Origin of the sequence: Rhizobium sp. RCC_161_2 (assembly GCF_041355235.1) — a bacterium.
Lineage (GTDB): Bacteria > Pseudomonadota > Alphaproteobacteria > Rhizobiales > Rhizobiaceae > Rhizobium.
Window position 1 is genome coordinate 230,686 of the sequence record NZ_JBFUPL010000007.1, and the last position, 115,343, is coordinate 346,028.

The following is a 115,343-nucleotide window of genomic DNA, read 5'->3' on the forward strand; positions in this document are numbered from 1 at the left end:
GGTTAACGGAGCAGCGCGTTGCGCGCCGGAATATGCCCTTCGACGACCTCTTCTTATGGTTAAAAATTTATTTAAATACAATATGTTGCGATGAACAAAACGGGAAAATGGGCCTGTCCGTGATTCGTCAGCGATTCGTTCTGCATTTGGGCTTTAGTTAACGCCGGTGGGCGATAGTGCCTCGAAGCGATGATTGCCTTCCGATATGCGGGCATCGGCCCGATCGCCGTAAGGTAGTGCTCCATCGATTGAAATCGTTAAAATCGCGCGCTTTCGGGCTAGTCCACTCCGTTAGCCCATTCTCCATCTGGATCGGCTTCCTCGTCCGCTCGCTACATGTAGCCGTGAACAAATAGAATACAGAGCGGAATCAGCGATTCGTCGCCGATTCGTTCCGGCTTTGGTCGAGGTGTTAACGGATGCAACCCCTAAGAGAATTTATTGATTTATTTTATTCGACTTCGCTTAAAGGTTAATTGCAATCCTCGATTCGGGCTGATTCTGCGCTTCAACCATGCGGAGTCCAGTGTGCTTTCTCCGCAAATGCGCTAGATATTGTGGAGAACAAAGAGAGAATCCGAGGAAGTCGGTGATTCGTCGCCGATTCGTTCCGGCTTTGACCCGAATCTTAACGGAGCGCTTCCCTGAGCCGGATTCGCAAAGGAAATCGCCATATTTATATATGGTTAACCATGTTTCGCACGGTGATCCCGATTCCTGCCGAGCAGTTGCTCGACTCCCATATCATGGGAAAAGCAAGGGAAAAGAGGATTCAGCATGTGGTGGGACTTTATGAATCAAATCCATATATTGTAGTGAACAAAATGGGAACTCTTCAGAGTCAGCGATTCGTCGCCGATTCGTTCTCAAGCTGTTCCGGACTCGTCGGGACTCGCCTGGGATGTAGCGATAATGTAGCTTTTGGTTGAGCTTGTTATTTATGAAATCGAGTGTTGCGGCGGTTGTTTTTTGATTCAGGTCTTGCCTTTGTCACATATGGTCGTCATCTCTTCTTCTCTTCCCTGGGGAGCTTGCTGATCGCAAGACAGTGGTTTCTCGCCCATGCATGGACCTATGACTCAGACCTCGCAGCCAATGATCCTGAGCGGACGCGGAGTAACCGCAGTGCTCGGACCGACCAATACCGGCAAAACCCATTACGCTATCGAGCGCATGGTGGCGCATGGCAACGGCGTGATCGGCCTGCCGCTGCGGCTGCTGGCGCGCGAGGTCTACACGCGTGTCGTCGAGAAGGTCGGAGCGCAGAATGTTGCGCTGGTCACCGGTGAAGAGAAGATTTCGCCGCCCAATGCGCGTTATTCGGTCTGTACCGTCGAGGCCATGCCGCGCGAGACGCGCGCTTCATTCGTCGCCATCGACGAGGTGCAGCTCGCCGGCGATCTCGAGCGCGGCCATATCTTCACCGACCGTATTCTGCATCTGCGCGGCCGTGACGAGACGCTGCTGCTCGGCGCCGGCACGATGCGGCCGATCCTTGAGCAATTGTTGCCGGGGATCACCGTCGTCGAGCGGCCGCGCCTGTCGCATCTCTTTTATGCCGGCCAGAAAAAGATCACCCGCCTGCCGCAACGCACCGCGATCGTCGCCTTTTCCGCCGACGAGGTCTATGCCATTGCCGAGCTCATCCGCCGCCAGCGCGGCGGGGCGGCCGTCGTGCTCGGTGCGCTCAGTCCGCGCACCCGCAACGCGCAGGTGGCGCTATATCAGGCTGGCGACGTCGAATATCTGGTGGCGACCGATGCGATCGGCATGGGCCTCAATCTCGATGTCGATCACGTTGCCTTTGCCCAGGACCGCAAGTTCGACGGCTATCAGTTCCGCAATCTCAATCCGGGCGAGCTCGGCCAGATCGCCGGCCGCGCCGGGCGCCATCTGAAAGACGGCACTTTTGGCGTCACGGGGCAGGTCGATCCCTTCGACGACGAACTGGTGCGCCGCATCGAGGGTCACGAGTTCGATAATGTTAAGGTGCTGCAGTGGCGCACCAAGCAGTTCGATTTTTCGTCGATCGCTTCGCTCCGTGCGAGCCTAGAGGAGGCGCCACGCGTACCGGGCCTGACGCGAGCACTGCCGGCGGTCGATCAGCAAGCGCTGGAAGCGCTGTCGCGCGATCTGGAGATTGCCGATCTTGCCAGCGGCCCGGCGCGGGTCGAAAAATTATGGGAAGCCTGTGCACTTCCCGACTATCGGCGTATTACGCCCGCTCAGCATGCCGATCTTATTGCTACCCTCTTTTCCGACCTCGTGCGCTATGGCACGGTAAAAGAGGACTTCCTTGCCGAACAGGTGCACCGCGCCGATCGGACGGATGGCGAGATCGACACGCTTTCGGCGCGAATCGCGCAGATAAGGACTTGGACCTATGTGTCGAACCGGCCCGGTTGGCTTGCCGATCCGACACACTGGCAAGAAAAGACGCGGGAAATCGAAGATCGATTGTCCGACGCGTTACATGAGAGGTTGACGAACCGCTTTGTTGATCGCAGGACATCTGTGCTCATGAAGCGCCTGAGAGAGAATGCGATGCTGGAAGCTGAAATCAGTGTGAATGGGGATGTCTTCGTTGAGGGGCATCATGTGGGACAGTTGACCGGATTCCGGTTCACGCCGGTCTCGGGAACCGAGGGGCCGGACGCCAAGGCAGTCCAGACCGCCTCGCTAAAGGCGCTCGCGCTGGAATTCGAGGCGCGTGCCGCCCGGATGCATGCGGCCGGCAACAGCGATCTGGCGATCAGCGCGGATGGTCTCGTCCGTTGGCTTGGCGATCCCGTGGCGCGCCTGTCGGGCAGCGATCACATCATGCGGCCGCGTGTCATCCTGCTCGCCGACGAGCAGTTGACGGGCAATGCGCGCGACCATGTCGCCGCCCGTATCGAGCGCTTCGTGAACCATCATATCAGCACGGTGCTGAAGCCGCTCGACGACCTGTCGCGCGCCGAGGACCTGCAGGGGCTCGCCAAGGGGCTGGCCTTTCAGCTCGTTGAAAACCTCGGCGTGCTCTTCCGCCGCGACGTCACTGAAGAGGTGAAGTCGCTGGATCAGGACGGACGCGCCTCGATGCGCCGCTATGGCGTTCGCTTCGGCGCCTACCATATTTTCGTGCCAGCCCTGCTGAAGCCGGCGCCGGCCGAACTCATCACTTTGCTCTGGGCGCTGAAGAATGATGGCCTCGACAAGCCGGGCTATGGCGACCTGATCCCGGTGCTCGCCGCCGGCCGGACCTCGGTCGTCACCGATCCGACCTATGAGCGCACCTTCTACAAGCTTGCCGGCTTCCGTTTCCTCGGCAAGCGCGCGGTTCGCATCGACATCCTCGAGCGCCTGGCGGATATCATCCGTCCGCTGCTGCAGTGGAAGCCGGGTCAGGCATCGCGTCCGGAAGGAGCCTATGACGGGCGCCGCTTTACGACGACGACGGCGATGCTTTCGATCCTCGGTGCAACGCTGGAAGACATGGAAGAGATCCTCAAGGGTCTCGGTTATCGCGCCGATGCCGTGAAGGCGGAAGATGCGACGGCCTACCTCGCACAGCAGGATGCCTCTTCGGCTCCGGCTCCGGCGTCGCAGGCCGCGGAAGTTGCTGCCGATCATGACGATGCCGATGGTGCCAGCGATGAGCCGGCCACGGAAGGCGAAACCGTTGCCGAGGTCGCAGCTCCCGCCACGGAAGCGCCTGCCGCTGAAGCTCCGGCGGAACCGGCTGTTGCCGCTGCGGAGACCGTGGAAGCCTCCGCCACTGATGTTGCCGACGCAGCCGCTGCCGAGCCGGTCGAACCGAAGCCGGTTCTGCTCTGGCGTCTTGGCGGGCGCAACGACAACCAGCAGCGCCAGGGCGGACGCGGCCAAGGCGACCGCCGCGGCCAGCAGGGCCAGGGCGAGGCACGCGGTTATCAGGGCAATCGCCGCAACAATAGCGGTGGTGAGCAGCAGCCGAACACTGAAGGCAATCGCGAAGGGCGCGAAGCTCGTGGCGACAATCGTGGCCCGCGTGGCAACAACCGCGATGGCGGCCGTCCTCAGAATCAGGGCAATCGCACTGAACGCGGCGACCGTCAGGATCGCGGCGAGCGGAAAGAGCGCAACGATCGCAATGACCGGAACGATCGCAACAATCGCGGCGCGCCGCAGCCGTTGCGTTTCGAGGCCAAGCCGCCGCGCAAGGAAAAGCCGATCGATCCGGATTCTCCCTTCGCCAAGCTCGCGGTGCTCAAGGAGCAAATGAAGAAGTAGGCCATGACGGACGAAAAGCAGCCATCTTCCGGTTCGCGTCAGCGCATCGACAAGTGGCTGTTCTTTGCCCGTATGCTGAAATCCCGCTCGCTGGCACAGGTCTATGTCCAGAAGGGCAATGTGCGGGTGAACGGCGAGCGGATCACGCAGCCGAGCCACGGCATCAAGGTGGGTGACCGCATCGAGCTGTCGTTGGAGCGGCGCGATGTCATTCTCATCGTCCGGCTGCCGGGCGATCGCCGGGGGCCTTTCGAGCAGGCGAAGCTGCTTTACGAGGATTTGACCCCGCCACCCGACCAGACGAAACGTTTCACGCCGTTCGAGCAAGCGCTGCGTTCGCCGGGCAGTGGACGGCCGACGAAACGCGAACGGCGCGCCATCGACCGGCTCACCTCCGGCGATGAATAGAAAACTCTGTTGCCCTCTGGGATTTTTCAGGATTGTTTGTCCTTGAAATTGGCTGTCAAAGTCGATACCTGACGGTCAACCCGCTGGTAATCCGCCGGGCGGCATGCTTATGCTCAGCGCATCCGCTTGTCCGCTCCGGCTTCCGAGGGAAAGGCGCGACGTTCCAGGTTGCTCGCCCACGGAAAACAAGAGTCATTCCTGGAGTGCTTCATGACATATGTCGTGACCGATAATTGCGTTCGCTGCAAATACACCGACTGCGTGGAAGTCTGCCCTGTCGACTGCTTCTACGAAGGTGAGAATTTCCTTGTCATCCATCCGGACGAGTGCATCGACTGCGGCGTGTGCGAGCCGGAATGTCCCGCCGAGGCCATCAAGCCCGATACGGAGCCGGGTCTCGACAAGTGGCTGAAGATCAATGCGGACTACGCAGCGATCTGGCCGAACATCACGGTGAAGCGTGACGCGCTGCCCGATGCCAAGGAACTGGACGGCGAAGAAGGCAAGTTCGAGAAGTATTTCTCGGCCAATCCTGGTTCCGGCGACTGATCGAAGGCCGTGACAGGCCGTCGATTAACGTGTAGTCGATAGGGCACCGAGACGAATCATAGCCGTTGGCTTGCTAAGCGGTCAACGTGGCCGTTTTGCCGCGTATAAAGCAAATTATTGATTTCCTCAGATTTTTGTGATAGCTTCCTCACACTGATCCACTGCGGCATTTCGCGTGCCCCAAACCATCACGAAAGCAAATAACCAATCCGTACGCGGTTTCCTTGACATATCAACGATTTGAGTTGTCGGGTCTGGGATCGCGATGAACGGATTTCTTTTTGTATGCGTCTGGCAGGACCAGCAAGAAGTCACCCCGACGGTGCTTCCGTCTCATCCGGGCCTGACTGACCCGGCCCCGGCCCTCACCGGGTGCGTAACAGGGAGTTTTTGAAAAGAATGACGACCCAGCAGAAAAAACCTTCAGCAGCACGCCATGGCTTCAAGAATGGTGAATCGATCGTATATCCCGCCCACGGCGTCGGTATGATCACCGCGATTGAAGAGCAAGAAGTCGCAGGCATGAAGCTTGAGCTTTTTGTAATCGACTTCGAAAAAGACAAAATGCGTCTGAAGGTGCCGGTGGCCAAGGCCATGAGCATTGGCATGCGTAAGCTTTCCGAGACGGATTTCGTCGAACGGGCGCTGAAGGTCGTTCAGGGCAAGGCTCGCGTCAAGCGTACCATGTGGTCGCGCCGCGCCCAGGAATATGATGCCAAGATCAATTCCGGCGATCTGATTTCCATTGCCGAGGTGGTTCGCGATCTCTATCGCGCCGAGAACCAGCCGGAGCAGTCCTATTCCGAACGCCAGCTCTATGAAGCTGCGCTCGATCGCATGGCGCGCGAAATTGCCGCCGTCAACAAGATGTCCGAAACCGAGGCAGTCCGCCTGGTCGAGACCAATCTGAACAAGGGCCCGAAGCGCGGCAAGGTCGTCGAAGAAGACGATTCCCAGGACGAAGCCGCATAAGGCCAAGAGTGAAAATACCACATCCAAAAAACCCGGCCATCGTGCCGGGTTTTTTCTTTGGAACCTTTTGCCACTTGGTGCGTTTAGGCCTGGTGTTTGCGGCCGGCATGGGTTTTCTCGTGACTATGAGTTTTCTCGGACCAGCCGTTTTCCTGACGTTCACGAGGACCGGCTGATGCATTTTGATAGGAAATTTCCCGGCGATCTAAAATTATTTCATTCGCCAGGTCATTTTGCGAAGTTGAATTAGACCGGTAGCCGAGCGTCCGGTCATCCGGGCATCGGTCTCCAATTGCATTCCATTCATAGCTTTTCATCCGCGCAGCGATGTTCGGAAACGATGTTTGCTGCCCTTTCCGTCGACCCGCGGCACAGAGATGATTTTGAGGCCGAATTTAGGGAGATGCACATGATGCATATGAAGAATATGTCTGCAGATCGGCGCATGATAAAAATCGCAATGGCCGCTCCCTATCTCGGCCGCGACGAAGAGCACGATCTCGCCATCCGCTGGAAGGACCATGAGGATCGCGGTGCCCGCAACAAGATCGCCACCGCCCATATGCGCCTGGTGATCTCGATGGCCGGGAAATTCCGCAATTTCGGCCTGCCGATGAGCGACTTGGTACAAGAAGGCTATGTAGGGCTCCTGGAAGCGGCGGCAAGGTTTGAGCCGGAACGCGAGGTACGATTTTCAACCTATGCAAGCTGGTGGATCCGCGCATCGATCCAGGATTATATCCTGCGCAACTGGTCGATCGTGCGCGGTGGCACGAGTTCGGCGCAGAAGGCGCTGTTCTTCAATCTCCGCCGCCTGCGCGCCAAGCTTGCCAGGGGAAACGCCGGTGTCACCGTCCAGTCCATTCATGAGGAAATCGCCGTCGCCCTCGGGGTTAGCCTTGCCGACGTGCAGACCATGGATGCGCGCCTTTCCGGCAATGATGCCTCCCTGCAGGCACCGTCTATATCCGGCGATGCCGAAAGTGCTGAACGGATGGATTTCCTGATCAGCGACGAGCCTTTGCCGGACGAACAGGTCTCCAACATGATCGATGGCGAACGCCGCCGTAACTGGCTGGCTTGCGCACTGACGCATCTGAACGAACGCGAAATGAAAATCATCCACGCGCGCCGCCTGGTCGAAGATGGTGCGACGCTGGAGGAGCTGGGCGCCGATCTCGGCATTTCCAAGGAACGCGTGCGTCAGATCGAGAGCCGCGCCATGGAGAAGCTCCGTAGCGCCCTGGTCGATGCCGATCCACGCATGGCGAGCTATGCGTGACATCCTTCTCCCCTCGGGGAGAAGGTGCCGGGGGCAATAACGGGACGGGGAGCGTTCGTTCCCAATGCCTTTGATGCGGGTTAAGGCAGTTTAGCCGTAACCCGCGCATACCGTGCGCCTTCTCCCCGTAGGGGCGAAGCCGAGGTTTCTCTTGAGCGCTTCAACGCTTCATGGAAGCGCAGAAACGCTCCATCTCTTTGTTTTGACGCAATTCCGGACGGAAAGCCGCAGCACGGTTTTCCTGGAATTGCGCTATTCCGAGATAATCTTGACCTTGTCGCCGGGCGCAATCGAGGCGCCGGTCGGCAGCGCATTGATCAGCTTGAAAAGATCGAGCTTGCGATCGGTGCCCATCATCCGGGCGGCGAGCGTGGTGATGGTGTCTCCCGCCTTGACGGTGACGACGCGCACGCGCAGCGGCTTCAGCGACGAGGCCTCTTCCGGTGTCATATGCCGGAAGCTTGAGCGCAGCACATCGGCGGTCTGCTCGAGCTGGGTGATGTTGCCCTTCGGCACTGCCGTCAGGAAGCGGAAGATCTGCGCACGATCGCGCACGACGGTGACGTCGAAATCCCAGCGGTCGGCCGAGGCGCGGGCAGTTGTCGCTTCCATGCCGTTGACCGTGATCGGCTTGATCGATGTCGGGTCGAGGCCGGTGACCCAGCCGCTGGAAATATAATTCGTCAGGTTCTGGTTCTGGCTGTCGGCAACACCATCGAAGCGGATGGCGATATCGCCCGGGCCTGTCGCCATGACTGCCTCGACCTTATTGTCGATGCGGAAGTCGGGCGGCACGTCGAAGCGGATGCCGAGCCCGCCATGCAGGAAGGTCTGGCCGCGCACATAACCTTCCTCCGGGCTGTCGCCATAGAGCAGGCCATCAATGCCGTTGAGATAGTAATCGCGTCCGGTGTCGCCGACCTTGCCTTCCTCGCCGAATTCGCGGGCATGCGCCTTGGCGAGATCGATGCGCTGCGGCGTGCTCGGATGGCTCGACAGGAAGTCCAGGCTCTGGTCGGCGTCGGAATTCGCCGTCATGAAGCGGCTGTAGTCTTCCATCGCATTGAGGAAGCGCGCTGCTGCGTAAGGGTCGTAGCCGGCCTGGCCAAGCGTGCGGATGCCGATCTCGTCGGCCTGCAGCTCCTGCTGGCGCGAGAAGGCGGCGAGCCGCAGCTTGCCGCGAGCGAGTGCCTGCTTGCCGGCGAGATCGCTCGACAGGACCTCGGCGACGACGCGGCTGGCGATGACCTCGGCCTCTTCGCGCTTCTGGCGCTCGATACCATGATTGGCGGTGACGTGCGCCATCTCGTGCGACAGCACGGCGGCGACTTCCGAGGCGTCGTTGGCAAGCGCCAGCAGGCCGCGCGTGACATAGAGATAGCCGCCGGGCAGCGCGAAAGCGTTGATCGAGGGCGAATTCAGGATGGTGATGCGGTAGGACTGCTGCGGATTTTCCGAGACGCTGGTGAGCGCGCCGGCGATGCGGGCAACGAGGCGCTCGGTCTTGGCGTCCTTATATTCGCCGCCGTAACTTGCCAGAATACGGGGATGCTCGCGGGCGCCCATCTGCGCGCGCGGATCGTTCTTCTGCACTTCGGAGACGATCTGCGGATTGGCCGAAGGCGACACGTTCGGCTGATAGGACTGGTCCATCACCGACTGGCAGCTATTGAGCACCGTCGCGGCGAGAAAGACGAGAGCGAAGCGGCGCGCATGGGCCGCGGTAGTCGCACTGATCCTTCGTCCCGCGTGCTTACTCTGCTTCAGTGCCTGTATCCCACTCATCTCGCTGCCATACCGGCTGGGCGCCAACTTTGTTTGATCATGCCAGACTTGCTTACTCATGATCGGGCCGATCATAGCCGCGTGTCGTTTAAGATTGCATCCATCGCGATCAGACCTGAGTCCAACCGGATGATCCAAGCTTTTGCTGTAGCCGATTTCGGCAGCCATTGCATAGCGAGACTCCGCTTAATTGTGACTGCGTTGTATTTTGGCAAGCATTTACCAGGACTTTCAACCGGATGCCGCGACGAAATTAAGGCAAAATCGCCGCTGAAATGCTGCATTGCGCCTAATGTTGTAAAAATGTGGTCAGCGCCGGGATGCCGTCCTGGGTCAGGAAGCGGTCGATGGGGGCCGAAAGCCGGATCGCGCCGCCGTCAATGAAGACGGCGTGATCGGCAAGACGCCGGACTTCCGAGGGATCATGCGAGACAATCAGCACCGTATTGCCGGTTTCGCAGTGGAGCGTGGCCAGAAGCTCGGCCATGCCGGAGCGCAGGCCGGGATCAAGCGCGGCAAAGGGTTCGTCGAGCAGCAGGATCGGCTTGTCGCGCACCAGTGCCCGGGCAAAGGCGGCGCGTTGCCGTTCGCCACCGGACAGCGAGCCCGGCTTGCGCCGCTCGAAACCGGCAAGGCCGACACGCGCCAAAGCTTCCGATATCCGTTTCCGATCCTCCGTCGAAAGCTTCAGTGACGGGTTGATGCCGAGGCCGACATTGGTGAAGAGATCGAGATGGGCGAAGAGGTTGTTGTCCTGGAAGACCAGCGACACCGGCCGTTCGGAGGGGGGCAGGCCTGTCGCGTCCTGCCCGGCGAGCAGAATGCGGCCACGGTCCGGCGTCTCGAAGCCGGCGAGCAGATTGAGGAAGGTCGACTTGCCCGATCCGGATGGGCCGGTGATGGCGATGATCTTGCCTTGCGGCAGATCGCAGTCGAAGCGGAAATCATGCGTACCGAGCCGCAGCTCGACGCCGGTCATCGCAATGCTCCGTTCCGCCATGTCTTGCCCGTCAGTCATTCCGTCTGCCTTCGTCCTCATGCCTGCCCTGTCCGGCTGTGCCGGCGATGGTCAGCAGAAGACATACCAGCCCCAGGATGAAAGCAAGCCCGTCGGCATCGTTGGTGCGATAGCTGCCGAGCTTGCTGTAGACCAGCCAGGGCAGCGTCATCAGGCTGTCGGAGCCGAAAAGAGCGACGGCGCCGAGATCGCCGAGCGACAGCGCCATGGCGAAGGAGAGGGCCGTGAAGAAGGGTTTGCGCAGGCCGGGCCAGTCGACGAGGCGCAGCCGCGCCGCGCCTTGAAGCCCGAGACTGGCGGCCAGGCGTTCGGTGCGGCGGCGATGAATGACATAGGCCGGCTCGATGACGCGGATGACGAAAGGCAGCGCCATCAGGGCGTTGATGACGATAATCAGCAGGGCGGCGAAGCGGGCGGGATCTCCAAGTGGCCGCAGCGCCAGAAACCATCCGGTCGCCAGCACGATCGGCGGCACCAGAAGAACCAGCGAGGAGGTGCCGCTCAGGACCATCGCCAACCCGCGCAGGCCGGGTGTTTTTCGGCGTTCGGCCGATATGGTCGCGCGGGCGCGGACAATGGCGAAGGCGGTCAGAACTGCCAGGAGGCCGGCGGCAAGGGCGATGGCAAGGCTCGTTGCAGTCGCCTGCAGGAAGATCGTCTGGCTGACGAGCTTGATAAGATCGGCCTTAACGCCAGTGACGACGACCGAGGCGAGCGGCAGGCCGATGAACAAAGTGGCAAGCAGCAGCAAAGCGCCGTCGATCCATCTCGCGGCAGGCAATGTCCCATCGATCCGCCGTGTCGCGCGGCCGCTCGTCAGCCCGTGATCGTCCGGTGCCGGCATCAGCGCCATCGCGCCGAGAATGGCGGCGGTGACGGCGATTTGCAGCAGTGACAGCGTGACGGCCCGGCCGGGATCGAAATCGAAGCGCAGCGCCTGGTAGATCGCCACCTCGATCGTGGTTGCCGCCGGGCCACCGCCGAGCGTCAGTACCAGCGTGAAGCTGGTGGCGCAGAGCATGAAGATCAGGCCGGCGATACCAGGAATGAGGCCGCGCAGCACCGGCCATTCGATGAAACGGAAGACGGAAGCGGGGCGCATGCCGAGCCCACCGGCCATCAGCCAATATTCCGCCGGCACGCGCTCCAACCCAGCCAGCATCAGGCGGGCGGCCAGCGGCAAATTGAAGAAGACATGCGCGAGCAGGATGCCCGTCAGCCCGTAAATGCTGACCGGCTGCGACAGACCGAAGCCCGTCAGCGCCTGATTGAGAATGCCCTGACGTCCCCAAATGCCGAGCAAGCCGAGCGCACCGATCAGCACCGGCAGGCCCATGGGGACGGCCATCAGCCGGATCAGCCAGAGCCGGCCGGGAAAACGCGGCTGTCGGGCTAAAGCGCGGGCGACCGGGATCGCAAGGAGGATGGAGAGCAGGGTGGAAAGCGTCGCCTGCAGCAAGGTGAAGCGCAGGACGCGGAGAAGATAGGGATCGGCAAGCGGATTGCCGCTGCCGGATCCGATGCCGGCGGCAAGCAGGGTGACGATGGCGACACCGACAAAGACAGCGATGCCGGCGAGGCTGAATGCCCCGCCGGCAATGGCATGTCGTCTCTCGGGTGCCGTCAGGATCATGTCGACGTCAGTTGGTGCTGGTGGCAGCCAGCCATTCGTCGATCCAGGCCTTGCGGTTCTTCTCGACTTCGTCCGGGCTCATCAGAAAGGTCTTGGCGGGAACGACCAGCTTGCCGAAAGCATCCGGCAGCGGCTCGGAGGTTGCCGAGACCGGCATCATCCAGTTGTTGGTCGGGATCGTGTCCTGGAAGCCCGGCGAGACCATGAACTTCAGGAAATCGCGGGCGAGATCCTTGTTCGGCGACGACTTGATCAGGCCGGCCACTTCGATCTGGATGTAATGACCTTCGGAGAAGGAGGCTGCCTGATAGCGATCGGTCTTTTCTTCGATAACGTGATAGGCCGGCGACGTCGTATAGGAGAGCACCATCGGCGCTTCGCCCTTGGTGAAGAGGCCATAGGCCTCCGACCAGCCAGGCGTCACCGTCAGGATGCGGCCCTTGAGCTTCGTCCAGGCGTCTGCCGCCTTGTCGCCATAGACCGACTTGACCCAGAGCAGCAGGCCGAGGCCCGGCGTCGAGGTGCGCGGGTCTTCGATGACGATCTTCTGCGACGGATCGCCCTCGACCAGTTCCTTCAGGCTTTTCGGCGGGTTCTTGATGGTCTGAGTGTCGTAGATCACGGCGAAATGGCCGTAGTCATAGGGCACGAAAACGTCATCCTTGAAATCGCCGGGAACCTTGAGGGCCGATGTGTCGACGCCGCTCGTGTCGAACAGGCCGGTGTCCTTGGCCTCACTGACGAGGTTGGTGTCGAGGCCGAGAACGACGTCGGCCTTGGTGCCGACACCTTCCAGCTTCAGCCGGGAGAGCAGCGCCACGCCGTCGGTGACGCTGACGTAGTTGACCGTGCAGCCGCAGGTCTTCTCGAAGGCGGCCTTGACCTTGGCGCCCGGACCCCACTCGGCGGTGAAGCTTTCATAGGTGTAGATGGTGAGCGTCTTGTCGGCGGCCTCTGCGGCCTGCGCGGCAAGAAGCGTGGTGCCGGCGGCAAAGGCCAGGCCGGCAAAGAATGTCATCAGCGATCGGTTGGGCATGGCAGCGCCTCCTCTTGGTTTCGTCTTGAACGGGAAAAGGGCGCTATGATTTCGTCACGCGTCTAATCCCTCCGCCGGTGTTAGCCGGATCAGGTTCCGCGGGTTGGCTGGTGAAAGCCTCTCAGCCAGATATCCGATTGGATACAAGGCACCCCGTTAGAGCGTTGGCAGATTTAGCCCCGTGACGAAGGGATGACAAGGGGGATGATTCCCTTGTCGATTGCGAGGATGCGCGACTTACTCGGCGGCGTGGGCAACGGCCTGGCTGTCGATCTTCTTGGTGGCGCTCGGAAGCTGGACGTTCTTCAGCGTGAGCGCTGTCAGCAGACCGGCGAAGCAGATGGCGGCGGCGGTCATAAACAGCGGGCTGAAGGCGCTGGCGTAGGCGCTGGCGACCGCTTCGCGCGTGGCGTCCGGCAGGGCGGCCATCATCTTCGGCGTCAGCTCCTTGATGTTGGGAACACCGGGGATCGAGACGCCGACATTGCCGAGCTTGGCGGCGATGATGGCGCCGTAGATGGAGATGGCGATCGAGGCGCCACCCATGCGCGACAGCGTTACGGCGCCTGTGGCCGCTCCGACGTCGCGGCTGGCGGCGGTGTTCTGGATGCCGATGACCGGCACCTGCTGGGCAAGGCCGATGCCAATGCCATGCAGCAGCATCAAGGCGCCGATAAAGGCGATCGGCGTGCCGGCATGGACCTGTGCCAGTGTGGCGAAGGCGACGGTGCTGCAGGCGGCACTGGCAATGGCAAAGGGCTTGTAGCGACCCCTCGCCGAAATCAGCCGTCCGGCCGAGAGCGAGCCGCAGACGATGCCGCCGGTCAAGAGGATGAAGAGCAGGCCGGCGACCGATGGCGACAGGCCGGTCGTCGTCTGCAAAAAGAGCGCGAAATAATTGACCATGCCGATCGCGACCGCGCCGCTGGTGATCGAGATGATCAGAAGCAGGCCGAAGGTCGGGTTGTGGAACAGCGTCAGCGGCACGATCGGCTCCGGAGCGCGGCGTTCGACGAAGACCCATGCGAGTGCTGAGAGCGCGCCGAAGGCGATAATGCCGAGGCATTGCGGCGACAGCAGCGAACCGAAGAGCTCGGTGCCGTCTGCGGCAAGCACGATGCTGGTGGTGGTGAGCGCAAGCAGGATCGCGCCGGCATAGTCGATCTTCGGCTTACGGGCCGGCTTGCGGTAGGGCAGCATGAAGGCGAGGCCGGCAAGGACAATGAAGCCGATCGGTACGTTGACGAGGAAGATCGAGCGCCAGCCGAAGAGATCGCTCATCGTGCCGCCGAGAACTGGGCCGATGGCGCCGGACGCCATCAGGACCAGGCTGGAATAGCTCTGATAGCGGGCGCGCTCGCGCGGCTCGAAAAGATCGGCGTTGACGGCGAAGATCGACACCAGGATGCCACCACCGCCGAGGCCCTGCAGGACGCGGGCGGCGATCAGCGTATCCATCGAAACAGCAAGACCGCAGACGGCCGAGCCGACGGTAAAGATCGCGATCGCGGTCATCATCACATATTTGCGGCCGAAGAGGTCGCCGAGCTTGCCATAGACCGGCATGACGGCGGACAGGGACAGCAGATAGGCAGAGCCGATCCAGCCGAAACGCTCCAGATGTCCGAATTCACCGACGATCGTCGGCAGTGCCGTCGAGACGATCTGGTTGTCGAGCGTTGCCATGAACATGGCGGTCATCAGGAAGAGAAATAGGATAAGCCGGCGGCGGTGATCCGCAACGAGCGGCGCGGGCGTAGTCTGCATGTCCATGGAACGAGAAATCCGAGCTTGCCTGGAGTGCCGCGCGTTCGACCGAACGGGCATGGGTCGCTCCAGTTCCTGAATCCGCAGCATCTTGCTTTCGGGTAGGCTATTCGAGGGCAACATGTTGCAAGGCAATATATGTGCTATTGGCATATAATTGTCAACGGCAGATGAATGCCGTTTGCATATTTTAATGTCTGCCCATCTTTGATATGCTGGCGGAATGACATCAGCAACGACCACACGAGAAATTGAAGCTACGCCGCTGCCTGAAGACGAGAACCTGCTGCGCATCGGCCAGGTGATGACGCGTATGCGCCTGATGACGGGCCGCCGCATGATCGGGCGGCTGGCGATCCAGAACGTTGCGCCGGGCCTGGAGCTTTCGCATCTCGACGTCATCGATGCTGTCAGGCGGGCGGAAGTGTCCGGTGAAGTGACCGTCGGGGCAATCGCCGAGATCCTGCGCATCGACCCCTCGCGGGCAAGCCGCATCGTGGCGGAGATGGTGACGCGCGGCGTGCTGCGCCGCAAGGCATCGCAGGCTGATGCGCGGCGCATCGTGGTGGTACTGACGACGCTCGGCCAAAGGTTGCTCGCCGAAATCCAGGCGCAGAAATTTGCCCTCATCGAAGGCATTCTCGCCGATTGGCCAGCCGAGGATATCGAGGTCTTTTCGCACCTGTTCGACCGTTTCATCGGCGGCTATGAGCATGCTTTTCAGACGCGTCTCAAGGAAACGGGAGACTGAATGGCGGCTTGGCGCTGAAGAGCGCTCTTCCTAGGGACATGTCTTTGCGCTATGGGCTTGGCACATGAGCCAATCCACGACCTTCACCATCCTACTCGGCGGCGAGTTGCGCCTGACGGACCGGCTGCGCGCTGAGACGGCCGGCAGCCGTTTCATCGCGGCGGATGGCGGCATGCGCCATGCGGTGGCGCTGAATGCGACGCCCGAGCTCTGGGTCGGCGATTTCGACTCGACACCGCCGGATCTGCGCGGCGCCTTTCCCGATGTGCCGAAGCAGCCCTATCCGGCGGCGAAGGCGGCGACGGACGGCGAGATCGCCATAACGGAAGCGATCGATCGCGGCGCCAAGCGGCTGATCCTTGCCGGTGCCATGGGCGGAGAGCGTTCGGATCATGCGATCCAGCACTTGCTCTACGGCATCCAGCTTGCCGAAAAGGGCTTCGACGTGCTGTTGACCTCGGGCGACGAGGAGGCGGTGCCGCTGCTGCCGGGCGACATGGAGCTGGCGCTGCCCTCCGGCTCGCTGTTTTCCGTTCTCGGCTTCAGCGATCTGACGGGGCTGTTCATTCATAACGTCCGCTATCCCTTGCGCGATTTCAATCTGCCCTTCGGGGCGTCGCGCACCATTTCCAATGTTGCGGAAGGCGCTGTGCGCTTTTCGCTCGGCAGCGGCAGGGCGATCGTCCTTGCCCGCCCTTATGATCTTACCGGAGTCTGATCTTGGCCCCTCCTATTTTGAAACTCGACGATATCTTCCTGAGCTTCGGCGGCGCGCCACTTCTGGCCGGAGCCGGGCTGCAGGTGGAGCCGGGTGACAAGATCTGCCTGGTCGGCCGCAACGGTTCGGGCAAGTCGACGCTCCTGAAGATCGCCGCCGGCATGGTCGAGGCGCAGTCCGGCGAAGTGTTCCGTCATCCGTCGTCGACCGTGCGCTATCTCGAGCAGGCACCGGATTTCGGCGATTACAAGACGGTAGCCGCCTATGCCGAGGCCGGGCTCGGGCCGGGCGACGATCCCTATCGCGTCACCTATCTGCTCTCCCACCTTGGCCTCACGGGCGAGGAAGATCCGAAGACGCTCTCCGGCGGCGAAGCGCGCCGCGCGGCGCTTGCCCGCGTCATGGCGCCGGAACCGGATATTCTTCTGCTCGACGAGCCGACCAACCATCTGGACCTGCCGACCATCGAGTGGCTGGAAGGCGAGCTGCAGAAGACCCGCAGCGCCCTGGTCTTGATCTCGCACGACCGTCGGTTCCTCGAAAAAGTCTCCACCGCAACCGTCTGGCTCGATCGCGGCACCTCGCGGCGGCTGGACAGGGGCTTTGCCCATTTCGAAGCCTGGCGCGACCAGGTGCTGGAGGCCGAAGAGCTGGAGCAACACAAGCTCGGCAAGGCGATCGAACGTGAGGAACATTGGCTGCGCTATGGCGTGACCGCCAGGCGCAAGCGCAACATGCGCCGCCTCGGCGAGTTGCAGGACATGCGCTCGCGCCATCGTGGCCACAGGGGCGCGCTTGGTTCGGTGCAGGCATCCGCGGCCGATGCGCAGGAGAGCGGCAAGCTGGTGATCGAAGCGGACAAGATCACCAAGGCCTATGATGAGCGCGTCATCGTCGCACCGTTCTCGATCCGCGTGCATCGTGGGGATTGCATCGGTCTCGTCGGCCCGAACGGCGCCGGCAAGACGACGTTGCTGAAGATGCTGACCGGCCAATTGAAGCCGGATAGCGGCAAGGTGAAGCTCGGCACCAATCTGGAGATCGCAACGCTCGACCAGAAGCGCGAGGAGCTCAATCCGGAGGATACGCTCGCCAACTATCTGACCGACGGGCGCGGCGAAAACCTGCTGGTCAACGGCGAGCAGCGGCATGTCACCGGCTATATGAAGGAATTTCTGTTCCAGCCGGAACAGGCCCGCACGCCGATCAAGAATCTCTCCGGCGGCGAGCGCGCCCGGCTGATGCTGGCGCGCATCCTGTCGCGGCCGACCAATCTTCTGATCCTCGACGAACCGACCAACGACCTCGACATCGAGACGCTGGACCTGCTGCAGGAGATCGTCGCCGGCTTCAACGGCACCGTCATCCTCGTCAGCCACGACCGCGATTTCCTCGACCGCACCGTGACCTCGACCATTGCGCCGGCCAATCCGGATGATCCGGACGGCCGCTGGATCGAATATGCCGGCGGTTATTCCGATATGCTCGTACAACGCAAGGGCGCGCTGGAGGAGCGCAAGCGAGCTGAAAAGGCCGCTGAGAAGCCGAAGACCGCCGGGACGTCAACGTCTGCTGCTGAGGCTTCGAAGGGCAAGGCAAAGCTCTCTTTCAAACAGAAATTTGCGCTCGAAAACCTGCCGAAGGAAATGGCCAAGGCGGAGGCGGAGATCGCTGCTCGCGAAAAGAAGATGGCCGATCCCAATCTCTTCACCAAGGATCCCTCGAGCTTCAACCGTCTGGCGGCCGAAATGGAAAAGCTGCGCGATAGCCTCACGAAGATGGAAGAGGAGTGGTTGGAGCTGGAAATGCTGCGCGAAGAGCTGGGAGGCTGATCGGCAACTGGCTCAGCGCCTAGCATTCATCTGGTGAATGGAGCTCCGCGGATCCACTTCATCCTATGGGTGTCCGCCTACATTAGAAAAAACAAATGGTTGCGCGTGGCTTGGCCACGCTAATCTCTGTTGTCGAATTCGATAAACCGTTTATACATTGTGGCGAAAGTACCAGCCCTTGGGCTGGATGATGCGTGGGTCGACACGACCTGCGATGCAGTGGGGAAGTCCGAAGGACCTGATTGGATTTGCCGTCAGTGGCGACAGGTCCTTCGCGGAAGATTGCAGGCAGACATGATGAACGCTTGACGCGGCTTCCAGCCGTGGGTGGCTTGTTGTTCTAGGGGGGCATTCATGCCGAAGACGCTGGCGCGTATCGCTATATTCAGCTTCACAATTGCTATTCTCACGGGGTCTCATCTCATGGGGTCTCAGGCGCTGGCGCAGAGCGCCCCGCCCGCCGCACCGGTCACGGTCGCCAAGCCCGTGGTTCGCGACGTCATCGACAGCGATGAGTTCATCGGACGCTTCCAGGCGGTTGACGAGGTCTCCGTTCGCTCGCGTATTGGTGGCTACCTGCAGGAAGTGCATTTCGAGGACGGCACCATGGTCAAGCAGGGAGACCTGCTCTTCGTCATCGACCAGCGGCCCTACGTCAACGCGCTGAACGAAGCCACAGCATCCCTGGAAGTCGCGAAATCGACGCTGACGAATGCCGATGCGCAGTTTACGCGCACACAGGCACTGGCGGGCACAGGCAGCCTGTCCGCATCCAATCTCGACGACCGCCGCCGCGACCTGATTTCGGCGCAGGCCAATGTCCGCGGTGCGCAGGCCTCCGTCGATCGTGCCTCGCTCGACATGGAATATACCAAGATCACTGCGCCGCTCAGCGGCCGCATCGACCGGCGCCTGATTTCGGTCGGCAATCTCGTTCAGGCCGATCAGACCGTGCTGACGACGATCGTCTCGCTCGACCCGATCGACTTCTATTTCGATGTCGATGAGCGCCGGCTGTTGTCCTATGCCGACGAGGCGCGCAAGCATGGCAGCGCCCTGCAGCAGGGTGGCGGCGGTCTCGATGTCACCGTGACGATTGCCGATGCTCGTCAGAAGGCATTCAAGGGCAAGCTCGATTTCGCGGAGAACCGCGTCGATAACCAGACCGGTACGATGCGGGTGCGTGCTCGCTTCCCCAATCCGGATTTCGTGCTGCAGCCAGGCCTCTTCGGACGTGTCCAGGTCGAGGGTTCCAACAGCTACAAGGCCATCCTCGTTCCCGACGAAGCCATCGGTTCCGATCAGAACCAGCGGGTCGTTTACACCGTCGGTACCGACGGCAGCGTGACGCCCAAAGCCGTCCGGCTCGGGCCGAAACTTTATGGCTACCGCGTCATTCGCGAGGGCATGACCGGCGACGAGACCATCGTCGTCAACGGGCTGATGCGTATCCGGCCCGGCGTCAAAGTCGCGCCGCAATTGATCGAGCTGCCTCAGGAGGCATCGAATCCTGACGCGCCAGCCCAGGCGGACCAGGGGACGGACCAATGAGGTTTTCCCATTTCTTCGTCGACCGGCCGATTTTCGCGTCGGTCCTGTCCATCGTGCTGCTGATCGTCGGCGGCATCGCCTATTTCCAGCTTCCCGTCGCGCAATATCCCGAGGTTGCGCCGCCGACCATCGTCATTCGAACATCCTATCCGGGCGCCGATTCCCAGACGATCGCCGATACGGTGGCGACGCCGATCGAGCAGGAGGTCAACGGTGTCGAGGACATGCTCTACATGTCCTCCTATTCCAGCGCCGACGGCTCGATGTCGCTCACCATCACCTTCAAGCTCGGCACCGATCTCGATAAGGCGCAAGTCCTGGTCCAGAACCGCGTCGCCATTGCCGAGCCGCGTCTGCCGGAAGAAGTCCGCCGCATCGGTATCACCACGGTCAAGAGCTCGCCCGACCTGATGATGGTCGTGCATCTGCTGTCGCCGAGCAACCGCTACGACCAGCTCTATATTTCCAACTATGCCCGCTCGCGCATCCGCGACCTTCTCGTTCGTCTCGACGGTGTCGGTGACGTGCAGCTCTTCGGCGAGCGGCAATATTCGCTGCGTATCTGGCTCGACCCGGAAAAGCTCGCTTCCTACGGCATGACCGCCGGCGATATCGTCCAGGCGTTGCGGGATCAGAACGTGCAGGTGTCTGGCGGCTCGATCGGCGGCCCGCCGGTCTCGGGCACCAACGCCTTTCAATATACGGTGACGACCCAGGGGCGTTTTTCCGATGCGCGGCAATTCCGCTACGTCATCGTCAAGGCGACGGATAGCGGCCGGCTCGTGCAGTTGCAGGACGTTGCGCGCATCGAGCTCGGGGCGCAGGATTACGTCACCAACAGCTATCTGAACGGCAGTCCGGCCGTTGCGCTCGGCGTCTTCGCCCGGCCCGGTACCAATGCGCTCGATGCCGCCGCCGACATCGAAAAGACGATGAAGAGCCTGGCGCAGGATTTCCCGCAGGGCCTCGAATATCGCATCATCTACAATCCGACCGAATTCATCGCGGAATCGATCAACGAGGTCTATAAGACGATCTTCGAAGCCGCCGTGCTCGTCGCCATTGTCGTTCTGGTCTTCCTGCAATCCTGGCGGACGGCGATCATTCCGATCGTCGCCATTCCTGTGTCGCTTATCGGTACCTTCGCCTTCCTGCTCGCCTTCGGCTTCTCGCTGAACATGCTGACGCTGTTCGGCCTGGTACTCGCCATCGGCATCGTCGTCGACGACGCGATCGTGGTCGTCGAAAATGTCGAGCGCAATCTGGCGCTCGGGATGACGCCGAAGGAGGCATCGCATGTGACGATGAACGAGGTCGGCACCGCCGTGCTGGCGATTTCGCTAGTGCTGATCGCCGTCTTCCTGCCGACGGCCTTCATCCCTGGTATAACGGGGCAGTTCTACCGGCAGTTCGCGGTGACCATCTCCATTGCGACGGCGATTTCCTGCCTGAATTCGCTGACGCTGTCGCCGGCGATCGCGGCGATCGTGCTGCGTCCGCACGACCACAAGAAATCCAACAATATTTTCTCGCGCTTCGGCCGCGCTCTCGGCGATGGCTTCAACCGGGGCTTCGAGGCGATGAGCCGGGGCTATTCCTGGGTTATCCGCCATCTCGTCACCACTTGGGTCGCGCTTGGCTGCGCCCTTCTCGTCTTCGTCGGGCTGCTCGGCGCGACATGGTACATGGGCAGGATCGTGCCGCAGGGCTTCGTACCCACCATGGACCAGGGCTATGCCATCGTCGTCGTGCAGCTGCCCGACGGCGCGTCGCTGGCGCGCACCAATGCGGTCATCGAGAAGGCAACCGCGATCATCAACAAGACGCCTGGCATCGAGAATGCCGTCGCCTTCGCCGGCTTCAACGGCGCGACCTTCACCAACGCCTCCAACTCTGGCGTCATCTTCACGCCGTTCAAACCCTTCGAGGAGCGCTTGAAGAGCGGGGAGACGGCCAGCAAGATCATCGGCCAGCTCTTCGGCAATCTGCAGGGCATTCAGGAGGCCTTTATCATCGCCATTCCGCCGCCCTCCATCCGCGGCGTCGGCAATTCGGGCGGCTTCAAGATGCAGATCATGGACCGGGAAAATCCCGACATGCGCCGCATCCTGCCGCTCGCCTACCAGATGATGGGAGCAGCGGCGCAGAACAAGGGCGTCAGCGGCGTCTTCACCACCTTTTCGGCCAACAGCCCGCAATATTTCCTGGCGGTCGACCGCGACAAGGCGCGGGCGCTGAATGTGCCGATCCCGAATATCTTCGAAACGCTGTCGATCAACCTCGGCACATCCTATGTCAACGACTTCAACGCCTTCGGCCGCGTCTACCAGGTGCGGGCGCAGGCCGATCAGCAATATCGCATGGACCGCGAGGATATTCTGGCGCTGAAGGTTCGCTCGGCCACCGGCGCGCTGGTGCCGCTCGGCACCCTCGTCGATATCCGCGATACGACCGGGCCTACGCTGGTACAGCGCTACAACATGTATGTCTCGGTTCCCCTCCAGGGTAACCCCGGGCCGGGCGTTTCGACCGGCACCGCCCTCGATACGATGGAAGGGCTGGCGAAGAACCTGTTGCCGACGGGCACGACCTTCGAATGGACGGAGCTTGCCTATCAGGAAAGGAATACCGGCAATACGGCGGTCTATATCTTCGCCCTGTCGGTTATCTTCGTCTTCCTGGCGCTTGCGGCCCAGTATGAAAGCTGGACTCTGCCGCTCGCCATCATCCTGATCGTGCCGCTGGCGGTGCTGGCTGCGTTGATCGGGGTGCATTTAAGGGGCATGGACAACAATATCCTGACGCAGATCGGCCTGATCGTGCTGATCGGGCTTGCGGCGAAGAACGCGATCCTGATCGTGGAATTTGCCCGTCAGGCGCAATTGGAGGGCAAAAATGCCGTCGATGCGGCGATCGAGGCCAGCCATCTGCGCCTGCGGCCGATCCTGATGACCGCCTTCGCCTTCATCTTCGGCGTCGTGCCGCTGATGATCGCCACCGGCCCCGGCGCTGAAATGCGCCAGTCGCTCGGCACGGCGGTCTTCTCCGGCATGCTCGGCGTGACGCTGTTCGGCCTGTTCCTGACCCCGGTCTTCTATGTCGTACTGCGCAGGGGGCGCAAGCAGCCGGAGGCTCCGGCGGCAGAGGCCGCGGTTCCGGACGCCGCCGTTCATTGATGCCGATCAAAGGTGAGGATTGCGCGGCCGGTATTTTTTCACCAGCTGCTGGTTGGTTTCCTTGGCGCCGGGCATGTTGGCGCTGAGATAGACCGGCGGGTCACCGTCCTTGGAAAGTTCGGCGGCGACTTCGGCGAAAATGGCGTTGAGCAGGGATGCGCCGATCGCGGTCGATGCCGGGCCGACCTTCAGCTCGCTCCCCGGTAGATCGATGATGGCATCCCCCGGCGGCAGGCCGTTGTCGAGCACGATGTCGGCGATATCGGCAAGCCTGCGGCGACCATTGGCGATGGCGGCGGAATAGGCAAGCGAAGTGATGGCGATGACGCTTGCGCCGATCTCGCGGCCATAATCGGCGGCCTCGACCGGGGCGGCATTGACGCCGGAATTGGAGGCGATGATCAGCACATCGCCGGGCTGCATGCCATAGCGTTCGAAAATCGGCCGGATCAGCCCTTCGGTGCGCTCATAGACGGAGCTGATGACGGCGCCCTCATGCAGCATGGCGGAGCCGACCAGCACGGGGATGGTGAAGGCGAGGCCACCGGCGCGATAATGCACTTCTTCCGCCAGCATATGCGAATGGCCGGTGCCGAAGACATAGACGCGGCGGTCGGCGCGGGCTGCCGTGCTGATGACGCTAGCCGCCTTTGCCATCGGCTCGGCAAGCACCTCGCGCAGGGTTTCCAGCCGGCCGATGAGGGCGGAGAAATAGCTGTCCGTGACTGCGGTCATCCCGAATTCCTCGTTTGTGGTCTCAGGCCGATGGCTGGCCCGAAATCCATGTCTTGGTGACCTCGATGCCATCGGTGATGTGGACCAGATCGGCGCGGACGCCGGGCGTCAGATAGCCGCGATCGACAAGCCGCAGGAAGCGGGCCGGATAGGAGGTCGCCATGCGCAGGGCTTCCGCCAGCGGCAGTTCGAGGATGTTGACGCCGTAGCGGATGGTCGAGGCCATATCGACATCGGAACCGGCGAGCGTGCCGTCATCCAAGGTCAGCTTCGAGCAGTAGCCGCCCCTAACGCGATAGACGGTGCGGTCGTTCAGCGTGAAACTGTCGAGAGCCGTGCCAACTAGCGACATGGCGTCGGTGACGAAGAACAGCCGGCCTTCGCCGCGCTTGGCGCGAAGAGCGACGCGCAGCGCGCGCGGATCGACGTGATGGCCGTCGGCGATGATGCCGCACCAGGGGGCGGGATGGTCGATTGCCGCGCCCACGAGGCCGGGCGCGCGATGACCCATCTGGCTCATGGCGTTGAAGAGATGGGTGACGCCGCGCGCGCCTGCGTCGAAGCGGGCGTCTGCCGCATCCGCCGTGCAATCGCTATGGCCGATGCTGACGATGACGCCGCCTTCGCTCAGCGCCTGCACCTGGCGTGCGGTCACCTGTTCCGCTGCCATGGTGATCAGCAGCGTGCCGATCGCCTCGCGGGCGCGGATGAAGGTCTTGACGTCGCTGTCTTCGACGGGGCGCATCAGTTCGGCCAGATGCGCGCCCTTGCGGGCCGGCGCCAGATGCGGGCCTTCGAGATGCAGGCCGGCGACGCCGCGATTGGCCTTGACGGCCTCAATTGCCGCTTCGATTGCCGCCGTGGTGGCGGCCGCGACATCGGTGATCAGCGTCGGCAGCAGCGCGGTGGTGCCAAAGGGGCGATGCCCCTCGGCGATCATGTACATGGATTCGGGCGATGGTTCGTCGTTCAGCATGCGGCCGCCGCCGCCGTTCACCTGCGCGTCGATAAAGCCGGGGGACAATACGCCGCCGGCAAGGCGGACCACCTCGGCGTTGTCGGGGACATCATTGGCGGCGGTGATCGCCTGCACCCGGCCGTTGCCGGTCACGAGCGCGCTATCCTCGTGAAACCGGTCGCCGTCGAAGATGCGCGCGCCGGTAAAGACCTGATAGTCCATCACATGGTCTCCGTCACCTTGAGAAGATTAGCCGGCTTGTCGGGGTCGAAGCCCTTGCGCCGCGTCACTGCTTCGATGAGGCGATAATAGCAGAGCAGCGACACCAGCGGGTCGAGCAGGCCGTTGCCGGTGGTGGGCATGCGCAGGTTGATGCCGGGGAGGGCCGCGGTGGAGAAGGAGACGGCGGTGGCGCCGAGCTTCTGCAGGCGCTCCAATGCCTGGGCATTGTTGGCGAAGGCCGCGTCGTCGGGCGAGAAGGCAACGATCGGAAAGCCCGGCTGCACCAGCCGCATCGGTCCATGCATCAGTTCTGCAAGCGAGAATGCCTCAGCATGCAGGCCGGCGGTTTCCTTGGCCTTGAGCGCTGCTTCCAGCGCTATGGCGAAGGCCGGGCCGCGGCCGCCGGTGTAGAGCGAGGTGGCGTTGAAGAGCACGTCCTCGGCCGCCTTGCCGTCGATACCCTGTGTCGCGGCCAATGCTTCCGGCAGTTTGGCGAGACCGGTGGCGAGCGCCTGGTCGCCCGAAATCGCTGCCGTGACGCCGGTCAGCGCCGCAACGGCTGCGATGAAGGATTTGGTGGCGGCGACGCTCTTTTCCGGGCCGGCATTCAGCCCGAGCACGATGTCGGCTTCCTTGGCGAGCGGGCTGTCGGTGACGTTGACGACGGCGATGGTCGTGGCGCCGCCGAGCTTGGCGGCGGCCTGCAACGCGATGATATCGGGGCTGCCGCCGGATTGCGACACGGTGAAGTGGATGCCGCCCTTCAGGTGCAGGGGTGTGCCATAGACCGAGGCGATCGACGGGCCGATCGAGGCGACGGGCACGCCGCAGGAGATTTCGAAGAGATATTTGAAGAAGGTCGCGGCATGGTCGGAAGAGCCGCGCGCCGCCGTGGTGATCAGGGATGGGCGGGTCGAGGAGACGAGCTTTGCGATTTCGGCAAAGACGGGCTTTTCCTTCTCAAGCAGGGTTGCGACCACGTCCGGCGACTGGCCGGCCTCGGTCAGCATCAAGGATTGGGCGTCGCTCATAGGTCTTCTCCGATTCTCAATTCAGCAACGAAATCGTAGGCATCGCCACGATAGTGCGAGCGGGTGTATTCAACGACGCGCTGGTCTTCCAGGCGCGAAATACGTTCGATCAAAAGCGCGGGTGCGCCGGATTTCACATTCAGGATCGACGCGGAGGACGGATCGAGCGTCACCGCCGTCAGTCGCTGCAACGCGCGGACCGGCTTGAAGCCGTTCCCCGCCAGCGCATCATAGAGCGAACCGTCGGAAACGGCATCCTCGCCGAGAAATTTGATCGGAACGACAGCGCGCTCGATGGCAAGCGGCTGGCCGTCCGCCAGGCGCAACCGGTCGAGCCGCAGCACAGGCTCATCGAGGCGAAGACCAAGTAGGAAGGATTCTTCCGGAGCGGGCGCGCTGACGGTGCGCGACAGGATTCTTGCGGCCGGCTCACGGCCGCGCGAGCGCATATCGGCGGAGAAGGAGGAGAGGCGCCAGAGCGATTGCTCGATACGCTCGACATGCTGCGACACGAAGGTGCCGCTGCCGTGGCGCGATTCGATGGCGCCAGAGGCAAGCAGGTCGCGGTAGGCGGTGCGGACGGTTACGCGGCCGACCTGGAGCGCTTCAGCAAGATCTCGTTCGCCCGGCAGCGCCGCTCCAGCTTTCAGCAGACCTTCCTGAATGAGGCCCGCAAGCGCTTGCGCCAGGCGCTTGTACAGCGGCCCGGTCCCGGCCTCGTCGCGCAGGCCACGGCTGTTCAGCTCGGCGATTAAACTGGTTCTATCCATGGAGATTACATAGAACCTATTTAGAACCACTCTGCAAGGTGATTCTGACGTGCTGGCTGAAAATGAATCGGCCGGACGCGAGGTGCGCCCGGCCGATGCCAAGGGGAATGAAGTGCTGTCAGCTCAGTTTTTCGTGAAGATATAGTCGGTTTCCTGCCGCAGCACTTCGCCGGGGCGGAGGACGGCATTCGGGAAGCCCTCATGGTTGATGGCGTCGGGCCAAACCTGGGTTTCGAGGCAGAAGCCGGCGAAGGGGCCGATCTTCTGGCCGTCGTGACCGGGAACGGGAACATCGAGCTTGAAGCCGGCATAGAACTGCACGCCGGGCTCGGTGGTACGCACTTCCAGCGAGACGCCGGAATTGACGCTGCGCGCCAGCACCACGGAGCGCTTGGCGGTGCGTTCCGGCGACAGGCAGAAATTATGGTCGTAGAGCGCCTGTTCGGACCCGTCGAAGCGCTTCATCGACGCCATTTCGCGGAAGTCGAAGACGGTACCTTCGACGGAGCGAACTTCGCCTGTTGGCACCTGCTTTTCGTCCGTCGGGGTATAGTGATCGGCGGCGATCATGATGTCGTGGCCAAGTGCGTCGTCGCGGCCGTCGAGGTTGAAATAGGCGTGCTGGCAGACATTGGCGAGGGTCGGCTGGTCGGTTGTCGATTCGTAGGTGACCGACAGTTCGCCGTTGCCATGCACCCAGTAGGTCGCCTGGATCGTACAATTGCCGGGATAGCCGGCGCGGCCATCGGGATCGACGATCTTCAGCACGACGCGATCGGCGGCATGTTCAACGATCGTCCAGTTGCGCTTGGCGATATTGTCCTTGCCGCCGTGCAGATGGGTCACGCCCTTCTCGTTGAGTTCGAGCTGGTATTGCTTTTCGTCCAGCGTGAAGCGGCCGGCGCCGATGCGGTTTGCGCAGCGGCCGGGCGTGGCACCGAAATAGGAGGAATGGGCCGGATAATCGGCGAAATTGTCGAAGCCGAGCAGCAAGGCCGGGCCGTGGCCGTCGAGCCGCAGATCCTGAATGACGGCGCCCCAGCTGATGATATGCGCCGTAAGCCCACCGCCGACGATCTTGGCGCGATAGACTGTTTCGCCGCTCGGCGTCGTTCCGAAAACTTCCCGTTGCAAACTGTTTTCCGTCATATCAGCTCATCCATTCCTATCAGAAATTCGAGGTCAGACCCTGCCCCCATTCGCGCCGATCCGCAACCAGTTCGATTGCGAAATTTAGGCGTGATGGAATGCCTATCAAGGCTTGGTTCGGGTTTCTCTTTATTGGTTTCGGGGTACCAAACTGCGCTGGAAATGTGCAAGGCGTACGACAGGTGAGTGCATTGGTTCCTGTTTGGGCTTACGCAGTCATCCAATGAATGCTTTGACCTGACAGTTCTCTAACGAGCCGGTACCAGCAGCCTGGTGAACTGAGAGGTGACGATTGTGGTGAACAGTTCAGGATCGCCGAACGCTCTTGCAGAGAGCATGGCCCCATGAACTGACGCAATCAGCATCTGAGCCTCCTCTTCCGGCTGCTTGTCCAATCGGAACAGGCCCTGCTCTGCTCCAGTCGCAAGCACCGACTTAAGCCATCTCGCGAGACTATGGAAATGGGCGCGGACACGCGACGCGACCTCCTCCGGCAGCATCTGCATCTCGCCAGCGAGCATGGCACAGATGCAGAAGGACTGTGAGGCGTCGCGAATGCATGTCTGCCAGAAATTCAGATAGGCCCGCAGTTGTTCGGCAGGGCTTGAGAATTGCTCACGAAGAGAATTCAAACCCACTTCCGCCTGCTGCCGGTAGCGATCCACCAGCACCGCGACCAACTCGGCCTTCGTCGGAAAGTGATGGTGGATACTCGCCTTCCGGATGCCGATTGCAGCTGAGATATCGGCATAGCTGAAGCCGTTGTAGCCTCCCGCGACGATGAGAGACTGCGCGGTGTCGAGAATTTTTTCCGAAGTCGAAGTCATTGATTTCATGGTTCAACCTACCTTCTGGTAGGTTGTTTGTCAAGATTGTCGCGATATTTCCGCTTCTCACAGGCATGTGTTCGAAGGCCGAGTTGACACTGGAATTTTGCCTGCCTACTAGTAGGTAGATTACAACAAGGAGTTCCCTAATGCAAAACCAATCTTCGACCCAATCCAACTGGCTGCGATCCTACTATTTCGGACGCGCCATATTCTCCATCGCCTGGATTGCCGCCGCCATTCTCTTCAGCGGGCAATCTCATCTCACCGCCCTTCTGCTTGTGATCTACCCGGCATGGGACGCCCTCGCCAATCTGGTCGATGCCCGGTTCAATGGCGGCCTGAAAGCCAACTCATCCCAGGCATTGAATGTCGTGGTCAGCACGATAACCACGCTCGCCGTGATCGTGGCGATCAGCAACAGCACCTATGCCGTTCTGGCCGTGTTCGGGGTTTGGGCAATCCTCTCCGGCCTCCTGCAACTGTACACGGCGGTCAGGCGTTGGCGTCACTATGGTGCGCAATGGGTGATGATCCTGAGTGGTGCCCAGTCGGCGCTTGCCGGTGGCTTCATGATCAGCCGATCCCTTGGCAGTGCAGCGCCGACGATTCTGGACATCACCCCCTATGTCGGGTTCGGCGCGTTCTACTTCCTGCTTTCTGCAATCTGGCTTGTCGTCGCGGCCTATCGCAACGCAAACGCATAGGCGTGGCCGATCCGCGCCGATCAAGCTCTGTGCCTGGCCCCTCACCAGGCCAGGAGCCAATCGATCACCGCGACAATTCCTTCGTCGCCCTCTCCAGCCCACCGAGGGTCAGCGGATACACCCGGTCGGCAAACAGGCGGCGGATGATGGAGATCGAGGTGGTGTGGCTCCAATAGTCCTCGGGCACGGGGTTGAGCCAGACGCATTTGCGGAAATGGCCGGTCATGCGGTTGAGCCAGACCTCGCCTGCTTCCTTGTTCCAGTGTTCCACCGAGCCGCCGGTATGAGTGACCTCGTAGGGACTCATTGAGGCGTCGCTGACGAAGACGATGCGGTAGTCGGAGCCGAAGGTGCGGATCAGGTCTGATGTCGCGGTGATGTCGACGCGCCGGCGGCGATTGTCCTTCCAGACGCCTTCATAGAGGCAGTTGTGGAAGTAGAAATATTCCATGTGCCGGAATTCGGCGCGAGCGGCGGAGAAGAGTTCCTCGACCACGCGGATATGATCGTCCATCGAACCGCCGATATCGAAGAACATCAGCAGCTTGACCGCGTTGCGCCGTTCCGGCCGTGTCTGGACGTCGAGATAGCCGTGTTCGGCGGTGGAGCGGATCGTGCCGGACAGGTCGAGTTCGTCGGCGGCACCTTCGCGCACCCAGCGACGCAGCCGCTTCAGCGCCAGCTTGATGTTGCGGGTGCCGAGTTCGACGCCATCGTCGAGGTTTTGGAGCTCGCGCCGGTCCCAGACCTTCACCGCCTTGCGGTGCTTGGATGTCTCCTGGCCGATACGCACGCCTTCGGGATTGTAGCCATGCGCGCCGAAAGGCGAGGTGCCCGCCGTGCCGATCCATTTCGAGCCGCCCTGATGCCGGCCCTTCTGTTCGTCGAGGCGCTGGCGCAGCGTCTCCATCAGTTTCTCGAAGCCGCCGAGCGACTCGACCAGCTTCTTTTCTTCTTCCGTCAGATGTTTCTCAGTGAGCTTGCGCAGCCATTCCTCGGGAATGGTGGCCGCCTCGACCGTCTCCGGGCTGCCGCCGATCGCCTCGACGCCGCGGAAGTAATCGGCAAAGACCTGGTCGAAACGGTCGATGAAGCGCTCGTCCTTGATCAGCGTCGCGCGGGCCAGATAGTAGAAGGCTTCGACATCATAGTCGGCGATCCCCTCTTCCATTCCTTCCAGAAGCGACAGGAATTCCCGGAGCGTTACCGGAACCTTCGCTTCCTTCAGTTTCAGGAAGAAGGGAATGAACAAGGGTCAGAGCCTCTCTTCGCCGATATCCTCCAGATCATAAGGCGTGGTCTGGTAGAGTTCGTTGATCCAGTTGCCGAAGAACAGATGGGCATGGCTGCGCCAGCGGTTCTGCGGTGGGATTTCCGGGTCGTTATGCGGGAAATAATTATGCGGCATCTTGATCGGCACGCCGGCATGCATGTCCCGGAAATATTCGTCCGCCAGCGAGGTGGAATCATACTCCACATGATTGAACATGTAGAGCCGGTTGCAGGCCTGTTCGTGCACCAGACAGACGCCCATCTCGCTCGACTCCATCAGAATCTCGAGGTTCGGCACTTTCTCGATGTCGGCGCGACGCACTTCCGTCCAGCGCGACACCGGCACGGCGAAGTCGTCGGAGAAACCGTTGAGATAGACGGAGGACGGCTTCAGGTTCTGATGGCGATAGACGCCGAAGGCTTTCTCCTTCAGCGTATATTTGGGTACGCCATGGAAATGGTAGATCGCCGCCATGGCGCCCCAGCAGACGTTCAGCGTCGAATGGACGTTGGTCGTGGTCCAATCGAGGATCTGCATCATCTCGTCCCAATAGGTGACGTCTTCATACTCCAGCAGCTCGATCGGCGCGCCGGTGATGATGAAGCCGTCGAACTTACGGTGCTTCACCTCTTCCCAGGTCTGGTAGAAGGAGAGCAGATGCTCTTCGGAGGTGTTCTTGGCCTTGTGGCCGCCGACGCGCACCAGCGAGAACTCGACCTGCAGCGGCGAGGCGCCGACCAGGCGCGCCATCTGCACCTCGGTTTTGATCTTGTTCGGCATGAGGTTGAGAAGCCCGATCTGAAGGGGACGGATATCCTGACGGATCGCCATCGTCTCAGTCATCACCCGCACACCCTCATTTTGAAGGGCTTCGAACGCGGGAAGCGTATCGGGAATCTTGATGGGCATCGTTATCACTCGACCAAAAAACAAAAAACCGGCCGCGATCATGAATCGCTACCGGTCCGCACGCGGCCCTTTAGCGACTTATTTAACGTGGCTGCAAGCCGGCCGGCCAAATCACCACAAGGGAAATTCAATAAACCCGCGGCCTCTATCGGTCAATGGGGAAGCTCTTGAGGGAAAAGATCGATATCAGGCCTCATACCGCTGCCCTCTACAGATGTTCAAGGAAGTGCTGCATGCCATAGCCGAGACGCTGCGTCGCTATGGGGATCGGCAGCCAGAAGAAGCGGAAGCGGATCGGGTCGCTGCCGTCGAACGGCGTCATTTCGAGGTGGAGCCAGGTATCTGGCGTCGTTTCGGGCAGGGTGCAGCGGAAATAGTGTCTCTGATGATGGTATTCTCGCCCGTCCTTTTCGAAGCGGTAGTCGTGAATGCCGAGCGGATGCAGGTCAACTGCCGCAAGCCCGGTCTCTTCCTTGAATTCACGTGCCGCCGCTGCCGCTATGTCTTCGCCCGGCTCGACGGTGCCACCGGGAACCTGCAGCTTGACGGCGGGAAAATCCGGCTCGTCGAACACCAGCAGATGCCGGCCGCGCAGCGCGTGGATCAGGACTTTGACGGCATCCGGCTGCATTACTTCCCCTGGCCCCGCGCCATGAAGGCGAGGCGTTCGAAGAGGTGCACATCCTGCTCGTTCTTCAATAGCGCGCCGTGCAGTTTCGGCAGGACGGTCTTCGCATCGCTGCTCAAGGTCGCCGGGTCGACATCGTCGGCGACGAGGAGGCGGATCCAGTCGAGCGCCTCGGAGGTGGACGGCTTCTTTTTCAGGCCCGGCACGTCGCGGATCTCGAAGAATTGCGTAAGCGCCGCCCGCACCAGAGTCTGTTTGATGCCGGGATAGTGCACCTCGACGATGCGCGTCAGCGTCTCGACATCGGGAAAGCGGATATAATGGAAGAAGCAGCGGCGCAGGAAGGCGTCCGGTAGCTCTTTTTCGTTGTTGGAAGTGATGATGACGATCGGCCGGATGGCGGCGCGAATGGTTTCGCCGGTCTCGTAGACATGGAACTCCATGCGGTCGAGTTCCTGCAGCAGATCGTTCGGGAATTCGATGTCGGCCTTGTCGATCTCGTCGATCAGCAGCACGCATTTCTGCGACGCCGTGAAAGCCTGCCAGAGCTTGCCCTGCCGAATGTAATTGCGGACATCGTGGACGCGCTCGTCGCCCAACTGGCTGTCGCGCAGACGTGAGACGGCATCATATTCGTAGAGGCCCTGCTGCGCTTTCGTGGTCGATTTGATGTTCCATTCGATCAGGTCGAGGCCGAGGGCGGTTGCGACCTGACGGGCCAGTTCCGTCTTGCCGGTGCCCGGCTCGCCCTTGACCAGAAGCGGCCGTTCCAGCCGGATGGCGGCATTGACGGCCACCATCAAATCCTTGTCGGCGATATAGTCCGCAGTTCCCTGAAATTGCATCGGAAGGCTTTCATCAATATTTGAGGTGCAAGCTAGCTCCTGGCCTTACTCGGTTCAAGGCATGAGACGGTGTATATATTGAACGTGATCGCCCTGATGCGCTGCATGGATGGACATGTGGGCAGGTGATGGTTAACTGACAATACGTGCGTCGCAGGGAAGTGTTGATGGCAGTTGAAACGCAAGCCGCGCCGAATATTCAGGGAAACGACCGGGTCGGATACGATTTCAGCGTTCTCTATCGGCTGAGGATGATGTTTTCCGCCTTTTGGGGTTCGGCGGTCCGCATCAGGATCATTTCGCTGACGGTCGCGCTGTTCGTGATCATTCTGGTCACGGCGTATGTTCAGGTCCTGCTCAACAGCTGGAATGCGCCCTTCTACGATTCGTTGGCGCGGCGCGATACCGGCGCATTCTTCCACCAGCTCGGCGTTTTCGGCATTATTGCCGGCTCGCTTCTCGTCCTCAATGTGATCCAGGCCTGGTTCAACCAGATGACCGCGCTCTATATGCGCGAGGGTCTGGCGCGCGATCTCGTCGATCAATGGCTGAAGGCCAAGCGCGCGCTTCGGCTTGCCTCCTCCGGCCTGATCGGCGTCAATCCGGACCAACGACTGCACGAGGATGCGCGCAATCTCGCCGAGAGCACCACGGGCCTGGCGATCGGCCTGGTGCAGGCGACCATCCTGCTCCTGAGCTTTATCGGCGTGCTCTGGGAATTGTCCAATGGCATGGTCTTCCATTACAACGACATGAGCTTCTCGATCCCTGGCTACATGGTCTGGGCGGCGATCATCTATGCCGGTTCGGCGTCGTTCCTCAGCCAGTTCGTCGGTCGCCGGCTGGTGCGGCTAAACGCCGACCGCTATTCCAAGGAAGCCGAGCTGCGCTTTGCGCTGATGCATGCCAACGAACATATGCCGGCGATTACTATTGCGGGCGGCCAGGAGAATGAGCGCCGGCGGATCAATCTCGATATTTCCGCCGTGCTTGCCGTCATCCGCCAGCTTGCCATCGCCAATACCAATCTCACCTGGGTTTCGGCCGGTTACGGCTGGCTGGTGCTGATCATTCCGATCCTGGTGGCCGCGCCCGCCTATTTCTCCGGCGGCCTGACCTTCGGCCAGCTGATGGTGGCGGTCGGCGCCTTCAATCAGGTCAACACGGCCTTGCGCTGGTATGTCGCCAATTTCGGCCCGATCGCCGAATGGCGCGCGACGCTGATGCGCGTCACCGATTTCCGCCAGGCGCTGATGGAAATGGACGACACGACGCCGATGCCGCACACCATCACCTTCGACCAGGCGCCTGCCGGTACGATGGTGTGGACCGACATGGAGATTTCCACCAAGACCAGCGAGGATGCCATGGAAAATGGCTTCCGCATTCGCGAGGGCTCGGTGACCATCGCCGCCGGCGAGCACATCATGGTCAATGGCGATCACGGCGTGAACCGCAGGCTGCTGTTTCAGTCGCTGGCGCACCAATGGAATTGCGGCTCGGGCACGATCAGCATGCCGCCGATGGAAGACATGCTGTTCATGCCGCATACGCCCTATGTGCCGGGCGGCACGCTCCGGGAAGCGATCTGTTTCCCCGAGGATCGGGATGCCTATGACGATGCCGCTGTCGAAGCCGCGATGGACAAGGTCGGCCTTGGCCGCCTGAAGGGCCGGCTCGATACGCAGGCGCGCTGGGACCGACTGTTGGACAATGACGAGCAGAAGGCCATCGCCTTTGCGCATCTGCTGCTGGCAAAGCCGAAATGGATCATCCTCGATGAAGTCATGGAAGGGCTGGAGCAGGATGTCCAGGCGAAGTTCTCGGCACTGCTGACGGAATTTGCCGATGCGACCGTGATCTATATCGGCCGCTCCGATGCCTATCTCCAGGCGATGTCGCCGCGCGTCCTGCATCTGCAGGCGCTGGTGCCGCACGAGGAAGAGGTCGCCGCCGCAACCGCGCCAGCGGAAGCGGCCGAGGAGCCGGAGGTGAATAGCAAGAAGGCGAATGCGCCGTCGAGGTAATTGGGGTGGTCACCGGGCACGGCCGTCGATCTTGCGACTATTTGCATGGCCACCCATCTGGCCATCATCATACCAAGGCCCCAAAGCAAAAAACGCCCCGTCAATAAGACAGGGCGTTTTTCATAAAATCACAAGGCCGATCGCTCAGTCCTTGGCGCGCTCGACGTAGGAAACGTCTTCCGTGGCGATGACGACGCGGGTGCCGGCGTTGATGTGCGGCGGCACCAGGGTGCGGACGCCGTTCGACAGGATAGCAGGCTTGTAGGAAGACGATGCCGTCTGGCCTTTGACGACCGGTTCCGTCTCGGCGATTTCCAGGGTGACGTGACGCGGCAGCTGGATAGCCAGCGGAATGCCTTCATGGATCGACAGGACGCAGGTCATGCCTTCCTGCAGGAAGGCCTTCTGGTCGCCCATGGTTTCGACATCGACGACGACCTGGTCGTAGGTGGCCGGGTTCATGAAGTGGAAGCCTTCGCCGTCTTCATAGAGGTACTGGAAGTTCACGTCTTCGACGAAGGCGCGCTCGACCTGCTCGGTGGTGCGCCAGCGCTCGGACACCTTTACGCCATCGACGATGCGGCGCATGTCGACCTGCGTGACCGGCGTACCCTTGCCCGGATGAAAGTTCGCGGCGGTGAGAACGACGTAGAGCTTGCCGTCGACGTCGAGAACGTTGCCCTTGCGGACTGAAGAGGCGATGACCTTGACCATAAGACTTCCTTGTAACTCTGCCTGCCGCGTCGTAGAGGACTGTCGAAGTATACCTCAAGACGCAGCTATTGTTTGCTTGGGGGCGCAACTACCCTAAATCTGCGGAAATAGCCACCCCCCAACCCCGGCGGTCTTGAGAAGAAAGCATCGATGGAGCCAACGAGCAGCAAAGCGTCCCCCTGGTGGACCCGCAGCGTCCATGCGGACCGGCGGCCGTTCCTTCTTGGCCGCAATGCCATTCAGGCGGCGCTGCGCGGTTTCTTCGCGCGCAACGACTTCATCGAGGTTGACACGCCAACGCTGCAGGTGTCTCCGGGCAACGAGGCGCATCTGCATGCTTTCGCCACCGAGGCGCTGACGACTGACGGTCAGAAAGCGCCCTTCTATCTGCACACCTCGCCGGAATTCGCCTGCAAGAAGCTGCTTGCCGCGGGCGAGGAGCGCATCGCCTGTTTCGCCCATGTCTACCGCAATCGCGAGCGCGGGCCGCTGCATCATCCGGAATTCACCATGCTGGAATGGTATCGGGCCGGCGAGACCTATGAGACGCTGATGAGCGATTGCGCCCAGTTGTTGGCGCTGGCGGCGGAGACCGTGGGCGCGCGGAAGCTGACCTATCGCGGCGCGGAGACCGATCCGTTCCTGGCGCCGGAGCGTATCAGCGTTGCCGCCGCCTTCGAGCGTCATGCCGGGATCGACCTGCTCGGCTCGGTCGGCCTCGACGGCTTCACGGATCGTGAGCATCTGGCAGCCGAGATGCGGCGTGTCGGCATGCGGGTTGCCGATGATGATCATTGGGCCGATCTCTTCAGCCGTGTGCTGGTCGAGAAGGTCGAGCCCTATCTCGGTTTCGGCCGGGCGACGATTCTTGATGAATATCCGGTCTCGGAGGCCGCTCTTGCCCGGCCTTCGGCTCGGGATCATCGCGTGGCCGAGCGCTTCGAGCTCTATGCCTGCGGCGTCGAGCTTGCCAATGCTTTCGGCGAACTCACCAATGCCAAGGAGCAACGGCGGCGGTTCGAGATCGAGATGGCGGAGAAGGCGCGGATCTATGGCGAGACCTATCCGCTGGATGAGGACTTTCTGCAGGCCCTTGCCGTCATGCCGGAAGCGAGCGGCATTGCGCTGGGCTTCGACCGGCTGGTAATGTTGGCGACCGGGGCTTCCAGGATCGAGCAGGTGCTCTGGGCGCCGGTGTCGGAGTTTGGTTCATGAATGTGATGCGCCCAATCAGAACTGTCGATGATCTCGAGCAGGCCGGATTGATCGATAGCGCTGAGGCGCTGTCGCTGGAGGCGGTGACGGAGCGCTATGCCATCGCTTTGACGCCGACGATCGCCAGGCTGATCGACCGTACCGACCCCGCCGATCCCATCGCCCGGCAATTCGTGCCTGACATGGCCGAACTCGTCGTCACGCCGGAAGAGCGGGCCGATCCGATCAGCGATCATGCCTATAGCCCGGTCGAGGGCATCGTCCATCGCTATCCCGACCGTGTGCTGTTGAAGGCCGTGCATGTCTGCCCGGTCTATTGCCGTTTCTGTTTCCGCCGCGAGATGGTCGGGCCGCAGGGGCTCGGCACGTTGGATGGCGCGGCGCTCGATGCCGCCTTCACCTATATCCACGATCACAAGGAGATCTGGGAGGTGATCCTCACCGGCGGCGATCCGCTGGTGCTGTCACCACGCCGGCTGGAGGAGATGCTGCGGCAGCTTGCCGATATCCAGCATGTGAAGATCGTTCGCTTCCATACCCGCGTGCCTGTTGTCGATCCGCTGAAGATCGACGGGGCGCTGATTGCGGCGCTGAAGGCGAGCGGCAAGACCGTCTATGTGGCGCTGCATGCCAACCATCCGCGCGAACTGACGGCGGAGGCGCGCGCCGCCTGTGCCCGGCTGGTGGATGCCGGCATCGTGCTGGTCAGCCAATCCGTGCTGCTGAAGGGCGTCAATGATGATCCGGATGTACTGGCTTCATTGATGAAGGCTTTCGTCGAAACGCGGATCAAGCCCTATTATCTGCACCACCCCGATCTCGCGCCCGGCACCAGCCATTTCCGCCTGACGATCGCTGAGGGACAGGCAATCGTCGCAGCGCTGCGGGGTCGCATCTCCGGCCTTTGCCAGCCGACCTATATTCTTGATATTCCCGGTGGCCACGGCAAGGCGGATATCGGCAAGAGCGCTGTTCGTGACGTTGGCGAAGGTTGCTATTCCATCTCGGACTATCGCGGCGGCGAGCATCTCTATCCGCCGGAGGGATAATGAAGCCGTTTTCAGCTCCTGTGTTGTTTTGCGCTATCTGCAACTCCAAATTTCATAGGAACTCGCGTGGAAATTTGGCACATTAACCTTGCTGCGACGTGCCGTTTTTTCTTACGTCCTTGCGGATAAATTTTAGCATTATAAAATATTGCGCTATAAACGACAGGTTGCATGGCTTAAATATCGTAAACTTTATTTAGATAGGTCTTATATTAAAGATATTCTTGCTAAGTATAGCCTCGTTATATTTACCACGTCGCTTAGTGGAATGTTCTATTTTACCTGTTACTTCTCAGGCGAAGATAAGACCGCGTTACTGTGGTCGTGTTGTAATTGCCTGGAGGGACGACAGGATGAATGAGACGATTCGCGATTTGCTGGCCAAGTTCGGCGCACTTCCCGTTACGATGGACCAGATTGCCGACGATGCCGATCTCTATGCGGCGGGGCTTTCCTCCTTTGCATCGGTGCAATTGATGCTCGGTATCGAGGATGCTTTCGACATCGAGTTTCCCGACAATCTGCTCAACCGTAAGTCCTTTGCCAGCATCGTTGCCATCGAAAAGACCGTCGGCATGATCCTGGATAGCCGAAAGGTCGCCTGATGAACGTGGCGGTCGCTTTGGTCGGGGCCGACGACGCGATGGTGGTACGAGCAGCGCGTGTCGCGGCGATCGCGGGCAAGCATGCCGATGCGGTCGATATCGAAGGACGCTTCCCGCGCGAAGCGGTGGATGCGATGCGGGCCGAAAAGCTGCTGTCGATCCAGATCCCTGCCGATCTTGGCGGCGAGGGCGCGTCGATCACCGAAATCGCCGAGCTCTGCTCCATCCTTGGGCAGGCCTGTGCCGCCAGCGCCATGGTCTTCGCCATGCATCAGATCAAGCTGTCGAGCTTGGTCGAACACGGTGCCGGCAGCGACTGGCATCGGGATTTCATGCGCCGCATCGCCAGGGAGCAGCTTCTGCTGGCCTCGGCGACCACGGAAGGCGGCATTGGCGGTAATCTGCGCAACAGCATCTGCGCTATCAAGGTCGAGGGTGACAGCTGCTTCCTGGAGAAGGATGCGACCGTCATCTCCTATGGCGCCCATGCCGATGCGATCCTGATCACCTCGCGCAGCCATGCCGAGGCGGCCTCCTCCGACCAAGTGCTGACCGTTTTCCTTAAGGATCAATACACGCTTGAACGCACCGTCGAGTGGAACACGCTCGGCATGCGCGGCACCTGTTCCGACGGCTTCCTCTTCAAGGGTGAAGCGCCGGCCGTGCAGATCCTGCCGAAACCCTTTGCCGAGATTGCCGCGCAGTCGATGCTGGCAAGCTCGCATCTGCTCTGGAGCGGCGTCTGGTACGGCATTGCCGCCGATGCCGTCGCCCGCGCCCAGGCTTTCGTGCGCGCCGCCGCCCGCAAAACGCCCGGCACTCAACCGCCCGGCGCACTGCGGCTGGCGGAGGTTTCCGGCCTGCTGCAGATGGTGAAGTCCAACGTCGTCGCCGGTCTGAAAACCTATGAAGAGGCCAAGGCCGATGCCGATCGGCTCTCCTCGATGGCCTTTGCCGTCGCGATGAACAACGTCAAGATCGCGTCGTCGGAGATGATCCTTCCGATCATCAACCATGCCATGCTGATCTGCGGCATCATGGGCTACAAGAACGGTACGCCCTACAGCCTCGGTCGCCATCTGCGCGACGCCCATTCCGCTCAATTGATGATCTCGAACGACCGCATTCTCGGCAATACGTCGACCATGCTGCTCGTCCACAAACAAGATACCAGCCTGTTGGGGTAATCGTCATGGATATGCAAACATCGTTTCTCGACCGTCTTTTCGAATCCGGTCTTCTGATCGACACCGGCGTCGACGGTCTTTATGGCCGCAGCGGCCAGTTCGAAGATGTCATTGCCGCCTTCGAGCGGCTGATCGACAGGTTCGGCGGCGCCGATGGTGCCGAAGCCATCCGCTTTCCGCCGGGCATGAACCGCGCCTTCTTCGAGACGAGCGGCTATATGAAGAGCTTTCCGCAGCTTGCGGGCACTGTGCACAGCTTCTGCGGCAACGAACTCGACCATATGAGCCTGTTGAAGTGCATGGAAGTCGGCGAAGATTGGACCAAGGACCAGGAGGCGACCGATATCGTGTTGACGCCTGCCGCCTGCTATCCGCTCTATCCGACGGTTGCTAAGCGCGGCGCATTGCCGGAAGCTGGTGCGCTCTTCGACCTGCAATCCTATTGCTTCCGCCATGAGCCCTCCAAGGATCCGGCCCGCCAGCAACTGTTCCGCATGCGCGAATATGTCTGCATGGGTACCGACAAGCATGTGACGGATTTCCGCCAGAGCTGGATGGATCGTGGCATCGAGATGATGAAGGCCGTCGGCCTCGACGTCGTCATCGATGTCGCCAATGATCCCTTCTTCGGCCGCGCCGGCAAGATGCTTGCCAACAACCAGCGCGACCAGAACCTGAAGTTCGAGCTTCTGATCTCGATCACTTCGTCGGCCAACCCGACCGCCTGCATGAGCTTCAACTATCATCAGGACGCCTTCGGCGCGAAATGGGGCCTGAACTTTGCCGACGGCAGCGTCGCGCATACGGCCTGCGTCGGTTTCGGCCTGGAGCGCATCGCGCTGGCGCTGTTCCATCATCATGGTCTCGATACCAAGGATTGGCCCGAGAGCGTGCGCAAGGCGTTGTGGGGCTGATCGTGGCTTCCATCTTTGCGGGCCTCGATCCTGCCGCCTACAAACCACATGCGTTGCACGACAGCGAGCGCATGTGGCCGGAAACCAATTGCTACATCGATCTCTGGATCGAAGTGCTGGCGAGCTTGAACCTGCCGCCGGAAGCCATGCTCGGCTTCACGATGGGCCAGGATTTCGAGGGTGACCAGTTTACCTTCTTCAAGGTGCCGCTCGAAGACCTCGAAGCGCTCTACGGCATCCGCTGCACCGAGCTTGCAATCTACGACAAGGTCGAGCGCCATGTCGCCGAGCAGATCGGCCGCGGCCGGCTCTGCCTGGTGGAGATGGATTCCTTCTACATGCCCGACACCCAGGGTGTGGGTTATCGCCGCGAGCATGGCAAGACGACCGTTGCCATCAACCGGCTGGATCTGGCGGGCCGCGAGCTCGACTATTTCCACAATGGCGGTTTCTTCCAGCTGTCGGGTGAGGATTTCGACGGGCTGTTCCAGCTGCATCTGACGGACGAAGACCTGCCCTTCCTGCCCTATACGGAATTCGCCAAATTTCCGCAGAACAAGCCCGGCGAGGCGGCTATCCGGCAGACGTCGCGGCAACTCCTGGCCTTCCATTTCCGCCGCCGGCCCGTCGCCAATCCCATCCGCGCCTTCGCGACGGTCTTTCCGGCGCAGGTGGAAGCCGTAGCCGAGCGACCCTTCGGCTTTTTCCATAAATATGCCTTCAACACGCTGCGCCAGCTCGGCGCCAATTTCGAGCTGGCGGGCAGTCATCTCGATTGGCTGTCAGCGGATTTTGCCGAGGTCGCCAGCGAAGCGCGTCGGATTTCGGAAGTGGCGAAATCGGTGCAGTTCCAACTTGCCCGTGCCATCACGCGCAAGAAATTCGAGCCGTTGCAGACGGCGCTTGATCCGGCGGCGGATGCATGGGATTCCATGATGGGGCTGCTGGAACAAAAGCTTTAGGGATCCAATGCACGGGCGTTTGGCTGATATCAGCGGCAAGACGCTGCTGAGCGAAGGGTGGAATCTGGTTCTGACGGATGCGGGCGCCTGTGCCTCGCCTTCGGACCTGTCGTCTTCGGCCGGTCTCATCCCGGCACCGGTGCCGGGCACCGTGGCCGAGGCGCTGGAAAAGGCGGGGCTTTTCGACCGGGAACATCCGCATCCGCTGAACGACCGGGACGCCTGGTATCTCTGCCGGTTGGTCGATGCCGAGGCTGGCAATGCGGTGCTGCGGCTCGAGGGATTGGCGACACTCTGCGACGTCTTCCTGAACGGCCGAAAAATCCTCGTCTCCGAAAGCATGTTCGAAACGCATGATCTCGCCGTTCACCTGCAGGGCGGCGACGATCTGGCGCTTTGTTTCCGCGCGCTCGAGCCGCGTCTTGCCGAGCCCGGCCCGCGCGCCCGCTGGCGGCCGCAGATGATCACGCCGCAGGGATTGCGGCTGGTCCGTACGACCCTGCTTGGCCATATGCCCGGCTGGTGCCCGGAAATCCATGCCGTCGGGCCATGGCGGCCGGTGTCGCTCCTGCATGCGCATAAGCCCGTCATTCGCGACCTTTCGCTGCGTCCCGACCTGCTGGAGGATGGCGAGGGTCGGCTTTATGCCTCGTTGTCGATCGAGGGGCATGTCAGCGACGTCAGCCTTCGTTGCGGGGAGTTCGAACAGGCTTTCGAGCGAGATAGCCATGGCCGTTGCACGGCGATCCTGAAAATCCCGGGCGCGACGCCATGGTGGCCGCGCACGCATGGCACACCGCACCTTCACGACGTCACGCTGGTCGTCGATGGCGTCGAGCATTCGCTTGGGCGCACCGGTTTTCGCCGGCTAGCAATTGATCGCGGGGCTGACGGCCGGGATTTCGGCCTGATCGTCAATGGCGAGCGCATCTTCTGCCGTGGCGCGGTCTGGACCACGGCGGATATCGTGCGGCTGCCCGGTGGCCGCGACGATTACGAGCCCTGGCTGCGGCTGGCGGCGGAAGCGGGCATGAACATGATCCGCATCGGCGGCACCATGGCCTATGAGACGCCGGAGTTCTTCAAGCTCTGCGACGAGTTCGGCCTGCTGGTCTGGCAGGATTTCATGTTCGCCAATTTCGATTATCCGAAGGGTGACAAGGCTTTTAACGCTCATGTCGAGACGGAAGTCTCACAGTTTCTTGGCCATACACGCCTGTCGCCATCGCTCGCTGTGCTTTGCGGCGGCAGCGAGATGCATCAGCAGGCGGCCATGCTCGGTCTGCCGGAAAGGTTCTGGGCAAGTCCGATCGTGGAGGAGATCATTCCGGCGGTCGCGCAATCGCTGCGGCCCGACGTGCCCTATGTCATCAACTCACCCTCCGGCGGCGCCATGCCGTTCTCCGCGAATGAAGGGGTGACGCATTACTACGGCGTCGGCGCCTATATGCGGCCGCTCGACGATGCGCGCCGTGCCGATGTCCGTTTCGCCGCGGAAAGCCTGGCTTTCGCGCATGTGCCGCAGGCCCGGACGCTGTCGCGGCATCTGCCGGTTCCGGCGGTGCATAGTCCACTATGGAAGGAGCGCGTGCCGCGCGATCGCGGCGCATCCTGGGATTTCGAGGATGTGCGCGATCATTATCTGACGGAACTCTACGGCTTCGAGCCGGATCGGCTGCGACGCGAAGATCCAGACCTCTATCTCGCTCTGTCGCGTGCCGTCACCGGCGAGGTCGCGGAAGAGACCTTTGCCGAATGGCGCCGGCAGGGTTCGGGCTGCAATGGCGCGCTGGTCTGGACGCTGCAGGATTTGTTGCCCGGCCCCGGCTGGGGTGTGATCGATTCGACCGGCGAGCCGAAGCCCGTATGGTATGCGCTCCGTCGCGCCTTCCGGCCGGTGCAGGTGCTGCTCACCGACGAGGGCACCAATGGCCTCGATGTGCATGTGATCAACGAGAGTGATGCGACGCTTGATCTCCATCTTGAAGTTTCCTGCCTGCGCGACGGACGGCAGAGGGTCGTGGGTGGAAAACGAGAGCTGTCGATCAAGGCTCGTTCCAAGAACAAGATCGCCTGTACCGACATCTTCGGCGCCTTCTTCGATACGACCTATGCCTTCCGTTTTGGCCCGTCATCGCATGATGTCACGGTGGCGCAGCTTACGGCACGTGACACGGGTGCGTTGATTGCTGAGGCTTTCCATTTTCCCTTGGGCAGGACGAAAGCCTTTCACGAGGCGGAAATCGTGGCGTCCGTTTTACAGCAGGATGGGCAGTGGTTTCTCGATCTGCGCAGCGATCGGCTGGCGCAATCAGTCCAAGTCGATTTCGATGCCTATCGGGCAGAGGACGACTGGTTCCACCTGGCGCCTGGTGTGACACGACGGCTGCGGCTTCAGCCGAGAGTCGGAATTGCGGTCGGGACCGTTCCGACAGGCCAGGTCAAAATTATCGGTAGCCGGCGAATAATCGAAGTTTGATGGTCGGTGGTAACTTCCAAGTCATTGAAATTGCAAGAGCAGAGGTTTGTTTCTTGCGCCGGTAGGCCGGAAACTGAATGCGTCTCTGCCTACCCCGCTCTTGTAAAAACCAGGAATTAGACGAGGGACGAACCCTCGCCTAATTCCCAGCTTCTGCGTTCCCGCCCACCAGGGGCGAGACAGGCCCCACCTGCGTCAGCAGCCTTTTTACAACGTTGTCCCATCCGGTCCGAACAAATGACAGCGCTCGGGATCGATGCGGATATTCACCGTTTCGCCGGCGCGGATCGCCTGTTGGTCCTCCAGCGCGATGGTCAGTGACTGGCCTCCGTGCAAGGTGGCATAGAGAATGGTCTGGCCGCCGAGATGCTCGACTAGGTCGACATGGGCGCTGCCAAGGGCCAGGCCGCGATCGCCGACGTTCAAATGTTCCGGCCGTGCGCCGAGCGTGACGGTGTCGCCGGGCTGGATGCCACCCAACCGGCGCGGCAGGCGGATGGTCTGGCCGTGGAGGTCGATGACGGCCGAGCCGTCGTCGGAGGCGACGATCTTGGCATTGAGGAAGTTCATTTTCGGCGAGCCGATAAAGCCGGCGACGAACTTGTTCTTTGGCTTGTTGTAGAGATCGAGCGGCGCGCCGACCTGCTCGATCTTGCCGCCGTTCAGCACGACGATCTTGTCGGCCATGGTCATGGCCTCGGTCTGGTCGTGGGTGACGTAGATCATCGTGTTGCCGAGGCGCTGGTGCAGGCGGGCGATCTCGACGCGCATCTGAACGCGCAACTCGGCGTCGAGGTTGGAGAGCGGCTCGTCGAAGAGGAAGATATTGGGTTCGCGCACGATGGCGCGGCCGATGGCCACGCGCTGGCGCTGGCCGCCGGAAAGCTGCTTCGGCTTGCGTTGCAGGAGCTGGGTGATCTGCAGAACCTCTGCCGCCTTTTCGACGCGCGGATGAATGTCCTGCTTCTTCATGCCGGCCGTCTCCAGGCCGAAAGCAAGGTTTTTGTAGACCGACATATGCGGATAAAGCGCATAGGACTGGAACACCATGGCGATGCCGCGCTTGGAGGCGGGGACATCGTTCATGCGGGTGCCGTCGAGATAGAGCGTGCCGCCGGAAATCGGCTCTAGTCCGGCGATCATGCGCAGCAGCGTGGACTTGCCGCAGCCGGATGGGCCGACGAAGACGGTGAATTCCCCCGGTTCGATCTCGAGGTCAATGCCGTGGACGACCTGAAGTTCGCCATAGCGCTTGATGATCTTCTGCAGCGAGACGCTGGTCGCCATGGGCCTGTCCTCCTTGTTCGTCCTGATGGCTCGCGGGGCAACGTTCATGCCGGCCTCCAGCTCTTGTATTTCGTGCTTTCCGGGCCGACCGGAAATCGGACTTCGGTGCGCGTTTCCGACGATTCGTAAAAGGCGGTCACCAGTTCCAGCGCCTGACGGGCGTCGACGGTGGTCACCGGCAGCGGGCCACCGGACACCAGTGCCTCATGGAATAGCTTCATCTGCGTGTTAAAGCGGATCGGCACAGGCTGCCAGTCCGCCAGCAGCGCGTCGATCTTCTCCGCAATCTCGTCATTGGCGGGCACGATTTTCCACGGATCCTGGCCGGGGCTATAGGGTTCGTGGTTGCTCTCGATCATCACGTTCTCGAAGCAGAGGCGCAGGCGGCTGATCTGCTCCTGCGAGCCGAGCGTGGCGCTGATTGTCGCAAGCGCGCCGTTCTGCATCAGCAGACTGGCGCTGGCGCAATCTTCCACCTCGATATCGTTGACGCGGGTGGCGACGCGGCCGAAGAGGCCAGCGATCGGTCCCATCAGATAGGTCAGCATGTCGTGCAGGTGGATCGAATGCGTCATCAGCACACCGCCGAGTTCCGTCGCCCATTTGCCGCGCCAGGGGACCGCATAATAGTCGGCGCCGCGCACCCAATGGGTCTCTGAAGTGGCGACATAGGCTTTGCCGGCAATACCGGCCTCGATGATGCGCTTGGCCTTCTGGATGCCGTCGCCATAACGATACTGGAAGATCGGCATCAGCCGGCCCTTGGCCGTCTTCTCCGCGGCGATCACGGCGTCGATATCCGCGAGCGAGCCGACCAGCGGCTTTTCGCAGACGACGCTCTTGCCGGCGGCGAGCGCCTGCACGATCATTTCGAAATGCGAGCCGGGTGGCGTGCAGATATCGATGACGTCGATATCCGGCATGTTCAGCACCTCGACGAAATCCTTGAGGCGTCTGGCGATGCCGAATTCGTCACCAACGGCGTTCAGGCGTTCCTCGTTGAGATCGCAAAGCACGGCGACCTCGAAGCGGTCGGAATGCGGCAGATAGCCTTCGACAATATGGGAGCGGCCAATGCCGAGACCGATGACCGCGACTTTCTTGATGTCGGACATGTCCAGATTACCTCTGCAAGCTGTTGAGCGATGTCGCTTCGGCCAGAGCCTGGGCCTTCAGCGCCAGCTCCATGGCCTTGAAGCAATGTTCCTGCCCCATCGCGGTTTCGGTGCGGTCGCGGATATCGGCGGCCAGTTGCCGGCCGAAGGGCAGCTCGACCTCGCTGCAATCGATATGCTGCATGCCTTTGCGGTCGGTGAGGAAGAGATGGTCCGTGCCGGGACGGCCGGCGACATCGATATATTTGCGCAGTTCGATCGTTCCCTCTGTGCCGACGATAAACAGGCGGCCATCGCCCCAGGTGGAGAGGCCATCGGGCGTGAACCAGTCGACGCGGACGTAACCGGTGACGTCAGGCGTTCTCACATGGAAGTCACCGTAGTCCTGCAGGCCCGGTGTTTCCGGATTGGCGCGGTTCGAGACGGTAGCCGACAGGATCTCGGCTTCCAGCGATCCGGCGAAGAACAGGAACTGTTCGCATTGATGCGAGGCGATGTCGGCGATGATGCCGCCATAACGCTTGCGGTCGAAGAACCACTCCGGCCGGGTCGGCTTGCGCAGCCGGTGTGGGCCGAGACCGGTGGTGTGGATGACCTTGCCGATGGCGCCGGCCTTGACCAACTCGCCGGCCTTGACGGTCGATGCCGTCTCGAAATGTTCGGAATAGAGGATGGAGACGATGCGCTTGGTCTCGGCCTGCACCCGACGGACCTCAGCAAGCTGATCCAGCGTCACCATGCCCGGCTTGTCGAGCATCACGTCCTTGCCGTGGCGCATGGCCTCGATCGCAAGGCCGGCCCGCTCGCTGGAAATCGCGGCGCTGACGATCAGCGCGATGGAGCGATCTTCGAGGATCTCTCTCTTGTCGGCAACGCGCTTTGCCTGCGGAAAGCGCTCCGCGAAGACGGCGGCAAGGTCGTCCTCGATGGCGTGGAAGGCAACCAGTTCCGCGCCTGCCCGGAGCATGACGTTGACCTGGCCGTAGATGTGATCGTGGTTGATACCGATGGCGGCGAAGCGCAGGGCGCTCATGCGATATTCCTTTCAGTGGATTTTGCGATGCGATCCCAATTGCTCCGAGGCTCTTGGGATCGCTTTTTCGTTTTCAGCGTTTGAGGCCGGCCGTGGCGATGCCGTCGATCAGCAGCCTCTGGAAGAACAGGAAGATCAGGAAGACGGGGATCAGCGACAGGCTCGACATGGCGAACAGGCTGCTCCAGTCGGAGCTTCCGGTCGAGTCCACGAAAGAGCGCAAGCCGAGCTGCACCGTGTAGGTATTGATATCGGAGAGATAGATCAGCGGACCGAAGAAATCGTCCCAGGTCCAGATGAAGGAGAAGATGGCGGCGGTGGCGAGAACCGGCAGCGACAGCGGCAGCATGATGCGCCAATAGATGCGCCAGGGGCTGCAGCCGTCCATCATTGCCGCTTCGTCCAGTTCGCGCGGTATGCCGCGGAAGAACTGCACCATCAGGAAGATGAAGAAGGCGTCGACCGCGAGGAATTTCGGCACGACCAGCGGCAGCATGGTCTTCACCCAGCCGAGCTTCAGGAAGAGGATATATTGCGGGATCAGCGTCACATGATAGGGCAGCATCAGCGTGCCGAGCATCAGCGCGAACCAGAAGTTCTTGCCCCAGAAATTCAGCCGCGCGAAGGCGTAGGCGGCCAGTGAGCAGGAGATGACATTGCCGATGACCGAGAGCACGGCGATGACGACGGAGTTCCAGACGAAGGAGCCGAAGTTCACCTGCCCGCCGAACCAGCCGCGCGGAAACGAGCTGAAGTCGAAATGCGACGGGATCAGCGATGCAGTACCGAAGATCTCGTTCTGGTCCTTGATCGAACCGGAGAGCATCCACAGCAGCGGATAAAGCATCACGATCGACGCACCGATCAGTGCGATGTGGATGAGGATGGAGAAGAACCAGGGACGCTCGCGCGGCGGGCTCAGGTCTTCGGGAAAGTGGGTGAGCTTCGCGTCAGTCATCGTAATGAACCCAATAACGAGCGGAGAGGAAGGAGAAGGCGGTGAAGATCGCGATGATGATCACCAGGATCCAGGCGAGCGCCGAGGCATAGCCCATGCGGAAATAGCCGAAGGCTTCCTGGTAGAGATAGAGGGTGTAGAACAGCGTCGAGTCGATCGGCCCGCCGGTGCCTGAAGAGATGACGTAGGCCGGCGTGAAGGCCTTGAAGGCGTCGATGGTCTGCACGACGGCGTTGAAGAAGATCACCGGCGTCAAAAGCGGCAGGGTGATCTTGAAGAAGATCCGCACCTTGGACGCGCCGTCGAGGCTGGCGGCTTCATAGAGATCCGTGGGGATCTGCCGGAGGCCAGCCAAGAAGATGATCATCGGCGAGCCGAACTGCCAGACGGCGAGGATCACGAGTGTGTAGAGCGAGTAGTCCGGATTGGAGATCCAGCTCGGGCCGTTGATGCCGAACAAGTACCAGAGCAGCGTGTTGACGACGCCGTCGGCATCGAAAATCTGCCGCCAGAGCACGGCGATGGCGACGCTGGAGCCGAGCAGCGACGGCAGGTAGAAGATGGCGCGATAGACCGGCAGGCCGCGAATGCCGCGGTTGAGCAACAGCGCTACCAACAACGCGAAGGTCAGCTTCAGCGGCACGGAACAGACCACGTAGAACAGCGTCACCTTCATCGACGAGATGAACTTGTCGTCGGCGGTGGCGATACGCACGTAGTTGTCCAGCCCGACCCAATCCGGCGCCTGCAGCAGGTTATAGTCGGTCAAGGACAGATAGAGCGAGGCGATCGCCGGCCCCAGCGTCAGGCCGAAGAAGCCGATCAGCCAGGGCAGGAGAAAGAGGTAGCCAGGTGCATTGCGCGAGAACGCGCTCGGCGCCTTGTAAATGGTCTCTGTTCGCGCTCGCGCGTTCGCGCCGATGGCCAGGCCACCGGCAACGCTGTTGCTGTTTGTACCCACGGTATCAGCCTCGCGTTATGTTTGCTGCTGCCTGTTCGACGAATTTCGTTGCGCCGTCCTGCGCGCTGCTTTTGCCGAAGGCGACTTCCTCGGCGATCTTCTTCAAGAGGAACGCATTTTCGCCGGCGCCGTTCGGCGGAGACGGCGGCAGTGCTCCGACATGCGGTGTCAGGCGGCCGATATAGTCGACGACCTGCTTGCTCGTCGCATCGAGGTCCTGTGTCAGAAGATCGCGGATCTTCGGCGAGGCGGGAACACCGCGCTCGACGCCGAGTGTCTTGGCTCCGTCAGGACTTTCGACCAGATAGTTGATGAAGGCGACGGCGGCGTCCTTGTTGGCGGAACTCGCCGAAACCGACATCAGCATCGACGGCTTCAGATATTGGCCGGGCTTGCTGTCCGGGTTGCTGGGATAAGCGATCAGATCCAGCTTTTCCTTGACGAGGCCCTGGATGGCGACGAACTGGTTGGAATGGGCGTAGCTGACAGCCGACTTTTTGGTCACGAGCGTGTCGGTTTCAATGGTCTGCTGGTCGAGCGCCTGCACGTCGGCCGGCACGCAGGCGCCGCTTTTGCGCAATTCGGCCCAGAAGGCGAACCAATCGGCCGCGTCCTTGGCCTCGAAGCCGAGCTTGCCGTCATTGGTGTAGAGCGCCTTGCCGTGCTGGCGCAGCCAGCATTCGAGGGCGGGTTCTCCGCCGCTTTCATCGCCGGTGCCGTAGACGCCTCGGCGCTTCTTGGCGGCCGTGAATTTGGCGCAGGCGTCACCGAGCTGTTCCCAGGTGATGCCGTCATGCGGTTGCTCGACGCCGGTTTCCTGCCAGGCGGCGGCGTTGACGACGACCATCGAGGAATTGACCCCGAGATTGACGCCATAGATCTTGCCGTCAACCTTGCCGGAATCGATGTTCGGGGCGCCGAAATCCTCGATCGTAAGGCTCTTGCCGAGATAGGGCGTCATATCGAGCAGCGTGCCGCGGCGCGCATATTCGAAGATGTAGCGATAGTCCATCTGGATGAGGTCGGGCGCATTGCCGCCGGCGGTCTGCGTGGCGAGGCGGGTCCAGTAGCTGTCCCAGCCGAAGGTTTCGCCGGCGATGGTCACATCCGGGTTCTTGGCCTGGTAGGCTTTCACGGCTGCGAATGTGCGGTCGGCGCGTTCCTTGGACCCCCACCAAAGAAGCCGCATCGCGGTTGCCGCATTGGCGCGGCCAAGTCCGATACTGCCGAAAGCAAGCGTTGCTGCCATGCCGGCAAGCAATTGCCGGCGGTCGATCGTTAAAGTCATCCTGGTCTCCTCCCCAGTTAACCGATGATCTACGAACTGCTATGCAAGATATAACTATTTGGTTACAAGTTGGATAGAAACGCGACCGCTGTCAAGCGCCAATCGTATCACAATCAAAACGGCGCACGCTGAAGCTTGAGGCATTCGCCGTAAGAGAGATGGATCGGGGAGGAGAAATGCCAATGGCGACAAAGGCGGGGCAGGGGCCCGAAAAATCCTCAAGGACCGGTGCGGATGGCAATGTGATTGCCAAGCCGAAGAAGGTGCCGCGCAATCCGCAGCGCACCCATGCCATGATCCTGGATGCGGCGACGGCGGAATTCTCCGCCCATGGTTTCGGCGGCGCCAGGGTGGATGCGATCGCGGCGCGGGCGCAGACCAACAAGCGCATGCTCTACCATTATTTCGGCGACAAGGAGGGGCTTTATGTCGCCGTGCTGGAGGCGACCTATGCGGAAATCCGCAGCGCCGAGAAACATCTGGATCTCGCTAATCGCAATCCCGAGGAGGGAATGCGGGAACTGGCGCTTTTCACCTGGCATCACTTTCTCGATCATCCGGAGTTCCTGAGCCTGCTTGTCACCGAAAACCTGCACGAGGCGCGTTATCTGAAGCGCTCCGATAAGATCCTGGCGATGCATTCGCATTTTATTGCCGAGCTGGCCGGCGTGCTGCGACGTGGTGAAGCAGCCGGCATCTTCCGGCCGGCGGTCGATCCGGTCTCCGTCTACCTGACCGTCGCAGCACTCGGTTTCTTCTATCTGTCCAACCGCCATACGCTGTCGACGATTTTTGCCCGCAAGCTGACGGCGCCCGACGCACTGAAGGCCTGGGGCGAGCATATCGTCTCGGTGACGCTCGCCTCGATCAAGGCCTAGAGAAATTTTCGAAAGGCGATTGACAAGCCCGGACAGATCGCGCCATCGTGTAACTATATAGTTACATTGGCTGCGCGGCCAAACCTTTGCTTTTCCTGACTCGGGAGGGAGTCGGGTCAAACGATCGGGAGGGATCATGAAACGCATCGGGATCATCATGCACGGCGTCACGGGACGCATGGGGCTGAACCAGCATCTCATCCGCTCGATCGTGGCGCTGCGCGCCGAGGGCGGCGTGCTCTTGTCGAACGGCGAACGCGTCATGCCGGATCCGGTGCTTGTCGGCCGCAATGCGGCGCGGCTGGAGGAGCTGGCCCGCAAATACGGCATCGAGCGCTGGACCACCGATCTCGACGGTGCGCTTGCCGATCCTGAAGATGCGATCTTCTTCGATGCCGCAACGACGCAGATGCGCGCCGATCTGGTCTCCAAGGCGCTGGACGCCGGCAAGCATATCTATTGCGAAAAGCCGATCTCGGATGATCTCGACACGGCCGTGGCGCTTGCCCGGAAGGCCAAGGCATCCGGTCTTAAGAACGGCGTGGTGCAGGACAAGCTGTTCCTGCCCGGTCTTCGCAAGATCGCCATGCTGCGCGACAGCGGCTTTTTCGGCAAGATCCTCTCGGTGCGCGGCGAGTTCGGCTACTGGGTGTTCGAGGGTGACTGGCAGACGGCACAGCGGCCGTCGTGGAACTATCGCAAGGCCGACGGCGGCGGCATCATCCTCGATATGCTTTGCCACTGGCGCTATGTGCTCGACAATCTTTTTGGGCCGGTGAAGGCGATCAGCTGCCTCGGCGCCACCCATATCCCCGAGCGCGTCGACGAGGCCGGCCGGCGCTATGTCGCCGATGCCGACGATGCGGCCTATGCCACTTTCGAGCTTGAAGGCGGCATCGTCGCCCATATCAATTCTTCCTGGGCTGTCCGCGTTCGTCGTGACGATCTCGTTACCTTCCAGGTGGACGGCACGCATGGTTCGGCGGTAGCCGGCTTGAGCCGCTGCTTCACGCAACACCGCGTCAACACGCCGAAGCCGGTGTGGAACCCGGACCAGCCGCAGACGATCGATTTCTTCGATACCTGGGACGAGGTGCCGGACAATCAGGTCTATGACAACGGCTTCAAGATCCAGTGGGAAATGTTCCTGCGCCATGTGCTCGAGGACGCGCCCTGGCACTACACGCTGACGGAAGGCGCCAAGGGCGTGCAGGTCGCCTCCCTCGGCCTGAAAAGCTGGGCCGAACGCCGCTGGCTGGATGTCGAGCCGCTGGAAATCTAAGTCGGCGCACCGCCGTAAGAGGAATGTCCTGCCATGACCGAGCCATTGAAAATCAAACTTGTCGAGGCGGAGGCTTTCGAGCGTCCCGTCAAGCTGCGGCTTCCCTTCCGTTTTGGGGCGGCGACGCTGCGGGAGGCGCGGCAGATTTTTCTGCGTGTCCGGATCGAGGATGCGAGTGGCCGTTCGGCAAGTGGGATGGCGGCGGAGTTGATGGTGCCGAAATGGTTCGACAAATCACCTGAACTCACCAATGCCGATAATGAAAACCAGCTTCGCCGCTCGCTGGCCTTAGCGCTTGATGCCTTGCAAGGTGCGGGATTGGAGACAGCCTTCACGCTGCATGCAGCCGTCGAAGCGGCCCATCATGCGCGCGCCGCGGCTGACAAGCTGAACGGCCTGGTCGCCTCCTTCGGCCTGGCGCTTGCCAACAGGGCTATCCTCGATGCCCTCTGCCGGCTGGAAGGGTTGACGGTCGCGCAAGCGATCAAGGCCAACCGCCCCGGTATCGACGCCTCGACCACAACGGATCTGGAAGGCTTCGATCTCTCAGGTTTCCTTTCGACATTGACGCCGGCGCGGAGCCTTGCCGCCCGCCACACCGTCGGCCTCGTCGATGCCATCGAGACGCGCGATATCGCAGCGGACGAGCGTCTCAACGATGGGCTGTCGGAGAGTTTCGAAGAGGCGATCGATGCCTATGGCCTGACCTTCTTCAAGGTGAAGGTGTCGGGTGTTCCCGATGCCGATATCGATCGCCTTTGCCGCATTGCCGCGGTGATCGACGCCAAAGTGCCGGCCTATTCGGTAACGCTTGATGGCAATGAACAATTCGCATCCGCCGAGGCGGTGGCCGATCTCTTGTCGCGCATCCGGGCCGAGCCGAGGCTGGCGCGATTTGCGGCCTCGATCCTGTTCGTCGAGCAGCCGATCGCTCGCGCCTATGCCTTCGAAAAGCCAGTGACGGCGCTTGCCGCTTTCAAGCCGGTCGAAATCGATGAATCCGATGCCGACATCAACGCTTTCATCACGGCGAGGCGGCTTGGCTATACCGGCATCTCCTCCAAATCTTGCAAGGGTTTCTATCGCTCGCTACTGAACCGGGCGCGCGTTGCCAAATGGAGCGCTGATGACGGCATTGCCTATTTCATGTCGGCGGAAGACCTGACGACGCAGGGCGGTCTTGCCGTACAGCAGGATCTGGCGCTCGCCTCCCTGATCGGGATGACGCATATCGAGCGCAACGGTCACCATTATGTTGATGGCATGGCCGGTGCGCCCGAGGCCGAGCAGGCAGCTTTCGCGCGGGTGCATGACGATCTCTATGCCGTTCGCGACGGGCGGACGCGGCTGAGGATCGAAGGCGGCAGGATCGCCATCGGCTCGGTCATCGGCGCCATCGGTCTCGGTTCGTCCATCGCGCCCGACTGGAGCGCGATGGAGAGATGATACCTTCTCCCCAGCGGGGAGAAGGGCGCGCGGTACGCGCGGGTTGAGGGGGCGTTGCACCGTAAGGCATCGCCGATTTCGCCGCGCCACCCCCTCATCCGCCCTTTGGGCACCTTCTCCCCGAGGGGAGAAGGAGTAACGAGACTCTGGAGGAAGAACATGCCGTCATCATCGAAGAAGCGCTATGCCCTGGTCGGAACCGGCAATCGCGGCGCTACCATGTGGGGCAAGGATCTGGTCGAGCGCTGGGGCAATGAGGTCGAGCTTGTCGCCGTCTGCGATCTCAACGCGATGCGGGCCAAACGGGCGCTGGAATATATCGGGGCGAAGGTGCCGGTCTATACCGATTTCGACGAGCTGCTGCGGGTCGAAAAGCCGGATCTCGTCATCGTCTGTACCCGCGATTCCAGTCATGACGACCTGATCGTCAAGGCGATGGAGGCCGGCGCCAATGTCATCAGCGAAAAGCCGATGACGACGACGGTCGACAAGATCAAGCGCATTCTCGATGCCGAGGCGCGGACCGGCAAGCGGCTCGACGTCTCCTTCAACTACCGCTTCGCGCCGACGGCGGCGAAGATCAAGGAGCTGATCAATTCCGGCGTCATCGGAGATGTCACCTCAGTCGATTTTCACTGGTATCTTGATACCAGCCACGGCGCCGATTATTTCCGCCGCTGGCATGCCTTCGTCGAAAATTCCGGCAGCCTCTTCGTGCATAAGGCGACGCATCACTTCGATCTTCTGAACTGGTATCTGGATTCCGATCCCGAGACGGTCTCGGCCTTCGCCGATCTCAAGCATTACGGTCGCAAGGGTCCCTTCCGCGGCGAGCGCTGTCGTAGCTGTCGGTACAAGGACGAGTGCGATTACTATCTCGATATCAGCGCGACGCCGCTGCTCGAAAGTCTCTATGAGGATCCGTCAACGGTCGATGGCTATGTCCGCGACGCCTGCGTCTTCCGCGAGGATATCGATATCCCCGACACGATGGTTTCTTCGATCCGCTATCGCAACGGCGTCAACGTCTCCTACTCGCTGAACACCTACATGCCGATCGAAGGCCACCATATCGCCTTCAACGGTCACAAGGGGCGTATCGAGATGCGGCAATACGAGAAGCAGAAATGGACGACGCCGCCGGCGGACGAGATCGTCGTCATGAAGAATTTCGGCGATGTCGAGCGCATCTGGGTGCCGCATTCCTCCGGCGGTCACTACGGCGGCGACGACCGGCTGCGCAACATGCTGCTGCAATCCGGGCCGAACGATGAACTCAGACAACGCGCCGGTTCACGCGCGGGCGCAATGTCGGTTCTCTGTGGCATCGCGGCGCTGGAAAGCAGTCGTACCGGCCAGCAGGTTTCGATCGCCGATATCTGGGGCGAGGATGGTGGTTTGAACCTGCTGGAGGCGCGGCCGTAAAGAGCCGCGCAGTCCTTAGTTAGCTGCAGCCCGGCAGTTGCTGCGCGTAGAGCGCGGTCATGCCGTTGAAGCGTTTTGCGCCGGCGAGCGCCGTCGCATTGCCGCGCCAAGCCCCCTGCAGATAGCCCTTCGTGCCGGAATAATAGGCGAGATAGAGGTCATAGGAATCGTTGAGCGCGATGCCGGTCTCGAGGTGTGTCCGGTAGTGATACCAGCCGACGAAATCGATCGCGTCGGAGAAGCTGGTGCGGCTTGCGCCCCAATTGCCTGTCTCACGCTTGTATTTTTCCCAGGTGCCGTCCAGTGCTTGCGAAAAACCGTAGGCGCTCGATGGGCGCTTCCAGGGAATGAAGCCGAGCAGGTATCGTCTGGGCGGACGCGCGCGTGGTCGGAAGCCGGATTCGGTGTAGATCGTCGCCATCAGGATCGGCACGGGAACGCCGTATTTGCGCTCGGTACGCTCGGCCGCCCGCTGCCAATTGTTGAACCAGCCGTCGCGCTGATCGAAGATCGCGCAGACATTGCGGGTACGGGTGGGCGCGGTGGCGCAGCTCGCCAGCACGCCAAGCAGCAAGACAGCCAGAATGGAAAGAACGCGAGTACGCATGACTAGAAACCTCTTCGCTAAGAGATTGCTAGCCGGGAATGATTAAAAACGAGTTTTTCGGGTGTGCCGAAATGGGGCGTTTTCAGGGTGTTTTCGTGAATTTGCTGCGTTGCGTCATGCCATGCGCGCCAGATCCTCGCGGCGGATTTCATAGAGCAGCGGTTTGCCCTCGATGAAGCGGATAGCCTCGTCCACCGCCATCTCGCCGAGGCGGCTGCGCTCTAGCCCGACGGCGCCGGCAATATGCGGTGTCAGGAAGACATTCGGCAGGTCGTAAAAGGCCGAACTTGCCTCCGGGATTTCCGGATCGGTGACGTCGATGATGGCGTCGATCCGGCCGGTTTTCAGGGTGGCGAGCAGGGCGGCTTCATCGACCAGTGCGCCGCGCGCTGTGTTGATGAAGCTGGCACCTGGTTTCATTAGGGACAGGCGTTGGACGTCGATCATATGCCGCGTCGCCGGCAGCGAAGGGGCATGCAGCGAGACGATGTCGGCGTTGGCCATCAGGGCGTCGAGCTCGGTCTTCTCGACGCCAAGGCTCGCCGCTTCCGTCTCGTCGACCATCGGATCGTAAAGCAGGATCCGGTAGTCGAAGGGGGCGAGCAGTTCGATTACGCGCCGGCCGATGCGTGATGCGCCGATGATGCCGACCGTGCGGCCGTAATTGCCGATGGCTTCGGCCTGGATCGGCTGGGTGCGGTGGCGGTTGCGGTCGGCGACATAGAGGTCGCGAAAGCGGAAGACCTGCTTGCCGGCAAAGATGATCGCGGCAAGGGTGAATTCGGCGACCGGCAGGGCATTGGCCTGCGCCGCATGGCTGACCACGATATTCCTGTCGAACAGGCCGTTCTCGATCAGGCCCTTTACCGTGCCCGCCGCATGCGCCACCAGCTTTAAGTTCGGCGCTTGCGCCAGCACGGCCTCGTCGATGTGCGGCGAGCCCCAGCCGGTGATCAGGATTTCCGCTTTGCCGAGGAGCTTGCGCGCCCTGTCATCGTCGAAGCGTACCATCGGCGCGGCGTCGAGGACGCGGGCGATCGTGTCGAGACGTTGGATCAGAGCTGATGGTAGCACATGCTGAGTGCGCGACGGCTGCATGGCGAAAGCAACGGTCGGGCGGGAGGCAGATGGTGTCATGGCAGGCGCCCCGGCGCTTCGATGGCGCTGACGGTGGCGCCTTTTTCGGCGATCAGGGCGTGCAGGGCGTCGATGTCGGGTTTCGCGGGCGGCTTCGTCCAGGCGCCGGAGACGGCGGAGGGGTCACGCTCGGCGAGGATGGCGGAGACGAGAATGGTCTCGCCGGCCGGGATCGTGCCGCGCAATTGCGGCACCAGCGTCTTTGAGGCGATCAGGTTGGTGTTCGGCGGCGCCTTCTGCGCCACGCCGTCGCGGGCAATGGTCGAGCCGAGATCGAGAATGCCGCTGAAATCCTCCTCGCCGATTGCATAGGCGGCACCCTTGCCGGCTGAGAGCGTGTCAGCCTCGAAATCCCGCCTGGCGATCGCGAAGCCGCCTTCGGCCGTTTGCAGCGGTCGCGGCGTGACGATCTTGTGTAGGCGGACATGCCAGGGGGCGGCGGGGATCAGCCAGGTCTCGACGGTCACGTCGGCCAAGGGCGACCATTTGGCATAGAGCGTATTGCCGGCGAGCTTCGCCTCCTGATTGGTCTCGCGGACGCGGTAGTGCAGGCCGTCATCGCTAAAAGCGAGCATTGAGTCAAAGGCCGCGCCGGTGAAGGCCCGCTCGTCACTTTCGATGCTGAAGCCGTAGCGGGCGGAATAGGCGAATTTGGCGTATTTCTCCGCCCCGAAGCGCATCTGCTGGTTTTCCTGGCCGGAGGACAGCGCCACGACATCCGCCTTGCTGCGCATGATGACCATGCCGGGATGCTTGAGGGGAATGATAGCCGGCTCATTCTCTGGCGGCTTTTCCTCCGCCGTCCAGAAAGGATGAGTCTCGGGGAGCGCCAGCGGCAGGAAGGCCTTGAAGGCCCAATAGGGGGAGCCGGCGGAATTGTAGTTTTCCGACATCAGCAGGTTGGGATAGGCGTAGCCGATCGGCAATGTGCCGTCGCGGTTGGCGATCGGCTTGTCGGCCCACCAGCGCAGATGCCGAAGGCAAAGCCCCTTGATCTCGCCCCAGGGCAGCGCCTCGACATCGGCAAAGGCGAGCGCAGACCAGAAGCCGGCGCAGGCGAAGCGGTAAGTCAGGCTGCGGCCGAAGGGGATGGTGGCGCCATCGGGCGCGAACCAGTGGCGGAAATCCTTGGCGAACAACACAGCGCGCTCGCGATAGCGCTCGGCGCGGTCGTCGTTAACGAGCTTGGAATAGATCAGCCCGTAGAAATGCATGGCAAAGGGGATGTAGTGGTCGATGCGCCGGATATTGCCGTCGCGATACCAGCCGTCGGCAATGTAGAAGCCGTCCAATTCCCTCAGATAGTCCTCCGTCAGGCTGCGGTCGAAGGTGGCGCCGAGGCGGTCGAGCGCGATGTCGACCAGTACGCGGAAGAATTTCCAATTGTTGTCGGCATAGTCGAAGGTGCGGGCATGCTTGAGATAGGCGATGAGGTTGCCGCGGGCGCGGGCATCCAGCGGCTCCCAGATCTTTTCCGGTATCAGCGCCAGCGCGAAGCCCAACGCGGCAAGCTCGACCATGCGCTGGTCGCGGCCGTTAACACCGCCCCAATATTCCGGATGAGCCGGGTCGACGCCATTGGCCAGCCCCTCGGCAAAGCGGTCCCAATGGGCGAAATCTCCGCCGCCGGCGCCGAGCGGCGCAAGGCCCCAGAGCGGGCGGGCAAAACCTTCGAGATCGGCGGCGGCGCGGTCGAAATGCGCACCGGCGGCATCGATGCGGACGCGAGCATTACCCTTGGAGAAATAGGGCAGCAGCGGATCGAACAGGTCGGTCAGCGCGCAACGCATGTCGGCGCGGCTTGTGAGCGGATTGCCGGCAAGCGGATTGGTACTGACGGGATCGTAGATCATCGGTCTGGCTCTTGCTTGGTCGCCTCGACAGGAGACGCGCTTCAGGTTTCGGGCGGAAGGGTGCCGCCGGGGATCGGCGTGACGGCGTGGCAGACTTGGCGGGCAGGCGCATCGCGGTCGCGGAAGCGGGCGATCATCAGGTTGACGGCCTCGCGTCCCAGAGCGGCGCGGTCGACGCGCATGGTGGCAAGGCGCGGATTGGTCATCAGGGCGCAGGGCAGATCATCGAAGCCGACGATGGCGAAGTCGTCGGGCACGCGCAGTCCTGCTTCGATGACGGCATCGAGCACGCCGACGGCGATGAAATCGTTCATGCAGAAAGCGGCGGTAAAGCTGCGATCCTCGGCGAGGATGGCTGCGGTTGTATCATGCGCCTCCTGGCTGGAACTGCCGCGAAAGGTCATGGGCACGATCCGGCCCTCGGCGCCCTCCACCGAGGCGATCGCCGCCTCGAAGCCACGGATGCGCTCGCGGATCGTATGGCGGTGGGAGCCGGTGAAATGCAGGATACGGCGATGGCCGGCATCGAGCAGTCGGCGGGTCGCGGCATAGGCGCCGAAGAAGTTGGAGGGCGAGACGCCATCGAAGCGCAGCTTCGGATCGGTTCCGTTGACGAGCACGGTCGGCGTGCCGCTCTCCTCCAGCCAGGCGCGCAGATCGTCGGATGGATCGATGCCGACGAGGAACAGGCCCTCCGCCGCCGCCGCCTGAAGCTGCTCCTGGATGTGCTCCGGCGATGTTCTCGCCTCGCGGACAAGGCGAATATCGAAGGGCATGCCGCGCTCCGTGGCGCCGGCACGCAAGCCCTCCAGAATGCCTTCGTAGAAGACGCTGAGGCTGCCCGTGGCGCTGTCGCTGGCGATCAGTGCTAACCCTCCCGGCATGGTATCGACGGCGGACTTCAGCGGGTAGCCGAGATCGCTCGCCACCTTGAAGATCTGCTGGCGGATCGTGTCGCTGATGCCGGGTTCATTGGTCAGCACTCGTGACACCGTGGAGACGGAGACGCCGGCTCTGCTGGCAATGTCGGCCTGGGTGATGCGTTTGGATCGAAGCTCATTCATACCGCAATGTTTATGCAAATTACGCAAATTTGCAAGAAAAAGATTGTTTATTGCGTTTGGCAATGAAGTTGCATATCCTCCCGCGGAAATATCCGCAGTAGGCGTCGGGGAGATCGTCGCGGATAGCAACGCAAGAGAAGGAGGAATCTCATGCGCATGAATCGTCGTTCATTCATGATCGGAACTGCCGGAGCCGCGGCCGGTCTCGCTTTCGGTGGAGGGGCCATGCCCGCCTTTGCCGACGCGACGCAATTGCGGGCGATGTGGTGGGGCTCGCCCGATCGTGGCAAGCGCACGGTTGCCGTCGCCGAACTGTTTCACAGCAAGAACCCTGATCTATCCGTCGTCGGTGAAAGCATCAGCGGTGATGGCTACTGGGCAAAGCTCGCAACCGGCATGGCCAGCCAGAACATAGCAGACGTCTTCCAGCTCGAGCCGAGCACGATTTCGGACTATTCCAAGCGCGGCGCCTGCATGCCGCTCGACCAGTTCGTGCCCTCGACGCTGAATGTGGACAGTTTCGGCAAGGATGTGCTGAAGCTGACCACCGTCGACAACAAGCTCTATGGCGTCGGTCTCGGTCTCAATTCCTTTGCGATGTTCTATGACGAGGAGATGTTCAAGAAGACCGGCCTGACGCCGCCCGGCCCGACCACGACATGGGCGGAATATGCCGATCTCGCCGTGGAAATGACCAAGGCGGCCGGCAAGCGCGGCTATTGGGGCGGCCCCTATGGAGCGCGCTACAATTACGTGCTCGATGTCTGGCTACGCCAGCGCGGCAAGAGCCTCTTTACGGAAGAGGGCGGGCTCGGCTTCGGCGTCGACGATGCCAAGGAATGGTACAGCTACTGGGAAGATCTGCGCAAGCGCGGCGGCACGGTCTCCGCCGATGTCCAGACGCTCGACCAGAACGTCATCGAGAGCAACTGCCTGGCGCTCGGAAAATCGGCGATCGGCATGGCCTATTCCAACCAGCTCGTCGGCTATCAGCTCGTGGTCAAGAGCAAGCTCGCCGTCACGATGCTGCCGCGCGAAAAGAAGGACGGCCCCTCCGGCCATTACTATCGCCCCGCCCTGATCTGGAGTGTGGGCGCCACCAGCAAGAACGGCGAAGCGGCGGCGAAATTCATCAACTTCTTCGTCAACGATCCCGATGCCGGCAAGATCCTCGGCGTCGAGCGCGGCGTACCGATGTCGCCCGCCGTACGCGCTTCCATCCTGCCGACACTTAATCCGGTGGAGCAGCAGACGGTGCAATATATCGAGCTGCTGAAGGATCAGGTCGGCACCTATCCAGTACCGGCGCCGCTGGGCTCTGGAGAGTTCGACCAGAACGTCGCGCGCCCGGTCGCCGATCAGCTCGCTTTCGGCAAGATCACGGTCGCCGAGGCGGCGAAAAGACTGGTGGAGGAAGGTGCGACCAAGCTCAAGCGGAAGAGTTGAGCGGAGGCATTTTCAATGCGCCGAACGTCCGATACCCCCCTCTGTCACGTCAGTGACAGAGGGGGGTATCGCACCCTCCTCCGATTCTGCCATTAATGATTACTTCCCATCCCAGGGTTTCAGCGCATCCTGCTTCAGCTGGCGCTGCTGGTCCGCCGGCAGCTTGTAGTCGCCCTTGTAGGGGGCGCTTTCGAACGAGCCGTAAGTCGGATTCGCGATGGCGATCCAGTCGTGGCCGAAATGGGCGGCATTGGCGTCGAAGACCTTCTGGCGTTCCTCGAGGGTGCCCTTGTAGTCGTCGGTGAAGTCGCCGAAATTGTCGCCGAACATCAGGAGAATACGGTAGTTCTTGGCGATGAAGGCGCGGCGCGTGCCCTTGGCGGAGCCCCAATCGGGCTGTTCCTTGGCGCTGAGAAAAGTGTCGACATTGTCGCCCATCGGGAAGCCGAAGCGCTTCATCTCCTCGACGGTCGGGCCTTCCTCATCGGCGGTGCGGTTGGTGACGTAGAAGACCTTCACGCCCTTGGACGCCGCATATTGCGTGAATTCGACGGAGCCCGGAATGGGGCTGTCTTGCTGGGCGTTGACATATTTGGTCCAGCTGTCCGGCGTGAAGCCGGTGCCGGCGATGATGTTATGGGCCTGATAGGGCGATGTGTTGAGCACGGTGTCGTCGACATCGAGGATGATTGCCGGGGGGAAATCCTGGAAGTTGCCGGTCTGCTCGACCGGGGCCGCGGTCCAGCTCTTGTTCGCCAGGGCTTCGTCGAGCCGGATGCGGCCAAGCGCGTAGGCGCCGAGCGCATTCCCCTTGGCCTCGACCGAGGTCTGATCCCAGAGAACCGCGTTGAGATTGTCGTCGGGCTGGGCTGTCGGCAGGTCGGCTGCCAGAGCCGGCAGGGCGGCGGCAAGGCTGAAGGCGGTCATGAGCGCCTGGCGCCCAAAATATCCGTTTCTCACGCTGTTCTCCTTATGATTATTGGCTGCTGAAAATCCGCGAAGCATATCAACGGTTTCTGATGTATTCGGATGCCATGATCCGGATAAGGATAGTTCGTGCTCGCAGGAAATGTGTCAAGTCTGTGACAGTCGCGACGCAGCTGGTTTTTTCTGTTTTCCGTGCCTGGCCATCACGAAAAAATGCCGGAGCCCTTTCAGGCCCCGGCATCCATATTGCGTCACAGGCTCGGCTTACTTCTGCGCGTCGGCCCAGCTCTTGACCAGTTCGTCGTAGTTGACGGTGACCGGCTTTTCCTTCTCGTTGGCGATCTTCAGCTGCGGAGCGAGATGGCCGTTCTTGACGGCATCGGCGTTCCAGTAGGCGAGATCGTGCTCTTCGGCGAGCTTCGGACCGATATCGCCCTGAACACCGGCGCGTTCGATACGCTGCATCACCTTTTCCTGGTCGGCGCAGAGTGCATCCATGGCACCTTGCGCGTTCTTGGCACCCGATGCGGCATCGCCGATCGCCTGCCACCAGAGCTGCGCCAGCTTCGGATAGTCTGGAACGTTGGTGCCGGTGGGCGACCATTGCACGCGTGCCGGCGAGCGATAGAACTCGATCAGGCCGCCGAGTTCAGGCGCGCGCTTGGTGAAGCTCTTGTCGCGGATGGTGGATTCGCGGATGAAGGTGAGGCCGACATGGCTCTTCTTCACATCCACCGTCTTCGAGGTTACGAACTGCGCGTAGAGCCATGCGGCCTTTGCGCGGTCGACCGGGGTCGACTTCATCAGCGTCCAGGAACCGACGTCCTGATAGCCGAGCTTCATGCCGTCCTTCCAGTAGACGCCATGCGGAGACGGCGCCATGCGCCATTTCGGCGTGCCGTCGGCGTTCATGACCGGCAGGCCGGGCTTGACCATGTCGGCGGTGAAGGCCGTGTACCAGAAGATCTGCTGGGCGACATTGCCCTGCGACGGAACCGGACCGGATTCCGAGAAGGTCATGCCTTGAGCTTCCGGCGGTGCATAGGCCTTCAACCAATCGAGATACTTCTGGATAGAGTAGACGGCGGCCGGGCCGTTGGTGTCACCGCCACGGGCGACGCAGGAGCCGACCGGACGCGAGTTGGCATCGACCTTGATGCCCCATTCGTCGACCGGCAGGCCGTTCGGCAGGCCCTTGTCACCGTTGCCGGCCATGGAGAGCCAGGCATCGGTAAAGCGCCAGCCGAGCGACGGGTCCTTCTTGCCATAGTCCATATGGCCGAAGACCTTCTTGCCGTTGACGTCGCGGCCGGTGAAGAATTCGGCGATATCCTCATAGGCCGACCAGTTGACCGGTACGCCGAGATCGTAGCCGTACTTGGCCTTGAAGTCGGCCTTGTTCTTCTCGTCGTTGAACCAGTCGTAGCGGAACCAGTAGAGGTTGGCGAACTGCTGGTCGGGAAGCTGGTAGAGCTTCTTGTCCGGTGCGGTGGTGAAGCTGGTGCCGATGAAATCGGCGATGTCGAGGCCTGGATTGGTAACGTCCTTGCCTTCGCCGGCCATCCAGTCGGTCAGGTTGCGGACCTGCTTGTAGCGCCAATGTGTGCCGATCAAGTCGGAATCGTTGACCCAGCCGTCATAGAGGTTCTGGCCGGTCTGCATCTGCGTCTGGATCTTCTCGACGACGTCGCCTTCCTGGATGACGTCATGGGTGACCTTGATGCCGGTGATGGCGGTGAAGGCCGGTGCCAGAACCTGCGATTCATACTGGTGGGTGGTCAAGGTTTCCGAGACGACCTTGATCTCCATGCCCTGGAAGGGCTTGGCCGCGTCGATGAACCATTGCATTTCCTTTTCCTGATCGGCGCGCGAGAGCGTCGAGACATCGCCGATCTCCTTGTCCAGGAATGTCTTGGCTTCGTTCATGCCGGCCTGAGCCGAACCGGCCAGAGCCAGCAGCACGACTGCCGTCGTTGTTAAGAGATTCCGTCGCATATATTCCTCCCTACAGGTTGCGAGCGCATTGTCAGGCGACCGGATCCCCGGCCATCTGTATCGACTTGTCTTACCGCGCCGCATGTCCGAAGACGGGCAAGGGGCGGGGTAACTCTTGAAACCGTGTCAGAGCCCTTCACGGGAGCGCTCTGACTTTTTGTTTTTACGCAATTCCGGACGGAAAACCGCTGGCGCACTTTTCCTGGAATTGCTCTAGACCAGGCGGAAGACGCCGATGGCATAGACCACGGAAATGCCGACCGCCCACCACAGGCTAGGCCCGATCAGACCCAGCCATGCGAGATGGATGAAGGCGGCGCCGAGCAGCGAGACGAACAACCGGTCGCCCCGCGTCGTTTCGAAGCGCAGGATGCCGATGCGCGGATTGCCGCCGGGCGAGACATATTCCCAGACGGCCATGCCGATCAGCAGCGCCAGGATCGTTGCGAAGAACAGCGCGGTCGGCAGTGTCCAGGCCATCCAGGAAAAATCGGTATTCATGATGGTCTCCCTTCAGACGCGGCCGAGCGCGAAGCCCTTGGCGATGTAGTTGCGGACGAAATAGATGACGAGTGCGCCGGGGACCAAGGTCAGCACGCCGGCGGCGGCAAGCAGGCCCCAGTCCATGCCCGAGGCCGAGACCGTGCGCGTCATGATGGCGGCGATCGGCTTGGCGTCGGTCACCGTCAGCGTGCGGGCAATCAGGAGCTCGACCCAGGAAAACATGAAGCAGAAGAAGGCGGCGACGCCGATGCCGCTGGCGATCAGTGGAATGAAGATCTTGATGAAGAAGCGCGGGAACGAATAGCCGTCGATATAGGCCGTTTCGTCGATCTCCTTCGGCACGCCGGACATGAAGCCTTCGAGGATCCAGACCGCGAGCGGCACGTTGAACAGGCAATGTGCCAGCGCAACCGCGATATGGGTGTCGATCAGGCCGAAGGCCGAATAGAGCTGGAAGAAGGGCAGCGCGAAGACCGCCGGCGGCGCCATGCGGTTGGTCAGCAGCCAGAAGAAGACGTGCTTGTCGCCGAGGAAGCGGTAGCGCGAGAAGGCATAAGCCGCGGGTAGCGCGCAGCCAACCGAGATCACCATGTTCATGACGACATAGGTGATCGAGTTGATATAGCCCTTATACCAGGACGGATCGGTGAGGATGATCGTGTAGTTGCGCAGGGTCGGCGCATGCGGATAGAGCGTCAATCCGCCGACGATCTCCTCATTGGTCTTGAAGCTCATATTGACGAGCCAGTAGATCGGCAGGAGCAGGAAGATGATGTAGAGGGTCGGTACCAGCCATGACCAGCGCCCTTCCTCGCGATGCCGGCTTATCGGCTGCGCACCGGTCGTGGCGGTCACGCCGACGACCGGGCCTGAAGCGGCCATCTTGTGCATCGTTGCGTCGTCGGCCGTGGTGGAAAGAGGTTTGGCGCTCATCGCGTCGCTCCCGCATCATAATTGGTCATGACGGTGTAGAAGACCCAGGACAACAGCAGCACGATCAGGAAGTAGACGAGCGACATTGCCGCTGCGGGGCCGAGGTCGAACTGGCCGAGCGCAATCTTCACAAGGTCGATCGACAGGAAGGTCGTGGAATTGCCGGGGCCGCCGCCGGTGACGACGAAGGGTTCGGTATAGATCATGAAACTGTCCATGAAACGCAGCAGCACGGCGATCAACAGCACCCGGTTCATCTTCGGCAGCTGGATGTAGCGGAAGACGGACCAGCGCGAGGCGCCGTCGATCTTGGCGGCCTGGTAGAAGGCGTCGGGAATGGAGGCAAGGCCGGCATAGCAGAGCAGCACGACAAGGCTGGTCCAGTGCCAGACATCCATGATGATGATCGTCGCCCAGGCGTCGGCCGGATCGGAGACGTAATTATAATCGATGCCGAGGTTGACGAGGACATAGCCCATCAGGCCGATATCGCTGCGTCCGAACACCTGCCAGATCGTTCCGACCACGTTCCACGGGATCAGCAGCGGCAGGGCCATCAGCACCAGGCAGACCGGCACGCCGACGCCCTTCTTCGGCATGTTGAGGGCGATGAGGATGCCGAGCGGCACCTCGATCGCCAGAATGACGAAGGAGAAGATCAGGTTGCGGAACATGGCGTCCCAGAAGCGGCCGGAGTGTAGGATCTCCTCGAACCATTGCGTCCCCGCCCAGAAGAAGACGTTGTTGCCGAAGGTATCCTGCAACGAATAGTTCACGACCGTCATCAGCGGAATGACGGCCGAAAAGCCGACCAGCACCAGGACGGGAATGAGCATGAACCAGGCTTTGTTGTTCCACGGCTTGTCCATGATCAGGCTCCCATCTCGACGCGCCAGGAGTTGGCGTAAATATTGATGCCGGCGGGATCAAACGCGATATGCGGTTCGGCCGGCACCGTCTGGTCCTCGCCGATGACGGCGACGATGTCCTGTCCGTCCAGCTTGGCGCGCACCACCTTGCGGCGGCCGAGATCCTCGACCTGCGTAACCGTCGCCGGCATGCCTTCGCGGCCGAGGCGGACGAATTCCGGGCGGATGCCGAGTTCGGAGCGGCCTTCACGCCGCTCAATGGGTGCGCCGGGGAGGGCGATGGTGCGGTTGCCGAGCCGCGCATTGCGGCCGTCGATCTCGATCGGCATGACGTTCATGCCGGGCGAACCGATGAAATAGCCGACGAAGGTGTGGCGCGGGCGCTCGAACAGGTCGTTCGGCGTGCCGATCTGCACCACCTCGCCATTGTACATCACCACGACCTTGTCGGCGAAGGTCAGCGCCTCCGTTTGGTCGTGGGTGACATAGACCATGGTGAAGCCGAAGCGGCGGTGGAGCTGTTTCAGCTGTGAGCGCAGCACCCATTTCATATGCGGGTCGATGACCGTCAGCGGCTCGTCGAACAGGATGGCGTTGACGTCGGAGCGCACCAGGCCGCGGCCGAGCGAAATCTTCTGCTTGGCGTCGGCCGTCAGGCCGCGCGCCTTGCGATGGGCACTGTCGGAAAGACCGATCATCTCGATGATCTCGTCGACCTTGCGCTTCACGTCGGCTTCCGGAACGTGCCGGTTGCGCAAGGGGAAGGCGAGGTTTTCATAGACCGTCATCGTGTCGTAGACGACCGGGAACTGGAAGACCTGAGCGATGTTGCGCTCCTGGGTCGATAGCCGGGTCACGTCCTTGCCGTCGAAGAGGATGCGGCCTTCCGAGGCGCGCACCAGGCCGGAGACGATGTTGAGCAGCGTGGTCTTGCCGCAGCCGGACGGCCCGAGCAGCGCATAGGCGCTGCCGTCCTCCCAGCTGTGATGCACTTCCTTCAGCGCATAGTCCGCATCGGACTTCGGGTGGTCGTTGTAGGCGTGTCGGATATGATCCAGGTCGATACGTGCCATTGGCCGTGTCTCTCCTCAGGCTGCCCGTTGGAGGGCGGGTGTAACTGCGGCGCCATCGGTGTCGAACACCATGATGTGGCGCGGGTCGATATAGACGTCGATCGCATCGTCGACATCGATGTCCTGGACGCCCTGGGTCAGCATGACCCAGCGTCGGTCGGCGAAATCGATGTGGATGTAGCTTTCCGAACCGGTGATCTCGGTCACCATCACCCGTGCCGGCGCGGCGACGGCTTCCGGCGTCTGCGGCTTCAGCGCCAGATGGTGTGGCTGGAAGGCGATCGTATAGGGGCCGTCCGCCCGGTCCGCTAGGTCCTGCGGCACGGGCAGGCGAATGCTGTCGTTCAGCACGAAGAGGTTGCCGCGCTTTTCGAGCGTGATGGTGTTCAGCGGCGGGTCTGCAAAGGTGGTGGCGGTCATCAGGTCCTTCGGGCTGCGGAAGACATCGATCGTCGGCCCGAATTGCGTGATGCGGCCCTGCGACAGGGTTGCTGTATTGCCGCCCAGAAGCAGCGCCTCGGAGGGCTCGGTCGTGGCATAGACGAAAATGGCGCCGGATTCGGCGAAGATTTTCGGCAGCTCGGCGCGCAGTTCTTCGCGCAGCTTGTAGTCGAGATTGGCGAGCGGCTCGTCGAGTAGCACCAGGCCGGCATTCTTGACGATGGCGCGGGCCAGCGCCGTGCGCTGCTGCTGGCCGCCGGAAAGGCTGAGCGGCAGGCGATCGAGGAAGGGGCCGAGCCGCAAGAGATCGGCGGCTTTTTTCACCTCGCGGTCGATCGTCTCCGCGTCGGTGCCGCCAAGGCGCATGGGCGAGGCGATGTTGTCGTATACGGTCATCGCCGGATAATTGATGAATTGCTGGTAGACCATGGCGACGTTGCGGCGCTGCACGGGAACGCCGGTGACGTCGGTGTCGTCGACATGGATCGTCCCCGTCGTCGGCTTGTCGAGGCCGGCCATCAGCCGCATCAGCGATGTCTTGCCCGACAGCGTCGGTCCGAGAAGCACATTCAGCGTGCCGCGCTGCAGCGTCAGGTTCGTTTCGGCGATATGCGTTTCGCCGCTGACCGATTTCGACACGTTTCTGAGTTCAAGCACGATAGATTCCTTCCATGCGCGGCATGTCGATGCCGCTGCGAGGAGATTGATAGTTCTGGGTCGGTTACGTCTTACGGGGTGATGTTTTTTGCCCAAGCCGGCTCGGCACTTGTCGCGCGCGGTTGCGCCCCGGTGCCAGGTTCCGAAGGGTGAAATGCTTTTAAGAGAATGCGGCGTCTGAAGCTCGATGCAAAAAAACTGCCTTCGCGCAGGCCACGGCGCGCAGGCTGAATGGCAATGCAGCTTGCTCTGCTGGCAGCGCCATTTTTGCTATCGATTCGATCTATGGACAATGGAACCTCCCCCTGTTTCACTTTGCGCCCCTCAAGCGAAAACCGAAACCATAACGACGATAAATGAAGATAAAGGAATGTCAAACGAAAACTAGCCGCGTTTCAGTTTCGCTTCATAAATCTCATTCCCGCGCTTTTTTAGGGGTTTGAAATGAATCCGATAACTGATTGATCGGGATAGGAAATGGCGCGAAATCCTGGTCGGGAAGCGAAAAAGCGAAGCGGTGGCTAAAGCCAGTTGATGCGCTTCAGCACCCAGAGGGTGGCGATCGAGGTGATCGTCACGAAGAGGACGATGACGACGAAGGCCCATGTATCGTTGACGCCGGGAATGCCGCCGACATTCATGCCGAACAGGCCGGCCACCACGCTTGGCGGCAGAAGCAGCGCGGCGAGGGCTGCGAGGCGGTTGGAGTTGCGGGCGATGCGCTCGCTGATGACGGTCGACAAGTCGTCATGCAGGATGCCGGTACGGTCGCGGATGGCGTCGAGATATTCGATATAGCGCATCAGCTTGTCGATGACCTCGCGCAGGCGCAGCTTGTCGCGTTCGGCAAGCCAGGGCGCGTCGTCGTGCTCGATGCGGTTCAGCGCGTCGCGCTGCGGCGCCAGATAGCGGCGAAGCTGCACGGCCCGCCGGCGTAAAAGCTTCAGGCGCTCGCGCACCTGGCCGGCCTCGCCGTGAAAGATCAGCTCGTCAAGCTCATCCACCTCTTCGTCCATGGCGTCGAGCACGGGTTCGAGATCGCGCACCAGCTTGTCGCCGATCAAAGCGAGCAGTTCGCCGGAGCGCTGCGGTCCCTTCTTCTTTTCCAGTGACAGGCGGATATCGCGCAGCGCCGTGATGTAGTGGCCGCTGTCGCGAAGTGAAACGATGCGCTCACCATCGACCCAGAGATGCAGGGGCACGAGGTCGATATCGGCGGGCTTCTGCGTCGTGCCATCAGGGGATGTCGCGCAGACGCCGCGCAGGATAATCAATAGCCCGTCGCCCACCGGCTCGACGCGCGGGCGGGATTCCTCTTCCAGCAGCGCCTCGACCACGAAAGGGTCAAGGCCGCTCTTATGGGTGATCCAGTCGGCGGTAGCGGGATGATCGCGCTCGAAATGCAGCCAGGTGACGCCCTCCCCGGGCTTGCAGGAACCGACCTGTTCCAGGCTGAGTTGCCGGCAGCCGCCCTGTCCGTCGAGCAGGGAGGCGAAACGCAATCCCGGTTCGGTGCCGTAGCTGACCGTCGAACTGTTCGATGCTTCCATGGCGCCCTGATCCATCCATCCCCCATGGCAGCAAAAAGCGCGAGCATCACCGGAGTTTGTGGTGTGCTGGCGGGTAGCTTACCAGTTCGGATCAAAGTGGCAAGGTGCCTGCCTTCCACCATCAATCGGGAGAATTGAAGACGGCTTCGATATGATGGCCATCCGGATCGATCACGAATGCCGCAAAATAATGCGGCCCATAGTGGGGTCGAAGGCCGGGGGAACCGTTGCCTGTTCCTCCGTTTGCGATAGCCGCCTCATAGAAGTCGACGACGCCTTGTCGGCTTGCAGCGGCCAAGGCCAGATGAAAACCCGGACCGGGCGGCCGCTGACCCTCCGGACAGAACTTCAACGCCAGCTTATCGCCACCGCCGGCAATGCCGTAGCCGACGGCCTGACCCATTTCTCCCGGCCTCAGATCTTCCCAAACGCGAATGTATCCCAGCGGGGCAAGAGCAGCATCGTAGAATGTCGCTGCGCGTTCAATGTTGGAGACGCCGAAGGAGATATGATGAAGCATATGTCTGGAAACTCCGGTTTCGGATCAGTTCTCGCACATCGCAAAACATGCAAGGCGACAACATAACCTCCGTATTGCCTTCGTAGTGCATTTTTCAAATACAAAACCGCCCGCAGCAGATTGCTTCGGGCGGTTCCAGGTCTTCATCGGATGTAGCAGCCACCTATGGGGCTGGCCCCGACCGGTTCGTCGTCAACGTGCTGCCCAGTTGGCGCCGCGGCGGAAGATGGTTTTCATCTGCGGCACGCTGAATTCCTTGGCCTGGTGGCCCAGCGAGGAATAGAAGACGCGGCCCTTGCCGTATTTGCGCTTCCAGGCGACCGGCATGACGACACCGTCGATCCAGTAGGCGTGGTCACCGGTGAAGGTGGTGGTGGCCAGCACTTCGTTCGATGGGTCGACATGCATGTAATATTGCTCCGACGTGTAGGGGAAATCGGTGATCCCCTCCATGATCGGGTCGTCCGGCCGGGTGATGTTGACGGTGTAGTCGATGATGTTGCCGGGATGGGCGACCCATTGGCCGCCGATGATGAACTGGTATTCGACGCTTTCGCGGAAACTGTCACCGGCGCCGCCATGATAACCGGCGATCCCGACACCGCTCTCGATGGCTTCGGCGAGGTTCTTCACCTCTTCCTTCTCGATCTTCGACATGGTGACGATCGGCACGATCAGGCTGAGATCGTGGATCGACGGGTCGGCGAAGGCTTCGGTGCTGTTTTCGAGATAGACCTTGAAGCCGTCCTCCTCCAGCATGTCGCGGATGATGTGGGCGCATTCCTGCGGTTCGTGGCCGCTCCAGCCGCCCCAGACGATAAGTGCTTCACGCATGATATTCCTCCTGAAATTGCGCGGTTAACGACCGATTTTTCCGTCCACGAGGGACTCTGACAGAGGGGCCGGACGTTCCGTTTGTGTGGTGATGGTGATCGTGCGACCGCTGTCCGAGGCCGTCTGGAAGGCTTCCATGACTTCGAGCACATGCAGCGCCAGGCTGCCATTGGCGCGATGCGGCCGGTTGGAGCGGATGGCGTGCGCCAGATCCGCGACGCCGAGCGAGCGATAGTTGCCGTTGGCATAGGGCGCCGTGACCTCGCGCGGCTCGAACTGGCCACCCTTCTTCAGATACTCGACCTCGCCGCCGAAATGGTTCGGATCGGGCACGATCAGCGTGCCCTCTGTGCCGTAGATTTCGAGCGGCACGTGCTTGTGGCCGGCGACATCGAAGCTCATGCCGATCTGCACGACGGCACCGCTGGCAAAGGCCATGACGCCGGCAACGTGGGTCGGCACATGCACGGGGATGTGCTCGCCGTTGCGCGGCTCGCTGGTGATGATGCGCTCCCTGCGCGGCGTCACGGTAAAGCCGGCGACCTGGGAGACCGGCCCGAGCAGGTTGACGAGGTCGGTGATGTAGTAGGGACCCATGTCGAGCATCGGTCCGCCGCCGACTTCGTAATAGAAAGCCGGATTCGGATGCCAGCGCTCGTGGCCGGGGCACATGAAGGTGGCGATGCCACCGACCGGAATGCCGATCGCGCCCTCGTCGATGATGGCGCGCGCCGTCTGGTGTCCGCCGCCGAGAAAGGTGTCGGGGGCCGCGCCGATGCGCAGGCCTTTGGCGGCGGCGGCATCCGCGAGCGTCTTGCCCTCGGCGAAATTGATGCCGAGCGGCTTTTCCGAATAGGTATGCTTGCCGGCATCGAGCGCCTGCAGGCCGACGGCGACATGCGCCTTCGGAATGGTCAGGTTGACGATGATCTCGATCGAGGGGTCAGCGAAGAGGGCGGCGACATCGACGGCTTTCAGGCCGAATTCGGCAGCCTTGGCTTCGGCCAGTTCGCGATTGAGGTCTGCGACCCCTTTGATGTCGAGAATGGGAAACGATTTCATCGCTTTGAGATAGGCGCCGGAAATGTTCCCGCAGCCGATAATGCCAATGCCGACCTTTTCCATAAAACTTCCTCCAAATGAAATGCTTGTCCGTCCTTGCGGGTCAGAGGGCCGATGCCGGCCCCGTCGTTCCCCAAGGCGATTCATAGAGCTCGCGAAGCGCCACGACGGCCGCACCCTGCGCCCAGGTTTCGTCCGTCGACTGGTCGAAGACGAGTTCCGTCACGCCCTTGATCGAGGGTGGAATGGCCAGGGAATAGGCCTCCCGGAGGCTGTCGAGGAAGGGCTGGCCGAGCGCCAGGCTCGATCCGACGAGAATGACGCGCGGCGGCGCGAAGAGCGTGACGATATTGGCGAGCGCCACGCCGCAGGCCTCGCCGGCGCGGATGGCCGCGCTGATCAGCACATTATCCTCGGCCGCAATCAGCGTCTTCGCATGCGCCATGCCTCGGCCGAGACGAATGGCTTCGGCGAAGCGGCCGTTCTGCTGGTCGCCGAGGATGGCGCTTTCGCCTGCTAGGCTTGCAAGCCGTATGGTGCCCTGCGGCCCTATGCCGAGGACAAGGTCGCCAAGATTGTGGCTCAGGCCGCCGGCGCCGCGAAAGAGCTGGCCGGCATGCAAGACGCCGAGGCCGAGCGTCTGTTCCAGCGACACCAGCACCATGTCGTCGAGGTCCCGTGCCTGGCCGAACCAGTGATGCGCCAGCGTGATGGCATGGGCATCGCTCTCGACGATGGTGGGGACGCCCAATCGTTCGGACATTTCTCTGGCGAAGTCGACGCCGCTTTCGCGGAAGATCGGGCTCGAGCGAACATGGCCGGTGCGGTGCTCGATGACACCGGGAAGGCCGAGGCAGACCGAATCGATCTCGTCCAGCGCCAGGTCGGCATCGACGACGCAGCGGCGCACGCCGTCCTCGATCAGGTCGGCAATGACGCTGATCGGCTGCCGGTCGACGCGAAGCGCAAGCGTCAGCGTCGACAAGACCTCGCCGCGGAAATCGGCGACGACGAAGACCATGCGGTTGGCGGCGATCTTTGCGCCGACGACGCGGGCGGCGTCCGGATTGAGCTCCAGCATGACGCGCGGCCGGCCACGGGCGGCGGCCTCGCGCAGGTCGCCTTCGGTGCGGGCCAGGATTAGACCGTCATCAAGGAGCGAAGCGGTGATGGCCGAAACCGTGGTGGTGGAAAGCTGGGTGCTTTCGCTGATTTCGATACGTGCGATGGAGCCCGCCCGCCGGATCGTATCCAGCACATTGAAGCGGTTTATCGCCCGCATAAGCTCGGGATCTGCTGTTTTCATGAGAATGGTGCCGAATGACGTTTCCGCTCGGTTGCGGCCTGGTATTTTTGACGGGATGCGAATTAAATAGCCTATGCTTGTAGCCTGATGTCAAGCCACTTCCGGCCGCTTCTGCCGAAAATTTAGGAATGGTGGTTGACATTTCAGCAAAGCTCCGTTGAATTAATCCGCATAAGGGAAAAATTATAGAGGCTGTTGTTCCCTTGGGAGGAGACAATCATGTTTTATGAACGTGGGGCGAAGGCCCTTCGCGGCGTGCGTATTGCCGCCATTGCTGCTGCCACGGGACTTGCGATGCTTTCCGGCGCGACCAGCGCCGCGGCTGACACGGTCGTCAAGTGGCTGCATCTCGAAACCGATCCAAACTATGTGGCCGTCTGGCGCAAGATCGCCGATCAGTATGAAGCCCAGCATCCGGGCGTGAAGATCCAGATGCAGTTCCTGGCGAACGAGGCGTTCAAGGCAAAGCTGCCGACGCTGCTGCAATCGAGCGACGCGCCGGATTTCTTCTTCAGCTGGGGCGGCGGTGTGCTGAAGCAGCAGGAGCAGACCGGCACGCTGATGGACCTGACCGCGGCGATGAACGCCAAGGACGGCGCCTGGCTGAAGGCCTATAATCCGGCAGCGGTCAAAGGCCTGACCTTCGACGACAAGATCAGCGCCGTACCCTACAAGCTCGGCACGGTTTCCTTCTTCTACAACAAGGCGCTCTTCGCCAAGGCCGGCGTCGATGCGACTGCCATCAAGACCTGGGACGACTATCTTGCCGCGGTCAAGAAGATCAAGGCGGCCGGTATAGCGCCGATCGCCGGCGGCGGCGGCGAGAAGTGGCCGATCCACTTCTACTGGAGCTATCTGGTGATGCGCGACGGCGGCCAGCCGGTCTTCACCGCGGCCAAGACCGGTCAGGGCAACGGCTTCAACGATCCGGCGATCATCAAGGCGGGCGAACAGCTCGCAGAGCTCGGCAAGCTCGAGCCGTTCCAGCCGGGCTATCTCGGCGCCACCTGGCCGCAGGCGCTCGGCATCTTCGGCGATGGCAAGGCCGCGATGATCCTCGGTTTCGAAAACACCGTCGCCAACCAGCGCACCAATTCCGGCGACGGTAAAGGCCTGGCCGACGACAATGTCGGCCGCTTCGCCTTCCCGGCGGTCACCGGCGGCGCCGGTCTCGCGACCGATACGCTCGGCGGCCTGAACGGCTGGGCCGTGACCAAGAAGGCCCCGCCGGAAGCGCTCGATTTCCTCGCCTATCTCACCAATGCGGAGAATGAACGCACAATGGCGCAGGCCGGCATGCTCATTCCGGCGACGATCGGTTCCGAGGACGGCGTCAAGGGACCGCTGATGGGCGATGCCGCCGAACAGCTGGCACATTCGACCTGGCACCAGAACTTCTTCGACCAGGATCTGGGTCCCTCCGTCGGCCGTGTCGTCAACGATGTCGCGGTCGGCATCGTCTCCGGCCAGATCACGCCGAAGGACGGCGCGCAGCAGGTCCAGGACGCTTTCGAGCAGGATCAGCTCTAGCACCTAAAACACCTTCGCCCCAACGGGGAGAAGGTGGATCGAAACGCTGAGCGAAGTGAAGCGATGAGAGACGGATGAGGGGGTGGCGCATTCTGTACAATCCTTACGGTGCAATGCCCCCTCAACCTGCCCTTTGGGCGTCCTTCTCCCCGTGGGGGAGAAGGTGAAACGTACCCTAGCGCCAATCTGCGAAATTGATCCGGATTTGGCGTGACAGTTGATCGGGTGAGCCAGCTTCCAAAACCGGCTCACCATTTCCAAAGACGACGTATGTTTCCCTGGAACGTCAGGGGTCAGGATCATTAATGACTGATGTCAGCGCAACGACCGCTATCCGGCCCATCTCTAGAGCGAGACCTGCGGCGCGCCGAAAATCGCCGGCCGCGCGCGGTCGCATGCCCGTCATCCTGCTGTTCTTGCCGCCGGCGCTTTTGCTTTTCAGCATCTTCGTCATCCTGCCAATGGGAGAGGCCGCCTGGTACAGCCTTTACCGATGGAACGGCTACGGATTGCCGACGGAGTTCGTCGGCCTGCGTAATTTCCAGGTGCTGTTCAAGAATGCCGCGTTCCTGACCTCGCTCAAAAACAATGCGCTGATCATCGTGGTATCGATTGCCGTGCAGGTGCCGCTTGCCATTTGGCTCGCGACCATGCTGGCGCACCGTATTCGCGGTGTCGTGCTCTTTCGGCTGATCTTCTTTTTGCCCTACGTGCTGGCGGAAGTCGCGGCAGGCCTGATCTGGCGCTTCGTCTATGACGGCGACTACGGCCTCTTCGCCGCGATCGCACACTTCCTCGGAACCGCCACGCCCTACGTGCTCGCCGACAAGGATCTGGCGATGTACGCGGTGCTTGGCGTGATCGTGTGGAAATATTTCGGCTTCCACATGATGCTGTTCATCGCCGGCCTGCAATCCCTAGACAAGAGCGTGCTGGAAGCGGCTGAAATCGACGGCGCCACCGGTTGGCAGAAGTTCCGCTACGTCACCCTGCCGCTGCTCGGCTCGACGTTGCGCCTGTCGGTGTTCTTTGCGGTCGTCGGCTCGTTGCAGCTCTTCGATATGATCATGCCGCTCACCGGCGGCGGACCGTTCAACTCGACCCAGACGATGGTGACCTTCCTCTACAATTTCGGCGTCACCCGCATGCAGGTTGGCCTCGGCAGCGCCGTCGGCGTGGTGCTGTTCGTCATCTGCGTCACCCTCGCCTTCGGCTACAAACGGATATTTATGCGCAATGACTGATATCGCCTCATCCGTTCGACTGAAGATCGGCACGAAGATCTATCTCTATGCGTCGTTGACCATCATCGCCGCCATCGTGCTGATCCCGCTGTTGACAACCATGCTCGGCGGCTTCAAGTCGCTGGGGGATCTCCGGGTCAATCCCTTCGGCCTGCCAGCCGAGTGGCATTTCGAGAACTATACCGGCATCCTGTTTGGCGACCGCTACTGGCGGCAGATGATGAACTCGCTGATCATTGCGGTGCTGACCGTGTTTCTGACGGTATCGGTCTCGGCGATGGCGGCCTTCGCCTTCGCGCATGTGAAGTTCTTCGGTTCGAACTTCCTGCTCAACTATTTCCTGATTGGGCTGATGTTTCCGGCGGCGACGGCGATCCTGCCTCTGTTCATCCGCATACGCGATCTCGGCCTGCTTAATACCTATTGGGGCGTTGTGCTGCCGCAGGTGGCCTTCGGCCTCGGCATGAGCATTCTTCTGTTCCGAAACTATTTTCGAAACCTTCCGGAAGAATTGTTCCAGGCGGCTTTTGTCGATGGCTGCGGCTATATCCGCTTCTTCTGGCATATCTCGCTGCCGCTCTCTCGGCCGATCATCGCCACCGTCAGCATCATCTCCTTCGTCGGCAGCTGGAACAGCTACATCCTGCCGCTGATTATGCTGAACTCGGATTCGATCTATCCCTGGCCGCTCGGCATGATGGTCTATAGCGGCGAATTCGGCACGGAATGGGAATTGGTGTTGGCCTTCATCACGCTCACCATCCTGCCCACCATCATCGTCTTCTTCCTGGCGCAGAAGCATATCATCGCCGGCCTCACCGCCGGTGCAGTGAAGTCCTGAGCCTTACTGGAGCAAAAAGCATGGCATCCGTCGAACTGCACAACATCCACAAGGCCTATGGCGCGCTGGCGGTCATCCACGATATCTCGCTGGCGATCGACGATGGCGAGTTCATCGCGCTCGTCGGTCCCTCCGGCTGCGGGAAATCGACCCTGTTGCGCATGATCGCTGGGCTGGAGGAAATCACCGACGGTGATGTCTCGATCGGCGGGCAGGTGGTTAACGCCATGACGCCGCGCGAGCGCAACATCGCCATGGTCTTCCAGTCCTACGCGCTTTACCCGCACATGACGGTGGCCGAGAACATGGGTTTCAATCTGAAGCTCTCGGGCGAGACGAAGCCGGCGATCGAGCAGCGGGTGAACGAAGCCGCGCGCATGCTCGACCTTACCAAGCTGCTCGACCGCAAGCCGGCGCAGCTTTCCGGCGGTCAGCGCCAGCGCGTCGCCATGGGCCGTGCCATCGTGCGCAACCCCGCCGTCTTCCTGTTCGACGAACCCCTGTCGAACCTCGATGCGAAGCTGCGCGTGCAGATGCGCTCCGAGATCAAGGCGCTGCATCAGAAGGTACAGACGACTTCGATCTACGTTACCCACGATCAGATCGAAGCCATGACGCTTGCCGACCGCATCGTCGTTCTGAACCAGGGCCGGATCGAGCAGCAGGGCACGCCGATCGAGCTTTATCGCCAGCCGGCCAATCTCTTCGTTGCCGGTTTCATCGGCTCGCCGGCGATGAATTTCCTTGATGGCGTGGTGGAAGGCGTCAACGGTTCGGCTTCCGTGCGGCTGACGGATGGCACGCCGCTGCGCATCGCGAGCGAACGCAAGGTGCAGCCCGGCCAGAGCGTGAAGATCGGCCTGAGGCCGGAGCATCTCAGCTTAACGGGTAATGGTTCGCCGCTCACTGGCCAGACGCTGCTGGTCGAGCCGACCGGCGCGCAGACACATGTATTGTTCGATCTTGCCGGCGAACAGGTGACCGCCGTCGTCGACGGCGAGGCCCCGGTTCGCTACGGGGAGCAGTTGAAGGTCACCGTCAATCCTGATCAGGTCTATGTCTTCGACGCGACAAGCGGACTGACGCTTTAAGCCTCGACCCTGATCGCGTCGACGCGGTCGGGATAGAAGGCCATATAGTCCTTGATCCGGCTGACGGAAGGATGGGGATTTTCATAGGTCCACACCGCGTTCACCGAACGCTCGCCGCCAGCCGCAATGCTGTAATAGGAGCAATCGCCCTTATAGGGGCAGTAGGTCGCGTGATCGGTTCTCTTGAGGGCCGACATGTCGACATTCTTGCGGGGGATGTAAAGGACCGCCGGATATGAGGCTTCCTTCAGCGACAGCGCTTCCCGTGTATCGGCGATGACCTTGCCAGCGACCGAAACGGTGACATGGGCATGCGTGTCCTCGATCGTGATGGGATGATCGGGGCCGGGGATTTTGACCGGTTTTTCGGACATGATGGGCTCCTTGGTTGGGTGAGGGGCCACGCACAGAGTTTTGGCGATCTTGGAGATGCGTGACCATCCGTGTTCCAAAAGGATATAGGAACACTTCCGTGGATTATCAGGCCCTCGGCGCGCCCCAGCGCAGACCGTCCATCAAAAGGCCGACGAGCCGGCGGGAGCGGTTGTGCCATTCCGGGGAATTGGGCATGGAATAGGTGCCCGACAGCGCATGCAGCACATCCGTGCTGTCGACGTCGGCGCGGATCGAGCCGTCGGCCACTGCCCGCGCGATCAGGCCAGCAAGTACGATCGGGACCTTGCCGTAGCTGTCGGCGAAGAGTTCGGAGTTGCTGTTGAGCAGGATGCGCAGGCTGTCGCCCATGCCGCGCTTGGTGGCGATGTAGCCGACGAAACGGTGCATCCATTCTTCCAAAGTCCGATCGGGGGTAAGCTCGCGTGAAAGCTCCTCTGCCGCATCGCAGAGCGCTTCGACCTCATGGCGGTAGACCACCTCGACCAGATGCTCGCGGGTCGGGAAATGGCGATAGAGTGTGCCGACACCGACGCCGGCGCGCCGGGCGATGTCTTCGAGCGAGGCGGCGGTGCCGTGATCGGCGAAGGCTTGCGCCGCGGTTTCGATGAGCTTGTCGCGATTGCGCCGTGCATCGGCGCGCAGGCTTTTGCCGGCTGGCGGTGTCTGGTCCTTCGGCTCTGTCGATGGCTTGGACGCCAATTCTCGCTCCATGCGGATTGCGACTTGACGACATCGGACAAGTCTCTAGGATAATAAACGGAGGCGCCTCCGTTTAATCTGGAGTAGCAGAGGATTGTTATCGCATAAAGGGCCAAGACGCCATTGCCGTCCGATGAGAGGATCTGGGACGATGAAAGCGCGGCTGCACCCGAGGCGTTTTACCGCAAGCCGCACGCGCCGGCCAAAGTGCGTAGTCTGATGATCTGGAGCTGGCCTGGCTGACGTCAAGAGCGGATGCCATGACCGATCAATGCCAACGACTGCCAATTGCAAGATGAAGACCCGAACAGGGAGTGACCTGATGACCACCGTCCATCTCGATATCAATGGGCGCGAGCACGAGCTTTCGCTGGATCCGCGCGTGACGCTTCTCGATGCCCTTCGCGAGCATCTCTGTCTGACCGGCACCAAGAAAGGCTGCGACCAGGGCCAGTGCGGTGCCTGCACCGTCCATGTCGATGGCGAGCGCGTGCTTTCCTGCCTGACGCTGGCCGCCCAGGCCGAAGGCCGAAAGGTGACGACGATCGAGGGCTTGGCGGCTGAAAACGGCGATCTGCATCCCGTTCAGGCCGCCTTCCTTGAACATGACGCCTTCCAGTGTGGCTATTGCACGCCGGGGCAGATCATGTCGGCGGTTGCCTGCATCCGCGAGGGCCATGCCGGCTCCGATAGTGAAATCCGCGAATATATGGCCGGTAATCTCTGTCGGTGCGGCGCCTATCCGCATATCGTCGCCGCCGTGCGCGAAGCCGCGGAGGCAGCCCGATGAAAGAGTTTTCCTATCTCCGCGCCGGCTCCATCGATGAGGCCCGGCAGGCTAGCGTTTCTCCCGCCGCTGCATTGCTCGCCGGCGGCACCACGCTGCTCGACCTTGCCAAATGCGGTATTGCTGAGCCTCGGACGGTGGTGGATATCACCCACCTCTCCGGCCTTGATGCTATCGCCTTTGACGATCAAGGCGTTACCATTGGTGCGCTGGCGAAGATGAGCCGTGTTGCCGACGACGCCAATATCAAGGCGCAGTTCCCGGCCGTATCAGAGGCATTGTCACTCGCCGCTTCGGCGCAGATCCGCAACATGGCAACAATCGGCGGCAATCTGATGCAGCGCACGCGCTGTCCCTATTTCCGCGATCCCGCTACCTTTGCCGCCTGCAACAAGCGCGCGCCCGGCTCCGGCTGTTCCGCCATTGGCGGTGTGACGCGCAATCATGCGGTTCTCGGCACGAGCGACGCCTGCATCGCCACCAATCCCGGCGATCTTGCTGTCGCCCTGGTGGCCTTCGACGCCGTCGTGCATCTCGGTGACCGTCGGATCGCCGTTGACGACTTCTTCCTTCTGCCGGGCACGACCCCCGAGCGGGAGCATGCGATTTCGCCCGGCGAAATGATCATCGCGGTGACAATTCCGGCATCCCCCGCTGCGCGTCGCTCGACCTATCTCAAGGTCCGCGACCGCCAGTCCTATGAGTTTGCGGCGGCGAGTGCCGCTGTTGGCCTTGAGCTGGAGGCGGATGGCCGGACGATCCGCGATATCAGGGTGGCGCTTGGCGGCGTGGCGACCAAGCCGTGGCGCGCCCGCGCCGTCGAGGCTGCTTTGAGGGGCAAGGTGCTGGAGGCGGATACGATCAAGCGCGCCAGCCTGCTTGCCGTCGAAGGTGCCGTCTATCATGGCGCCAACCGTTACAAGATCGAGCTCGCGCCGCGTGTCGTTGAGCGCGCCATCCTGACGATGGGAGAGATTGCATGACCATCATGGAAACCAGAAAGCACGGCGCGGCCGACGGCGCCCTCGGCGGACGTCTGTCGCGTCTTGACGGCACCGCAAAGATCAAGGGCGAGGCCGATTATGCCGTTGAGCGCGATCTTGAGGGGCTCGCCCATGCGGTGATGGTGCAGAGCACGATCGCCGCCGGCCGTATCGTCGGTATGGATATCTCGGCGGCGGAAAAGGCGCTGGGCGTGCTGCTCGTTCTGACGCCGGACACCATGCCGGATCTGAACTCGCCGACCACTTGGCTCGATACGCCCGGTCCCGAAGGCCCGTACCGAGCGCTGACCAATGATATCACCTATAGCGGCCAGCATGTTGCCATTGTGGTTGCTGAAACCTTCGAGCAGGCGACGGCAGCAGCGGCGCTGGTGAAGGTGACCTATGAGGAAACTCCGGCCGTCTATAGCCTTGAGGATCCGAAGGGTGGCGAGGGTTTTCCGCTCGACGCGATGACCAAGGAATGGGGCGATGCCGCGACAGCTCTTGCCGCCGCGCCCGTCAGGATCGAGGCGGAATACAGGACGCCGCGCGAATATAACGTGCCGATCGAGCCGCACGGGCTGATCGCCAAGTGGGACGGCGACAGGCTGACCCTTTGGGAGGCCAGCCAATGGATCGACGGCATGGCGCGCACCTATGCCGAATGGTTCGGCTTGCCCTTCGAGAATGTGCGGATGATCTCGCCCTATATCGGCGGCGGCTTCGGCTCCAAGGCGCTCGCCCTGCCGCATGGCGCAGTCGGCGTCATGGCGGCGAAACTGCTTGGCCGTCCGGTCAAGCTGGTCATTACCCGGCCGCAGACTTTCACGTCTTTCGGGGGACGTCCCGGCACGCGCCAGACGATTGCGCTTGGCGCCACGAAGGACGGCAAGCTCACCTCCATCGTCCAGACCGGCGCCAACGAGACGTCGATGGGCGATGTGGCGGTCGAGCCGTTGGGTGTGGTCACCGCGATCATGTATGCGACGCCCAATCTCTCGTCGCGGCAGAACATCGTACGGGTGAATACGGTCAAGCCCGGTGCCCTGCGCGCTCCCGGCGAAAACCCGAGCGCCTTCGGTATCGAAAGCGCCATGGACGAGCTTGCCCATGAACTCGGCATGGATCCGTTGGAAATCCGGCTGCTGAACTATGCCGAGCGAGATCAGGAGGCGGACAAGCCCTGGTCGACGCGGCAATTGCGCGAGGCTTTCGAGGCTGGCGCAAAGGCGTTCGGCTGGGCGAAGCGCTCGCATGCGCCGCGCTCGATGCGTGACGGCAAGCAGTTGATCGGCTGGGGCGTGGGCGCCGGCACCTATCCGGTGCGCCGCACGCCGGGCGAGGCGCTTGTGCGGATCCTCGCCGACGGATCGGCGGAGGTGGCGAGCAGCGGCATCGACATGGGGCAGGGGACCTACACGATCCTGGCGCAGACCGCGGCGGAAACGCTCGGCATTCCGATCGAGCAGATCCGCGTCAAGCTCGGCGATTCCGCGCTGCCGCGCGCGCCTGTCGCCGGCGGTTCGCAACTCGCCAATCTGATGACCGGTGCCGTCTACAAGGCGGCGATTGCCGCCCGCGACGAGCTGGTGGGCCTTGCGATCAACGATCCCAACTCGCCGCTTCGCGATCTTCAGGCCAATACGTTGACTGTCTCCGAAGGCCGCATCCTGCCGCCGCGCGATGGCGGCGACGGCATCGCCATTGCCGACCTGTTGCAGCAGATCGGCCGCGACAAGATCGAGGTACTGCGCAACACCTTGCCGGACGACAAGCAAAGCAAGGCGGATATCTATCGCAACTTCTCGACCATCGCGACCATGCGGTCGCCGACGGAGGGCGAGTATTCGCTGCATAGCTGGTGCGCGCATTTCATCGAAGTGCGAGTGGACGAGGATTTCGGCACGGTCCGCGTCTCGCGCGTTGTCTCGGCGCTCGATTCCGGAAGGCTCTACAATCCGAAGCTCGCCGAAAGCCAGTGGAAGGGCGGCATCATCATGGGCATCGGTCAGGCGCTGCTCGAGGAGGGCATTGTCGATGAGCGCTACGCGCGCGTCATCAATAACAATCTCGGCGATTACCTCGTGCCGACCAATGCCGATATCCCCGATATCGAGGTGATCAATGTCGGCATTCCCGACCCCCACGCCTCCGTGCTCGGCGGCAAGGCGGTCGGCGAGCTGGCGATCGTCGGCGTCGCGCCGGCCATTGCCAACGCAGTCTTCCACGCGACCGGCAAGCGCATCCGCGAACTGCCGATCACCCTGGAGAAGCTTCTGTAGGTTGGAGGGGCCAGGGGATGGTCGGGCGCGTACGATGTTCTGCGCCTGATCATCCCTTCGGGGATCCCCGCGCATGACGGTGCGGTGGCCTGCGACTTTTTTATAATCGCTTCCCCTTGGCTATGGGGAAGTTCGACGGATCGTCGCTCCACGGATTGAAAAGTGCCGCGCCTGTGTGGTTTACATCGGCAATGTTGCGCGTGGTGAAAAAGAGGTCGAATTCCATGGCGGTGGCGGCCAGCATCGTGTCGATCACAGACGGAAAATGCTTCGTCTGGCGCTTGATCGTCCCGGAAATCATGCCCCACCGGCGAATAACCGGATCGCTGACCGGCAGAATTCGGTCGGCGAAACGCTCCAGCAAGGCATCGCGGGATGCCAGATGACGAGAGCGATCCGGATGGTCATCCGTCAGATTGTAGATGCCTTTATCGTATTCGGCGATCGTCAGGATGCTGATGAACAGGCTATCCTCCGGCTGAGAGCGAGCCCAATCTTTGACGGAGGGGGCGCCATTTCGATTAAGCAGAGACGAAACAACGTTCGTATCGAGTAGCCAGCCGATCAAAGTTCGACATCCCTGCCGGTGTCGCTCTCGCGTTCCACATTCAGCTCTGAAAGGCTGAGGCTTTCCATGAATTCAACAAGAGGCAATTTGGGCCTGGCTGGCATCAAGCGGTCGTAGTCCTCGACACTTATGATGACGACAGCTTCACGCCCGCGCACGCTTACCCGCTGCGGACCATCGTCGCGGGCATGGCGGACGACCTCGCTAAACCGCGCCTTGGCGGTCTCAAGGCTCCATCGACCGCCCTGGTGAACGGCGGTCTTGTCGCTCTTTGGCAACTGTCTGCTTTGCTTACTCATGGCTTCTACCTAGTCAGATAGTCAGTAGATAGCCTATTTGCCAGCAATTTTCCAGCAAATGATCGCTGTTAAGGGCTGCCGAAGTTGCCGCCGGGACCTGGTCCCGGGCCTCGCCCGAAGCCGAAGAAGGATGGGGGTGGCGGAGGATCGCGTTCGGCGGGGACGTCGAGGTAGCTCATGATGTTGTCGACGTGGCTGACCTGCGAGCGCAGATTGTCGAGCGACTTGCCGGTGAGATTGGTGCCGGCCGGGAGCTGGGTGGTCAGCGGGTTTTCGTAGCGGCCGTTGACGCGCAGTTCGTAGTAGAGATGCGGGCCGGTCGAATAGCCGGTGGAACCGACATAGGCGATGACCTGGCCCTGTGTCACGCGTTCACCGACACGCAGTCCAGATGGCGTTGCGGAAATATGGGCATAGGTGGTCTCGTAGCCGCCGTCGTGGCGAATGCGGACATATTTGCCGTAGCCCGTTTCCCAGGAAATCTTTTCGACGACGCCGTCGCCGCCCGCCATGATCGGGCTGCCCATCGGCGCGCGGAAATCGACGCCGTTGTGGAACTTCTTGACGCCCAGAATAGGATGAATGCGCCAGGCGAAACCGTCGCCGAGCTTACCGTTGGGGACGGGGCGATGGTTCAGCACCTTGGCGACGGAATGGCCGCCCTCGTCGTAGAATTCCGATGGGCCTTCGCCGTTTTCCTTGTGCAGATAATAGCGATGCGTGTCGCCATCGGTATGGAATTCGATGAACATCAGCTCGCTTTTGCCATTATCCGCCTTGCGGGACAAAAGGTCGACGCTGTCGGGCGCGTTGTCGCCGCCAGTCAGCGAAATACCGTTGGCCCTGGCGAGCTTCATCAGCTGGGCGGCACTTGCCTCGGAAAGGCCGGCCTTTTCCAGCTTGGCGTCGATTGTCGATTCATTGTCATCGTCGATGCCCTTGAGATCGACGGCGGCGACTTCCGAAGAGGACGGTGCGTCGGCCTGGCTTTCGCTATAGAGCGTGGAAAACAGTCGATCGTCGGTCATCGGCACGAAGCCGTCGGCATCGTCGCGGGCGACGATGCGCTCCGGGTTCTTGCCGCCGCTAAGGCGCGCCATGATCAGCTTTGGCCGCGCGTCGGCGGTCTTTTTCTCCAGAAGCAGTTCGAGGCTGTCGCCGGGCGAAACCGCATCGGTTTCCAGCGCCCGCTGCAGCTCGTCGCCAGCGTCCGCGTCGAGACCGGCGGAGGCGAGGATATCCTGCAGGTCCTGCCGGTCCTTGGGCATGGAAACCAGCCTCTTGAACTCGCGGCCGGATTCACCAGCGGTCGCTCTCGACACGCTGACATTCAAGGGCACGCCCCGGACCGGGAAGCGCGAGCGCCGGGCCGAGTCGTAATGAGTGGTCTGCGGATAGATGCCGTGGCGGATTTCGGTGAGCGCCGGCGGCGAGAACAGGGCGGTCTCGGCGCGCATATCATCGCCATAGGCAGCGTTGATCGTCGTGGCATTGCCGTCGGAAGGCTCGGTGTCCTCGGCTTTGAAGACCAGCGTCGTGCGATGATAGGTGAAGATGCGGGTTTCGCCGCTCGAGGTCTTTTCCGCCACCTGCGCAAAGCGGGCGCCGTCGAAACGCTGTTTCGTGGCAAGCCGGTTGGCTTTGGGCATTGCCGGCTGCGAGCGGACGAGCTGGGCTGTTCGCATCGGCACGGCCTGCTCGATCGTGTGGCGGGCGAGCAGCGGATAGAGAACGGTGGCGAGAAGGCCGAAGGACGCCGTTCCGGCAAGGCCGATGACGATCAGATGGCGAAGATGGGCAGAGCGCGGCAGAAAGGGAATATGAAATTCATGATGAGGCTGCGCCTGAATCGCAGCCTCTGCAGGAAATTGGACGCGCAATGGACTTTCGGCCATGAAGTGAGGAACCCTGCAGACTGCGGTGGGCCCAAACTAGGGCAAATCATGGCGAAATCTAGGCAAATATTACGAGTCTGTTAATTGCCGTGATCGTCCACAGGGGTAGATTCGCGCTTTCCGGGCGATTCGTCAACCAAAGATGGTGTCGTACAGCAGCTTGAAGTTCAGCACCAGGATGATCGCGGCGACGAGCCAGGAAAGGATGGCAACGCTCCGGGGCACGACGAATTTGCCCATTTTCTTGGGATCCGTGACGAATTGAACCAGCGGGATGACCGCGAAGGGCAACTGCATGGAGAGCACGACCTGGCTTAATACCAGCAAATCCGCAGTACCTTTTTCACCATAAAATGCGGTTACGAATACAACCGGAATAATTGCAAGACCGCGGGTCAAAAGCCGCCTTGCCCAGTGTGGAATACGCAGGCGAAGGAACCCCTCCATCACGATCTGGCCGGCAAGCGTCGCCGTCACGGTGGAATTGAGGCCGGAGGCGAGCAGGGCCACGGCAAACAGGGTCGAGGCGATGCCGAGGCCGAGCAGCGGCGACAGGAGCTCATAGGCCTGACCGATTTCGGCGACATCGGCATGTCCACTGTCATGGAAGGCGGCGGCGGCGACAACCAGAATGGCGGCATTGACGAAAAGCGCCAGCATCAAGGCGATGGTGCTGTCGGTGGTTGCCCATTTGATGGCATCGCGACGGCCTTCGTCATCGCGCTTGTAGGCGCGGGTCTGCACGATCGAGGAGTGCAGATAGAGATTATGCGGCATGACGGTGGCGCCGATGATGCCCATGGCGATGTAGAGCATCTCGTGATTGGTAACGATCTCAGGCGAAGGAATGAAGCCGTGCAGGATGGCGGCGATCGGCGGTGCGGCGGCGGCGATCTGGACGGCGAAACAGACGGAGATGACGATCAGCAGCGCGATGACGAAGGCTTCGAGGAAGCGGAAGCCCTTGTTCATCAAAAGCAACAGCAGGAAGGCGTCGAGCGCGGTGATCAGCGCGCCGCCGATCAGCGGAATGCCGAAGAGCAGTTGCAGCGCGATCGCCGTGCCGATGACCTCGGCGAGGTCGCAGGCAATGATAGCGAGTTCGCAGGCAAACCACAGGGCCAGATTGACCGGCCTCGGGTAATGATCGCGACAGGCCTGCGCCAGATCGCGGCCGGTGGCGATGCCGAGACGGGCGGAGAGCGCCTGCAAAAGGATCGCCATCAGGTTCGACAGCATGATGACCGAAAGTAGCGTGTAGCCGAATTGCGCGCCGCCGGCGAGATCGGTCGCCCAGTTGCCCGGATCCATATAGCCGACCGAAACCATGTAGCCCGGCCCCATGAAGGCGAGCAGCCGCCGGATCCAGGTGCCGGTATGCGGGACATGAACCGTGCCGTTGACTTCCGGAAGACTTGGACGCGCGTCCTCATCCGGGCTGGCGAATTTCCATGCGCGGGGCGCGGCAGTTTCTTGACTCTGCGACATACGGGAGGGCTCCGGGGGATTGAGCTGTGATCTGTCTAAAGAAATATGCTGGATATCAACATTATGCAATAGGCTATATTTCATAGATTCGGCATTGTAATGGCGATGTCGCCCCACAGTTCAATGCAAGTGCTGGCGGTATCGGGTTGCGGCGACCGTCGTCTCGACATTGGGGGCGAGAACTTCTCCACTGCTGGAATCGGCGAAATCGACGCGGTGGTTGCGGCAAACGCGGCGAGCGGGTAACTGGGCGCACGAAATTCGAGCGAAGCGGATACATGCATCGAGCGGTCCGCAGGGCCCCGTTATGCCGCCACTTTCAAGATTGAAGCCGGTGCTATAAAGATGAAAGCGAGTTTACCGGAACTCGCGAGGAGCTAACCTATTGCCGACGAGAAGACCGCCGATCCAACGAGACGAACCATTGCTGGATGCGGAGACGCATTCGGAGGGTTTCCGGCATACGAGGGAGGCCACGCGTGGCGCTCTCGTGGAGGATTATGTCGAGCTGATCGCCGATCTCATCGATGATGGCAACGAGGCGCGGCAGGTGGATATCGCGGCAAGACTCGGCGTGTCGCAGCCGACCGTCGCCAAGATGCTGGCGCGGCTCTGCGAAGACGGGCTGGTGTCGCGGCGACCCTATCGCGGGGTTTTCCTGACGGATGCAGGCAACCGGATTGCCCAGGACATCCGCGCCCGCCATCAGACGGTCGAAGCCTTCCTGCGCTGGCTTGGCGTCAGCGCCGAAACGGCGCGGATCGATGCCGAAGGCATCGAGCATCATGTCAGCGCCGAGACGCTGGAGGCCTTCCGCCGCGCGATGCAGCACGGCGGTTGAAGCCCTATTCGGCGGTGTCGTGCTTGGAGATGGACTCCCGCACCACGCCGTATTGGCTGCCCCAGCGGTCGGTCATGTCGGCGCGGATATCCCAAAGCTCAGGGAAGAAGCGATGACGGGCGCCGGCCTGCAAGAGATCGACCGGCCGGCCTTTCAGGGATTTCGAGCCGAGCCCGATCGAGCGCTGGATCAGGTAGATGTGGTTGGCGCGGAATTTCTGGAAAAGCTCGTCGAACTCCACCAGCGCTTCCGCCACGACATAGCTGTCGCCGTGATCGTATTTCCCGTCATAGATATCCTCGATGGTCAGCCCGGGTGCGTCGAGATAATGGGCCTTGAAGGCCCGCCAGATGTCCGGCGGCATATGCAGCAGGAACTTGAAACCGGGTGATTCCTGGCCGCTGCCATTCCCGAGCTGCAGGCGGACCTGCTGATATTCCCTGGGCGACATGGTTTCGAGCAGGTCGAGCTGTGCCGTCATCATCCGCATCAGGCGATGCACGCGGCCCATCAGCGTCAAGACGCGATGGGTATTGTGTTCCTCGATGAAAGCGATCACGTCGACCAGCGTATAGGCGATAAGCTTCATCCACAGCTCCTCCACCTGATGGACGATCTGGAACTGCAATTCGTCGCCGTTGACCATGCCGCTTAGCGGCTTTTGACAGGCGAGCAGCTTGTCGCATTGCAGGTAGACGCCGTAGTCGCGCATGTCTGGCGCTTCGATGCGCGCGTAATAGTCTTCTTTCCGCATCCTCGTTCCCTTTATCCCGGCCTTCGGCCGCAAAGCATGTTTGCCTTCCTGAAGGATACGAAGTTTTTGCTTGAACATTGTTCCTATTTATCATTCAAAATCGACGATCAGGAGTACAAATGATGCTTCTGTAGATCAGGGAGAGAACGATGGATCTGGACGCACTCGACCACAAGATCGTCTCGGCGCTTGAGGCCGATGCCCGCATATCCTTTGCAGCTCTTGCCGATCTGGTCGGCCTCAGCAAGACGCCGTGCTGGAAACGAGTGAAGGCGCTTGAGGACGCCGGGGTGATCAGGGGCTACCGGACGCTGCTCGATCCGGCGCAACTCGGCTTCGGCCTCGAAGCCTTCGTGCAGGTATCGATCGATGTCGAGCGCTTCGACGCCTTTGAGGCGGCCGTGCGCAGCCATCCGCTGATCACGCGCTGTCATGCGACGACAGGCGAAGCCGATTATCTTCTGCATATTCTGGCAACCGACATGGCGGCCCTCGACCGGCTGCTGCGCCAGGAGTTGAACCGGCTGCCCGGCGTGCGCCATACCGTGACGTCGATGTCGACACGGGAGATCAAGTCGGACATTTCGCTGGCGGAGGCGGCGCGGCATACGAGCCAGCAGGGGGTGAGCGCCGTTTCACCAATCCCGCGCTCTCGTGCTACCCTATCGTAGCAGCATAGGAGCAATCGCCATGGCTAAAACCGATCTCTCCGATGTCTACCGGGGCTACATTGCCTGTCTGAATGCCCAGAACTGGCCGGAACTTGGACGGTTCCTTGATTATGACGTCTCTCACAATGGTCGACGTGTCGGGATCTCCGGCTATCGGGAGATGCTGGAGCGGGACTTTTCCGAAATCCCGGACCTCCATTTCACCATTCAGCTGCTGATTTCCGATCCGCCTCATATAGCGAGCCGGCTGGAATTCGACTGCAGGCCGAAGGAAACGTTCCTTGGTCTGCCTGTCAACGGAAAGAGAGTCTCGTTTACCGAAAACGTATTCTATGAATTTCGCAGCGAGAAGATTTGGCAGGTGTGGTCGGTTGTCGACAAGGCCGCTATCGAAGCCCAGCTCTAACGCGGGAATTATCGCGAGCCGGTTGCCCGAACTGGGCTCAGTCGGCCCTTTGCCGTATCGACCCGATCACGCTGCGCACTAGCCTCTCGCCGACGTCGATCACCGGAAACGATTTTCCCGAGCGGAGCCATTCGGCAAAGAGGCCATTCATGCAGCATTGGAAGGCGCGGGCGGCGGTGTCGACGGTCCAGCCAGGCGCGAGCTTGCCCTGCCGGTCGGCCATATCGATCAGCTTCTGCAGTTTCTCGTACATTTCGGCATTGGCGGTAATGATGCGCTGGGCAGTCTCGGAAGGGTCTTCGGTGAACTCGCAGCCAAGAATCATGATGGCGAAGATGCGCTGCTGCTGCTCGTCGTTCGCCAGGATATGCACAACCTCGATCGACGCCTGCTCGATCAGGCTCAAGGGATCGTCGTGGCCATGCTCGATGGCATGATCGACGAGTTCCTCCTGCGGCAGGCGGATTTCGCTGTGCAGCGCCGTCAGCACTTCGGCCTTGTCCTTGAAATGCCAGTAGATCGCGCCGCGCGTCACGCCGGCGCGCCTGGCGATCTTGTCGAGGCTGGAGCCGCTGACGCCGTTTTCGAAGAAAACCTCGGCGGCGGCCGCCAGAACCTCCTCCCTGGTCTTGGCTGCATCTTCCTTGGTCCTGCGCATTCGATCTTTCCACTTTTGCCGGAGGCGTGAGAATTTATTTCATCTCGCCTCATGCGTTTGATTTCACATGATATTGTTCGGGAACTTGAGCGCCGTCCCGGACCTCATGCCATTGGTCACGTCGATTTGATATTTACAATCATTCATGTATGTTTGTATGCTGCGACGCAATAAAAATGTCAAAACTCGTGGTGATTTTTTATGACGGCGCATTCCCGCTCCTTTTTGCGCGGCAGCTTTCTCGCAGCCGGTGTCCTCTTTCTCGGCGCGTATTCCTCCTTTGCCCAGCAGGCAGGGCAGATGCCGCCGCCGCAGGTGACTGTGGTCGACGTCAAGCCCGAGACCGTGCAGCTCACCTACGAATATGCTGCGCGCATCTCCGCCTATAGGCAAGTCGATGTCCGGGCCCGTGTCGGCGGTATCCTGTTGAAAAGAAACTTTGTCGAGGGCGCCGAGGTCAAGGCCGGCGACGTGTTGTTCCTGATCGATCCCTCGTCCTATGAGGCGACGCTTGCTCAGGCCCAGGCACAGTTGCAGCAGGCCGAGGCGCAATTGACGCAGGCGCAGCGCGAGGAAAAGCGCAACATCAGCCTCTTCGACCAGAACGCCTCCACGCAGAAGGCCCGCGACGACGCGATTTCGACGCGCCAGCTGGCCGAAGCCTCGGTCGCGCAGGCCAGGGCGCAGGTGCAGACGGCACAACTCAATCTGGACTATACCAAGGTCACGGCGCCGGTCGGCGGCATCACCACCCTGGAGCAGGTCTCCGAAGGCAGCCTGATCGGCACGACGGGCGACACGGGCCTGCTTACCAGTATCACCCAGCTCGACCCGGTCTATGTCAATTTCTCCTTCTCGGACACGCAGGCCGCCGAAGTGCGCCGGCTGATCGATCTCAAGAAGGCGAAGGGCGAAGCGCCGAACCTCGGCGTGAAGATCTCCTTCGGCGACGGCACGACCTATGACCATGACGGCGTCGTCGACTTCACCTCCTCCACCATCGATGCTTCGACCGGCACGTTGCAGGCTCGCGCCGTTGTGGACAATCCCGCTCGCCGGCTGCTGCCTGGCCAGTTCGTGCGTGCCACCGTTACCGGCGTCTCGCTCGACAATGCCATCACAGTTCCGGAAGTGGCGCTGATGCAGAGCCCGCAGGGGCAGTTCGTCTACACGATCGACAAGGACGGCAAGGCGCATGTCAATCCGGTGACGCTCGGCCAGAAGGTCGGCGGCAACTGGCTTGTCCTGTCGGGCCTTCATGCCGGCGACAGGCTGATCGTCGAAGGCATCATCAAGGTGCGTCCCGGCGCGCCCGTACAGGCGGCGGCAGCCGCCGCGCCCAGCGACGCGAACAAGGTAGTGCAGAACTGATGTTGGGAAATAGATTCTTCATCGATCGCCCCGTTTTCGCGGCGGTGATCTCGATCGTCATCCTGCTTGCGGGCGCCGTCTGCATCCGCATCCTGCCGATCGCGCAATATCCGGAGCTGACGCCGCCGCAGGTGGTCGTCACCGCCACCTATCCTGGCGCCAGCGCCGAGACCGTCGCCCAGACCGTTGCCGCTCCGTTGGAGCAGCAGATCAACGGCGTCGAAAACATGCTCTACATGCAGTCGTCGAACTCCAATAGCGGCGCGATGCAGATCACGGTCACTTTCGCGCTCGGCACCGATCCGGACCAGGCGGCGATCAACGTCAACAACCGCGTGCAGCGCGCCGTCACCACCCTGCCGCAGGACGTGACCCGCCTTGGCGTCGTCGTCACCAAGCGCTCGACCTCGATCCTCGGCTTCGTGGCGATGTATTCGACCGACAGCCGCTACGATCGCGCCTTCGTCGGCAACTACGCGCTGCTCAACGTCATCGACGATCTCAAGCGCATTCCCGGCGTCGGCGATGTCAACCTGCTCGGCGACATCGATTATTCCATGCGCATCTGGCTGCGGCCGGACAAGCTGGCGCAGTACAATCTGACGCCGAGCGATGTCTCGGCCGCCATCCAGGAGCAGAATTCGCAATTTGCCGCCGGCCGGTTCGGCGACCAGCCGAGCAATACCGCCCAGCCCTTTACCTACACGGTGACGACGCAGGGGCGTCTGGCCGATATCGATGCCTTTGGCGACATCATCCTGCGTTCGGATGCCAATGCCGCGACGCTGAGGCTGAAGGACGTGGCGCGCATCGAGCTCGGCACCAAGAGCTATTCGGTCCAGAGCAGTCTCAACGGCACGCCGGCGATCCCGATCGCCGTCTATCTCCAGCCCGGCGCCAATGCGCTGAACACAATGGCGGCGCTCAAGGGGCGCCTGGACGAGCTACAGAAATCCTTCCCGCAGGGCGTCGCATACCAGATTCCCTATGATACGACCAAGTTCATCCAGGTGTCGATCGAGGAGGTGGTCAAGACCTTCATCGAGGCGATCCTTCTCGTCATCATCGTCGTCTTTCTCTTCCTGCAGAATTGGCGCGCGACGCTAATCCCGGTCATCGCCGTGCCGATCTCGATCATCGGCACCTTCGCCGGCATGTATGTGCTCGGCTTCTCGATCAACCTTCTGACGCTGTTCGGCTTGGTGCTGGCGATCGGTATCGTGGTGGATGACGCCATCGTCGTGCTCGAAAATGTCGAGCGCCTGATGACGACGGAGAAACTGTCGCCGAAGCAGGCGGCGATCAAGGCGATGGGCGAGGTGACCGGCCCGGTCATCGCCATCGTGCTGGTGCTCTGCGCGGTGTTCATCCCGGTCTCGTTCATGGGCGGACTTGCCGGCCAGATGTACAAGCAGTTCGCCGTCACCATCGCGATTTCGGTCACCATCTCGGGTATCGTGGCGCTGACGCTGACACCGGCGCTCTGCGCGCTGATCCTGAAGCCCGGCCATCACGAGCCGGTGCTGCCCTTCCGTATCTTCAACCGCGCTTTCGACCGGTTGACGCGGGGCTATACGGCCGGCGTCGCCTTCTTCCTGAAGCGCATGGTGCTCGGCTGCGTGCTGGTTGCCGGTATGCTCGGAGCGACCGGTTATCTCTTTTATACGCTGCCGGGATCACTGGTGCCGGACGAAGACCAGGGCTCGCTGTTCCAGATCGCCATCCTGCCGCCGGCGGCCTCGCTGACGCGCACGCAGGCGGTGATGGATCAGGCGCTGGTCAATACCGAGAAGCTCCCCGGCGTCGAAAACGTCTTCGCCGTTGCCGGCTTCGATCTGCTCTCGGGTGGTCTGAAGAGCAGTGCCGGCGTCGCCTTCGTGACGCTGAAGGACTGGAGCGAGCGCAAGACGCCCGAACTCGACGCCCGCAACATGGCTGGCCCCCTGATCGGCGCCAACATGGGCATCAAGGATGCCATGGTGCTTGCCTTCAACCCGCCACCGATCCAGGGCCTTTCGACGACGGGCGGATTCGAGGTCTATGTGCAGGACCGCTCCGGCAAGGGTGTTGCCGGACTTTCGGAGGAAGCACAGAAGCTCGTGGCGGCTGCCTCCAAGCGGCCGGAGTTGGCGGGTGTGCGCACCACGCTCGATACCAACGTGCCGCAGTTCCGCGCCGATCTCGACCGTGAGAAGGCCAAGGCGCTCGGCGTGCCGATCAACTCCGTCTTCGATGCCATGCAGGCGACCTTCGGCAGCCTCTATGTCAACGACTTCACGCTTTACGGCCGCAACTATCAGGTCAACCTGCAGTCGGAAGCGCCGTTCCGCGAATCGCCCGACGATCTGCGCCAGGTCTTCGTGCGGTCCGACAGTGGCAAGATGATCCCGCTCGATACGCTGATCAAGGTGACGCGTACCATCGGGCCGGACCAGCTCGAACGCTACAACGCCTTCAACGCCGCCAAGGTCACCGGCAATCCGGCGCCCGGCTATACCTCGGGCGACGCGATCAAGGCCATGCAGCAGGTGGCGACTGAGACCCTGCCGGAAGGCTTCCAGATCGCCTGGACAGGCTCGGCCTATCAGGAGCTGGAGACCGGCGGCGCGGGCACGCAGGCGATGATCTTCGGCATCATCATGGTGTTCCTCATCCTCGCCGCGCAATACGAGAAGTGGAGCCTGCCGCTCGCCGTCCTCACCGCGATCCCCTTCGCGTTGTTCGGTGCGCTGCTTGCCACCTATCTGCGCGGACTCACCAACGACGTCTACTTCCAGATCGGCATGGTGACGCTCATCGGTCTGGCGGCGAAGAACGCGATCCTGATCGTCGAATTCGCCGTGATGAAACGCAAGGACGGCATGAGTGCCGCCGAGGCTGCATTGGAAGCCGCGCGCCTGCGCTTCCGCCCGATCGTCATGACCTCGCTTGCCTTTATCCTCGGCGTCGTGCCGCTGGCGATCAGCACTGGCGCAGGCTCCGCCAGCCGCCACGCCATCGGCACCGGCGTCATCGGCGGCATGCTGGCGGCGACCTTCCTCGCCACCTTCTTCATCCCGATGTTCTACCGCCTGATCGCCTGGAAACAGCCGAAGCCGGACGAGGACGACAAGGACGATGAGATCGGCCACCGGCCGCACGCGCAGGCGGCGGAGTAGGGGCTAACCCTTTCCAGCGCTGACTTTGAAAATGGCGCCTTCGGGCGCCATTTTGCTATGCTGGCCAAGGGCTCGATCGATAAGGCCTCATCCGCCCGACCTCTTGCTCAACAGAATTTTCCCGCCATGATGATGGAAACGCGGGATCCTGTTTCATGGCTTTTTTCGAGAGCATGCTGACGCTGATGCTGGTGGCGGTGATCGCGCTGCAACCGTCGCGGCGGCTCGGAATTCCCTATCCGACCATGCTGGCGATCGCCGGTGTGCTGGTCGCCATGCTGCCCTGGGCGCCCGGCATCTCCATCGATCCGGCATTGGCGCTGGCGCTGTTCATCGCGCCTGCCCTGTTCGATGCCGCCTACGACCTGCCACCCCGGGCGCTGAAGCAGAACTGGATACCGCTGATCTCGCTTGCGGGAATCGCGGTTGTTCTGACGGCCGCTGCGGTTGCCTGGGTCGGTGTCGCCTATGCCGGCCTACCGGTCGCAGCCGCCATCGCGCTCGGTGCCATCGTCGCGCCGCCGGATGCGGCGGCCGCCACCGCCATGCTTGGCCGTTTCAATCTGCCGCGTCGCGCGTTCACCGTGCTGAAGGGCGAAAGCCTGCTCAATGATGCCGTGGCGCTATTGATCTTCGGCGCTGCCGTCGCTACCGCTTCCGGCACGGTTTCAGCCGTCGAACTCGCTCCGCAACTGGCCCTTGCCGCGCCCGGCGGCGTCGTTCTCGGTATCCTGCTGGGTTACGTCTACATGCGGATCGGGCCGCGCCTTGCCGGCACGCTGGGTGGCTCGCTGTTCGAATTCGTCGCCACCTTCGGGGTCTGGGTGATTGCCGAGCGGCTGCATCTCTCCGCGGTTCTGACCATGGTCGCTTTTGCCATGGTGATCGCGCGCGACATGCCGGATCGGATATCGGCGCGCAACCGGATACGGTCCTATTCCATCTGGGAGGCGGCCATTTTCATGCTCAACGTGCTTGCCTTCCTGCTGATGGGCATGCAGGCGCGCACCACCGTCCTGCAGCTCTATCAGCGGGATGTCGGCTTCGCGATCAGCTTTGCCGTCCTCGTCTGTCTCACCGTCGTGCTTGTCCGCATCGTCTGGCTGCTGCTTTCAAACCGAGTGATCTACTATCTCCACGCTGCCGGCATTTACAAAGCCTCGGCGCCGACGCTCTCGATGAGCCTGGTCGGCTCCTGGTGCGGCATGCGCGGTCTGGTGACGCTGGCGACGGCGCTCGCCCTGCCCGAGGGCTTCCCTTCGCGCGATCTCATCGTTTTCAGCGCGCTGACCGTGGTGCTCGGCACGCTGATCGTGCAGGGTCTGACACTCGGGCCATTGATCCGTCTCTTGAAGCTTGAGCGCGACGATTCGATGAAAAACGATATCGACAGCGCCCGTCTGGCGCTGATCGATGCCGCACTGGAGGAGCTGGAGCCGATGCAAGACAGCAAGGCTGCCGCGACGTTGCGCGGCCTTTATCGCGGCGACCGGGAGTTGGCCACCCAGGGGCTAAATCCACGCGAGGCCGGCGAAGTCGACGCTCTTAAACGGCAGGTGATCCAGGCCAAACGCAGCAAACTCGCCGCCATGCGCCGCCTCGGCGTCATCGATGACGACGTGTTTCATGTTCTTGAGGAGGAACTCGACTGGGCGGAACTCGGGGCTTCGCATCCAGGCCGGTTCGAGGTTGTCGAGGGGTGAGGGACGATTCGGTGCAGCCGAAGCAATCGGCCCGGCGGGTCGATTGCAGTGACGAACGCCCTGAGCCCTGCGGGCAAGGAAGGGGCGTATCGTCTATGATGTCACATCGGCGGAACGGTGCCGTTGAGGCCGACGGCGATGCGGTCGGCGGTGACTTTGCCGTCGTCGGATGCTTCGGCGGTGATGAAGACGGCGGCGCCGGCTTTCATGTCGCCCTTGGTGGCTGACGTCAGCGTTACGACCGGGGTGCCGTCCGGAATGTTGATCTTCTTCTCGCCGCCCTTGTAGGTGAGCGTCAGCGTCGGACCATTGACCGATGTGACGGCATTGGCGACCGTGGCATTGGTCATCGAGCTGTTCGGCTTGGAATCCCACGGACGGTCGCCCTCGCCGGTGCCTTTCATCGCGGCCGGAAAGATGACGACTTCGATGGCGCCGGCGACGCCGCTGGCGGTCGGCTCATTGGCGATGCCGACGAAATCGCCGGGCTTGATGTCGGTGGCCGAAGCCTTGACGACGCCGGCGACGTTCCAGCCGGATTTCAGCGTGACGGCGATATCCTTGCCCTCGCGGGACTTGATCTTGAGGGTGTCTCCCTCGAGGCTCTCGATCGTGCCGCGCACGCGGACGCGCTCAGCGGCGTTGGCGTCCTGCAGTGCTACGAGCGTTGCGATGGCACCGGCGGCGAGCGTCAATACGCCCTTCGTCAGAAGCTTGCGGTCCATGGACAGTCTCCTTGAGACATCAGCGAATCGGTGGGTTTTCGATATGGCGACAGACGTCGGCCGGCAAAGTTGCTGGCATGTGGCCATGCCCGATTGCAACGGGCCGATCCTATCGACCGCGCCGTAGCCCCGCCAATCAAACAAGTGTGAGAGAACCGTGTTCTGTCGCCAGGCTATCTATAAGGCCTTATGCGGATGGAGGATCGCGCTCGCTGATAAGCTGCCGTACCGCTTCGATATCGCGGTTCAGCGGCCGATCGTCATGATAATGGGCGACATGCGAGCGCACCAGCCTGTGGATCGCCTCGGTACCGGGCGCACGGCTGGCGGTCGCTTCAAGGAAGTCATGTGCCTGTACTGCCGCCATCAGCTCGATGGCGAGGATATGATGGGCATTGTCGAGAATGGCGAGCAGCTTGTTGGCGGCTGCCGTCGGATGCGCGAGGAAATCCTCCTGGAGGCCCGAGGTTAAGCCACCGTCGAGGCTGGCGGGAGCGGCAAGCCGGCGGTTGTCGTTGGCGAGTGCCGCTGCGGTATATTGCGCGATCATGAAGCCGGAATGGCTGCCGGCGTCGCTCGCGAGAAATGGCGGCAGGCCGCTCACGAGCGGATTGACCAGCCGGTCCATGCGGCGTTCGCTGATGGTGGCCATCTGCGCCAAGGCGATTGCCAGGCTGTCGGCGGCCTGCCCGAGTGCCGGCGCAACGGCGTGTGCTTCCGAAGAGACGACGGGCTCTTCCGGCGTGCCAGAGACGGCGGGATTATCGGTGACGGAGGCAAGCTCACGGTCGGCGACGCCGGCGACGAAATCGAAGACGTCGCGCGCCGCGCCGTGGGCATGCGGGATGGCGCGCAGGCTGAGGGCGTCCTGCGTGCGCCGGCCGATGGCGGCGGCAATCAGCCCGCTGCCCTGAAGCCGCGCCCGCAGGGATGCGCCGACGGTCGCGATACCGGGCGACTGGCGCAGATCCAGCACGGACTCGTCAAAAGCGGCCATCTGTCCGCCGGCGGCCTCCAGTGTCAGTGCCGCGATGGCGTCGGCCCAGGCGAGCAGACGCTGCGCGCGGGCCAGCGCCACGCTGAAGAGGCCGGTGGCGCAGGCCGTGCCGTTGACGAGGCTCAGGCCTTCCTTGGCGCCGAGCACCAGCGGCTCAAGGCCGATCGCCGCCAGTGCCTCGCGACCGGACATGGATTTACCGCCGACCCGGGCCGATCCCTCGCCGATCAGCACCAGCGCCGTGTGGGCATTGTGCGTCAGATAGCCGGCCGATCCTTTCGATGGAACATCCGGCACGCAATCCCGTTCCAGAAAGGCGAGGAGATGCGCGACGATCTCCCGCCTTACGCCGGAATAGCCATGGGCGAAATTGGCGATCTGGGCGGCGATGATGGCGCGCACCTCGCGCGGCTCCTGCAGACTGCCGACACCGCAGGCGTGGCTGAGGATGATGTTGCGCGACAGACGGCTTTGCGAAGCCCGGTCGACTACCGTATCCGAGAGGGCGCCGACGCCGGTATTGATGCCATAAGCGCGCACGCCGCGTTCGACGATGGCTTCGACGATGCGGCTGGCATGCTCGACCCGAGCCCAGGCGACATCACCTAAAACGAGTGTTTCGCCGGCTGCGACATCGGCGATATCTCGCCAGGTGAGGGTGGTTTTGATTGTTACGGTCATTGCCGCATAGCCCTTGAGAAATCCCGGAAATCCGGTGTTATGGTTCAAACTTTAAGGTTTCGTAGAGAGTTTAGGTCGCAAAACAGGCCAATTGCCTCAAAATGCCCTTCCTGCCGCGGTACTATTTCGGGCGTGGGAAATTGGAGGACCAAAATGACAGCGATTCGCCCATTTTTGATCGGCCTTACCCTCATTCTGGCGCTGGTGCTGATCGCGCTCAGCATCCTACTGGTCAATCCTGCGCAGCCGGTTCGTCAATCCGACAGCCTCATTCCGATGCAGACCGAGCCCGGTGGTAACCGTGGTGCCGGAGGCAACGTTCAGCTCGATGGTGCAAAGCGCGCCACCAGCGAGTGACGGTCGCCGGGATAGGTAAGGCGAACGTGGGTGATCGGGCCGAGACCGCTCCAGGTGCGCCGCTCGACGACGAGACAGGCGGTGCCCTTGGCAATATCAAGGCTTGCGGCCGCCTCGCTGTCCGCCGCAATGGCGCGGATCTGATGTTCGGCCGTGCTCCACGGCACCTGGTTGAGCAGCCATGGTCCCGGCGGCAACGCGTCGAAATCGACCTGGCCGGCTTCGGGAACCGCATCCAAATTGATGACGCGATCCTCCAGGCAGAAGGGCCGGCGCCCGGCATAGTGAACGCAAATGACTTCCAGTGCCGATACTGAGCCGGCAAACTCCAGCCGCCGCGCATCGTCGGTGCGCCCCTTGCGTTTGGCGTGCCTGACGATCTTGTGGGAATAGGACAGGTTCAGCGACAGGACTTCCGACTTGATGTCGTGGATTTCCAGCACTGCCGACTGTGCCTGCGGTTGGGTGACGAAACTTCCGGAGCGCTTGCGCCGCTCGATCAACCCGGCCCGGGCAAGCTGCGTCAGCGCCTTGTTCACCGTCATGCGCGAACAGTCATATTGCTCCGCCAGCGCCAGCTCGAAGGGAATGCGATAGCCGGGCGGCCAGTCGCCGGAGACGATTCGACCCTCGATATCGCTAAGGATACGCTGATGCAGGGTCGCCTCTTTGCCTGTGGTCATGCCGCCGATCATTCCCTCGTAAGACCTGGGTATTCGCCGCCTGATCAATCTAGGCGTCAATCGCTGTCAGGAAAAGTTCTTTTCAACCGATTAGTTCAGACATGGCAGCACGGAACCGCGCCGAGATTGCCTTCCGCTTACCGTGGCGGCCGCCTTCGACCTGCTTGCGGCCCTGCGTCCAGACGCAGTCGACGGTGACGCCGCCGGCAAACATCCATTGGTCGAGGATCTGGTCGCCCGAAAGATAGGGCACGGCGCTGATGTTGAGCGAAACCATATCGGCATAGTGACCCACGGCGAGCCCGGCCGGCGCCTTCAGTGCCACGCCGCCGCCGGCAAGCGCATGGTCGAACAGTGCGCGCGCCGTCGATCCGCCGGGTGTGGCGACGACATTGCGGGCCCGGAGTGCCAGGCGCTGCGAATATTCGAGCTGCCGCAGCTCCTCCGGAACGGAGATCAGGATGTTGGAATCCGAGCCGATGCCATAGCGCCCGCCTTTCTCCAGGAACAGCGGCGCGGAAAAGGCGCCGTCGCCGAGATTGGCTTCCGTGATCGGGCAGAGGCCGGCGATCGCGCCGCTTTTCGCCATCCGCCGGGTTTCGTCGTCGGTCATGTGGGTGGCATGGATCAGGCACCAGCGTTCGTCGACCGGGGCGTGATCAAGGAGCCATTGCACCGGCCGCGCGCCGGACCAGGCGAGACAATCCTCGACCTCTTTCACCTGTTCGGCGACATGGATATGGATCGGCCCGTCACCAGCGAGCGGCACGAGCTTTTCCAGCTCTTCCGGCGTGGCTGCCCGCAAGCTGTGCGGCGCAAGGCCGAGTTCGGCTCCAGGCAATTGGTCGACGATCGTCCGGCATCCGGCCATCAGCGCCTCGAAGCGGTCGAGCGAATTGATGAAGCGGCGCTGGCCGTCGATGGGGGCGGCACCGCCGAAGCCGGAATGGGCGTAGAAGACGGGGAGCAGCGTCAGCCCGATGCCAGTCTCGGCACTGGCGGCACCGATGCGTTCCGCCATCTCGGCGATATTGGCATAGGGGCTGCCGTCCTTGTCGTGGTGCAGGTAGTGGAATTCGCCGACGCGGGAAAAGCCGGCCTCCAGCATTTCCATATAAAGCTGGGCTGCCACCGCCTCGACATGATCGGGGGTCATCGACAGCGCGAATTTGTACATGACGGTGCGCCAGCTCCAGAAGCTGTCATTCGCAGGACCTCGGACCTCGGCAAGACCGGCCATGGCGCGCTGGAAGGCGTGGCTATGCAGGTTCGGCATGGCGGGCACGAGAACCTCGTGCCGCTCGTCGCCGGCCTCGGCCGCAACGCCCACTTCGATGCCGCTAACGCGGCCGGCGTCCAGGGATATCCGGACATTTTCTCGCCAGCCATCGCGAAGCAGTGCCGAGCGTGCATGGAGTTTCGTCATGGTCCAACCCTTTCCTTTTGGATGCCGAGTCCAAAATCCCTCTTGTCAGGCTTTTTATTATGTATATACATTATGAACCCATGAGGAAAGGCGTAAAGCTGATGCGTGGGAACAATTTTTCCGAAGATGACCTAAAGTCCGGTGGCAAGAGCTGCCTTTGGCGCAATGCCCGTCTGGCGACCTTGAAAGAAGGTGAGCCTGGGCTCGGCATTGTCGAGAAGGGTGCGATCCTGACCAGGGACGGCCGTATCGTTTTCGTGGGAAACGAAAGCGATCTGCCTGACGTTGGCAATATCGAGAGCATCGATCTCGAGGGACGCTGGGTCACGCCCGGTCTCGTCGATTGCCATACGCATATTATCCACGGCGGCAACCGTGCCCGCGAGTTCGAAATGCGGCTGCAAGGCGCAAGCTACGAAGAAATCGCGCGAGCCGGCGGCGGCATCGTCTCCTCGGTCAACGCGACCCGGGCTCTTTCCGTCGATGGGCTCATCGAAGCCGCGCTACCGCGCCTGGATACGCTGCTGGCCGAAGGCGTCACCACGATCGAGGTGAAGTCTGGCTATGGCCTCAGCATCGAATCCGAACTGAAGATGCTGCGGGCCGCCCGCGGGCTGGAAAAGATCCGCCCGGTGCGTGTCGTCACCTCCTATCTCGCCGCGCATGCGACGCCCGCCGACTATAAGGGCCGCAACGGTGACTATATTACCGACGTCGTGCTGCCGGGTCTGGAACAGGCGCATGCTGAGGGTCTGGCTGACGCCGTCGACGGCTTCTGCGAGGGCATCGCCTTTTCGCCCGCCGAGATTGCCCACGTCTTCGATCTGGCCAAGTCGCTCGGCATCCCGGTGAAACTGCACGCCGAACAGCTCTCCAATCTCGGTGGCGCCAAGCTAGCCGCCTCCTACGGCGCTCTCTCCGCCGACCATATCGAATATCTTGATGAGGACGGCGTGAAGGCGATGGCGGCGGCCGGCACGGTGGCCGTCCTTCTGCCCGGCGCTTTCTACGCCATCCACGAAAAGCAGAAGCCGCCGGTCAAGGCGCTGCGCGAGGCCGGCGTTGCCATCGCCATCGCCACCGACTGCAATCCCGGCACTTCGCCGCTAACCTCGATGTTGTTGACGATGAACATGGGGGCGACCCTTTTCAGTCTGACGGTCGAGGAATGCATCGCAGGCGCCACCCGCGAAGGTGCCCGTGCGCTTGGCCTGCTGTCCGAAACCGGCACGTTGGAAGCCGGCAAGTCGGCCGATTTCGCCATCTGGGATATCGAAAGCCCCGCCGAGCTTGTCTACCGCATCGGCTTCAATCCACTGTATGCCCACGTCTTTAAGGGCGAAAGGTTCGACCGATGACCGTTACTCTTCATCCGGGCTCTGTTTCGCTGAAGCAGCTGGCAGCGATCTATTGGACCGGCGAGCCCGTCAGGCTCGATGCCTCTTTCGATGCGGGTATCCTCAGGGCCGCCGCCCGTATCGCCGAAATCGCCGCCGGCAATGCGCCGGTCTATGGCATCAACACCGGCTTCGGCAAACTGGCCTCAATCAAGATCGACAGCTCCGATGTCGCTACGCTTCAGCGCAATCTCATTCTTTCGCATTGCTGCGGCGTCGGCCAGCCGCTGCCGGTGAATGTCGTCCGCCTGATCATGTCGCTGAAGCTGGTCTCGCTCGGCCGTGGTGCTTCCGGCGTGCGCCTTGAACTAGTGCGGCTGATCGAGGCGATGCTGGAGAAGGGCGTCGTGCCGGTTATCCCGGAGAAGGGGTCCGTCGGCGCCTCCGGCGATCTTGCGCCGCTCGCCCATATGACGGCCGTGATGATGGGCCATGGCGAAGCCTTTTATGCCGGCGAACGGCTTGATGGCGCTGCGGCGCTTGAAAAGGCCGGGCTGACGCCGGTCGTGCTTGCCGCCAAGGAAGGCCTGGCGCTGATCAACGGCACGCAGGTTTCGACCGCGCTTGCGCTGGCCGGTCTGTTCCGCGCCCATCGCGCCGCGCAGGCGGCCCTGATCACCGGCGCCATGTCCACGGATGCCGCCATGGGCTCTTCCGCGCCGTTCCATCCCGATATTCATACGCTGCGTGGCCATCAGGGTCAGATCGACACTGCCGCAGCGCTTCGTGGCCTGCTAGCCGGCTCAGTCATTCGCGAAAGCCATATCGAAGGTGACGAACGGGTGCAGGATCCCTATTGCATCCGCTGCCAGCCGCAGGTCGACGGCGCCTGCCTCGACCTCCTGCGTTCGGTCGGCCGCACGCTTGAAATCGAGGCCAATGCGGTCACCGACAATCCGCTCGTGCTTTCCGACAATTCCGTCGTCTCCGGCGGTAATTTCCACGCCGAGCCGGTCGCCTTCGCGGCCGATCAGATCGCCATTGCTGTCTGTGAGATCGGCGCGATCTCGCAGCGCCGCATCGCGCTATTGGTCGATCCGGCTTTGAGCTACGGCCTGCCGGCCTTCCTTGCCAAGAAGCCTGGCCTGAATTCAGGGCTGATGATCGCCGAGGTTACCTCGGCGGCACTGATGTCGGAAAACAAGCAGATGTCGCATCCGGCCTCCGTCGATTCGACGCCGACGTCAGCCAATCAGGAAGACCATGTGTCCATGGCCTGCCATGGCGCACGCCGCCTCCTGCAGATGACCGACAATCTTTTCGGCATCGTCGGCATCGAGGCGCTGACGGCGGCGCAGGGCGTCGAGTTTCGCGCGCCACTGGCCACCAGCCCCGAACTGACCCTTGCCATTGCCACCATCCGCAGCGTCGTGCCGACGCTCGATGTAGACCGCTATATGGCAAACGACCTCAAGGCCGCCAGCGACCTCGTCGCCTCCGGCGCGCTCAATGCATCCGTATCCGCCGATATTCTGCCTTCCCTGGAGATATGACATGACCAACCCACGCCATAACATCCGCGAAATTCGCTCCCCTCGCGGTCCGGAGCTCAACGCCAAGAGCTGGATGACCGAAGCGCCGCTGCGGATGCTGATGAACAATCTCGACCCCGACGTTGCGGAAAATCCGAACGAGCTGGTCGTCTATGGCGGCATCGGCCGCGCCGCCCGCACCTGGGAGGATTTCGACCGCATCGCCGCGACGCTGAAGACCTTGACCGAGGAAGAGACGCTGCTGGTGCAGTCCGGCAAGCCGGTCGGCGTGTTCCGCACCCACAAGGACGCGCCGCGCGTACTCATCGCTAACTCCAACCTCGTGCCGCACTGGGCGACCTGGGATCACTTCAACGAGCTGGATAAGAAGGGTCTCGCCATGTACGGCCAGATGACCGCCGGCTCGTGGATCTATATCGGCACGCAGGGCATCGTGCAGGGCACTTATGAAACCTTCGTAGAAGCTGGCCGTCAGCATTATAACGGCAGCCTCAAGGGCAAGTGGATCCTGACCGGCGGTCTTGGCGGCATGGGCGGCGCGCAGCCGTTGGCAGCCGTCATGGCCGGCGCCTGCTGCCTCGCCGTCGAAAGCGACGAGACCCGCATCGATTTCCGCCTGCGCACCCGCTATGTCGACGAGAAGGCAACGAGCCTCGACGAAGCGCTCGAGATGATCGACCGCTGGACCAAGGCCGGCGAAGCCAAATCGGTCGGCCTGCTCGGCAACGCCGCCGAAATCTTCCCGGAGCTGGTCAAGCGCATGAAGGCCGGTGGCCCGCGCCCCGACATCGTCACCGACCAGACCTCGGCACATGATCCGCTGAACGGTTATCTGCCGCTCGGCTGGACCGTCGCCGAACACAAGATCAAGCGCGAGAGCGATCCGAAGGCTGTCGAAGCTGCCGCTCGTGCGTCGATGAAGACGCATGTCGAGGCCATGGTCGCCTTCTGGGATGCCGGCGTGCCGACGCTCGACTATGGCAACAATATCCGCCAGGTCGCCAAGGAAGAAGGCTTTGAAAACGCCTTTGCCTTCCCCGGCTTCGTGCCGGCCTATATTCGCCCGCTGTTCTGCCGTGGCATCGGTCCCTTCCGCTGGGCTGCTCTCTCGGGCGATCCGGAAGATATCTACAAGACCGACGCCAAGGTGAAGGAGCTCACCCCGGGCAATACCCATCTGCACAACTGGCTGGACATGGCGCGCGAGCGCATCGCCTTCCAGGGCCTGCCGGCGCGTATTTGCTGGGTCGGTCTCGGCGATCGTGAGCGTCTCGGCCTCGCCTTCAACGAAATGGTCAGGAATGGCGAGCTGAAGGCTCCTGTCGTCATCGGCCGCGACCATCTCGATTCCGGCTCCGTCGCCTCGCCGAACCGCGAGACGGAAGCGATGAAGGACGGATCGGATGCCGTTTCCGACTGGCCTCTGCTCAACGCCCTGCTCAACACCGCGTCCGGCGCCACCTGGGTGTCGCTGCATCATGGCGGCGGCGTCGGCATGGGCTTTTCGCAGCACTCAGGCATGGTCATTTGCGCCGATGGCACCGACGACGCGGCAAGCCGTATCGAACGCGTGCTGTGGAACGACCCGGCCACCGGCGTCATGCGCCACGCCGATGCGGGCTATGACATCGCGCTTGATTGCGCCAAGGACAAGGGTCTGCGGCTGCCGGGCATCCTGGGGAACTGATCTCCATGCGGATACTGCGCGCCAGCGATTACAAACGCATGCCCTGGAAAAACGGCGGCGGCGAGACGGTGGAGATCGCCGTCTCGCCCGCCGCCGCGGGGCTTGCCGATTTCGACTGGCGCGTCAGCATGGCGACGGTCGCCACGGATGGGCCGTTCTCGGTCTTCTCCGGCATTGATCGCACGCTATCGATCCTCGAAGGCGCGGGCATGACCCTCTTCATCGAGGGACGCGAGCCAGTGCTCTTGACGCAGGGCAGCGACCCGCTGTCCTTTGCGGCGGATGCGCCGACATCGGCAACGTTGGTGGATGGTGCGATCACGGATCTGAATGTGATGACTCGGCGGGGGCGCTTCACGCATTCGGTGCGGCCTATCGGTATTGATGGTGGTGACGAGCTTGCCCTTGGCAGCAAGACGGCGCTGGTTCTTTGCCATCGAGGGCATCTCGATATCGGTGATCGGACGCTTTCGGCTGGCGATTGTTTGCTTGTCGAGGACGCGGCTGGAGCGCGACATTCGGTTTCAGGAGTGGCGCAGCTCTTTGTGATCGAGCTTCACGGGGTCTAGTCCGCGCATCCAGGCTCCAGCCGTCTGCTTGACACCCACCGGTCTCCGATATCCTATTGCCTCGCAGCAAAAGGGATGCCTCCATGAGCGACGATCAGATCCCCATCGACAGCAAGCTCACCACCTCCAAGCGCCGCTGGGCCGCCGAGGGCAAGTTCTTGACTGGTCGGATCAGCCGGCCGGAAACGGAGCGTTTGCCTCCAGGGCAGCATCTGGTCAAGAACTGGCCGGTGCTTGATCTCGGGGAGCAGCCGCAGGTGTCGCTGTCAAGCTGGCGGCTCGATGTGTTCGGCTTTGTGGAAAAGCGGCTCAGCCTCGATTGGACCGCCTTCCAGGCAATCGAGCAGAGCACCCGAATCAGCGACATTCATTGCGTGACCACCTGGTCGCGCTACGACAATCGCTGGGAAGGGGTTTCGACGCGCGATTTGCTTGATGTCGTCATGCCGACGGCCGAGGCCCATCATGTGCTGCTGACCAGTTATGACGGCTACACCACTAACCTGCCGCTTGCCGATTTTGCCGCCGAGGATGCCATCCTCGCCACAGCCTGGGAAGATCAGCCGCTGACGCCCGAACATGGCGGGCCGATGCGTCTCGTCGTGCCGCATCTCTATTTCTGGAAAAGTGCCAAGTGGCTGATGCGCATCGAATTCATCGGTGCCGACAGGGCCGGCTTCTGGGAGAAGAACGGCTATCACATGTATGGCGATCCCTGGCGCGAGCAGCGATATTCCGACGACTGAGGTCGCCGTCGCGGCCGCTTTTCTTATGGGGCCGGCCATCTTTTTAATAGCTCAGGGGTTCGATTGCGGCTTTGCAACCGGCGGCGATGGGCGTATGCATTGATCATATGATTGCTGTCGGGCACGCCCGGCTATCCATAACACCATCTCCGAAATCCCGTGCCATGACCGTCGTCCAGACCACAGAGCAGCCTTCCGAGGAAAGTTTCGGCCGGCAATCCCGCATTATCGCTTTCGTCGTCGCCGTCGCCTTCTTCATGCAGATATTGGACGGCACGATCGTCACGACGTCGCTGCCGCAGATGGCCAGGACATTCGGCATCGAGCCGGTGTCGATGAGCATCGGCATTACGGTCTATCTGCTGACCATGGCGGCCTTCGTGCCGCTGGCCGGCTGGGCGGGGGATCGCTATGGCGCCCGGCGGGTGTTCCTGGCATCCATCACCCTCTTCACGGTCGCCTCGCTGTTCTGCGGCCTTTCCGGCAATCTTACGGAATTCGTCACCGCCCGCGCCGTGCAGGGTATCGGCAGCGCGCTGATGACGCCAGTCGGTCGCATCATCGTGCTGAAAAACGCGCGCAAGTCCGATCTGGTGCATGCCATGTCGATGATCACCTGGCCGGCGCTGACAGCGCCCGTCATCGGTCCTATCCTTGGCAGCTTCATCACCACCTATCTGAGCTGGCACTGGAACTTCCTGATCAACATCCCGATCGGCATTATCGGGCTCGTCCTTGTCCTGCGCTTCGTGCCGGACCAGCGCGAGGAGAAGGTCGCGAGGCTCGATCTCGTCGGCTTCTTCCAATCAGCGGCGGGGTTGACCTTCATGCTCGCCGGCCTCGAATTCGTCGTACAGGGCACGACGGGCCTGGCGGTCAGCGTTGGGTTGATCGCTGCCGGTGCGGTGTTTTCCGTCATCGCCACCCGGCATTTCATGCGGGTTGACGCGCCGCTGCTCGATCTCTCCGCCTTCAAGGTCCAGACCTTCGCCATGTCGACGCTTTCGGCCGGCACGGCGAGCCGTTTGGCGATCAACGCCACGCCCTTTCTGTTGCCGCTGCTCTTCCAGGTGGGCTTCGGCCTGACCGCGATCGACGCCGGCACCTATCTGCTCTTCTATTTCGCCGGCAATCTCGGCATGAAGGCGATCACGACGCAGACGCTGAAAACCTTCGGCTTTCGCAACGTGCTTGTCATCAATGGCCTGATCTCGTCGATCAGCATCGGCTGCTTCGCGCTGCTATCGCCATCGACCTCCAACTGGTTGATCTACTGTCTGCTGCTTGCCGCCGGCCTGTCGCGCTCGATGAATTTTACCGCGTTGAACACGCTGGGTTTCGCCGATATCCACGCGTCGCAGCGCAGTTCCGCGTCGACCCTGTCGAGCATGCTGCAGCAGGTCTCGTTGCTGCTCGGCGTTGCCGTTGCCGCCGCCGTACTCAATCTCTCGCGCACCATTCACGGTGGCGAGACGCTTTCCCTCATCGATTTCCGCTGGGCTTTCCTGGTGATCGCCCTGATCGGCGCGGTCTCGTCGCTGCGCTTTCTCAGCCTGCGGCACGATGCCGGCGCGGAAGTATCGCGGCACAAGATCAAGGCGTGATCTGGTCCCTCAAACTCTTGCGATATTTGGTCTTCCCACCGCTGTAAATCGGCGCGCCTGGCCCCATATAGATAGGGCTTCAACTCCCATAGGAGGCAGTCTCATGCTGCTCAAAACTCTCGCTATTTCGGCTCTCGTCATCGGCGTGTCCAGCGCCGCTTGGGCGGAATCCGTGCAAAAGCACCATCCCAAGAGACTAAAGGTCGATGCGGCTCAGGCCGATGTCGGCAATGTCGATCACTCGAAGGACGCGATCTTGCCCGACGGCACGATCAACACCGACCCTTCGGTGACCGGTCCGATCCGCGCCGGTGATTCCATCTCCCGGCTGCAATGCGCTGCCGCGCCGAACTCCGTGGGTGCGCGCTCGAACTCGTATACCGCAGGGGCGGCCTCGCTTTGCCCCTGACGGCACTATTGCATCGGGTGGCCTAGGCCACTTCGATGTCGGTCCGGCTGAATTGGTCGCCTTTCGCCAATAGTGGCTGGCGATAATAGCGGGCGCAGGCGTAGGTCATGCAATCACCAAGGCTGAGCGCTGCCGGATGGCGGCCCTCGCCGAAGAGATCATATGCTTCCACCGCCAGAAAGGCGGCGCGTGGCGGAATGGCCAGAAGCTGGATGTTCATCAGTTGCAGAAAGGTCCGAACGGCGTCGCCGGCCTCGGTTGCGGTCAGGCCTAGACGCGCGGCGATATCGATCGCCGCCTGAGCCGCCGCCATCGGCGTGGTCATGCGCGCGGTTGCCGCCTGCATGCGGATGGCGAAGCTGTGGGCTTCCTCCTCGTCGGTCATCATTGCGGATAATACCGAGGTGTCGATAAGCATCAGGCCTCTCCCACCGTGCTGCCACCAGCGGCTTTGTCCGCGGCCTTCTGCTTGAGATTGCGGCAGAAGGCGACGGCGACATCGGCAAGTGCCGGCTTGGTCAGTTCTTCATCCAGCGCCTTTTGCAATGCCAGTCGCACGGCTTCGGTTTTGGTTGAGCTTTTCGTCAGCGCCTGATAGCGCCGCGCCAGCCGGTCGATGGCATCATCCTTGATGTAGAGGGGCATTGGATATCCATTTTTTTAGAATAGGATATCCATAGGGCATGTCCGCGAGGAGGACAATCGGCCTTGCTGTAGCGATGCAACCGTTTTTCCGAAAGGATGTTTCCGACATATTTACATGACGAACATCATCTAACGTGTTAGCTATAGCGTCGATTCTGAAATTGCAGGCTGGGAGGAGCCATCATGTCCGCAATCGATCCCGTCGTCATCGTTTCCGCCACCCGCACGCCGCTTGGCCGCTTCCAGGGGGAGCTGTCATCCTTGCAGGCGCCGGAGCTTGGCGCCCATGTCATCCGCGCTGCCCTGGAGCGCGCCGGATTATCGGCGGAGAAGGTGGACGAGGTGCTGTTCGGCTGCGTGCTGCCGGCGGGGCAGGGGCAGGCGCCGGCCCGGCAGGCGGCGAAGGGCGCGGGATTGCCGGATGCGGTGGGCGCGACGACCATCAACAAGGTCTGCGGTTCCGGCATGAAGGCGACCATGCTGGCGCATGACCTGATTCTCGCCGGTTCGGCTTCCATTGTAGTCTCCGGCGGCATGGAATCGATGTCGAACGCCCCCTATCTGCTCGCCAAGGCGCGCGGCGGTTACCGTATGGGCCATGACCGCATTTTCGACCACATGATGCTTGACGGGCTGGAGGATGCCTATGAGAAAGGCCGCTCGATGGGCGATTTCGGTGAACTGGCGGTCGAAGCCTATCAGTTCACCCGCGACGATCAGGATGCCTATGCCGTGGAGACGCTGACGCGTGCCCGCAAGGCGGTCGAGACCGGCGCCTTCGAGGCCGAGATCACCCCGATTTCCGTTTCCGCCAAGGGTGGCCCGGTGACAATCGGCAAGGACGAACATCCGCAGAAGGTTTCGCCGGAAAAGATCCCGACGTTGAAACCGGCGTTCCGCAAGGACGGCACGATCACCGCCGCCAGTGCCTCGGCCAATGCGGATGGTGCCGCTGCCCTGATCCTGACCCGGCGCTCGATCGCCGAGCGCGAAGGTCTGACGATCCTCGCCGAGATCAAGGCGCACGCCACCCATTCCCAGGAACCCGCCTGGTACACGACGGCGCCGATCCCGGCGATCCGCAAAGTGCTGGAAAAGACCGGCTGGAAGGTCGGCGATGTCGATCTCTTCGAGATCAACGAGGCCTTCGCCGTCGTCGCCATGGCCGCCGCCAAGGATCTCGGCATCGCCCGCGACCGCCTCAACATCAATGGCGGCGCCTGCGCACTCGGCCACCCGATCGGGGCCACCGGCGCACGGTTGATCGTGACGCTGCTGCATGCTCTGGAGCAACAGGGCGCAAGACGCGGCGTCGCGGCGTTGTGCATCGGCGGCGGCGAGGCGACGGCGATTGCTGTAGAGCGGGTTGGGTGACGCACGGGCCCACCTCGTCCTTCGAGGCTCAGTCGTTTCCGCTATCGCTTCACCGTCTGAGCACCTCAGGATGAGGCGGAGAGAATGCGTTACTTGCCAAAGGGATCAGTCTTTACCCTGAGGCGGAGCGGCCCCGATTTTCGTCGAAGAGATCAGCCTTCACCCTGAGGTGTGTAGGCCGAAGGCCAGAGCCTCGAAGGGTGAGGGCGGGTGACTCAGCCTATTATGTGTGTTCCGACAACTCCTCCAGTATCGGGCAATCCGGCCGCGCATTGCCATGGCAGGCATGCACCAGATACTCCAGCGTGCGGCGCAGTTCGGTCAGTTCGCGGATCTTGCGGTCGATTTCGGTCAGCTTTGACGAGGCGATGTCCTTGACGTCGGCGCTGGCGCGGCTTTTGTCTTCGTAGAGGGCCAGCAATTGCCGGCATTCGTCGACGGAGAAGCCAAGGCTGCGCGAGCGGTGCAGGAAGCGCAGCTTGTGCACGTCGTCGTCGCCGTAGTCGCGGTAGCCGTTGCCGCCGCGGTCGGGGCGGATGAGGCCGATATCCTCATAATAGCGGATGGTCTTGGCCGGCAGGCCGGAGCGGCCGGATGCTTCGCCGATATTCATCTGAACTCTCCTTATTTCGCCAGTCTCAACCGTAGCGCATTGGCGATGACCGAGACCGAGGACAGGCTCATGGCTGCCGCTGCGATCATTGGTGACAGCAGCAGGCCGAAGACCGGATAGAGCACGCCGGCGGCGAGCGGAACGCCAAGCGCATTATAGCCGAAGGCGAAGGCGAGGTTCTGCTTGATGTTGCGGATCGTCGCTTCGGAGAGATACCGCGCCCGGACGATGCCGTTGAGATCGCCCTTCACCAGCGTGATCCCCGCACTTTCCATGGCGACATCGGCGCCGGTGCCCATGGCGATGCCGACATCGGCTGACGCAAGCGCCGGCGCATCGTTGACGCCGTCGCCGGCCATGGCGACGACGCGGCCCTTGGCCCGCAGCTCGTCAATCAGCGCCTTCTTGCCCTCCGGCAACAGGTCGGCGCGCACCTCGTCGATGCCGAGCTGCTTCGCAACGGCAGCGGCGGTCTTGCCGTTGTCGCCGGTTGCCATGATGATCCTCAGGCCGCTGTCATGCAGCGCCTTGATGGCGGCAGCCGTGGTCGGCTTGATCCGGTCGGCAACGGCGACGAGGCCGGCAAGCTTCCTGTCGATGGCGACAAACATCACAGTCTTGCCTTCGCCGCGCAGGCGCTCGGTCTCGACTTTTAGGGCGTCGGTCGCGATGCCAAGATCGGTCATCATCGCAGCATTGCCGAGCGCGATCGCGGTTTCGTCGGCGCGGCCTTCGACTCCCTTGCCAGTTATTGCCGAAAAGCCGGAAATCTCGACGAACTGTGCTCCGCGCTCCTCGGCGCCGGCAACGATCGCTTCGGCAAGCGGATGTTCGGAACCACGCTCCAGGCTGGCGGCGAGCGACAGCAGGCGTGCTTCGTCGGTGCCCGTTGCGGTGATGATGTCGGTGAGATTGGGTTTGCCTTCGGTCAGCGTACCGGTCTTGTCGACGATCAGCGTGTCCACTTTCGCGAAGCGTTCCAGTGCTTCCGCATCGCGTACCAGCACGCCTTCCTGCGCGCCGCGGCCCGTGGCGATCATGATGGACATGGGCGTTGCCAGGCCGAGTGCGCAGGGGCAGGCGATGATCAGCACGGCGACGGCGGCCAGCAGCGCATGCGCAAGGCGCGGCTCCGGCCCGATAAAGGCCCATACGGCAAAAGCGATGATGGCCGCTGCGACGACGGTGGGCACGAAGATGGCGGAGACGCGGTCGACCATTGTCTGGATCGGCGCGCGTGAGCGCTGCGCCTTGGCAACGAGTTCGACGATGCGCGACAGCGTCGTGTCCGCGCCGACCTTTTCGGCCAGCATGATCAGCGTACCGTTCCTGTTGATCGTGCCGCCCGTCAGCGCATCGCCCTTGGTCTTTTCAACCGGTAGCGGTTCGCCTGTGATCATCGATTCGTCGATGGTCGATTGGCCTTCGACGACGGAGCCGTCCACCGGCACGCGCTCGCCGGGGCGCACGCGCAGCCGGTCGCCGGCCTGAATCTGATCGACGGGCACATCGGTCTCGTTGCCGTCGGCACTGACGCGCTGCGCGGTCTTGGGGGCGAGGTCGAGCAGCGCGCGGATCGCCGAGCCGGTGCGCTCGCGCGCCTTCAGCTCCAGCACCTGGCCGACAAAGACCAGTGCGACGATGACCGATGCGGCTTCGAAATAGACGGGTATGGCCTGGCCGTGGCCGTGAAAGCCCATCGGGAACAGGCCGGGTGCCAATGTGGCGACGAGGCTGTAGAGATAGGCCGTGCCGACGCCGAGGCCGATCAGCGTCCACATATTGGGGCTGCGGTTGACCAACGAATTCCAGGCGCGGCGGAAGAAGGGCAGGGCGGCCCAGAGCACGACCGGCGTTGCCAGCGCAAGCTCGATCCACGTGGC

The 115,343-nt window shown here is 61.8% G+C and carries 100 protein-coding genes and 2 riboswitches (1 of these 102 running past the window's edge); of the genes, 46 read left to right on the forward strand and 54 right to left on the reverse strand.

Going from position 1 to position 115,343, the window contains the following annotated elements:
• Positions 1 to 1,074: 1,074 nt before the first annotated feature.
• The 5 genes from AB6803_RS19485 to AB6803_RS19505 all read left to right on the forward strand — a co-directional run bounded on the left by AB6803_RS19485 (position 1,075) and on the right by AB6803_RS19505 (position 7,462).
• Entirely contained in the window at positions 1,075 to 4,251 is a 3,177-nt protein-coding gene (locus AB6803_RS19485) for a helicase-related protein (RefSeq protein WP_371110427.1), read from the forward strand.
• A gap of 3 nt (positions 4,252 to 4,254) precedes the next feature.
• Positions 4,255 to 4,659 carry an RNA-binding S4 domain-containing protein gene (locus AB6803_RS19490; protein ID WP_371110428.1) on the forward strand — a complete coding sequence of 135 codons (405 nt, stop codon included), beginning with the start codon at positions 4,255 to 4,257 and terminating at the stop codon, positions 4,657 to 4,659.
• Positions 4,660 to 4,869: 210 nt separating this feature from the next.
• Positions 4,870 to 5,208, forward strand: coding sequence for a ferredoxin FdxA (gene fdxA / locus AB6803_RS19495; protein ID WP_153369570.1), 339 nt, complete (start codon positions 4,870 to 4,872; stop codon positions 5,206 to 5,208).
• Between the two features lie 399 nt (positions 5,209 to 5,607).
• Entirely contained in the window at positions 5,608 to 6,180 is a 573-nt protein-coding gene (locus AB6803_RS19500; RefSeq protein WP_368510577.1) for a CarD family transcriptional regulator, read from the forward strand.
• A gap of 418 nt (positions 6,181 to 6,598) precedes the next feature.
• On the forward strand, positions 6,599 to 7,462 hold the full coding sequence (locus AB6803_RS19505; RefSeq protein WP_371110540.1) for an RNA polymerase factor sigma-32: 864 nt from the start codon (positions 6,599 to 6,601) through the stop codon (positions 7,460 to 7,462).
• Between the two features lie 252 nt (positions 7,463 to 7,714).
• Here the strand turns inward: AB6803_RS19505 and AB6803_RS19510 are convergent, their stop codons facing one another.
• From AB6803_RS19510 to AB6803_RS19530, 5 genes are all read right to left on the reverse strand, one after another.
• Positions 7,715 to 9,115 (reverse strand): M48 family metalloprotease, encoded by a 1,401-nt coding sequence (locus AB6803_RS19510; RefSeq protein ID WP_371110541.1) that lies wholly within the window; start codon positions 9,113 to 9,115, stop codon positions 7,715 to 7,717.
• Between the two features lie 421 nt (positions 9,116 to 9,536).
• Positions 9,537 to 10,265 carry an ATP-binding cassette domain-containing protein gene (locus AB6803_RS19515; RefSeq protein WP_371110429.1) on the reverse strand — a complete coding sequence of 243 codons (729 nt, stop codon included), beginning with the start codon at positions 10,263 to 10,265 and terminating at the stop codon, positions 9,537 to 9,539.
• Positions 10,258 to 11,898: a thiamine/thiamine pyrophosphate ABC transporter permease ThiP gene (gene thiP, locus AB6803_RS19520; protein ID WP_371110430.1), complete on the reverse strand. Its 1,641-nt coding sequence runs from the start codon at positions 11,896 to 11,898 to the stop codon at positions 10,258 to 10,260. Before thiP ends, AB6803_RS19515 begins: the two co-directional genes overlap by 8 nt.
• 7 nt (positions 11,899 to 11,905) lie before the next feature.
• Complete coding sequence (thiB, locus tag AB6803_RS19525; protein WP_371110431.1) at positions 11,906 to 12,934, reverse strand: thiamine ABC transporter substrate binding subunit; 1,029 nt, start codon at positions 12,932 to 12,934, stop codon at positions 11,906 to 11,908.
• A gap of 49 nt (positions 12,935 to 12,983) precedes the next feature.
• Positions 12,984 to 13,100: riboswitch (TPP riboswitch) on the reverse strand.
• A 71-nt stretch (positions 13,101 to 13,171) separates the two neighbouring features.
• A complete protein-coding gene (locus AB6803_RS19530) occupies positions 13,172 to 14,707 on the reverse strand; it encodes an MDR family MFS transporter (protein WP_371110432.1) in 1,536 nt (511 codons plus the stop codon).
• A 217-nt stretch (positions 14,708 to 14,924) separates the two neighbouring features.
• On the opposite strand from AB6803_RS19530, the gene AB6803_RS19535 reads away from it, so the two are divergent.
• The 5 genes from AB6803_RS19535 to AB6803_RS19555 all read left to right on the forward strand — a co-directional run bounded on the left by AB6803_RS19535 (position 14,925) and on the right by AB6803_RS19555 (position 22,729).
• Positions 14,925 to 15,452 (forward strand): MarR family winged helix-turn-helix transcriptional regulator, encoded by a 528-nt coding sequence (locus AB6803_RS19535; RefSeq protein WP_371110433.1) that lies wholly within the window; start codon positions 14,925 to 14,927, stop codon positions 15,450 to 15,452.
• A 64-nt stretch (positions 15,453 to 15,516) separates the two neighbouring features.
• The gene (locus AB6803_RS19540; protein WP_047468814.1) at positions 15,517 to 16,170 is read left to right on the forward strand and encodes a thiamine diphosphokinase; all 654 of its coding nucleotides are present in this window, start codon (positions 15,517 to 15,519) and stop codon (positions 16,168 to 16,170) included.
• Positions 16,171 to 16,172: 2 nt separating this feature from the next.
• Positions 16,173 to 18,002 carry an ABC-F family ATP-binding cassette domain-containing protein gene (locus tag AB6803_RS19545; RefSeq protein ID WP_371110434.1) on the forward strand — a complete coding sequence of 610 codons (1,830 nt, stop codon included), beginning with the start codon at positions 16,173 to 16,175 and terminating at the stop codon, positions 18,000 to 18,002.
• A gap of 354 nt (positions 18,003 to 18,356) precedes the next feature.
• The gene (locus tag AB6803_RS19550) at positions 18,357 to 19,553 is read left to right on the forward strand and encodes an efflux RND transporter periplasmic adaptor subunit (RefSeq protein WP_371110435.1); all 1,197 of its coding nucleotides are present in this window, start codon (positions 18,357 to 18,359) and stop codon (positions 19,551 to 19,553) included.
• Entirely contained in the window at positions 19,550 to 22,729 is a 3,180-nt protein-coding gene (locus AB6803_RS19555; RefSeq protein WP_371110436.1) for an efflux RND transporter permease subunit, read from the forward strand. The genes AB6803_RS19550 and AB6803_RS19555 overlap by 4 nt, the downstream gene beginning before the upstream one ends.
• Positions 22,730 to 22,735: 6 nt before the next feature.
• Here AB6803_RS19555 and AB6803_RS19560 read toward each other — a convergent pair whose 3' ends face one another.
• The 6 genes from AB6803_RS19560 to AB6803_RS19585 form a co-directional block, all read right to left on the reverse strand.
• The gene (locus AB6803_RS19560) at positions 22,736 to 23,464 is read right to left on the reverse strand and encodes an SIS domain-containing protein (RefSeq protein WP_371110437.1); all 729 of its coding nucleotides are present in this window, start codon (positions 23,462 to 23,464) and stop codon (positions 22,736 to 22,738) included.
• A 22-nt stretch (positions 23,465 to 23,486) separates the two neighbouring features.
• The gene (gene nagA, locus AB6803_RS19565) at positions 23,487 to 24,644 is read right to left on the reverse strand and encodes an N-acetylglucosamine-6-phosphate deacetylase (RefSeq protein WP_371110438.1); all 1,158 of its coding nucleotides are present in this window, start codon (positions 24,642 to 24,644) and stop codon (positions 23,487 to 23,489) included.
• Positions 24,644 to 25,675, reverse strand: coding sequence for an SIS domain-containing protein (locus AB6803_RS19570; RefSeq protein ID WP_371110439.1), 1,032 nt, complete (start codon positions 25,673 to 25,675; stop codon positions 24,644 to 24,646). Before AB6803_RS19570 ends, nagA begins: the two co-directional genes overlap by 1 nt.
• Positions 25,672 to 26,445 (reverse strand): GntR family transcriptional regulator, encoded by a 774-nt coding sequence (locus AB6803_RS19575; protein WP_034522003.1) that lies wholly within the window; start codon positions 26,443 to 26,445, stop codon positions 25,672 to 25,674. Before AB6803_RS19575 ends, AB6803_RS19570 begins: the two co-directional genes overlap by 4 nt.
• A 123-nt stretch (positions 26,446 to 26,568) precedes the next feature.
• Positions 26,569 to 27,594 (reverse strand): aldose epimerase family protein, encoded by a 1,026-nt coding sequence (locus AB6803_RS19580; protein ID WP_371110440.1) that lies wholly within the window; start codon positions 27,592 to 27,594, stop codon positions 26,569 to 26,571.
• Positions 27,595 to 27,842: 248 nt separating this feature from the next.
• Positions 27,843 to 28,430: a TetR/AcrR family transcriptional regulator gene (locus AB6803_RS19585; protein WP_371110441.1), complete on the reverse strand. Its 588-nt coding sequence runs from the start codon at positions 28,428 to 28,430 to the stop codon at positions 27,843 to 27,845.
• 140 nt (positions 28,431 to 28,570) lie between these two features.
• Here AB6803_RS19585 and AB6803_RS19590 point away from each other — a divergent pair, with 140 nt between their 5' ends.
• Positions 28,571 to 29,128: a DUF308 domain-containing protein gene (locus AB6803_RS19590; RefSeq protein WP_371110442.1), complete on the forward strand. Its 558-nt coding sequence runs from the start codon at positions 28,571 to 28,573 to the stop codon at positions 29,126 to 29,128.
• 64 nt (positions 29,129 to 29,192) lie between these two features.
• Here AB6803_RS19590 and AB6803_RS19595 read toward each other — a convergent pair whose 3' ends face one another.
• From AB6803_RS19595 to AB6803_RS19610, 4 genes are all read right to left on the reverse strand, one after another.
• Complete coding sequence (locus AB6803_RS19595; protein ID WP_371110443.1) at positions 29,193 to 30,380, reverse strand: VWA domain-containing protein; 1,188 nt, start codon at positions 30,378 to 30,380, stop codon at positions 29,193 to 29,195.
• A gap of 3 nt (positions 30,381 to 30,383) precedes the next feature.
• Complete coding sequence (metA, locus tag AB6803_RS19600; protein WP_371110444.1) at positions 30,384 to 31,310, reverse strand: homoserine O-succinyltransferase; 927 nt, start codon at positions 31,308 to 31,310, stop codon at positions 30,384 to 30,386.
• Positions 31,311 to 31,360: 50 nt separating this feature from the next.
• Positions 31,361 to 31,438, reverse strand: a riboswitch (SAM riboswitch).
• Between the two features lie 80 nt (positions 31,439 to 31,518).
• A complete protein-coding gene (locus AB6803_RS19605) occupies positions 31,519 to 31,941 on the reverse strand; it encodes an NUDIX domain-containing protein (RefSeq protein WP_371110445.1) in 423 nt (140 codons plus the stop codon).
• Complete coding sequence (locus tag AB6803_RS19610) at positions 31,941 to 32,783, reverse strand: AAA family ATPase (protein ID WP_371110446.1); 843 nt, start codon at positions 32,781 to 32,783, stop codon at positions 31,941 to 31,943. The genes AB6803_RS19605 and AB6803_RS19610 overlap by 1 nt, the downstream gene beginning before the upstream one ends.
• Positions 32,784 to 32,950: 167 nt before the next feature.
• On the opposite strand from AB6803_RS19610, the gene AB6803_RS19615 reads away from it, so the two are divergent.
• Positions 32,951 to 34,810 carry an ABC transporter ATP-binding protein/permease gene (locus AB6803_RS19615; protein ID WP_371110447.1) on the forward strand — a complete coding sequence of 620 codons (1,860 nt, stop codon included), beginning with the start codon at positions 32,951 to 32,953 and terminating at the stop codon, positions 34,808 to 34,810.
• Positions 34,811 to 34,954: 144 nt separating this feature from the next.
• Here the strand turns inward: AB6803_RS19615 and efp are convergent, their stop codons facing one another.
• Positions 34,955 to 35,524, reverse strand: a complete 570-nt coding sequence (gene efp, locus AB6803_RS19620) for an elongation factor P (protein WP_037219139.1) — start codon at positions 35,522 to 35,524, stop codon at positions 34,955 to 34,957.
• A 150-nt stretch (positions 35,525 to 35,674) separates the two neighbouring features.
• Between efp and epmA the strand changes: the two genes are divergently transcribed.
• From epmA to AB6803_RS19655, 7 genes are all read left to right on the forward strand, one after another.
• Positions 35,675 to 36,739 carry an EF-P lysine aminoacylase EpmA gene (gene epmA / locus AB6803_RS19625; protein WP_371110448.1) on the forward strand — a complete coding sequence of 355 codons (1,065 nt, stop codon included), beginning with the start codon at positions 35,675 to 35,677 and terminating at the stop codon, positions 36,737 to 36,739.
• Complete coding sequence (locus AB6803_RS19630) at positions 36,736 to 37,788, forward strand: lysine-2,3-aminomutase-like protein (protein WP_371110449.1); 1,053 nt, start codon at positions 36,736 to 36,738, stop codon at positions 37,786 to 37,788. The genes epmA and AB6803_RS19630 overlap by 4 nt, the downstream gene beginning before the upstream one ends.
• A 353-nt stretch (positions 37,789 to 38,141) precedes the next feature.
• A complete protein-coding gene (locus AB6803_RS19635; protein ID WP_007692247.1) occupies positions 38,142 to 38,393 on the forward strand; it encodes an acyl carrier protein in 252 nt (83 codons plus the stop codon).
• A complete protein-coding gene (locus AB6803_RS19640; protein WP_371110450.1) occupies positions 38,393 to 39,580 on the forward strand; it encodes an acyl-CoA dehydrogenase family protein in 1,188 nt (395 codons plus the stop codon). The genes AB6803_RS19635 and AB6803_RS19640 overlap by 1 nt, the downstream gene beginning before the upstream one ends.
• A gap of 5 nt (positions 39,581 to 39,585) precedes the next feature.
• Entirely contained in the window at positions 39,586 to 40,494 is a 909-nt protein-coding gene (locus AB6803_RS19645; RefSeq protein ID WP_371110451.1) for an amino acid--[acyl-carrier-protein] ligase, read from the forward strand.
• A 2-nt stretch (positions 40,495 to 40,496) separates the two neighbouring features.
• Positions 40,497 to 41,456: a DUF1839 family protein gene (locus AB6803_RS19650; protein ID WP_371110452.1), complete on the forward strand. Its 960-nt coding sequence runs from the start codon at positions 40,497 to 40,499 to the stop codon at positions 41,454 to 41,456.
• A gap of 7 nt (positions 41,457 to 41,463) precedes the next feature.
• On the forward strand, positions 41,464 to 43,935 hold the full coding sequence (locus AB6803_RS19655; protein ID WP_371110453.1) for a glycoside hydrolase family 2 protein: 2,472 nt from the start codon (positions 41,464 to 41,466) through the stop codon (positions 43,933 to 43,935).
• Positions 43,936 to 44,142: 207 nt separating this feature from the next.
• On the opposite strand, the gene AB6803_RS19660 is transcribed toward AB6803_RS19655, so the two are convergent.
• From AB6803_RS19660 to AB6803_RS19685, 6 genes are all read right to left on the reverse strand, one after another.
• A complete protein-coding gene (locus tag AB6803_RS19660; protein WP_371110542.1) occupies positions 44,143 to 45,222 on the reverse strand; it encodes an ABC transporter ATP-binding protein in 1,080 nt (359 codons plus the stop codon).
• Between the two features lie 44 nt (positions 45,223 to 45,266).
• Positions 45,267 to 46,337, reverse strand: coding sequence for a Gfo/Idh/MocA family protein (locus AB6803_RS19665; protein ID WP_371110454.1), 1,071 nt, complete (start codon positions 46,335 to 46,337; stop codon positions 45,267 to 45,269).
• Between the two features lie 7 nt (positions 46,338 to 46,344).
• Positions 46,345 to 47,370, reverse strand: a complete 1,026-nt coding sequence (locus AB6803_RS19670; RefSeq protein WP_371110455.1) for a Gfo/Idh/MocA family protein — start codon at positions 47,368 to 47,370, stop codon at positions 46,345 to 46,347.
• 73 nt (positions 47,371 to 47,443) lie between these two features.
• Positions 47,444 to 48,328, reverse strand: coding sequence for a carbohydrate ABC transporter permease (locus AB6803_RS19675; protein ID WP_007692235.1), 885 nt, complete (start codon positions 48,326 to 48,328; stop codon positions 47,444 to 47,446).
• Entirely contained in the window at positions 48,321 to 49,256 is a 936-nt protein-coding gene (locus AB6803_RS19680; protein ID WP_085946446.1) for a carbohydrate ABC transporter permease, read from the reverse strand. The genes AB6803_RS19675 and AB6803_RS19680 overlap by 8 nt, the downstream gene beginning before the upstream one ends.
• Before the next feature lie 37 nt (positions 49,257 to 49,293).
• Entirely contained in the window at positions 49,294 to 50,577 is a 1,284-nt protein-coding gene (locus AB6803_RS19685) for an ABC transporter substrate-binding protein (RefSeq protein WP_371110456.1), read from the reverse strand.
• Between the two features lie 182 nt (positions 50,578 to 50,759).
• Here AB6803_RS19685 and AB6803_RS19690 point away from each other — a divergent pair, with 182 nt between their 5' ends.
• The 4 genes from AB6803_RS19690 to AB6803_RS19705 all read left to right on the forward strand — a co-directional run bounded on the left by AB6803_RS19690 (position 50,760) and on the right by AB6803_RS19705 (position 55,608).
• Complete coding sequence (locus AB6803_RS19690; RefSeq protein ID WP_371110457.1) at positions 50,760 to 51,455, forward strand: TetR/AcrR family transcriptional regulator; 696 nt, start codon at positions 50,760 to 50,762, stop codon at positions 51,453 to 51,455.
• A 136-nt stretch (positions 51,456 to 51,591) separates the two neighbouring features.
• Positions 51,592 to 52,737, forward strand: coding sequence for a Gfo/Idh/MocA family protein (locus tag AB6803_RS19695; RefSeq protein ID WP_371110458.1), 1,146 nt, complete (start codon positions 51,592 to 51,594; stop codon positions 52,735 to 52,737).
• 33 nt (positions 52,738 to 52,770) lie between these two features.
• Entirely contained in the window at positions 52,771 to 54,183 is a 1,413-nt protein-coding gene (locus AB6803_RS19700) for a mandelate racemase (RefSeq protein WP_371110459.1), read from the forward strand.
• Between the two features lie 159 nt (positions 54,184 to 54,342).
• Entirely contained in the window at positions 54,343 to 55,608 is a 1,266-nt protein-coding gene (locus AB6803_RS19705) for a Gfo/Idh/MocA family protein (protein ID WP_371110460.1), read from the forward strand.
• A 19-nt stretch (positions 55,609 to 55,627) separates the two neighbouring features.
• Here AB6803_RS19705 and AB6803_RS19710 read toward each other — a convergent pair whose 3' ends face one another.
• The 4 genes from AB6803_RS19710 to AB6803_RS19725 form a co-directional block, all read right to left on the reverse strand.
• Entirely contained in the window at positions 55,628 to 56,215 is a 588-nt protein-coding gene (locus tag AB6803_RS19710) for a transglycosylase SLT domain-containing protein (protein ID WP_371110461.1), read from the reverse strand.
• A 114-nt stretch (positions 56,216 to 56,329) separates the two neighbouring features.
• Entirely contained in the window at positions 56,330 to 57,352 is a 1,023-nt protein-coding gene (locus tag AB6803_RS19715; RefSeq protein ID WP_371110462.1) for a hydroxyacid dehydrogenase, read from the reverse strand.
• Entirely contained in the window at positions 57,349 to 59,205 is a 1,857-nt protein-coding gene (locus AB6803_RS19720) for a DUF2264 domain-containing protein (RefSeq protein WP_371110463.1), read from the reverse strand. The genes AB6803_RS19715 and AB6803_RS19720 overlap by 4 nt, the downstream gene beginning before the upstream one ends.
• A 41-nt stretch (positions 59,206 to 59,246) precedes the next feature.
• Entirely contained in the window at positions 59,247 to 60,269 is a 1,023-nt protein-coding gene (locus AB6803_RS19725) for a LacI family DNA-binding transcriptional regulator (protein ID WP_371110464.1), read from the reverse strand.
• A 150-nt stretch (positions 60,270 to 60,419) separates the two neighbouring features.
• On the opposite strand from AB6803_RS19725, the gene AB6803_RS19730 reads away from it, so the two are divergent.
• On the forward strand, positions 60,420 to 61,715 hold the full coding sequence (locus AB6803_RS19730) for an ABC transporter substrate-binding protein (protein WP_371110465.1): 1,296 nt from the start codon (positions 60,420 to 60,422) through the stop codon (positions 61,713 to 61,715).
• A gap of 99 nt (positions 61,716 to 61,814) precedes the next feature.
• Here the strand turns inward: AB6803_RS19730 and AB6803_RS19735 are convergent, their stop codons facing one another.
• The 12 genes from AB6803_RS19735 to AB6803_RS19790 form a co-directional block, all read right to left on the reverse strand.
• Positions 61,815 to 62,675, reverse strand: coding sequence for a 5'-nucleotidase, lipoprotein e(P4) family (locus AB6803_RS19735; protein WP_371110466.1), 861 nt, complete (start codon positions 62,673 to 62,675; stop codon positions 61,815 to 61,817).
• Positions 62,676 to 62,906: 231 nt separating this feature from the next.
• Positions 62,907 to 64,637 carry an ABC transporter substrate-binding protein gene (locus AB6803_RS19740; protein ID WP_007692213.1) on the reverse strand — a complete coding sequence of 577 codons (1,731 nt, stop codon included), beginning with the start codon at positions 64,635 to 64,637 and terminating at the stop codon, positions 62,907 to 62,909.
• Between the two features lie 213 nt (positions 64,638 to 64,850).
• Positions 64,851 to 65,138, reverse strand: a complete 288-nt coding sequence (locus AB6803_RS19745) for a DUF2160 domain-containing protein (RefSeq protein ID WP_371110467.1) — start codon at positions 65,136 to 65,138, stop codon at positions 64,851 to 64,853.
• A gap of 12 nt (positions 65,139 to 65,150) precedes the next feature.
• Positions 65,151 to 66,023 carry a carbohydrate ABC transporter permease gene (locus tag AB6803_RS19750; RefSeq protein WP_371110543.1) on the reverse strand — a complete coding sequence of 291 codons (873 nt, stop codon included), beginning with the start codon at positions 66,021 to 66,023 and terminating at the stop codon, positions 65,151 to 65,153.
• 47 nt (positions 66,024 to 66,070) lie between these two features.
• Positions 66,071 to 66,943, reverse strand: a complete 873-nt coding sequence (locus AB6803_RS19755) for a carbohydrate ABC transporter permease (protein ID WP_371110468.1) — start codon at positions 66,941 to 66,943, stop codon at positions 66,071 to 66,073.
• Between the two features lie 2 nt (positions 66,944 to 66,945).
• The gene (locus AB6803_RS19760) at positions 66,946 to 68,016 is read right to left on the reverse strand and encodes an ABC transporter ATP-binding protein (RefSeq protein WP_047453443.1); all 1,071 of its coding nucleotides are present in this window, start codon (positions 68,014 to 68,016) and stop codon (positions 66,946 to 66,948) included.
• Between the two features lie 15 nt (positions 68,017 to 68,031).
• On the reverse strand, positions 68,032 to 69,114 hold the full coding sequence (locus AB6803_RS19765; protein ID WP_371110469.1) for an ABC transporter ATP-binding protein: 1,083 nt from the start codon (positions 69,112 to 69,114) through the stop codon (positions 68,032 to 68,034).
• A 521-nt stretch (positions 69,115 to 69,635) separates the two neighbouring features.
• Positions 69,636 to 70,664, reverse strand: coding sequence for a zinc transporter ZntB (locus AB6803_RS19770; protein WP_371110470.1), 1,029 nt, complete (start codon positions 70,662 to 70,664; stop codon positions 69,636 to 69,638).
• A gap of 121 nt (positions 70,665 to 70,785) precedes the next feature.
• Complete coding sequence (locus AB6803_RS19775; RefSeq protein ID WP_371110471.1) at positions 70,786 to 71,184, reverse strand: VOC family protein; 399 nt, start codon at positions 71,182 to 71,184, stop codon at positions 70,786 to 70,788.
• Between the two features lie 192 nt (positions 71,185 to 71,376).
• Positions 71,377 to 72,018 carry a ThuA domain-containing protein gene (locus tag AB6803_RS19780; protein ID WP_037219113.1) on the reverse strand — a complete coding sequence of 214 codons (642 nt, stop codon included), beginning with the start codon at positions 72,016 to 72,018 and terminating at the stop codon, positions 71,377 to 71,379.
• A 24-nt stretch (positions 72,019 to 72,042) separates the two neighbouring features.
• Positions 72,043 to 73,143: a Gfo/Idh/MocA family protein gene (locus tag AB6803_RS19785; protein WP_371110472.1), complete on the reverse strand. Its 1,101-nt coding sequence runs from the start codon at positions 73,141 to 73,143 to the stop codon at positions 72,043 to 72,045.
• Positions 73,144 to 73,183: 40 nt separating this feature from the next.
• Positions 73,184 to 74,386, reverse strand: a complete 1,203-nt coding sequence (locus AB6803_RS19790; RefSeq protein ID WP_371110473.1) for an ROK family protein — start codon at positions 74,384 to 74,386, stop codon at positions 73,184 to 73,186.
• A gap of 219 nt (positions 74,387 to 74,605) precedes the next feature.
• Here AB6803_RS19790 and AB6803_RS19795 point away from each other — a divergent pair, with 219 nt between their 5' ends.
• The 4 genes from AB6803_RS19795 (at position 74,606) to AB6803_RS19810 (ending at position 79,092) form a co-directional block, all read left to right on the forward strand.
• On the forward strand, positions 74,606 to 75,916 hold the full coding sequence (locus AB6803_RS19795) for an ABC transporter substrate-binding protein (RefSeq protein WP_371110474.1): 1,311 nt from the start codon (positions 74,606 to 74,608) through the stop codon (positions 75,914 to 75,916).
• 305 nt (positions 75,917 to 76,221) lie between these two features.
• Positions 76,222 to 77,160, forward strand: a complete 939-nt coding sequence (locus tag AB6803_RS19800) for a carbohydrate ABC transporter permease (RefSeq protein WP_371110475.1) — start codon at positions 76,222 to 76,224, stop codon at positions 77,158 to 77,160.
• A complete protein-coding gene (locus AB6803_RS19805) occupies positions 77,153 to 78,001 on the forward strand; it encodes a carbohydrate ABC transporter permease (RefSeq protein ID WP_034521924.1) in 849 nt (282 codons plus the stop codon). The genes AB6803_RS19800 and AB6803_RS19805 overlap by 8 nt, the downstream gene beginning before the upstream one ends.
• 20 nt (positions 78,002 to 78,021) lie before the next feature.
• Complete coding sequence (locus tag AB6803_RS19810) at positions 78,022 to 79,092, forward strand: ABC transporter ATP-binding protein (RefSeq protein WP_371110476.1); 1,071 nt, start codon at positions 78,022 to 78,024, stop codon at positions 79,090 to 79,092.
• On the opposite strand, the gene AB6803_RS19815 is transcribed toward AB6803_RS19810, so the two are convergent.
• Entirely contained in the window at positions 79,089 to 79,466 is a 378-nt protein-coding gene (locus AB6803_RS19815; RefSeq protein WP_371110477.1) for a DUF427 domain-containing protein, read from the reverse strand. The two genes, AB6803_RS19810 and AB6803_RS19815, sit on opposite strands and share 4 nt — an antisense overlap.
• Positions 79,467 to 79,572: 106 nt before the next feature.
• A complete protein-coding gene (locus AB6803_RS19820; protein WP_371110478.1) occupies positions 79,573 to 80,187 on the reverse strand; it encodes a TetR/AcrR family transcriptional regulator in 615 nt (204 codons plus the stop codon).
• A gap of 322 nt (positions 80,188 to 80,509) precedes the next feature.
• Between AB6803_RS19820 and AB6803_RS19825 the strand changes: the two genes are divergently transcribed.
• The 3 genes from AB6803_RS19825 to AB6803_RS19835 are packed head-to-tail and all read left to right on the forward strand — an operon-like array spanning position 80,510 to position 84,242.
• Positions 80,510 to 80,977 carry a (2Fe-2S)-binding protein gene (locus tag AB6803_RS19825; protein ID WP_371110479.1) on the forward strand — a complete coding sequence of 156 codons (468 nt, stop codon included), beginning with the start codon at positions 80,510 to 80,512 and terminating at the stop codon, positions 80,975 to 80,977.
• Positions 80,974 to 81,957 carry a xanthine dehydrogenase family protein subunit M gene (locus AB6803_RS19830; RefSeq protein ID WP_371110480.1) on the forward strand — a complete coding sequence of 328 codons (984 nt, stop codon included), beginning with the start codon at positions 80,974 to 80,976 and terminating at the stop codon, positions 81,955 to 81,957. The genes AB6803_RS19825 and AB6803_RS19830 overlap by 4 nt, the downstream gene beginning before the upstream one ends.
• Positions 81,954 to 84,242: a xanthine dehydrogenase family protein molybdopterin-binding subunit gene (locus AB6803_RS19835; protein ID WP_371110481.1), complete on the forward strand. Its 2,289-nt coding sequence runs from the start codon at positions 81,954 to 81,956 to the stop codon at positions 84,240 to 84,242. The genes AB6803_RS19830 and AB6803_RS19835 overlap by 4 nt, the downstream gene beginning before the upstream one ends.
• 100 nt (positions 84,243 to 84,342) lie before the next feature.
• On the opposite strand, the gene AB6803_RS19840 is transcribed toward AB6803_RS19835, so the two are convergent.
• The 4 genes from AB6803_RS19840 to AB6803_RS19855 form a co-directional block, all read right to left on the reverse strand.
• Positions 84,343 to 84,810: a type II toxin-antitoxin system VapC family toxin gene (locus tag AB6803_RS19840; RefSeq protein ID WP_371110482.1), complete on the reverse strand. Its 468-nt coding sequence runs from the start codon at positions 84,808 to 84,810 to the stop codon at positions 84,343 to 84,345.
• Positions 84,807 to 85,109 carry a type II toxin-antitoxin system Phd/YefM family antitoxin gene (locus AB6803_RS19845; protein ID WP_371110483.1) on the reverse strand — a complete coding sequence of 101 codons (303 nt, stop codon included), beginning with the start codon at positions 85,107 to 85,109 and terminating at the stop codon, positions 84,807 to 84,809. Before AB6803_RS19845 ends, AB6803_RS19840 begins: the two co-directional genes overlap by 4 nt.
• A 68-nt stretch (positions 85,110 to 85,177) precedes the next feature.
• The gene (locus AB6803_RS19850; protein WP_371110484.1) at positions 85,178 to 87,004 is read right to left on the reverse strand and encodes a M23 family metallopeptidase; all 1,827 of its coding nucleotides are present in this window, start codon (positions 87,002 to 87,004) and stop codon (positions 85,178 to 85,180) included.
• 132 nt (positions 87,005 to 87,136) lie between these two features.
• The gene (locus AB6803_RS19855) at positions 87,137 to 88,492 is read right to left on the reverse strand and encodes an Nramp family divalent metal transporter (RefSeq protein WP_371110485.1); all 1,356 of its coding nucleotides are present in this window, start codon (positions 88,490 to 88,492) and stop codon (positions 87,137 to 87,139) included.
• A 385-nt stretch (positions 88,493 to 88,877) separates the two neighbouring features.
• On the opposite strand from AB6803_RS19855, the gene mntR reads away from it, so the two are divergent.
• Positions 88,878 to 89,333: a manganese-binding transcriptional regulator MntR gene (gene mntR, locus AB6803_RS19860; protein WP_012652813.1), complete on the forward strand. Its 456-nt coding sequence runs from the start codon at positions 88,878 to 88,880 to the stop codon at positions 89,331 to 89,333.
• 4 nt (positions 89,334 to 89,337) lie between these two features.
• On the opposite strand, the gene AB6803_RS19865 is transcribed toward mntR, so the two are convergent.
• Positions 89,338 to 90,087, reverse strand: a complete 750-nt coding sequence (locus tag AB6803_RS19865) for a tryptophan 2,3-dioxygenase family protein (protein WP_371110486.1) — start codon at positions 90,085 to 90,087, stop codon at positions 89,338 to 89,340.
• Positions 90,088 to 90,236: 149 nt separating this feature from the next.
• On the opposite strand from AB6803_RS19865, the gene AB6803_RS19870 reads away from it, so the two are divergent.
• On the forward strand, positions 90,237 to 90,758 hold the full coding sequence (locus AB6803_RS19870) for an Lrp/AsnC family transcriptional regulator (RefSeq protein WP_371110487.1): 522 nt from the start codon (positions 90,237 to 90,239) through the stop codon (positions 90,756 to 90,758).
• Between the two features lie 19 nt (positions 90,759 to 90,777).
• On the forward strand, positions 90,778 to 91,164 hold the full coding sequence (locus tag AB6803_RS19875) for an ester cyclase (RefSeq protein ID WP_371110488.1): 387 nt from the start codon (positions 90,778 to 90,780) through the stop codon (positions 91,162 to 91,164).
• Positions 91,165 to 91,201: 37 nt separating this feature from the next.
• Here the strand turns inward: AB6803_RS19875 and AB6803_RS19880 are convergent, their stop codons facing one another.
• Positions 91,202 to 91,822 (reverse strand): TetR family transcriptional regulator, encoded by a 621-nt coding sequence (locus AB6803_RS19880; RefSeq protein ID WP_371110489.1) that lies wholly within the window; start codon positions 91,820 to 91,822, stop codon positions 91,202 to 91,204.
• Between the two features lie 201 nt (positions 91,823 to 92,023).
• Between AB6803_RS19880 and AB6803_RS19885 the strand changes: the two genes are divergently transcribed.
• The 3 genes from AB6803_RS19885 to AB6803_RS19895 all read left to right on the forward strand — a co-directional run bounded on the left by AB6803_RS19885 (position 92,024) and on the right by AB6803_RS19895 (position 98,054).
• Complete coding sequence (locus tag AB6803_RS19885; protein ID WP_371110490.1) at positions 92,024 to 93,193, forward strand: efflux RND transporter periplasmic adaptor subunit; 1,170 nt, start codon at positions 92,024 to 92,026, stop codon at positions 93,191 to 93,193.
• On the forward strand, positions 93,193 to 96,351 hold the full coding sequence (locus AB6803_RS19890; RefSeq protein WP_371110491.1) for an efflux RND transporter permease subunit: 3,159 nt from the start codon (positions 93,193 to 93,195) through the stop codon (positions 96,349 to 96,351). The genes AB6803_RS19885 and AB6803_RS19890 overlap by 1 nt, the downstream gene beginning before the upstream one ends.
• A gap of 155 nt (positions 96,352 to 96,506) precedes the next feature.
• Positions 96,507 to 98,054 carry a cation:proton antiporter gene (locus tag AB6803_RS19895; protein ID WP_371110492.1) on the forward strand — a complete coding sequence of 516 codons (1,548 nt, stop codon included), beginning with the start codon at positions 96,507 to 96,509 and terminating at the stop codon, positions 98,052 to 98,054.
• Positions 98,055 to 98,155: 101 nt separating this feature from the next.
• Here AB6803_RS19895 and AB6803_RS19900 read toward each other — a convergent pair whose 3' ends face one another.
• A complete protein-coding gene (locus AB6803_RS19900) occupies positions 98,156 to 98,779 on the reverse strand; it encodes a hypothetical protein (RefSeq protein WP_371110493.1) in 624 nt (207 codons plus the stop codon).
• Between the two features lie 187 nt (positions 98,780 to 98,966).
• Positions 98,967 to 100,457 (reverse strand): histidine ammonia-lyase, encoded by a 1,491-nt coding sequence (gene hutH, locus AB6803_RS19905; RefSeq protein ID WP_371110494.1) that lies wholly within the window; start codon positions 100,455 to 100,457, stop codon positions 98,967 to 98,969.
• Between the two features lie 153 nt (positions 100,458 to 100,610).
• Here hutH (AB6803_RS19905) and AB6803_RS19910 point away from each other — a divergent pair, with 153 nt between their 5' ends.
• Positions 100,611 to 100,814 (forward strand): hypothetical protein, encoded by a 204-nt coding sequence (locus AB6803_RS19910; protein ID WP_371110495.1) that lies wholly within the window; start codon positions 100,611 to 100,613, stop codon positions 100,812 to 100,814.
• On the opposite strand, the gene hutC is transcribed toward AB6803_RS19910, so the two are convergent.
• Both hutC and AB6803_RS19920 read right to left on the reverse strand, forming a co-directional pair.
• Complete coding sequence (hutC, locus tag AB6803_RS19915; protein WP_371110496.1) at positions 100,778 to 101,497, reverse strand: histidine utilization repressor; 720 nt, start codon at positions 101,495 to 101,497, stop codon at positions 100,778 to 100,780. The genes AB6803_RS19910 and hutC overlap by 37 nt on opposite strands.
• Positions 101,498 to 101,579: 82 nt before the next feature.
• Positions 101,580 to 102,923, reverse strand: a complete 1,344-nt coding sequence (locus tag AB6803_RS19920) for a formimidoylglutamate deiminase (protein ID WP_371110497.1) — start codon at positions 102,921 to 102,923, stop codon at positions 101,580 to 101,582.
• A 101-nt stretch (positions 102,924 to 103,024) separates the two neighbouring features.
• Between AB6803_RS19920 and hutI the strand changes: the two genes are divergently transcribed.
• The 7 genes from hutI (at position 103,025) to AB6803_RS19955 (ending at position 110,828) form a co-directional block, all read left to right on the forward strand.
• Positions 103,025 to 104,281, forward strand: a complete 1,257-nt coding sequence (hutI, locus tag AB6803_RS19925; RefSeq protein WP_371110498.1) for an imidazolonepropionase — start codon at positions 103,025 to 103,027, stop codon at positions 104,279 to 104,281.
• Entirely contained in the window at positions 104,278 to 105,813 is a 1,536-nt protein-coding gene (gene hutH / locus AB6803_RS19930; protein ID WP_371110499.1) for a histidine ammonia-lyase, read from the forward strand. Before hutI ends, hutH (AB6803_RS19930) begins: the two co-directional genes overlap by 4 nt.
• Before the next feature lies 1 nt (position 105,814).
• Positions 105,815 to 107,500 (forward strand): urocanate hydratase, encoded by a 1,686-nt coding sequence (hutU, locus tag AB6803_RS19935; RefSeq protein ID WP_371110500.1) that lies wholly within the window; start codon positions 105,815 to 105,817, stop codon positions 107,498 to 107,500.
• 5 nt (positions 107,501 to 107,505) lie between these two features.
• Positions 107,506 to 108,069: a HutD family protein gene (locus tag AB6803_RS19940; protein WP_371110501.1), complete on the forward strand. Its 564-nt coding sequence runs from the start codon at positions 107,506 to 107,508 to the stop codon at positions 108,067 to 108,069.
• 83 nt (positions 108,070 to 108,152) lie between these two features.
• On the forward strand, positions 108,153 to 108,815 hold the full coding sequence (locus tag AB6803_RS19945) for a sulfite oxidase-like oxidoreductase (protein WP_371110502.1): 663 nt from the start codon (positions 108,153 to 108,155) through the stop codon (positions 108,813 to 108,815).
• Between the two features lie 164 nt (positions 108,816 to 108,979).
• A complete protein-coding gene (locus AB6803_RS19950) occupies positions 108,980 to 110,419 on the forward strand; it encodes an MFS transporter (RefSeq protein WP_371110503.1) in 1,440 nt (479 codons plus the stop codon).
• Positions 110,420 to 110,522: 103 nt separating this feature from the next.
• Entirely contained in the window at positions 110,523 to 110,828 is a 306-nt protein-coding gene (locus AB6803_RS19955) for a hypothetical protein (protein WP_371110504.1), read from the forward strand.
• Between the two features lie 22 nt (positions 110,829 to 110,850).
• On the opposite strand, the gene AB6803_RS19960 is transcribed toward AB6803_RS19955, so the two are convergent.
• Both AB6803_RS19960 and AB6803_RS19965 read right to left on the reverse strand, forming a co-directional pair.
• Positions 110,851 to 111,246, reverse strand: coding sequence for a type II toxin-antitoxin system VapC family toxin (locus AB6803_RS19960; protein ID WP_371110505.1), 396 nt, complete (start codon positions 111,244 to 111,246; stop codon positions 110,851 to 110,853).
• Positions 111,246 to 111,473, reverse strand: coding sequence for a type II toxin-antitoxin system VapB family antitoxin (locus AB6803_RS19965; protein WP_371110506.1), 228 nt, complete (start codon positions 111,471 to 111,473; stop codon positions 111,246 to 111,248). The genes AB6803_RS19960 and AB6803_RS19965 overlap by 1 nt, the downstream gene beginning before the upstream one ends.
• Positions 111,474 to 111,656: 183 nt before the next feature.
• Between AB6803_RS19965 and AB6803_RS19970 the strand changes: the two genes are divergently transcribed.
• Entirely contained in the window at positions 111,657 to 112,847 is a 1,191-nt protein-coding gene (locus AB6803_RS19970; RefSeq protein WP_371110507.1) for an acetyl-CoA C-acyltransferase, read from the forward strand.
• Between the two features lie 223 nt (positions 112,848 to 113,070).
• Here AB6803_RS19970 and cueR read toward each other — a convergent pair whose 3' ends face one another.
• On the reverse strand, positions 113,071 to 113,460 hold the full coding sequence (gene cueR / locus AB6803_RS19975; protein ID WP_371110508.1) for a Cu(I)-responsive transcriptional regulator: 390 nt from the start codon (positions 113,458 to 113,460) through the stop codon (positions 113,071 to 113,073).
• Positions 113,461 to 113,471: 11 nt separating this feature from the next.
• On the reverse strand, positions 113,472 to 115,343 hold the 3' portion of the coding sequence (locus AB6803_RS19980) for a heavy metal translocating P-type ATPase (protein WP_371110509.1). Its footprint extends 621 nt past the window's final position; only the last 1,872 of its 2,493 coding nucleotides appear in the window; the start codon falls outside the window, past its right edge; the stop codon is at positions 113,472 to 113,474.

Coding starts and splice junctions, on each gene's coding strand:
- fdxA (WP_153369570.1), top strand. CDS start 4,870: ATGACATATGTCGTGACCGATAATTGCGTTCGCTGCAAATACACCGAC.
- AB6803_RS19705 (WP_371110460.1), top strand. CDS start 54,343: ATGCCGTCATCATCGAAGAAGCGCTATGCCCTGGTCGGAACCGGCAAT.
- AB6803_RS19970 (WP_371110507.1), top strand. CDS start 111,657: ATGTCCGCAATCGATCCCGTCGTCATCGTTTCCGCCACCCGCACGCCG.
- AB6803_RS19890 (WP_371110491.1), top strand. CDS start 93,193: ATGTTGGGAAATAGATTCTTCATCGATCGCCCCGTTTTCGCGGCGGTG.
- AB6803_RS19725 (WP_371110464.1), bottom strand. CDS start 60,269: ATGAATGAGCTTCGATCCAAACGCATCACCCAGGCCGACATTGCCAGC.
- AB6803_RS19910 (WP_371110495.1), top strand. CDS start 100,611: ATGACAGCGATTCGCCCATTTTTGATCGGCCTTACCCTCATTCTGGCG.
- AB6803_RS19585 (WP_371110441.1), bottom strand. CDS start 28,430: ATGAAATCAATGACTTCGACTTCGGAAAAAATTCTCGACACCGCGCAG.
- AB6803_RS19675 (WP_007692235.1), bottom strand. CDS start 48,328: ATGACTGACGCGAAGCTCACCCACTTTCCCGAAGACCTGAGCCCGCCG.
- AB6803_RS19685 (WP_371110456.1), bottom strand. CDS start 50,577: ATGACTTTAACGATCGACCGCCGGCAATTGCTTGCCGGCATGGCAGCA.
- AB6803_RS19560 (WP_371110437.1), bottom strand. CDS start 23,464: ATGACCGCAGTCACGGACAGCTATTTCTCCGCCCTCATCGGCCGGCTG.
- AB6803_RS19960 (WP_371110505.1), bottom strand. CDS start 111,246: ATGCTTATCGACACCTCGGTATTATCCGCAATGATGACCGACGAGGAG.
- AB6803_RS19880 (WP_371110489.1), bottom strand. CDS start 91,822: ATGCGCAGGACCAAGGAAGATGCAGCCAAGACCAGGGAGGAGGTTCTG.
- nagA (WP_371110438.1), bottom strand. CDS start 24,644: ATGGACTATCAGGTCTTTACCGGCGCGCGCATCTTCGACGGCGACCGG.
- cueR (WP_371110508.1), bottom strand. CDS start 113,460: ATGAATATCGGCGAAGCATCCGGCCGCTCCGGCCTGCCGGCCAAGACC.
- AB6803_RS19655 (WP_371110453.1), top strand. CDS start 41,464: ATGCACGGGCGTTTGGCTGATATCAGCGGCAAGACGCTGCTGAGCGAA.
- AB6803_RS19760 (WP_047453443.1), bottom strand. CDS start 68,016: ATGGCACGTATCGACCTGGATCATATCCGACACGCCTACAACGACCAC.
- AB6803_RS19845 (WP_371110483.1), bottom strand. CDS start 85,109: ATGAGTAAGCAAAGCAGACAGTTGCCAAAGAGCGACAAGACCGCCGTT.
- AB6803_RS19630 (WP_371110449.1), top strand. CDS start 36,736: ATGAATGTGATGCGCCCAATCAGAACTGTCGATGATCTCGAGCAGGCC.
- AB6803_RS19580 (WP_371110440.1), bottom strand. CDS start 27,594: ATGACGGAAAACAGTTTGCAACGGGAAGTTTTCGGAACGACGCCGAGC.
- AB6803_RS19745 (WP_371110467.1), bottom strand. CDS start 65,138: ATGAATACCGATTTTTCCTGGATGGCCTGGACACTGCCGACCGCGCTG.
- AB6803_RS19690 (WP_371110457.1), top strand. CDS start 50,760: ATGGCGACAAAGGCGGGGCAGGGGCCCGAAAAATCCTCAAGGACCGGT.
- AB6803_RS19510 (WP_371110541.1), bottom strand. CDS start 9,115: ATGGACCAGTCCTATCAGCCGAACGTGTCGCCTTCGGCCAATCCGCAG.
- metA (WP_371110444.1), bottom strand. CDS start 31,310: ATGCCCATCAAGATTCCCGATACGCTTCCCGCGTTCGAAGCCCTTCAA.
- AB6803_RS19940 (WP_371110501.1), top strand. CDS start 107,506: ATGCGGATACTGCGCGCCAGCGATTACAAACGCATGCCCTGGAAAAAC.
- AB6803_RS19815 (WP_371110477.1), bottom strand. CDS start 79,466: ATGTCCGAAAAACCGGTCAAAATCCCCGGCCCCGATCATCCCATCACG.
- thiB (WP_371110431.1), bottom strand. CDS start 12,934: ATGCCCAACCGATCGCTGATGACATTCTTTGCCGGCCTGGCCTTTGCC.
- AB6803_RS19615 (WP_371110447.1), top strand. CDS start 32,951: ATGGCAGTTGAAACGCAAGCCGCGCCGAATATTCAGGGAAACGACCGG.
- hutC (WP_371110496.1), bottom strand. CDS start 101,497: ATGACCACAGGCAAAGAGGCGACCCTGCATCAGCGTATCCTTAGCGAT.
- hutI (WP_371110498.1), top strand. CDS start 103,025: ATGCGTGGGAACAATTTTTCCGAAGATGACCTAAAGTCCGGTGGCAAG.
- AB6803_RS19800 (WP_371110475.1), top strand. CDS start 76,222: ATGACTGATGTCAGCGCAACGACCGCTATCCGGCCCATCTCTAGAGCG.
- AB6803_RS19730 (WP_371110465.1), top strand. CDS start 60,420: ATGCGCATGAATCGTCGTTCATTCATGATCGGAACTGCCGGAGCCGCG.
- AB6803_RS19865 (WP_371110486.1), bottom strand. CDS start 90,087: ATGCGGAAAGAAGACTATTACGCGCGCATCGAAGCGCCAGACATGCGC.
- AB6803_RS19500 (WP_368510577.1), top strand. CDS start 5,608: ATGACGACCCAGCAGAAAAAACCTTCAGCAGCACGCCATGGCTTCAAG.
- AB6803_RS19710 (WP_371110461.1), bottom strand. CDS start 56,215: ATGCGTACTCGCGTTCTTTCCATTCTGGCTGTCTTGCTGCTTGGCGTG.
- AB6803_RS19955 (WP_371110504.1), top strand. CDS start 110,523: ATGCTGCTCAAAACTCTCGCTATTTCGGCTCTCGTCATCGGCGTGTCC.
- AB6803_RS19790 (WP_371110473.1), bottom strand. CDS start 74,386: ATGAAAACAGCAGATCCCGAGCTTATGCGGGCGATAAACCGCTTCAAT.
- AB6803_RS19695 (WP_371110458.1), top strand. CDS start 51,592: ATGAAACGCATCGGGATCATCATGCACGGCGTCACGGGACGCATGGGG.
- AB6803_RS19515 (WP_371110429.1), bottom strand. CDS start 10,265: ATGACTGACGGGCAAGACATGGCGGAACGGAGCATTGCGATGACCGGC.
- epmA (WP_371110448.1), top strand. CDS start 35,675: ATGGAGCCAACGAGCAGCAAAGCGTCCCCCTGGTGGACCCGCAGCGTC.
- AB6803_RS19570 (WP_371110439.1), bottom strand. CDS start 25,675: ATGAGCGACGCCCAATCCTTGATGCTGACCGAGGCCGGCCAGTCGCCG.
- AB6803_RS19535 (WP_371110433.1), top strand. CDS start 14,925: ATGACATCAGCAACGACCACACGAGAAATTGAAGCTACGCCGCTGCCT.
- thiP (WP_371110430.1), bottom strand. CDS start 11,898: ATGATCCTGACGGCACCCGAGAGACGACATGCCATTGCCGGCGGGGCA.
- AB6803_RS19770 (WP_371110470.1), bottom strand. CDS start 70,664: ATGGAAGCATCGAACAGTTCGACGGTCAGCTACGGCACCGAACCGGGA.
- hutH (WP_371110494.1), bottom strand. CDS start 100,457: ATGACCGTAACAATCAAAACCACCCTCACCTGGCGAGATATCGCCGAT.
- AB6803_RS19555 (WP_371110436.1), top strand. CDS start 19,550: ATGAGGTTTTCCCATTTCTTCGTCGACCGGCCGATTTTCGCGTCGGTC.
- AB6803_RS19485 (WP_371110427.1), top strand. CDS start 1,075: ATGACTCAGACCTCGCAGCCAATGATCCTGAGCGGACGCGGAGTAACC.
- AB6803_RS19665 (WP_371110454.1), bottom strand. CDS start 46,337: ATGTCCGACATCAAGAAAGTCGCGGTCATCGGTCTCGGCATTGGCCGC.
- AB6803_RS19670 (WP_371110455.1), bottom strand. CDS start 47,370: ATGAGCGCCCTGCGCTTCGCCGCCATCGGTATCAACCACGATCACATC.
- AB6803_RS19945 (WP_371110502.1), top strand. CDS start 108,153: ATGAGCGACGATCAGATCCCCATCGACAGCAAGCTCACCACCTCCAAG.
- AB6803_RS19825 (WP_371110479.1), top strand. CDS start 80,510: ATGACCACCGTCCATCTCGATATCAATGGGCGCGAGCACGAGCTTTCG.
- efp (WP_037219139.1), bottom strand. CDS start 35,524: ATGGTCAAGGTCATCGCCTCTTCAGTCCGCAAGGGCAACGTTCTCGAC.
- AB6803_RS19920 (WP_371110497.1), bottom strand. CDS start 102,923: ATGACGAAACTCCATGCACGCTCGGCACTGCTTCGCGATGGCTGGCGA.
- AB6803_RS19870 (WP_371110487.1), top strand. CDS start 90,237: ATGGATCTGGACGCACTCGACCACAAGATCGTCTCGGCGCTTGAGGCC.
- AB6803_RS19855 (WP_371110485.1), bottom strand. CDS start 88,492: ATGTCGCAGAGTCAAGAAACTGCCGCGCCCCGCGCATGGAAATTCGCC.
- AB6803_RS19950 (WP_371110503.1), top strand. CDS start 108,980: ATGACCGTCGTCCAGACCACAGAGCAGCCTTCCGAGGAAAGTTTCGGC.
- AB6803_RS19530 (WP_371110432.1), bottom strand. CDS start 14,707: ATGGACATGCAGACTACGCCCGCGCCGCTCGTTGCGGATCACCGCCGC.
- AB6803_RS19540 (WP_047468814.1), top strand. CDS start 15,517: ATGAGCCAATCCACGACCTTCACCATCCTACTCGGCGGCGAGTTGCGC.
- AB6803_RS19700 (WP_371110459.1), top strand. CDS start 52,771: ATGACCGAGCCATTGAAAATCAAACTTGTCGAGGCGGAGGCTTTCGAG.
- AB6803_RS19605 (WP_371110445.1), bottom strand. CDS start 31,941: ATGCAGCCGGATGCCGTCAAAGTCCTGATCCACGCGCTGCGCGGCCGG.
- AB6803_RS19640 (WP_371110450.1), top strand. CDS start 38,393: ATGAACGTGGCGGTCGCTTTGGTCGGGGCCGACGACGCGATGGTGGTA.
- AB6803_RS19610 (WP_371110446.1), bottom strand. CDS start 32,783: ATGCAATTTCAGGGAACTGCGGACTATATCGCCGACAAGGATTTGATG.
- AB6803_RS19635 (WP_007692247.1), top strand. CDS start 38,142: ATGAATGAGACGATTCGCGATTTGCTGGCCAAGTTCGGCGCACTTCCC.
- AB6803_RS19965 (WP_371110506.1), bottom strand. CDS start 111,473: ATGCCCCTCTACATCAAGGATGATGCCATCGACCGGCTGGCGCGGCGC.
- AB6803_RS19715 (WP_371110462.1), bottom strand. CDS start 57,352: ATGACACCATCTGCCTCCCGCCCGACCGTTGCTTTCGCCATGCAGCCG.
- AB6803_RS19875 (WP_371110488.1), top strand. CDS start 90,778: ATGGCTAAAACCGATCTCTCCGATGTCTACCGGGGCTACATTGCCTGT.
- AB6803_RS19850 (WP_371110484.1), bottom strand. CDS start 87,004: ATGGCCGAAAGTCCATTGCGCGTCCAATTTCCTGCAGAGGCTGCGATT.
- AB6803_RS19885 (WP_371110490.1), top strand. CDS start 92,024: ATGACGGCGCATTCCCGCTCCTTTTTGCGCGGCAGCTTTCTCGCAGCC.
- AB6803_RS19810 (WP_371110476.1), top strand. CDS start 78,022: ATGGCATCCGTCGAACTGCACAACATCCACAAGGCCTATGGCGCGCTG.
- hutH (WP_371110499.1), top strand. CDS start 104,278: ATGACCGTTACTCTTCATCCGGGCTCTGTTTCGCTGAAGCAGCTGGCA.
- AB6803_RS19590 (WP_371110442.1), top strand. CDS start 28,571: ATGCAAAACCAATCTTCGACCCAATCCAACTGGCTGCGATCCTACTAT.
- AB6803_RS19835 (WP_371110481.1), top strand. CDS start 81,954: ATGACCATCATGGAAACCAGAAAGCACGGCGCGGCCGACGGCGCCCTC.
- AB6803_RS19750 (WP_371110543.1), bottom strand. CDS start 66,023: ATGGCCGCTTCAGGCCCGGTCGTCGGCGTGACCGCCACGACCGGTGCG.
- AB6803_RS19805 (WP_034521924.1), top strand. CDS start 77,153: ATGACTGATATCGCCTCATCCGTTCGACTGAAGATCGGCACGAAGATC.
- AB6803_RS19785 (WP_371110472.1), bottom strand. CDS start 73,143: ATGGAAAAGGTCGGCATTGGCATTATCGGCTGCGGGAACATTTCCGGC.
- AB6803_RS19775 (WP_371110471.1), bottom strand. CDS start 71,184: ATGCTTCATCATATCTCCTTCGGCGTCTCCAACATTGAACGCGCAGCG.
- AB6803_RS19645 (WP_371110451.1), top strand. CDS start 39,586: ATGGATATGCAAACATCGTTTCTCGACCGTCTTTTCGAATCCGGTCTT.
- AB6803_RS19830 (WP_371110480.1), top strand. CDS start 80,974: ATGAAAGAGTTTTCCTATCTCCGCGCCGGCTCCATCGATGAGGCCCGG.
- AB6803_RS19900 (WP_371110493.1), bottom strand. CDS start 98,779: ATGGACCGCAAGCTTCTGACGAAGGGCGTATTGACGCTCGCCGCCGGT.
- AB6803_RS19720 (WP_371110463.1), bottom strand. CDS start 59,205: ATGATCTACGATCCCGTCAGTACCAATCCGCTTGCCGGCAATCCGCTC.
- AB6803_RS19550 (WP_371110435.1), top strand. CDS start 18,357: ATGCCGAAGACGCTGGCGCGTATCGCTATATTCAGCTTCACAATTGCT.
- AB6803_RS19755 (WP_371110468.1), bottom strand. CDS start 66,943: ATGGACAAGCCGTGGAACAACAAAGCCTGGTTCATGCTCATTCCCGTC.
- hutU (WP_371110500.1), top strand. CDS start 105,815: ATGACCAACCCACGCCATAACATCCGCGAAATTCGCTCCCCTCGCGGT.
- AB6803_RS19490 (WP_371110428.1), top strand. CDS start 4,255: ATGACGGACGAAAAGCAGCCATCTTCCGGTTCGCGTCAGCGCATCGAC.
- AB6803_RS19780 (WP_037219113.1), bottom strand. CDS start 72,018: ATGCGTGAAGCACTTATCGTCTGGGGCGGCTGGAGCGGCCACGAACCG.
- AB6803_RS19795 (WP_371110474.1), top strand. CDS start 74,606: ATGTTTTATGAACGTGGGGCGAAGGCCCTTCGCGGCGTGCGTATTGCC.
- AB6803_RS19575 (WP_034522003.1), bottom strand. CDS start 26,445: ATGGATAGAACCAGTTTAATCGCCGAGCTGAACAGCCGTGGCCTGCGC.
- AB6803_RS19505 (WP_371110540.1), top strand. CDS start 6,599: ATGAAGAATATGTCTGCAGATCGGCGCATGATAAAAATCGCAATGGCC.
- AB6803_RS19895 (WP_371110492.1), top strand. CDS start 96,507: ATGGCTTTTTTCGAGAGCATGCTGACGCTGATGCTGGTGGCGGTGATC.
- AB6803_RS19660 (WP_371110542.1), bottom strand. CDS start 45,222: ATGGCGACCAGCGTCTCGCTGCAGAAGATCATCAAGCGCTATGGCGAA.
- AB6803_RS19740 (WP_007692213.1), bottom strand. CDS start 64,637: ATGCGACGGAATCTCTTAACAACGACGGCAGTCGTGCTGCTGGCTCTG.